This is a genomic window from Pseudarthrobacter quantipunctorum, from assembly GCF_045291495.1.
Lineage (GTDB): Bacteria > Actinomycetota > Actinomycetes > Actinomycetales > Micrococcaceae > Arthrobacter > Arthrobacter quantipunctorum.
This window is the reverse complement of record NZ_CP148033.1, coordinates 3,645,462-3,758,103: the sequence shown is the minus strand read 5'-3', so window position 1 is coordinate 3,758,103 and position 112,642 is coordinate 3,645,462. Positions and strand designations below refer to the sequence as shown.

Here is a 112,642-nt window from a genome sequence, read left to right as displayed (position 1 = left end):
ATCGCCACCATTGCAGGGCCCCAGGACATGCCGCCCGGCATTGACCGCATCAGCGGCTGGCGGCTGGCCATGGCCGAGGCGGGCCTGGATGACTCCCTGGTTGAGTACGGGGATTTCACCCTGGCTTCAGGGGCGAAGGCGATGCGCCGCCTGCTCGGCAGCGGGAAGCCGATCGACGGCCTGTTCGTGGCCAATGACCAGATGGCTGCCGGCGCCTACACCGTGCTGCAGGAACGGGGGCTCCGCATACCCCAGGATGTGGCCGTGGTTGGCTTCGATGACGACTCGTTCGCCACCTCGGTCAACCCCCAGCTGACCACCGTGCACCACCCGATCATTGAGATGGGCAAGAAGATGGCCGAAATCCTGGTGGACCTCATCGAGGGGAAGGACACCGCACGCGTCACGCAGATTCCTACCTCACTGGTGATCCGGGAGTCCGCGTGATGGCCGGCACCGGCTCCGGCGGCCGCGCAGCAGATGGGCAAACCCTCCGGTGGGGCATTGTGGCGACGGGACGGATTGCGCACCGGGTCACCCGTGACCTGGCCCGCCTGGAAGGAGCTGAGCTCTATGCCGTCAGTTCGCGCAGTGAAGGCTCAGCGCGGGCATTCGCTGAAGAACACGGCTTTGCTGCCAGCTACCATGACAATCCCTCCGGCTCCGGATACCAGCAGCTTTTTGAAGATCCCCGGGTGGACGTGGTGTACGTTGCCACGCCCCACGCCCAGCATTTTGAGGTTGTCCGTGCGGCCCTTGAAGCCGGAAAGCACGTCCTGTGCGAGAAGCCCTTCACGATCAACGCCAGCGAAGCGCGGGAGCTGGTGCAGCTGGCAGGGGAGCGCAGCCTGTTCCTGATGGAGGCCGTCTGGACGCGGTTCCTCCCGGCAACCCGCCGGGCCCTCGAGATTATCCGCAGCGGCGGGATTGGAACGGTGCGCTGGGTCCAGGCCGACCTGGGTTTTCCGGCTGCCTATGATCCCGCGGACAGGCTGTGGGACCCTGCGGCCGGCGGAGGAGCCCTCCTGGACCTCGCCGTGTATCCGTTGACCTGGGCGGTGGCGGCACTCGGCTTCCCCGCAGGGCTCAGGGCACAAGGACACCTGAACCAGGACGGCGTGGACGTCCAGAACACCCTTGCGCTTGAGTACCCGGAAGGGGCGGCCGCCCAGCTCACCTCCTCGCTCCAGTCCGCCGGTCCCGGGACGGCAACCATCAGCGGAACAGCAGGCTGGATACGGACCGGTTCCCCGCTGTACAACCCGCGAAAGCTGGAAATCTGCGGCCAGGACGGAACCATCCGGGTGGAGGAATTTCACGAGGAAGCCGAGGGCTTCATCCACGAACTGCGCGAAACAGCCCGCTGCATCCGGGCTGGCCTGCAGGAGAGCCCACTGATGCCCTGGGCTGAAACCGTGCAGATGATGGGGCTGCTGGACCAGGCCCGGGAGCAGCTGGGGCTGCACTACGCGAACGACGCGCGGGCGGTCACCACTTAAAGGGCAGGCAGCACGTCACGGGCTTCGCGGGCATCCATCCCGGTGGCCTCCAGCAGGTCCACCATCAGCGGCCGGTACAGCATCACCACCGTTTCACCTTCAAGCCGCTGCACCTCCAGCAGCTTGGGGTGCAGGCGCAGGGCAATCTCGCTGAGATCCTGCCGGGCGGTGCGCAGGTGGGCGCGCCGGGCGCCGTCGTGCGTTTCCGCCAGGCCCAGCGAAAGCTCATCAATGGCGGCAGCGGTCTCCTGCAGCACCTCAGCGATGTTTTCGGTGGCCTCGTCCGACAACGCCGCGTGGTTGATGGCGCTCGTCAGCCTGCGTGCAAAAACGCGGCTGTTCCGCAGGGCCAGGTCGATGAAGTCGAGCGACTGTTTGAGCCGGTCCAGCTCATCCCGGTGCCGGCGGTAGGCCGGCGCCAGGGTGGCCACCTCGCCGGAAGCGCGCAGGGACTGGCGCATCCCGTCCACCAGCGGCTGGCAGTTCCTGCCCCGGATGAGGGCGTGCCACGCCTGGGTGGAATCGCTGTTGACCAGCGCTTCGGCGCACTCGCGCAAAACCTCGGCGAGCTCGTGCAGCAGCTTCTGCACGTCCTTGCGGGGTTCACGGCGGGGGTCCTTGGGGGCCAGGATGGTCACCAGCAGGGCGAACAGTCCGCCCACCACGGCATCAATGCTCCTGGTAAACGGACCGCCCGACGGCGCGGGCAGCAGCACCACCAGCAGCGACTGCAGGGCAAGCTGGGTGGTGAAGATGTTCCCGCTGTCCAGGAACCTTGCGAGCAGGATGGAAAACAAAAGGACGACGGCGGCCTGCCAGATTCCGGCGCCCAGCCAGTGCAGGAGGAGGTCGCCTACCGCAATGCCGATGGTGCAGCCCAGGCCCACCTCCAGCACCCGCCGCAGCCGCGGTTCACGGGAGAAGCCAAGCGCGATCAGCGATGAGGTAGCCGCGAAAAGCGGACCGGAGTGGCCCAGCACGTATTCAGCGAAAGCGTAGGCACCCACGGCACAGACCGTCATTTGGATGGCCGGGATGAGGGAATTCCGGCTCCGGATCATGCCGGTGCGGAAGCGGCCGCGCAGGAAGCGCCTGCCTGCTGAGAGTCCTGCTGCGGGGGCCATGCGGTCCAGTCTATTGCCGGCCCGCACATTTCTTTGGGCGGCTCTTTGGTGCCGGTGCACTACGGCCGGACATGTGATCTGCGCAATGGTGACCGGGCATTTGTCAGCGAATATCCCGCCGTCGTTAATCCTCCGTTCACTTTGGTCCGCCCGTCCCGTTACCTGCGGGGCCTAACTTCGTTGAAGGTACAAAACCTACGCATCGCGAAGCAGGGTTCTCCGTCCCTGTCCGCAACTGAAAAACCCTGGAAGGGGTACATCTAGTGAAGGCACTCCGCTTCGGCCGCCACGCGGCTATCGCTGTTATCGCAGCCGGCGCTCTGGCGCTTACCTCCTGCGGTTCAGACAACGCCACGGGTACCGCCCCCGAAGGCAACCAGGCTTCCTCCGGCCCCAAGGTCACCGGCACCCTGACCGGCATCGGTTCCTCAGCCCAGGGCGCTGCCATGGACGCGTGGAAGACCGAATTCGCTGCTGCCAACCAGGGCGCCACCGTGCAGTACTCGCCGGACGGCTCCGGCGCGGGCCGCAAGGCTCTGCTGGATGGTTCCGCCCAGTTCGGCGGCTCCGACGCCTACCTGAAGGACGAGGAATACACCCAGTCCCAGGAAGTCTGCGGCCCTGACGGCGCCCTGAACATCCCGGTCTACATCTCTCCGATCGCGATCGCCTTCAACCTTCCCGGCATCACCGAGCTGAAGCTGGATGCTGCCACCGTGGCAAAGATCTTCCGTGGCGAAATTGCCACCTGGAACGATCCCGCCATTGCTGCCCTGAACGAAGGCGTGGACCTCCCGGACCTCAAGGTCACTCCCGTGAACCGCTCCGATGATTCCGGCACCACCACCAACTTCACCGACTACCTTGCTGCCGCTGCACCCGAGGTCTGGACGGACAAGGCCTCCGGCGTGTGGCCGGGATCGCTCCAGGGTGAAAACGCCAAGGGCACCTCCGGCGTGGTCAAGACCGTCACCGACACCCCCGGCGCCATCACCTACGCGGATGACTCGGCCGTCAGCGGCAAGCTCGGAGTTGCCCAGATCAAGGTGGGCGAAACCTTCACCGAGATCTCCGCTGAAGCCGCAGCCAAGGCTGTGGACGCGGGCACCCCGGTTGAAGGCCGCTCTGCCAACGACCTCTCCATCAAGCTGGACCGCAAGACCAGCATCGAGGGCGCCTACCCGATCGTCCTGGTTTCCTTCCACGTCGTTTGCTCAACCTACGACTCCCAGGAGACCGTGGACCTGGTCAAGGCTTTCGAGAACTACGTAGTCTCCGAGGAAGGCCAGCAGGCCGCGGCCGATTCGGCCAAGTCCGCACCGCTCTCCTCCGACCTGGCCGCCAAGGCTGAAAAGGCCATCGAGTCCATCAAGGTCAAGTCCTAACCACGCTCTGATTCCGGGTTCCCCGCCTGCCGAAAGGCAGTGCGGGGAACTTGGCTTTCAAAGCCACCCGCTCCCAATGCCCAAACGATCGAAGGGCCGTCGAATGACCGCCACCTCCCTGACCAGTACCCAGGGCGCCGGCCGCGCCGGGGACAAAATCTTCTCAGGTGCCGCCCTGGCTGCCGGCTGCCTCATTCTCGCCGTCCTCTTCGGCGTCGCGCTCTTCCTGGTGGTCCAGGCCATCCCCGCGCTCACCGCCCCGGCCTCAGAAATCCAGGGCGGAGAAGGCTTCTTCGCCTACATCTGGCCCATCGTGATCGGTACGCTGATCGCCGCGGTCATCGCACTGGTGATCGCCACCCCCATCGCCATCGGCGTGGCCCTGTTCATCTCCCACTTTGCCCCCCGCCGGCTGGCCGCCGGACTCGGCTACCTGGTGGACCTGCTCGCCGCCATCCCGTCCGTGGTCTACGGCGCCTGGGGTGCGGCCTTCCTTGCAAAGGAAATCTCGCCGGCCTACAACTGGCTCGCCGCTAACATGGGCTGGCTGCCCATCTTCCAGGGGCCAGCCTCTGCCACGGGCAAGACCATCCTCACCGCGGGCATCGTGCTCTCCGTGATGGTGCTTCCCATCATCACCTCGCTGTCCCGGGAAATCTTCCTGCAGACCCCCAAACTGCACGAGGAAGCGGCCCTGGCACTGGGTGCCACCCGCTGGGAAATGATCAAGATGTCCGTCCTGCCCTTCGCGCGCCCAGGCATCATCAGCGCCGTCATGCTGGGCTTGGGCCGCGCCCTGGGCGAAACCATGGCCGTGGCGCTGGTGCTCTCCTCCGGCGCCCTCACCGCCAGCCTGATCCAGTCCGGCAACCAGACCATCGCCGCGGAAATCGCCCTGAACTTCCCGGAGGCCAGCGGGCTCAAGGTCAGCACCCTGATCGCTGCCGGCCTGGTCCTGTTCGTCATCACCCTGGCCGTGAACATGATCGCCCGCTGGATCATCACCCGGCACAAAGAATTCTCGGGAGCCAACTAAATGACCTCCACGCTTACGCCCGTTCGCAGCAAGCGCTCGGCACTCACCAAGGGCCAACTGCCCAAGTACGCCCCCTACGTGGTCCTGGCCGCAGCGCTGATCGCCGGCGCCGCCATCCTCGCGCTGGTGGGTTTCAATGCCTTTGGCTGGGGAATCGTCTCGGCGATCCTCTTCGCCGTGGGCCTGGTGTCCTGGAGCGCCGCCGTCGAAGGCTCCCGTAAAGCCAAGGACAAACTGGCCACCTGCCTGGTGGTGGGCTCCTTCCTCATTGCACTGCTCCCGCTGATTTCCGTGATCTGGACTGTCCTGGTCAACGGAATCCCCGGCCTCCTGGCACCCGGATTCATGACCACCTCCATGAACGGCGTCACCGGCGTCTTCGACAACCGAGCAGTGGAGGACGGCGCTCCGGTCATCGGCGGCATCTACCACGCGCTCCTGGGAACCATCCAGATCACCCTGCTGGCCACCATCATCTCCGTGCCGGTGGGCCTGCTGACCTCCATCTACCTGGTGGAGTACGGCAACGACGGCCGGCTGGCCCGAGCCATCACGTTCTTCGTGGACGTCATGACCGGTATCCCGTCCATCGTGGCCGGCCTCTTCGCAGCGGCCTTCTTCTTCGCCGTGGTGGGCCCGGGCACCAAAACCGGTGCCGTAGCCGCCGTCGCGCTTTCCGTGCTGATGATCCCGGTGGTTGTGCGTTCCAGCGAGGAAATGCTGAAGATCGTCCCCAACGAACTACGTGAAGCGGCGTACGCGCTGGGCGTGCGTAAGTGGCGCACCATCCTCAAGGTGGTTATTCCGACGGCGATCTCCGGCATCGCGTCCGGCGTCACCCTGGCAATCGCCCGGGTCATCGGCGAAACAGCGCCCATCCTGGTCACCGCAGGGTTCGCCACCAGCATCAACTCCAACGTGTTCGGCGGCTGGATGGCCTCGCTGCCCACCTTCATCTACACCCAGATCCTGAACCCCACCTCGCCGGCGAACCCCGACCCGTCGTCGCAGCGCGCCTGGGGTGCCGCCCTGGTGCTGATCATTCTGGTGATGGTCCTGAACCTCGCCGCACGGCTGATTGCCAGGATCTTCGCCCCCAAGACCGGCCGCTGACGGCCATTTCCCCTTCCGGTCCGGCGGGCCGGATGCCAGACTTCAATTCATACCCAGTTAGTGAAGGAACACCATGTCTAAGCGCATCGACGTCAAGGACCTGAATGTCTACTACGGCGATTTCCTTGCCGTGGAGGATGTAACCATCAACATCGAGGCCAAATCCGTTACGGCATTCATCGGCCCCTCGGGCTGCGGCAAGTCCACTTTCCTGCGGACGCTGAACCGTATGCACGAGGTCCTCCCGGGGGCCCGCGTGGAAGGTGAAGTGCTGCTGGACGGGGACAACCTTTACGGCCCCGGCGTCGACCCCGTGACCGTGCGCTCGCAGATCGGCATGGTGTTCCAGCGGCCCAACCCGTTCCCCACCATGTCCATCCGCGACAACGTGCTGGCCGGCGTGAAGCTGAACAACAAGAAGATCTCCAAGGGCGAGGCCGACGTCCTGGTGGAACGCTCCCTGAAGGGAGCCAACCTGTGGAACGAGGTCAAGGACCGCCTGGAAAAGCCGGGTTCCGGCCTCTCCGGCGGACAGCAGCAGCGGCTCTGCATTGCACGGGCCATCGCCGTGGAGCCGCAGGTGATCCTCATGGACGAGCCGTGTTCCGCGCTGGACCCCATCTCCACGCTGGCCATTGAGGACCTTATCAATGAGCTCAAGGACCAGTACACCGTGGTGATCGTTACCCACAACATGCAGCAGGCAGCCCGTGTCTCGGACCGCACCGCGTTCTTCAACATCGCCGGCACCGGCAAGCCGGGCAAGCTGATCGAGGTGGGGGATACCCAGACGATCTTCAGCAACCCCGTCCAGAAGGCCACTGAGGATTATGTCTCCGGCCGCTTCGGATAGGCATTGCTGGCCCTCAGGACCAAGTCCAAGGACACTGCTAGCCATAACTGAATGCATTTAGTACGCTGAACTAGATACTTTGGAAACTAGTAAATAGCATGCTTAGGAGTTTTCCCTTGACGCAGATGGCGACCGGCCGCAGAGGCCACCAGCTTAAAGTTTCCAAGCGCGGGGCGGACACGGCTGCCCAGCAGAACGATCCCCTCGCTAATGCGTACATTTCCGGGCCCGCCGTCGCAGCCCCGTTTTCCTTCGCGGACGCCGGGATGGATGCTGCACCGGTGGCAGCGGGCATGGCCGGGACGGAGGCTCCGGCCGGGGAGGACTACGTTTCCGCGGTGTGGCGCACCAGCTCGTACCTGGAAACCGTGCAGTGGGAGCTTGATGTTGCCCACGAGTCGCTGGTGCAGGCCATCAGGCAGGCGGCGGGTCACGGGGTGGACCAGGCTGTGCTGCTCCAGGCTGCGAACATGACGCCGGACGAGCTGGCAACCGCCCTGGTGGACACCCCGCCTGCATTTCCCGCAGCTATCTAGGCCATCCGCCGGAACCGGGTAGTCCGGTTGCGGCAGGCTGCTGCTACTCCGGGATTTCCAGCTGGAAACCGCACCGGCACTGCAGGACCCGGGTAGGCAGGCAGACCGCGTTGAGGCTGCCGCCGTTGTTGCTGCTCCGGTAGCACAGCCGTTCAATTTCCAGCCCGGCCTCTTCCATGGGGAAGCCGCAATGGATGTAGTCATCACCGAACATGATGACCTTGGCCATCCAGCGGACCTGGTGGAGTGCCGCGGCAACATCCCCTGCATAGGCGAGGTGTTCGTTGAACAACCCGCAGTCGTTGCAGGTGTAGGAGACAGTCACCAGGTCTCCATTGGCTGCGCCCATCGCCCTGATGGCATGGATGGTCAGCTGGTGCTCCGTACCGCAGGTTTCGCAGCGCAGCTGGCGTGGCTGGGGCGGGGAGTGCCGGGGATTCGAAGTAGACATGATGCCTGCTCTTTTCCGCAATGTGCATCCTGGCCGCCGGTATGCTGCAGCGGCTCGTCCGCGGCCGTGCACCCGGCGGCGGATGTTGGTCCCCTGCTGCTGTGGGTTCTGCTGCTTGGTGGGTTCTACTGCTGGGTGGCTTTACTGCTGTGCAGCGTCGAATTTCCTGGGGCCCACTGTCGAATTTACGTGACGGGACTCCTGCTGTACAGAGAAGTGCAGGCAACGTAGCGAACCCGTAACCGTACCCCCGGCCGCCTCATCCTTGCTGCGGGCAGCATGCTTTCGAGCTTCCGGGTCCCTAGCCCCGGTCCGGCCCGGTTCGGTGCGTGCCGGAAACTAGCCGGCGAGCGGGGTCATGGCCAAGGCCAGCACGAACGCCAGCGCCGCCGTGGCGAGCGGAGTCAGGAGCCACAGCGCCACAATCCGGATCACCAGCTTCCGGTTCGTCACGGAAAAATGCTGGTTCTCGCCGGCGCCCAGGACCGCTGAGGTCACCGTGTGCGTAGTGGACAGCGGCCAGTGCAGCCCGATGGCGCCCACAAAGAGCATCACCGCGCTGAAGATCTGCGCCACTGAACCCCGCAGGGGATCAATGCGGGTGATCTTGTACGCGATGGTGTGCGAGATCCGCCAGCCGCCAAACATGGTCCCGGCGGCCATCATGACGGCGGACAGCAGCACCACCCAGAGGGGTATGGTGCCGCGATCGGCATATCCTGCTGCCAGCAGTGCCAGCAGCAGCACGGCGCCCACCCGCTGCCCATCCTGCAGGCCATGACCAAAAGCCACGGCCCCGGCGGCGATGGCCTGGCTCCGGCGGAAGCGGTGGTTGACCACGTTGGGCTGCGTGTAGCGTGCCGCCCACGTGGCCGGATACACCAGCATGAAGGCACCGCTGTAGGCAACGAGCGGGGACAGCACCAGCGGCAGCACCACCTGGAACAGGAGGGACTGGTCCACGCCGCCGACGCCGGGGCCGCCTACCGCCAGGCTGGCCAGTCCCGCACCGGCCAGGCCGCCCACCAGGGCGTGCGTGGAGGAAGCCGGGATGCCCCGCCACCACAGCAGGATTCCCCAGGCGCAGGCGCTTGCCAGGCCGGCCACAAGGATGCTCAGGCCCCCGTTGCCGGGCGGAAGGCTGATCCAGGCCTGGCTGACAGCCACGGCCAGGCCGGCGCTCAGCAGGGCACCCACAAAGTTGAAAAAGGCCGCCAGAAGCACCGCCACGCTGGGCGTGAGTGCCCGGGTGCGCACCGCAAGTGCCACGGACGTGGAGGCATCACGGAAGCCGTTGAGGAACGTAAACGCCGCGACCAGCAGGACCACGAATCCGAAGATGACCGGCGTCACCTCAGGATTCCTTGACGATGATGCTGCCCACCTGGGTGGCGATCCGCCGCATGTCCTTGGTGACTTCCACCAACTGGTTGGCGATGTCCCGGTTGCGGGAGTACTGGGCCCACTTCATGTCCGCGATCATGTCCGCCACCCACACCCGGTGCGTCCGCTCGGCACGCTGGGCAAGGCGGAGGATTTCGATCCAGTAGTCCTCGAGGTCGTCCAGGTTGTTGAGCCGGCGCATGGCATCCACTGTCAGTTCGGCCTGCCGGCTGATGATCTCCAGCTGATCAGCCGCGCGTTTGGGCAGCCGCTCCAGCTTGTACAGGGCCACCAGCTCCGCGGCCGCGTCCATCTTTTCCATGGCCTCGTTGAGGTAGCGGGAGAGCGCGTACATGTCCTCGCGGGGGAGAGGGTTCACAAAACTGGTGCGCATGTGCGTCAGCAGGGCGAAGTGCAGTTCAGCGGACTTTGCCTCGTGGTTGTGCATGTCCTCCACGAGCTTGCCGTGCTCAGCGGCGGGGACGCCCAGTATTTCGGCCAGGGTGGCGCTGGCCAGCACGATCTGCTGGGCCAGCTGCGAAAGGAGGTCCAGCCCGGCGGGCTCCTGGGGAAAAAGGCGCAGCTTCACGTGTTTACCGGTCTCCGGGAAAAGTAAGGGCGGGGGGTTGCTGCCGTGTGACTTGACCCCGGCGGGCAACTGAGCCCCACTCTACCGGCCCTTGGCTGGGCACCTGAAAAGCGGGCATGAAAATGGTGCCGAACCGGATACGCCTCTCGGCGGTAGGCCGCTCTAGGCGGCTAATTGTTGAAGCCCGGGGGTTTCGCGGCTCGGCACCGGTTTCAGTTTTCTACTTTGGCTGGCGCAAGTCAATCTTGACAGATGGGGTAAGGGCGGGGCAGCCGGACTGAGTCAGTCGAGTTCCCCCAGCCGCCACGCATTCGCGGCGTGCTCAAGGTCCTCCGCGGTCTTGACCAGCTGGTGCGAGTTCCGGGTGAGCTTGCTGGCATGCGCCTCGTTGCCATGCTCTGCGCCGTCGGCTATGGTGGCCTGGCCGAGCGCCACCACCCGGCAAAAGGCTGCGGAACGTTCCAGCGCAACGTCGAACTCGCCGTCAAACGCTCCGGAAAGGATGGCATCCGCCATGGACCGCATTTCATCGGCACCGGGCGGCTCAGCCGCGCCGGCCACCACGTTGGACACCTGGGCGGTGTCCTTGCCGGCCCGGAAGTAGACCGAGATGCGCTCCGGGTCCTGGACCGTGGCCGCGCGCAGGGCGTACAGCCGCCACAGGGCGCCGGGCAGTGAACGCGCGGGACTCTCCGCCCACATCTCAGCGATGGCTTCCAGCCCCTGCTCGTCGGCGAGCTTCACCAGGCGTTCGGTGACCACGGGATCATCGCTGTCACGGCCGTGGCGCACCAGTGCCTGGGCAGCAAGGTGGGCGGCCTCCGAGATGCGCGCGGGGTCCGCGCCCCCGGCAAAGGGCTCGAAGTCAATGGGAGCGAAGGGCTTTGGCTTATGGTGCCGGTTCGCGCCGCCGTACTGGCTGGATGCTGCTTGCTCACTCATGCCCCCACGCTACTCCTGTGCCGAGGCGGAAATCGAGCATCCGTTCTCCCCGCGCGGCCCGGGCTTCCGCAGCCCGTGCCGGTCCCGGGAAGCCCGTGCGAAGCGGCCGGAACCATGGGTTAGAGTATTAACGTCCAGAAATGGACTGGGCCGGGTGGCCCGCACATACGCTGCGAACCCATCCGGCGGGGGCCTTTAGCTCAGTTGGTAGAGCATCGGACTTTTAATCCGTGGGTCGTGGGTTCGAGCCCCACAGGGCCCACTCTTTTAGCGAAGAGTGGTACGTCCCCGGCATCCTGGCAACAGGGCGCCGGGGACGTTTTCTTTCCCGGGCTGTGCGGACTGAAGGCCCGGCGGTCCTAAGCTTGTTGGCGAAACCGGACCTTGAAGGCGCGGATCCGCGAACAAGGCCAGGATCCCCGGCGGATCGGCTGACCAGGCAATCCGGCGGGCAGCGCCGCAGCGGGCAGAATGGGCACATGGCAAAAAGCAACAAGGGGCGCATGCCGCGCCTGGAGGATGTGGCTGACCGGGCCGGTGTCTCCCACCAGACCGTCTCCCGGGTAATCAACAACCACCCCAACGTCAGCAAAGCCACCCGCACCAAGGTTGAGGCGGCCATCGCCGAACTGGGATACCGGCGCAACACCGCAGCCCGGAGCCTGGTGACCCGTCGCTCACAGACCATCGGTGTCCTGGCCAGCGAACTGTCACAGTACGGCCCCGCCAACACCCTCCTGGGCGTTGAGCAGGCGGCCCGGAACGCCGGCTACTTTGTCAGCATCGCCGCGCTGCGCGAGGTCAGCCGGGATGCCATTGCCGATGCCGCCAGCCACTTCATGGACCAGGCCGTGGACGGGATCGCAGTGCTGGTGCCCCACTCGGACACCCTCCTTGCCCTGGATGAAATGCGGCTGCCCGTGCCTGTGGTGACCGTGGGGTCCCTTGGCAACAGCAACGTGAGCGGCGCAATGGTGGACCAGCGCCGCGGCGCCCAGCTCGCCGTCGAACACCTTATTGGGGAGGGCCACCGCAGGATCGGACACCTGGCAGGTCCCCAGGACTGGATCGACGGTTCGGAACGCGCCGAGGGCTGGCGCGAGGCCCTTCTGGGGGCCGGGCTTACGGACGATCTCCTGCTGCAGGGCGACTGGAGCGCCGGCAGCGGCTATGCCGCCGGACGGAAGCTCGCAGCCGACCGCAGCGCCACGGCGATCTTCGTGGGGAACGACCAAATGGCCCTGGGCATGCTGCGCGCGTTCGCCGAGGCGGGGGTCAGGGTGCCCGACGACGTCTCCGTGGTGGGCTTCGACGATCAGCCGGAATCGGGGTACTTCACCCCGCCGCTCACCACCGTGCGGCAGGACTTCGAGGAACTGGGCCGGCGCTGCATGGACATCATGCTCAAGGAGATCGAAGCCGGCGCCGCCGTCAGCTCCATTGTGGTTACGCCGGAACTGGTCCTCCGCGCCAGCACCGCCCCGCCGGGAGGCCAAGCACCACCGGTAGGCAAAGCATCGCCGGTGGACGCCGCGCCGTAGCCCCGGCGTCGCCGCATCCGGGCCGGCCCGGATGCCGGCGCCAAAAATATCTTTAAGAATTTTCCATGCATGTGCATCCAACTCCGATGCTGCGCCGGTAGTAGAGGTGTAAGCAAAAAATGCCCGCGAGGCGGGCCGATCAATGGAGATAGACATGCGCAACAGGATTTTCACAGCAGGCGCCGGTGCAGCGGCAATCGCAGCAGCCATCGCTCTCGCCGGCCCGGCCCAGGCAGCGGAGGGGGACGCCCAGCTGTCCGTCCTCCATGGCGTCCCGGGCCTGACCGTGGATGTCTGGGTCAACGGTGACCGGACCCTCGATGATTTCACCCCCGGCAGCCTGGCCGGCCCGCTGGCCCTGCCGGCAGGCGCCTACGAACTCGCCATCACTGCCTCGGACGCCGCCGACGCTTCCGCAGCGGTCATCGGCCCCGTCAGCGTCACGCTGGCCGCCAACGGCAACTACACCGCCGTCGCCAACCTGGATGCGGCCGGCAATCCTACCGCCAACCTCTTCACCAATGACGTTTCCCAGATCGAGGCCGGCAAGGGCAAACTGACAGTCCGGCACACCGCAGCCGCTCCCGCGGTGGACGTCCTGGCCGGCGGATCACCGGTCATTACCAACCTTGCCAACCCGAACGAGCAGACGCTGACGCTGGACCCCGGAACCGTCCCGGCAGCTGTTGCGGCCACCGGAACCACCGCCCCAGTCATTGGCCCGGCCGACGTCACCATCGCCGAAGGCACCCACACCATCGTGTACGCCTGGGGCAGCCTCGCTGATGCGAACCTGCAGCTGGCCGTGCAGACCATTGAGGGCCTGCACTCCGCTCCGGGTTCGGTACCGGGTGCCCTTGACGGCTCCACCGTTGCCGCTCCGGCAGACTCCACCGCCCTCATGGTCGGATTCGGCGCCGCAGCCCTGGCACTGCTCCTCGGCGGCGTGGGCGTAGCCCGCACTGTCGCCGCCCGCCGGGCAGAGTAGTTCAACCGGCAGCCGCCCGGCACTTGCCGGGCGGCTGCCGGTTTTCCATCACTGATGCAGGTTCCTTCCGGGCCTGCCGAGAGAAAGGCCGGGCACGATGAAAGCCGGACACAAGGAAACAGGTACGACGACGGCAGGGGAGTCCCGCCGTCGGTCCCCCGTTTTCCCGGGTGCAGGAGTCCTGCTCGCCGGGGCCCTGGTGCTTTCCTCCTGCGCGGCCGCCCCGTCCCAGCCGGTTACACCCCCGCCTGCCAACCAGGCAGCGGCGGCGCAGCCCGTAAACCCTCCGCAGCCCGCCCCGGCACAGCCCGAAAGCCCCGCCCCGGCGGCGCCCGCCGGCCCGGCGGCAATCCCAAACATTCCCGTGCGCCCGGCGGCCCCGGCGGCCGTGAGCGCGGCGCCGGCACCTGTCTCCCTCAGTGTTGCCGGCACCCCCATCAACATGCCGGTGGTGCCGGTGGGCGTATCCGGAGGCGGTGCGATGGAAATCCCTGACGCGTTCGACCTTGCCGGCTGGTACCGCTTCGGGCCTGCACCGGGCGCCGCCGCCGGCACGGCCGTGATCGCCGGGCATATCGATACGAAGTCTGACAACGCCCCGTTTTCCGCCTTGAAGTCCGTAGCCGCCGGAACGTTGGTGCAGGTGGGCCGTGAGGGCGCTCCCGCCTTGAACTACCGCGTGGTGAGCGTTGAGCTGATGGCCAAGGACCGGTTCGACGGAAGCTCGGTGTTCCGGCGGTCCGGGCCCCACGAACTTAAAGTCATCACGTGCGGCGGCAAGTGGCTGGACGAACGAATGGACTACAGCGACAATGTGATTGTCACCGCGGTCCTGGAGTGAGCGGTGATCCTGCCATGATTGTCGCTACCGACGCTGCGAAGGAGCCCCGTTTGGTACCTCCCGACCAGGCTCCGCCGGGGTGGGAAGACGGCCTGACACCGTCCTTCCTTGCAGGAGATGAACGTGCCCTGGCAGCCGCCTACCGGGAGTTTGCCCCGCTGGTCCACACCCTGGCGCTGCGTTCCCTGCCGGACCGTTCGGCGGCCGACGACGTCACGCAGGAGGTCTTCATCCGCGTGTGGCGCTCCCGGAGCACCTTCAATCCGCAGGTGGCCAGGCTGCCGGCGTGGATTGTGGGCATCACCCGGAACGTCATCTCGGATACCTTGTCCGCCTCGGCCCGGGAAGTCCGGAAAGCCGTGGCCGTGGCCGGAGCCGGCCTGGCAGAGGACGCAGGCACCGGCCATGAAGACGCCGAGCTCCTGGCTGACAGGCTCCTCCTGGACGGGGAGCTGGACCGGCTCGGCGAGCCCCAAGGTTCCATCATGAAGCTTGCCTTCTACGATGACCTGACGCACGAACAGATTTCGAGAAAACTTGGCCTGCCCCTTGGTACGGTCAAGAGCCACATCCGCCGCAGCTTGTCCCACCTAAGAAACAGATTGGAGGTAAACCATGCCGCATCCTGATCCGGAAGAGTTAAGCCTCCTTGCGCTGTACGACGACTGGGAGGACAGCAATACCAGGGACCACCTGCGGGTTTGCCCTGGATGCGCGGCGGATTTCGCGGCACTGCGCCGCACCGTAGAGGCCGTCAAGACACAGCCCGAAACCAGCCGCCTTGAAGTGCCGGGCCCCGGGGTCTGGGCCGGAATCCACCAGGAGCTGGGTCTCTCCGAGTCCGTGCACGATGACCCCCTGGCTGGCATCAGGGAACACTACGGCACTGTCCGGCCGGGATGGGCGCCGGGGGAAGCCGCTGCGGGTGAAGCCGCAGGGGATGCCAGAAGCGGCGGGCAGGACGCCGGCCAGGATGTGCGGCAGGCAGATGAACACCGTGCAGAACGTGAAGTGCCGGAACGTGAAGTGCCGGCCGAGCCGGTGTCACTGCAGGAGAGGGCCGCCTCCCGTGCTGCCTCGCGCCGGTCCCCGGCATGGTGGCAGCGTCCGGGACCGTGGATGGCTGCTGCCGCGGCCGCGGTCCTGGTGACCGCCGGAGCGGTGTGGTCCCTCAACCAGGCGCCTCGGCCGCTGGCGGAGGCCGACCTGGCTCCGCTGCCCAAATATTCCGCCGCCGGGTCAGCAAGGGTTGTAGAAACCGCAGACGGGTCCCGGGCACTGGAGGTCCAGCTCAGCAAGGATGAAGCGCAGGGCTACCAGGAGGTTTGGCTGATCGCGCCCGATCTCTCGCGCCTGGTCAGCCTGGGCGTCATGAACTCCGACTCCGGAACTTTCCAGTTGCCGGCCGGCCTGGAGATCTCGGAGTACCCGATTGTGGATGTCTCCGACGAGCCCGTTGACGGCAACCCCGCCCACTCAAGCGTCAGCATTGCCAGGGGCACGCTCGCCACCTGACCTGGCCCGCCGCCGCACCACGGAAACCAGCCTGGTCCATTGCGTGACTGCGGCTGCGGCTGTCAGGGCCGCGGCTGCGTGAAGGTGCAGCATCAGGTGCAGGGAGTGCGTGGCGCCGGTTTCGTCCGGGGCGGGCACGTCGGCAGCGGGCACACCCGGACCTTCCGGGATGGACGCGACGCCGTGGTGGCCCGGCAGGGTGAAGCCGCTGGCCGTTGAGAAGGCGGCGAAGGCCAGGTGCAGCAGCTGCTGTGCCACTCCGGCTGCCACGAGGACGGCCCACCCGGGCAGGCGGTGCCGCCCGGCCATTGCGGCGACCATGCCCAGCAGGGCGGCCAAAGCGACAACGATGGGCACCCCGGGCGCCTGTCCTCCGGCGGCCAGGTGGGCGGCCAGTCCCAAGACGGTTGACACCGGCCCGGCGGCCCACGCGGGGGATGGCTTCCAGGCTGAACGGCTGGGTATCTCCGCTTCCGGAACAGCGCGCACGCCTTCCATGGTTCCCCTCCCAGTCCTGTCGCTTACAGTCTTCCTGCCCTTACCCCGGTTGGCCGCTACTCAGTCATTTCCAGCCTCCCAGTCTCCGGCGGGTCCAGCCCCACCCCCAATGCCCTGCTCCCGCCGTCTATCAAACTGACTGCCCCGGCAGCTGCAGCCCTGGCTGTTGACTTCCATCTTGTTAGCGCTCACAATTAACCGCAGGCCGCGAAGTGGCGGCAGCTATGGAGGAACTTTTCTTATGGACGCAGTGGACGCTCCGGACTCGTTTGTTGTTGGCGTGGACTATGGAACGCTTTCTGGCCGCGCCGTGGTGGTGCGGGTGCGCGACGGCAAGGAGCTCGGCAGCGGCGTGTACGACTACCCGCATGCCGTGGTGACTGGCACCCTGCCGGAGGACACGGCAGGCCGCGGTGCTGACGGACAACCCGCCCGCCTTCCCGGGGAATGGGCCCTTCAGGTGCCGAACGACTACCGTGATGTCCTGCGCCATGCGGTTCCGGCGGCACTGGCTGAGTCTGGGATCGACCCGGCCGCCGTCGTCGGCATTGCCACCGACTTCACCGCCTGCACCATGGTGCCGGTAAAGGCGGACGGTACCCCGCTGAACGAATTGCCCGGTTTTGAGAACCGCCCCCACGCCTACGTCAAACTCTGGCGCCACCATGCGGCGCAGCCGCAGGCCGACCGGATCAACCGGCTCGCAGCGGAACGCGGCGAAGACTGGCTGCCCCGCTACGGAGGGCTCATCTCCTCCGAATGGGAGTTCGCCAAGGGGTTGCAGTTGCTGGAGGAAGACCCCGAGGCGTACGCCGAAATGGACCACTGGGTTGAGGCTGCGGACTGGATTGTCTGGCAGCTGTGCGGCCGCTACGTCCGCAATGCCTGCACGGCCGGCTACAAGGGGATCTACCAGGACGGCCGCTACCCGTCGGAGGACTTCCTGGCCGCCCTGAACCCGCAGTTCAAGGACTTCGTCAGCGCCAAGCTGGAGCACACCATCGGCCGGCTGGGGGACGCCGCAGGGCACCTCACCGCCGAAGCCGCGGCCTGGACCGGGCTGCCGGAAGGCATTGCCGTGGCCGTGGGGAACGTGGACGCCCACGTCACGGCGCCGGCGGCGAAGGCCGTGGACCCCGGCCAGCTGGTGGCCATCATGGGAACCTCCACCTGCCACGTCATGAACGGCACCGAACTCCGTGAAGTGCCCGGCATGTGCGGGGTGGTGGACGGCGGCATCGTTGACGGATTGTGGGGCTACGAAGCCGGGCAGTCAGGCGTGGGAGACATCTTCGGCTGGTTCACCAAGTACGGAGTACCGCCCGAATACCACCAGGCCGCTGAAGCCGCGGGCTTGGGAATCCACGAATACCTCACCGAACGCGCCGCGTCCCAGGCCATCGGCGAACACGGGCTGATCGCCCTGGATTGGCACTCCGGTAACCGCTCCGTGCTGGTGGACCATGAGCTGTCCGGGATCGTCGTTGGACAAACGCTGGCAACCCGGCCCGAGGACACCTACCGCGCACTGCTGGAAGCCACAGCTTTCGGCACCCGCACAATTGTGGACGCCTTCCGGAACTCCGGTGTTCCCGTGAAGGAGTTCATCGTGGCCGGCGGCCTGCTCAAGAATCCGCTCCTGATGCAGATCTACGCCGATGCCACCGGGTTGCAGCTCTCCACCATCGGATCGGCCCAGGGGCCCGCACTCGGTTCGGCCATCCACGCCGCCGTGGCCGCCGGGAAGTACACCGACATTCGGGAGGCGGCCGCTGCCATGGGTTCCGAACCCGGCGAGGTGTATACCCCCATCCCGGAAAACGTGGCTGCCTACGAGGAGCTCTTCCAAGAGTACAAGACGCTGCACGACTACTTCGGGCGCGGCAGCAACGATGTGATGCACCGGCTCAAGGCCATCCAGCGCAGGGCTGCCGGTGCAGTGCTTCCCGGCGCCACGGCAGCATTCCCGGCCCGCGCCACGGAAGGGGTGTCCGCATGAGCGCCGGAATCCTGGAAACCATCGCCCGCGTCCGGGAAGAGGTGTGCGCCCTGCACTCCGAGCTGACGCGGTACGGACTGGTGGTGTGGACCGCGGGAAACGTCTCGGCCAGGGTTCCCGGCCACGACCTCATGGTCATCAAGCCCTCCGGCGTCTCCTATCAGGACCTGACCCCGGAACAAATGGTGGTCACGGACCTGTACGGCGAGCCTGTCGCGGGAGACGCAGCAGGTGAGTGGGGCAACCCGCCGCTCTCGCCGTCGTCGGACACTGCGGCGCACGCCTACGTCTACCGGCACATGCCCGACGTCGGCGGGGTGGTGCATACGCACTCCACCTACGCCACCGCCTGGGCAGCCCGCGGCGAGGCCATCCCGTGCGTGCTCACCATGATGGGCGATGAGTTCGGCGGCAGCATCCCGGTGGGGCCGTTCGCGCTGATCGGCGACGACTCGATCGGCCACGGAATCGTGGAGACGCTGAAGAATTCCAATTCACCGGCGGTGCTCATGCAGAACCATGGGCCGTTCACCATCGGCAAGGACGCGAAATCGGCAGTCAAGGCAGCCGTGATGTGCGAGGAAGTGGCCCGCACCGTCCACATTGCCCGGCAGTTGGGCGAGCCGGTGCCGATCGACCAGGGCCACATCGACTCCCTTTACGCCCGCTACCAGAACGTCTACGGCCAGTAACATCCCGGCCGGACGCGCCGCCGCAACGTCCCAAAAAACTTTCGCAGGAGAACCCATGAGCACCGCAGCAAACACTTCCCTTGACGGCTATGAAGTCTGGTTCCTCACCGGCAGCCAGCACCTCTACGGCGAGGACGTCCTCAAGCAGGTGGCCGCCCAGTCGCAGGAGATCGCCAACCAGCTCAACGCCAGTTCTGCCGTCCCGGTGCGGATCGTCTGGAAGCCGGTCCTGACCGACTCCGACGCCATCCGCCGCACCGCTCTCGAGGCGAACTCGAACGATTCCGTCATCGGCGTGACCGCCTGGATGCACACCTTCAGCCCGGCCAAGATGTGGATCTCCGGCCTGGACCTGCTCCGCAAGCCGCTGCTGCACCTGCACACCCAGGCCAACGTGGAGCTGCCCTGGGCGGATATCGACTTCGACTTCATGAACCTCAACCAGGCAGCCCACGGCGACCGCGAGTTCGGGTACATCCAGTCCCGCCTGGGCATCGCCCGCAAGACCGTGGTGGGGCACGTCTCCAACCCGGAGGTGGCCCGCCAGGTGGGGTCCTGGCAGCGCGCCGCCGCTGGCTGGGCCGCCGTCCGCACCCTGAAACTGACCCGCTTCGGGGACAACATGCGCAACGTCGCCGTCACCGAAGGTGACAAGACCGAGGCCGAGCTGCGCTTCGGCGTGGCGGTAAACACGTGGTCCGTCAACGAGCTTGCCGACGCCGTGCACGGTGCTGTGGAGTCCGACGTCGACACGCTGGTTGCCGAGTATGAGGACCTTTACGACGTGGTTCCGGAGCTCCGCGCAGGCGCGGCACGGCACGAGTCGCTCCGCTACGGCGCCCGGATCGAGCTGGGACTGCGCAGCTTCCTGGAAGCCAACGGCTCTGCCGCGTTCACCACCTCCTTCGAGGACCTCGGCGCGCTCCGCCAGCTCCCCGGCCTGGCTGTCCAGCGCCTGATGGCGGCCGGCTACGGCTTCGGTGCCGAGGGCGACTGGAAGACCGCCATCCTGGTCCGCGCCGCGAAGGTCATGGGTGCAGGCCTGCCCGGCGGCGCGTCCCTGATGGAGGACTACACCTACCACCTGGCGCCGGGTGCGGAGAAGATCCTGGGCGCGCACATGCTGGAGGTCTGCCCCTCGCTCACTGCCGCGAAGCCGCGGCTGGAGATCCACCCGCTGGGCATCGGCGGCAAGGAGGACCCGGTCCGCCTGGTGTTCGACGCCGATGCCTCCCCGGGCGTCGTGGTGGCCCTTTCGGACATGCGGGACCGCTTCCGCCTGGTGGCGAACGCCGTCGACGTGGTTCCCCTGGACCAGCCGCTGCCCAACCTTCCGGTGGCCCGCGCCCTCTGGCAGCCCAAGCCGGACTTCGCCACCTCCGCCGCGGCCTGGCTCACGGCGGGAGCCGCGCACCACACCGTCCTGTCCACGCAGGTGGGCATGGACGTGTTCGAGGACTTCGCCGAAATCGCCAAAACAGAGCTGCTCACCATCGACGAGGGAACCACCATCCGGCAGTTCAAGAAGGACCTGAACTGGAATGCTGCCTACTACAAGCTGGCAGGCGGGATCTAGCTGCCGAAGTGTGCGCGGGGCGGTCCTTCGGGGAGCTTGTCCAGGATGTCCTCGGCCACCCTGCGCACCTTGATGTTGCGGTGGCTCGACGCCTTGGCCAGGATGGCAAAAGCCTCGTGGTAGGAGCACCTGTTCTGGGCCATGATCACTCCGCACGCCACGTTGATGGAGGTCCGGCTGTCCAAGGCTGAGCGCAGGTCCGTGGCGGTGGACCTGGCTGAATGCAGGCTGACGGCAACGTCCAGGCTCTTCGCCGCAAGGCCTGCGAAGCCGCGGGCTTCGGAGATGACCTGAAGCGGGAACGCCTTAGCGTCCTGGGCAAACAGTGCCAGGGCGGCAGGTGCGTCCGCCTGGCCGGTGCCGTCGCCGTCGGCATCGGTTGCGATCCGAAGCCTGATCCCCATGGCACTGCCGAAACCCGCCATCTGCAGCTGGGTGGAATAACGCGGCCAGCGGAAATCGCCGTTGCGCTGGAGCACGGCCACCGGATGGTGGCCGGCCAGCACCTCGTGCAGAGGGCCCTCCCCGGCGTTCTGCTCCCATTCCAGGAGCTCCACAACGCCCCCGGAGGTGCCGGTAACGGCGGAATTCCTCTTCGGCTGGTGCACCACAACGCCGCACTCAATCCTCAGGCCCGTGGCCCGGACAATTGTCCGGACGGCTGCGGCGGCAAGCACGTCAAGGGATTCACGCAGGTTGTGGGTGCCGCTGACCAGGTCGAGGAGGAGGTCATCCTGGGCGCCGCTGTCCGCCGGACCGGCCTCGCCCGCGGCAGCCAGCGCCGCCGCAGCCAGCGCCGCCGGAGCGTGCTGTGCCGGCCGGCGGCCTTTGCCCTTCTGCGCACGAAGAGGGCCGGCGACGGCTGGGGGAGAGGCCTTGGTCTCAAAGGCCTCCTCGTCGCCGGCCCCGTTTAGTACCCGTGCCCTGCGGGCCGGGAAAGCCGAACTTATGTTTTGTGCGTGCATTGCAGTCTCACACCCCCTCGTGAGACAAGTACTACGAGTCAGAAGTCGTCTTGCCTCTGAGAAGAACTTAGTTGGGCTATCCGCGCCGGTGAATGCGTAAGGGATACCCGATTTTCAGATTAGGTACTACTTGGATTTCCGGCCGGCGTCCTATTGTTTCCCCGTTGCCGCAGCCGGGCTGGGAATAGGGCTGCTCAAATCCGGACCTGCCTCCACTGCCAGGTTGCCCGCGGATGCTTGACTCCCGCCGCGACAGCCCCAAGAATGTTTCTATAACGTTGTACAAAATGAGAAACGAGGAAGTTTTCGTGACCACTGCAGAACCAGCCACCGCCAGGATCACCATGGACCCCGCCTTCGCCGTGGGGCCGGTCCGGCGGCGCACTTTCGGTGCCTTCGTGGAGCACCTTGGCCGTTGTGTGTACACCGGGATCTTCGAGCCGGAGCACCCGAAGGCCGACGAGGACGGCTTCCGCAGCGACGTGCTGGAACTGACCCGGGAACTCGGAGTGTCCACCGTCCGCTATCCCGGAGGCAACTTCGTCTCGGGCTACCGCTGGGAGGACGGCGTGGGTCCGGTGGACAAGCGCCCGGTCCGGCTGGACCTCGCCTGGCACTCCACGGACCCCAACCTGGTGGGCGTGGACGAATTTGCCAAGTGGTCCGCCAAGGCCGGCGTTGAACCCATGATGGCCGTGAACCTGGGCACCCGGGGCACGCAGGAAGCGCTTGATCTGCTCGAGTACTGCAACATCGACGGCGGCACGGCCTTCTCGGACCAGCGCCGGGCCAACGGCGCTGAGGAGGGCTACGGCATCAAGATGTGGTGCCTGGGCAACGAAATGGACGGCCCGTGGCAGATCGGCCACAAGAACGCCCTTGAGTACGGGCGGCTTGCGGCAGACGCCGCCCGCGGCATGCGGATGATCGAACCGGACCTGGAACTCGTGGCGTGCGGCAGCTCGGGGCCCACCATGGACACCTTCGGTGAGTGGGAGCGGGTTGTCCTCTCCGAAACCTACGAGCTGGTGGACCTGATCTCCGCCCACCAGTACTTCGAGGACTTCGGCGACCTGCAGGAACACCTCTCCGCCGGGCACCGGATGGAAACCTTCATCCAGGACATCGTCAGCCACATCGACCATGTGAAGTCGGTGAAGAAGTCCACCAAACAGGTCAACATCTCCTTCGACGAGTGGAACGTGTGGCACATGAGCCGCGACGAGTCGCGCGCACCCACCGGCAAGGACTGGCCGGTGGCCCCGGTCCTCCTCGAGGACACCTACACCGTGGCGGACGCCGTCGTCGTCGGCGACCTGCTGGTCACCCTGCTCAAGAACACGGACCGCGTCCACTCAGCCAGCCTGGCCCAGCTGGTGAACGTCATCGCGCCCATCATGACCGAGCCCGGAGGCCGCGCCTGGAAGCAGACCACCTTCCACCCGTTCGCCCTCACCTCCCGCCACGCCTCCGGGACGGTGCTTCAGCTCGCCGTCGAATCCCCGCTGGCCAGCGGCGGCAAGACCGCCGGCTTTGCCGCCGTGTCCGCCGTCGCAACATACGACGCCGGCAAGGGTGAAGCCGTGGTGTTCGCCGTCAACCGCTCCGCCACGGATGCGCTGGGCCTGGACGCCGTGGTGTCCGGCCTGGGCAGCGTGCGGGTCCTCGAAGCGGTCACTTACTCCAACAAGGACCCGTACTGGCAGGCAACCGCTGATGATTCGACGTCGGTCCTGCCCACGGAAAACGTCACGGTCAAAACTGACGGCGGCAGGCTCACTGCGGACCTGCCGGCCGTGTCCTGGTCCATGATCCGGCTGGCCGTCAACCAGTAGCCCCCCGCGGAAGTTTTTGTCCAGGTATGCGGAGATAAACGGCGGCAGATTCATATGGTGGTTGCAACGCTCTGATTGATGGAGCGTTTGATGCCGAAGTTGTTTCCTGTCCATGTTCGTGATGATTTTCTTGATTTGGTGTGCTCCGGCGCGTCCGTCAGTGAGGCTGCACGGCGTGTCGGAGCCTCGCGCGGGACCGGGAAGAAGTGGTGGGCCGAGTCTGGTCAGATGACGCTGAGCATCTCGGCCCATGGCGGCCTGGCAGATCCTGCCCCGTCCGTGGAGGTCTCCTGCGGGCGGGCACTAAGCGAAGCCGAGAGGGGGATGATTCAGATGGGCCGGCAAGCCGGGATGAGCTACGCGAAGATCGGTGCGGCCATCGGACGGGACAAGTCCGTCATCTGGCGGGAGGTCAACCGCAACTGTGACGCCGAGGGCAGGTACAACGCTAAAGTCGCGCACACCAGAGCCCATCAGGCACGCCGCCGGCCCAAGCCCTTCAAGCTCATCGAGGACGAGGATTTGTGCCGGCTGATCGCGGTGTGGATGGACGATGGGTGGAGCCCTAAGCTGATCTCGTCGATGCTGGCGTTTTACTTTGCCGGTGACCAGACTATGCAGGTGAGCCACGAGACGATCTACCAGGCCCTATACGTCCAAACCCGCGGAAGCCTGCGGAAAGACCTGGCCGAAAACCTCAGCCTGAAACGTAAACAACGCATCCCCCACACCGCCGACCGGCTCAAGAGCAGCCCCTACAAGGAGGCGTTCAAGATCAGCGAACGCCCCGCCGAGGTCCAGGACCGGGCAGTCCCCGGGCACTGGGAAGGTGACTTGATCATCGGTTCTGACGGGACCGCGATCGGCACTCTCGTGGAGCGCTCAACCCGGTTCACGATCCTGCTGCACCTGCCCGGGGACCACACCGCCGAAACCGTCGCCGCCGCGATGATCCGGGAAATGGCGAACCTCCCGGAGCACCTGCGCCGCTCGATCACCTGGGACCGCGGCACAGAACTCGCCGGCTACGCGAAGATCCAGACCGCGCTGGAAACCACGCTCTATTTCTGCGACCCGCACTCGCCCTGGCAGCGCGGCACCAATGAAAACACCAACCGGCTCCTGCGGTTCTGGTTCGAAAAAGGCTCCGACCTCTCGGCCCATACCCCTGAGGACCTCAACCGCATCGCGGCAAAGCTCAACCGCCGCCCCCGACCGACCCTCAACCTCGACACCCCAGCCAACCGGCTAAACCAGCTGCTGCAAGCGGCCTAACCACCCCGCGTTGCTCCCACCACTTGACATTGCCGGCCCACAGCCCTGCGTATCTGGACGAAAACTCCATGGGGAGGGACGGCATGACGGCGGCGCCCCACCTCTGGGAGGATGGACGGCATGGAACTGCACATCACGGGCGATCCCGCCGCGGACAAGTTGTTGAGTGAGGACGCCTTCGCGTTGCTTACAGGGATGCTGCTGGACCAGCAGGTGACCATGGAATCGGCCTTCGCCGGTCCGGAGAAAATCAGGGCGCGGATCGGATCCGTGGATCCCGGTGCCATCGCCTCGCAGGATCCAGGCGACTTCGTGGAGATGTTCAAGGAACGTCCGGCCGTCCACCGCTTCCCCGGCTCGATGGCGGCCCGCGTGCAGGCGCTCGCGGAAACCGTGCACAACGAGTGGGACGGCGACGCCACTGCCATCTGGACCAGGGGCAACCCGGACGGCGCCGAGGTGCTGCGCCGGCTGAAGGCCCTGCCCGGCTTCGGTGACCAGAAAGCCAGGATCTTCCTTGCACTGCTCGGCAAGCAGTGCGCACTGCAGGCTCCGGGGTGGCGAGAAGCGGCCGGGCACTACGGCGAGGAAGGCTCCTACCTCTCCGTGGCGGACATCGTGGATCCGGAATCCCTCGCCAAGGTGCGGGCGAGCAAGCAGGCGGCCAAGGCAGCCGCGAAAGCGGCGAAGGCCTGACCTTCCCTTCATGAACCGTGCCGCAGTGACCCTGCCTGGCCGGTGGGTGCAGCGTGGCCGCAAAATTCTGCAACGATGTATGGCAGGAACTGGCGGAACCACCTAAAGGAGCCATGATGGCGGTCACCATGAATGACGTTGCGAGGGCGGCGGGGGTGTCGCTCAAGACGGTCTCCAACGTGCTCAACGACTACGAGTTCATTCGCCCCGCCACCAAAAAACGCGTCCAGGACGCCATTGCGGAGCTGGGCTACGAGGCGAACCTGACGGCCCGGAGCCTGCGCTCCGGGAAGACCAGGATGCTGGGCCTGGTCCTGTCCGACCTATCGGCGCCGTACTACGCGGAACTTGCCTCCAGGCTGATGAAGGCCGCTTCCCGCCGCGGCTACCGGGTCCTGGTGGAGCAGTCGGACGCAGCGGGCGAGGTGGAACTGAACGCCCTGCAGGGCCCGTTCCGGCAGCTCACCGACGGCCTGCTGTTCACCCCGCTGGTCATTGACGCGGACACCATTGCCGCCCGCCTGGGGAAGAAACCCCTGGTTTTGCTGGGTGAGCACATCCTGGATCCCCGGTTCGACCTGGTCACCATGAAGAACGGCGAGGCCGCTGCAGCCCTGACCGCCCACCTGCTGGCCGGCGGGCGCCGCCGGATTGCCGTCATCGGGGCCCACCCTGACGAGTCCGCCGGCAGCGCGGGCCTGCGGCTCAACGGCTACCGCAAGGCCCTGGATGAGGCCGGCGTTCCCTTCGACCCGGCGCTGATCGCCCCGTGCGACTGGCGCCGGGACAACGGCGCCGCCGCCGTGGCCGGGTTGCTGGACGGCGGTGTGGAGTTCGACGCCGTCTTCGGCCTGAACGACGTCCTGGCGCTGGGTGCCATGCACGAGCTGCTGATCCGCGGCGTCCACGTGCCACGGGACGTGGCGGTGGCGGGCTTCGACGACATCGACGAGGCCCGGTTCGCCTCGCCTTCCCTGACCACCGTCTCGCCGGGCATGGAGGAGATCGCGGAACGGTCCATCGGCCTGCTGATCGACCGGATCGAAGGGCGGGAGGCGGAGGGCCAGGCAGCGCACATCGAGGCCGGATTCCAGCTGGAAGTCCGCGAGTCGGCGCCCCAGGTGTCCTGAACCAGGTTTCGCCCGCCCAACCTCGGGGTACTTTTCCGGCAGACCAACGAGGAAAGGTGGCCACATGATTGCCCTTCTTGTCATTGACATGCAGAACGCGTTCTTCGAGGCGCCGGAACTTGCCGCGCAGCAGGAGCGCCTGGTGGCGTCCTGCAACAAGCTGATGGAGGGCTTCGAAGCGAGCGGGCACAAGGTCCTGCTGGTGGGGACGGAACACGAGCGGGACAAATCCACCTGGTCTCTGAACATGCTGGACGATGACCAAGGCTTCATTTTCCGCGGCACCAGCCAGGCCCAGGCGGTGCCCGGCCTGGCCACCGGGGGCCTGCCGCAGCTGACCAAAACGCGGGACAGCGCGTTTGTGGGAACCAACCTGCTGGCCAGGCTGCGCAACTGGGGCGCTGAGGAGATTGTGCTCGCCGGGGTGTCCACGCACAACTGCATCGCCCAGACCGGAGCGGATGCGTTCGCACACAACATCCGCGTCACCTACGCCAAGGATGCGATGGCCTCTGAGGACAGCCAGGACGCAGAGGACATGCTGCGCATCCTCTCCACGAGCTACCGCCAGCCCGTCCAGTCAAGTGATGACATCCTGGCGCGACTCGCCCGCTAAGGCTCCCACCCCCAGTGACGGACGACGGCGCGTCCCGGCGACGCGCCGTCGTCCTTCCTGCGGCAGGGGTACAAAACCTGGGGAGATGTATGGGCCCGCACCGGTGCCCGGTGACTGGAGAGCCGGGCATAACAAACCTGAAACGTGGCGGAAACGTCCGCAACCTACTGTGGGTCCCACGCCGCCGCAAGCGGCCAGTTGAAGGGACCAACATGCATCTGATGCCGCGCGAGCAGGAAAAGCTTTTGATCGTGGTGGCCGCCGACCTCGCGCGCCGCCGCCAGGCCCGCGGCCTGAAGCTCAACTACCCCGAGGCTGTGGCCATCATCAGCTACGAACTGATCGAGGGTGCCCGCGACGGCCGCAGCGTTGCCGACCTCATGAGCTACGGCACCACCCTGCTGGCCCGGGAGGACGTCATGGAAGGCGTGCCCGAGATGATCCACGACGTGCAGATCGAGGCAACCTTTCCCGACGGCACCAAGCTCGTCACCGTCCACGATCCCATCCGCTGAGAGGGCACGCCATGATTCCAGGAGAGTACGTCCTCCGGTCCGGGCCGGTGACGGCCAACGCCGGGCGCGAGGCCATCGAGGTTGCGGTCACCAACACCGGCGACAGGCCCGTGCAGGTGGGCTCGCACTTCCACTTTGCGGAGGCCAACGCCGCACTGGCCTTCGACCGGGAAGCCGCGTACGGACGGCGCCTGGACATCCCCGCCGGGACCGCGGCACGGTTTGAACCGGGGGACTCGCGCAGCGTCCGGCTGATAGAACTGGCCGGCGCCCGTGAGGTGCACGGCCTCAGCAATGCAGTCAACGGAAAGCTCGACGGCGGCACCCTCCTGGGCGGGTCCGTCACGGAAGGGGACGGCAAGTGAGCTTCGAGATCCCACGCCGGCAGTACGCCGACCTGTTCGGGCCGACGACGGGCGACGCCATCCGGCTGGCGGACACCGACCTGTTCCTGGAGATCGAGAAGGACCTTACCGTCTACGGCGAGGAGGTTGTCTTCGGCGGCGGCAAAGTGATCCGTGACGGCATGGGCCAGAACGGCCAGGTGGTGCGGGATGAGGACATCCCGGACACCGTGATCACCAACGTGGTGATCCTGGACTACACCGGCATCTACAAAGCGGACCTCGCCATCAGGGACGGGCATATCTTCAGGATCGGCAAAGCCGGCAACCCGCAGATCACCGACGGCGTGGACATCGTGATCGGCGCCAGCACCGAAATCATTGCCGGCGAACGCAAGATCCTCACGGCCGGGGGAGTGGACAGCCATATCCACTTCATCTCCCCGGACCAGATCCCCACGGCGCTGACCAGCGGCATCACTACCATGATTGGTGGCGGAACCGGCCCTGCCGAAGGCACCAAAGCCACCACCGTGACGCCCGGAAAATGGCATATCCAGCGCATGCTGCAGGCAGCCGAAGGCTTCCCCGTGAACATCGGGCTGTTCGGCAAGGGCCACGCCTCCGCCGTCGAACCCCTGGCTGAGCAGATCCGCGCCGGGGCCATCGGGTTGAAAGTGCACGAGGACTGGGGCTCCACCACCTCCTCGATCGACACCTCCCTCACCGTGGCTGACGAGTACGACGTGCAGGTGGCCATCCACACGGACACCCTCAACGAGTGCGGCTTCGTGGAGGACACCATCCGCGCCATCAACGGCCGCGTCATCCATACGTTCCACACCGAAGGCGCCGGCGGCGGGCACGCACCGGACATCATCAAGATCGCCGGAATGCCCAACGTCCTGCCGGCATCCACCAACCCCACGCTTCCGTACACGCGCAACACCATCGAAGAGCACCTGGACATGCTGATGGTGTGCCACCACCTCAACCCGGACATCCCGGAGGATGTGGCCTTCGCCGATTCCCGGATCCGTGCCGAGACCATTGCCGCCGAGGACGTCCTGCAGGACCTGGGAATCTTCTCCATCACTTCCTCGGACTCCCAGGCGATGGGCCGGGTGGGCGAGGTGATCACCCGCACGTGGCAGGTTGCGGACAAGATGAAGAAGCAGCGCGGTGCTTTGGAAGATGCCGACGGCGGTGTCCACGGCAGTGCCGGCAGCGACAACTTCCGGCTCAAGCGGTACGTGGCCAAGTACACCATCAACCCGGCCATCGCCCAGGGCATCGCGGACTCCGTGGGGTCCGTGGAGGTGGGCAAGTTCGCGGACCTGGTCCTGTGGGATCCTGCCCTCTTTGGCGTCAAGCCGGAGCTGGTGATCAAGGGCGGGCAGATCGCCTATGCACTGATGGGCGACGCCAACGCCTCCATCCCCACCCCGCAGCCGCGCACCATGCGGCCCATGTTCGCCGCGTTCGGGAAAGCCGTGCAGCAGTCATCCATCACCTTCCTGTCCAAGGCCGCGATCGACGCCGGCGTGCCCGCCGAGCTTGGGCTCGAGAAGGTCATCCGGCCCGTTTCCGGCATCCGCTCCCTCACCAAGGCGGACCTGAAATACAACGACGCCACGCCGGACATCCAGGTGGATCCCGAAACGTACCAGGTGACGGTCGACGGCGAAGACGTCACCTGTGAACCGTCCGACGTTCTGCCCATGGCCCAGCGCTACTTCCTCTTCTGATTTCTTCCAAGCCCTCGGAGACCTAGTGATCATCGAAAAAGTCCTCGGCAACCTGCACGAACTCCCGGACCCGGATACCTACGCCACCCTGCACCAGGAGAAAGTGGTGCTTCCCAGCGCCCAACTGGTCAAACGGATCCAACGCGCCACAACGGACCACGGCAAGGAAATCGGCATCCGGCTCCCGTCCGGCTCCGGCGACCTGCGCGACGGCGACATCCTGCACGTCGGGGACGCCAACATGATCGTGGTGTCCGTGCTGCCCACCGACGTCCTGGTGATTGCCCCGCGCACCATCCACGAGATGGGCGTCGTGGCACACTCCCTCGGCAACCGGCACCTGCAGGCCCAGTTCTTCGACGCATCGTCGGAATACGGAGCTGAAGTCATGGTGTGCGCCTACGACCACACCGTCGAGGACTACCTTCTCCACGTGGGTGTGCCCTACTCCCGGCAGGAACGCGTCATGCCCGTTCCTTTCCGCCATGCTGAGCACTCGCACTAAACCCCTCCCCGTTTCCCCGGCTTGGGACGCCGCGAGGGATATGGGGCCGTGCCCGTCCCCTGGCGCTCCCAATCCTCGCAAGCTCGGATCGGGGCCCTCGCGCCAGTGGGCCCCCCACGAGGCCCGCCACGCCGCGGCCCCATACCTGTCGCGTCGCTTGCATTTGTCACCTTGGGTGCGCCTTCAGTGAGCGGGTACCAGCTTGCACTGCAGCAGCTTGTCGATTCCGCTTTGCCTACTGGGGCTTTTGCGCACTCCCTTGGGTTTGAGACTTATGTCGACGCTGGTGTGGTCGCTGATGAGGCTGATTTCGGGGTGTGGCTCTCTGCTTTTATCTCGCAGTCGCTTACTTACTCCGACGGGCTGGCTATCCGGTTCCTGTACGAGGGGTGGGATGTTGGAGAACTGGATGAGCTGTTGTCCGCCTCGCTGCTGCCTCGGCAGGTCCGGGAGGCCAGCCTCAAGATGGGGGGCCGTTTGCTCGAAATTGGTGCGGAAGTGTATCCCTCGCCGGAGCTGGAACTGTACCGGGACCTGGTGGCCACCTGCCGGGCTGCGGGGCACCAGCCGCTGGCGTTCGCCGTCGTCGTCCGCTCCCTGGGGGTGCCGCTGCCGGAAGCGCTCGCCGCCTACCTTTTCGCCACCGTCACGTCCCTGACGCAGAACGCAGTCCGAGCCATCCCGCTCGGCCAGAACGCCGGGCAGCGGCTGCTTCGGCACGCGGCCGACGGCGTCGCTGCCGCCGTCGAACGGGTCTCCCACCTGACGGCGGACGACTTTGGGGCCGTCACCCCCGGACTGGAAATTTCGCAAATGCGGCACGAACGCCAACGTGCCCGGATGTTCATGAGCTGACTGTGCTTGCAAAAACTGTGCTTATAAATTCAGGAGGACAACATGACTGAACCTATCAAGATCGGCATCGGCGGGCCCGTGGGCGCAGGGAAGACCCAGCTCGTGGAGCGGCTCACCAGGCACATGAGCGGCGGGATCTCCATGGCCGCCATCACCAACGACATCTACACCATCGAGGACGCCAAAATCCTCGCCGCCAACGGCATCCTCCCCGTGGACCGCATCATCGGCGTCGAAACCGGCGGCTGCCCGCACACCGCCATCCGCGAGGACACGTCTATGAACACCGCCGCCATCGAGGAACTCAAAGCCCGCCACCCGGACCTGCAGGTCATCTTCGTTGAATCCGGCGGCGACAACCTCTCCGCCACCTTCAGCCCGGAACTCGTGGACTTCTCCATCTACATCATCGACGTGGCCCAGGGCGAAAAGATCCCCCGTAAAGCCGGCCAGGGCATGATCAAGTCCGACCTCTTCATCATCAACAAAACCGACCTCGCACCCCACGTCGGCGCCGACCTCAACGTCATGGAACGGGACTCGCGGGAATTCAGGGGCGCCAAGCCGTTCTGCTTCACCAACCTCAAGACCGACGAAGGGCTCGACAAGGTCATTGATTGGGTGAGGCGCGACGTCCTGATGCTCGACCTCGCGTCATGACCACGACGGCGGCCGCCGGACCCATTCACGGATTGGCACCTATGGGGGTGCTTGAGCTTCGGGTCGCCGTGCGTGGGCAGCGCTCAGTGGCCGCGCATCAGTACCATCAGGGCGCCCTACGGGTTTTGCGCCCGCACTATCTGGATGACTCGGGGCAGGTTTGTTATGTGGTCGTGAATCCTGGCGGGGCTTATCTTGGGGCTGATCTTTTTGTTCTTGATGTGGAGGTGCAGGACGGGGCTGACCTGCTGCTGACAACCCAGTCCGCTACGAAGATTTACCGGACTCCGGGGTCCTTTGCCGAGCAGCGGATGACTCTTCGGTTGGGGGAGGGGACCCGGCTGGACCTGATGCCGGACCAGCTCATCGCCTACCGGGAGGCCAGCTACCGGCAGCACACGCACATCACTGTACGGCCGTCGTCGTCCCTGGTCATGGCTGAAGTGGTGACTCCGGGATGGTCGCCGGACGGGGCCGCTTTCCGGTACGAGGAGGTCCGGCTGCGCAACGAAATCCGTGTTGAAGGCCCTGGCGGAACCCGGCTCCTGGCCCTCGATAATCTCCTGATCAGGCCGCCGGCCGGGGATGTCACGGGAATGGGATTCATGGAGGGCTTCAGCCACGTGGGCTCGCTGCTGGTGGTGGATCCCCGGGTGGACCAGGCACTCGCCGACGACCTGCACGCACTGACCCTGGACCACGATGCCCGCGCAGGCGTTTCCCTGGCCCGCACGGTCTCGGGAACCACCGGGCTGGTACTGCGCGCCCTCTCCAACAGCACCGGCGAACTGAACTGCCTGCTCAATGCCTGCGCCAACCTCCTCCGAAAGCGGTGGCACGGGCAGGAACCGCTGAACCTGAGGAAACACTGATGACAGCCCTCACGAACATCACCACGCTGTACCGCCGGCGGGAATCACTGCCGCTGCGGACCCGCCTGCTGTTCACCTTCGGTGCCGTGGCTGCCCTGCACGCGGCCGCCGTCGTCATCCTGCTGGCCGGCAACGCCGCAGGCTCCGGTGCGGAGCCGCTCATGTGGGGGCTCGTGCTCACGGCCTACCTGGCCGGCGTCAAGCACAGCTACGACTGGGACCACCTCGCCGCGATAGACAACTCGACGCGCAAGTTCGTGGCGCAGCACCAGGACCCCGTGAGCGTGGGCTTCGCCTTCAGCCTCGGGCACAGTTCGGTGGTGACGCTGGCGGGGATCCTGGTGATTGCAGGAGCCGGTTTGGTGGGCCAGTTCATGCAGGACGGGACCACGGGCAACCTGGTGCTTGGCCTGATTGGAAGCGGGGTTTCGGGGCTGTTCCTGCTGGCCATGGGCCTGTTCAACGGCTCGGCCTTCGCCCGTTCAGCGCGGGCCTACCGCCGGGCCCGTGCCGGGGCGGCGGTGGACCCCAGCGACCTTGAGCCCCAGGGACTGATGGCGCGGCTGCTGGCCCGGCCGCTGTCCAAGGTGCGGCGGCCCCGGAACATCTACGTGATCGGATTCCTGTTCGGGCTGGGCTTCGATACGGCCACCACCATCGGGCTGCTGATGATGACGACGGCGGCATCGCTGGCGGGAGTGCCGCCGTTCGCGCTGCTCGCCCTGCCGCTGGCGTTCACAGCGGCGATGACCCTCTGCGATTCCTTGAACGGGGTGGCCATGATGCGGATGTACCGTTCCGCGCTCGACGACCCGCAGCGGCGACTGGGCTTTAGTGCCCTGGTCACCGGCATCTCGGCGGTGTCGGCCCTGCTCATCGCGGCAATCACGCTGGGCGGGTTCGCCAATGCCGCCTTCGCGCTGGAGGATCCCCTGACGGTATGGCTGGGATCAATAGACCTGGGCGACGCCGGCCTGCTGCTGGTGGCACTGCTGCTGGCAGTGTGGGGAGCGGCAGGAGTGAAGGGGCGCCTGGCGGGCAGCCACAGGCACTGAGCTGGCATAGCGCATAAGAGGGCGGCGCGGCTCAGGCGGCCACCCGGCCCCTGGTCTGCTGGCGCTGCCTGCCCTTCCCCTGGGCCCGACGCGGCGCGCGCTTCCCGACGGCGAGGACCTCCCCGCCGTCGGGAATTGCGGAGTCTGCGTGGACCTGGACCCCGTGCTCGATCAGGACCCCGGAGCCGATCCGCGAATGGCTGCCGATGTTCGCGCGGTTTCCAACCACCGTTCCCCGGCCGATGCGTACGCCGTCGCCAATAATGGCACGCTCGCCGATCGTGGCATCGCGGTCAATCCAGCTGCCGTGGCCGATCCGGCACCCGGAACCCACCTTTGCGCCCGGCTCCACATACGTCATGGGTCCGATGCGGGTACTTTCCGGGACGGAGGCCCCGGGGGCAACGAGCCCGCCGCCGTTGGCATGCCGGACGTACCGGGTGACCTTCCCGGCATCGTCCTCCACTGAAACAAACTTCGCGTTCATTCAATCCCTCGTTAACCGGAGCGGCCCTTCGGCCGCACATTGGGTTAACGGTTCACAACTCAAAGGGATTCCCGAACGGCGCCGGGCGGCCCTTCCGCTACGGCAAGGCCTCCCCGTGCTGGGCGCCTTCTTCCTGGTCAGGGGCGGCATCTTCCTCGGTCAGCTGCAGGACGGTGCCCTGGTAGGCGGGCAGTTCGAGGAAGAAGCTGTGCAGGTCATCCACCTGGCCAACGGCATCGCCGGTGAACAGATCGTGGACGGCAGCCCCGGGGACCAAGTGGCTGGACTGGATGCTGCCCGAAATATCCTGGTCGGAGAAGTTCAGCACGGTAACCCCCAGTGCGCCGTTGTCCAGCCGGACGACCATGACCAGCAGGCCGCGGTTGGACACGTCCGGCACGTCGAGCAGGGCGCCGGTGGCTATGCCGCTTTCTTCGCGGACAGCCAGGATCCGCTGGAGCCGCCGGGCGAACGAGGACGAGTTCTGCAGCTGCTCGGGGAGCGGGCCGTACAGGCTGCGCGCCCGGGGCATGCCTGCGGAGGAGGTCTGCGCGTCAGGGCTGGTGCCCATGATGTCGTGGGCGCCGCGGTTGATCCAGCGGGTGTCGCCCTGGGCGGTGAGTTCGGCAACGCTCTTGCGGTCCAGTGCCATGATGCCGGCGAGGTCCCAGCCGGAGAGGGCGAAGACCCCGGGCTGGAGGGCGTTGTACATGGCCAGGAGGATGTGGACATCCAGGATCCGGGCCTCTTCTTCGGGAGTGACCGCCTCGGGGTCCCGGATGCCCAGCGCGGCCATGATGAAGCTGACCGACGTGCAGGCGATCCCGTTGGTGGTGAACAGCGCGTTGTACGGTGCGTTCTCGCCGGTCAGGCGCTCCCGCATGGTCTGCTGGACCTGTTCGGCCACCTGCGCGCCTGTAAGTTCCTGGCCGTTGAGCTCGAACACGTCGTCCCGGTGCCCGGCGGCAAAGTGCATCAGCTCGTAGGTGAGTTCGTCGTGGTTCTGCAGGGCGTGGACCAGTGACGCCTGGTCGACGCCGATGTCCATGGACAGCTTGAGCGTCAGCCGCAGGAACTCGGTGTCCGCGGTAACAAGTGCGTAGTGGTACGCGGGCCGCGTGATGAAGTCATAGGAAAGGTCGGGGCCCGCTTCCGAGGTCGCCTTGATGTCGTCGATGGTCAGGTTCAGCTCCTGGAAGGAGAACCCGCCCACCTTGCGGATCATGGACCCGATGAGCTGGTTGGCGGCCTCGGAGAGCGGATGCCCCTCGGACCAGCCCGGCTGCTCCTCCGCGCTCTTTTCCACGCCGAGGAACCCGTTCGCGTCGAGCCTGAGCGCACCGGTGCCAAGGTCAACCAGGGAGTGCAGTGCGTCGCCGACCACCAGGCGCATCCCGGCAAAAGTGGGATCCAGCCAGTTGATGGAGGGCTGGCCTGCCTTGAAGTAGTGGAGGTAGACCCAGCGGCGGGTTTTCCCTGCGGTGTCAACGATCGCCCGGGTTGCGCTCCAGTTCGTCTCCTTGACGCCGGGCTCGTAGAAGATGACCCGCTGCAGCCGCCCGATGATGTATCCGGCTTTCTGCAGGGCCTGTTCGGAGTCGGGGCTCAGGTTTACCGAGTCCTGCCCTTCGGGGACATCCGGCAGCAGGTGCCAGTCCTCCTCCGGGATGTCGATCATGTGGTAGATCCCCGGGTAGTCCCGGAAGTTCATTTCGGCAAGGCGGAAGTCGGCGCCCTTTCCGGTGTGCCCGGGAACAATGTCATCGATGATCGTGCCGCCGTGGTCTGCGGCCACCTGGCACATCGAGCGGAACTCGTCCTCCGTGCCAAACACCGGATCGATCGCCATGCTGATCCGGTCAAAGTGCCCGTCCACGCTGGGGGTCTGGGACCAGCCGCTGATGCCGCCGGCCAGTTTGACCGGGCCCGTGTGGATGGCCCTGATCCCTATTTCGCTGAACGCTTCCCACATTGCCGGATCGCCCAGGGCGGAGAGGAAGGACTGGCTGGACCTGGTGATGAAGGACAAGGGATAGGCGGTGAACCATACTGGTGCACGCTCAACCGCAGCCCGGGGGTTGGGATGCGCGTAGGAGTTCTGCCACATGCTGGCCTGCCCTGAGAGCTGCCGGGCAAGCGTGTTGGCGTCTCCCAGCATGGCCTGGTTCCGCAGCCACTCAACGTAGGCCGCATTCCGCCCGTCGAATTCGAAGGACGGCCTGGTGGCAAAATACTGGCGACGCCGCGCAGTGGGCCTCAGCGCCTTGGGCCGGGCCGGATAGAACTGCTCGTCGAAATTGACGTCCGGGTCCACTGAGGGTTCAGCAGCTGCTTCCTCGTTTTCGCCGGCAACGGTCTCCGCTTCAAAAACTCCGTCGCTGGTCTTCGGTTCCCGCATTGAGTCCTCTTTCTACAGTTGGTCCCGCGGTCCCAAGGCGTAATGCCCGGCCACCCGGCTCTTAGTCCAACGTACCCGGGGGCAGCCGGACTATTCGCGCGAATTACGAAACTACCAAGTAGAAACTAAGACACAAGGTTCGCCGCGGCCGTGTCCATGTGCTCCAGGATGGTCTTGCGGGCCAGGGTGGCGTCGCCCGTGTCGATGGCGGCCATGATTTCCCGGTGGCGGTCCACGCTCATGTTGCTGACTCCCTTTTCCAGCCCCGCGAACATGATGGACATCCGGATGGACCCTTCAAGGGACTCCCACGAGTGGAGGAGTGTCTCGTTCCCGGTCAGCCTGCACAGGGTGCGGTGGAATTCAAGATCGGACTCGATCCGTTCCTCCAGCGTCCCGTTGGCAGCTGCTGCCATTGCGTCTATGGCTTTGTGCAGGGATTCGGTGACATGCTGCCGTTCGGGCAGTTCGCACAGTGTGCGGGCAGCGAGTGACTCCAGGGCTGCGCGCACCGCGTAGATGTCCCGGATTTCCTTCTCGTCCAGGTGCCGGACTGAAAGCCGGCCGCGCGGCCCGGCGGCGAGCAGGCCCTCCTGTTCCAGCTGGCGGAGGGCCTCACGAAGCGTGCCCCGGCTGATCTGGAGCATGTCCGAGAGTTCGGTTTCCACCAGATGCCTGCCGGGCTCCAGCTCCCCGCTGGTGATCGCGGTCCTCAGCGCTGCGAGGGCCTGCTCCCGCAGGCTCCGCTTTTGCAGTCCCAGCAGCGGTGCTGTCACTCCGGCCATCGTTTTGTCCTCAATGTTGGAAGTCGACTGTTTACAGTCGGCGTAGTTTCGATAGTACGGCAGAAGCACGGCCCCGGCCGTAACCGGTGCCGTGCTTCCTTGCGCCCCTGGTATCAGCCGAGCTCGGCCAGCACCTTGGCGACGATCCGGTCTACGGCCAGGCCGTAGCGGTCATGCAGGGTGGGCAGCGCCCCGGCATCGAGGAACTGGTCCGGCAGGGCCACGGGGACCACGCGCTTGCCCACGCCGGCGGTGACGACGGCGGAGGCGACCGTTTCGAACAGGCCGCCCACCACAGAGTGGTTTTCCAGCGTCACGGCGAGCCGGTCGGTGTTGATTTCCGCCAGGACGGTGGCGGCGTCGAACGGCTTGATGGTGGGGGTGTGCACGACGGCGACATCCACGTTGTGTGCCGCCAGCGCCTTGGCTGCCTGCAACGCCCGCATGGTCATCAGGCCGGACGAGATGAACACGACGTCGTTGCCGCCGCGCAGCACCTTGGCCTTGCCCAGCTCAAACGTGTAGCCGTACTCATCCAGGACCGTGGGCACGTTCCCCCGCAGCAGGCGCAGGTAGGTGGGACCCTCGCTTGCAGCCAGTTGCGGGACGGCCTGTTCGATGTCCACCGAGTCGCAGGGGTCCACGATGGTCAGGTTGGGCATGCCGCGGAAGATCGCCATGTCCTCGGTGGCCTGGTGGCTGGGCCCGTACCCGGTGGTCAGGCCTGGCAGGCCACCCACGATGTTCACGTTCAGGTTCGGTTCCGCGGCGTCCAGGCACAGGAAGTCGTACGCCCGGCGGGCGGCGAATACGGAGTAGGTGGACGCGAACGGCACCAGCCCGGTCTCGGCCAGGCCGGCGGCTGCGCCGAAGAGCAGCTGCTCCGCCATGCCCATCTGGAAGAACCGCTCCGGGAACGCCTTGGCGAAGATGTGCATGTCCGTGTACTTGCCCAGGTCAGCGGTCAGGCCCACAATTTTGTCGTTTTCCTGGGCGGCCTTGACCAGGGCGTGCCCGAACGGGGCGGATGCCGTCTTCTGGCCCGGGTCGGCGAAGGACGCGATCATCGCCGAGGTCTTCAGCTTCGGCTTTGCGGCTGTCGACGTGGCTGCAGGTGCCGGCGCGCCCGTGGTGGTGGTGCTCACTTGGTGTCTCCTTCAGTGGCTTTGTAGCCGGCGGTCAGCTGCTCCCGGCAGATCTGCCATTCGTGTTCATCGATGCGCATGAAGTGCGCCTTTTCGCGGTTTTCCAGCAGCGGAACGCCGCGGCCCACCTTGGTGTCGCACAGGATCACCGAGGGACGTCCGACGCCGGCGGCCTGGGCGGCCGCGTTGTCGAACGCCGCCAGCAGCGCGCCGACGTCGTTCCCGTCCACCCGCTGCGTGTACCAGCCGAACGATTCCCACTTTTCGGTGACCGGCTCGGTGCGGAGCACGGTGTCCGTCTTGCCGTCCGCCTGGAGTGCGTTGATGTCCACCATTGCGGTGAGGTTGCCCAGCTGGTGGTGGTGGGCGCCCATGGCCGCCTCCCACGTGGAGCCTTCATCCAGTTCGCCGTCGGACAGGAAGTTGAACACCCTCGCCTCTGAGCCCTGGTACCGCAGGCCAAGGGCCATGCCGACGGCGATGGTCAGGCCGTGGCCCAGGGAGCCGCCGGAGATCTCCATGCCGGGCGTGTAGGTGGACATTCCGGACATCGGCAGACGTGAATCGTCCGAGCCGTAGGTCTCCAGCTCCTCCACCGGGACGATCCCGGCTTCGGCAAGTGCCGCGTAGTGGCCGATTGCGTAGTGGCCTGTGGAGAGCAGGAACCGGTCCCGCGCCTCCCAGTGCGGGTCATCGGCGCGGAAGCGGAGCTGGTCACCGTAGACCGTGGCCAGCATGTCCGCCGCGCCCAGGGCCTGGCCCACATAGCCCTGGCCCTGGACCTCGCCCATGTTCAGGGCGTGGTGCCTGATCCGGTACGCGGCGCTGCTGATCTTTGCGAACCGTTCCTGCGTCACCCCGTTCCGGACGGTGTATTGCTGGGCGGTATCCGTTGGCATTGCTTGCTCCGTGGTTGTCTCGTGGGTGGCGGTCATTAGACGCTCACCGTGTTCGGGGTGCTTTTGGTGGCTTCCTCAGCCAGCTGGCGTTCGCGCTTGCCCCAGGTTTCCCGGGTGACCGCGGCGGCCCAGAGGCCGATTGCCGCGTAGAAGCTGAAGAGGAGTGCGGGGCCCATCCAGCCCAGGGCGACGAACAGCAGGGTGGTGACGAAGGGCGTGAAGCCGGAGACCATGGCCGAGATCTGGTAGGCCAGGGAGGCTCCGGAGGAGCGGGTCTTGGCCTGGAACAGTTCGGGGAACCATGGGCCCTGGGCGCCGGCAAGGGAGTTCTGGCAGACGGCGTAGGAGATGACGATCGTGGCGATGACGAAGATGAACATGCCGGTGTTGACCAGCAGGAACATCGGGATGCCGAACAGGGCAGCGAAAGCGCAGGACCAGACGTACAGTGGCCGGCGGCCGATGCGGTCCGTGAGGCGGGCCCACGCCATGGTGGCGAAGATGCCGATGAAGGATGCGATGCAGAGGGCGACGAGGGTTTCGGTCTTGTCTGCGAGCTGCTGCGTGTGCAGGTAGGAAATCATGTACGTGATTGACACGGCGTAGCCGGCAGTCTCGGCAATGCGCAGGCCTATGCCGCGGACGATGCTGCGCCAGTCGGTCTTGATGACCTCGATGATGGGCGACTTCACAATGGAGCCGCTCTCCTTGACCTCATCGAAGACGGGGGACTCAGGAACCTTGGACCGGATGATCAGGCCGACGGCGACGAGCACGATGCTTGCGAGGAACGGGACGCGCCAGGCGAGCTCGCCGCCGAGGTTCACGCTGACCAGGAAGACGAGGTTGGCCAGCAGGAGGCCCACCGGGAAGCCGGCCTGCACAATACCCGTGTACTTGCCCTTGGACTTCCACGGGGCATGTTCATAGCTCATCAGGATGGCACCGCCCCATTCAGCACCGAAGGCCAGGCCCTGGACGATGCGTACAAACACCAGCAGTGCCGGTGCCAGCAGGCCAACCTGTTCGTAGGTAGGGAGCAAGCCGATGAGGAACGTGGCCACACCCATCAGGATCAGGGAGGCAACCAGGACGGGCTTGCGGCCCACCTTGTCACCCAGGTGGCCGCCGATGACGCCGCCGATGGGGCGGGCCGCGAAGCCAACGCCGAGGGTGGCGAAGGCGGCCAGGGTGCCCGTGACGGGGTCACCGGTGGGGAAGAACGCAGTCCCGAAGTACAGCGCAGCGGCGGTGCCGAAGCCGATGAAGTCATAGGTCTCAATAACAGCGCCGACACCTGAGCCGATGGCGACGCGCTTGGCGTCCTTGGTGCCATGCACATGCCCGCGCATTTTCAGAGCTTCATTGCTCATGGTGGTTCCCTTTCGAAAAGCGGCTGGATCGGATCCCCGCTGTCGACTGTTAACAAAATGATAGCTCCAGTGTGACCCAGGCCATGCCTACTGTCAACAGTCAACTTCGGGAGTTGACTGTTGACAGTTAACTGGAATAGTGTGGCCCCCATCACTAGTCCTGGGCGTTGCCCAAGGCTTGGCACGAACAAGAGGATCAATGATGTTCCATTCGCGGCTCGGGTGCTCGTCCATCAGCTTCCGGCACCAGGAACTGGCTCCGGCCCTGCGCACCATGAAGGACCTGGGCTTCGAGGAAATCGACCTGGGCGCCCTTCCCGGGGTGTGCGACCACGTGCCGTACAGCCTGGATCCTGAAGCGGTGGCCGCCGTCGCCGCTGAAGTTTCGGCGTCGGGCCTTCGCGTGCGCTCAGTGAACGGGGACATCGGGGACCTTAACGCAGTGCTCGACGCCGATGCCCGGTCAGCACGGACCCAGCACCTTGATGCCCTGCTGGCCTTGGCCGCGGAAACCGGCGCCAGGGCGCTGGTCCTTCCTTGCGGCGCCCTGGACCACACCCCCGTCCGAGGCCTCGACGAGGACCTGGACACCATCGCGGGCCAGCTGGTCAACGCCAGTGAACGCGCTGCCGGCTTCGGCGTTGAACTCTGGACTGAATCCCTGCACTTCCTGCGGTTCTGCTGGAACCTCGAGCGTGCAGGACTGCTGGCTGACCGGCTGGCGGGATCCGGCGTCGGAATCGTCATGGACTTCAGCCACATCACGGCGGCCGGCGAGGACGTCCACGCCTACCTAGACCGGCACCAGGGACGCATCAGCCACGTTCACCTCCGCGACGCCGTCCCGGGAAACATCAACCTCAGCATCGGCAATGGCGCAGCCGACTTCGCAGTCGGGCTCAAGCGGCTGGCTGCAGAGGGCTACGCGGGGCACTTCTCGCTCGAGCTCGAAACCCGGGACGTCACCCACGACGAGCGCCCCGCGGCGGCCGCCAAGGCCGCCAGCTTTATTACTGACCTCATCTGACCGTCGACTGTTCCGTACCTGCCGTTTTGAACGTCCAGAACGACATCTACGGAGCAATCGATCCATCCAAAGAAAACCCAAGGAGCAATCATGACCACCATCCAGCGCACCGCCGTCCTCACCGGGGCCACCTCGGACCGGGGGATCGGCATCACCACCGCCCGCCGCTACGCCAGCCAGGGCTGGGCTGTTGTCATCCTGGACCTCGACGGCGAGAAGTCGGCCAAGGTCGCCGCCGAGATCGGCAATGAATTCAACGTTCCCGCCTTCGGCCACGAGATCGACGTCGCCAACGAAGCGTCTGTGACCGCCGCGCAGGCCGCCGTGGCAGCCGAAGTCACGGCCGGCAACCTGCCGCCGGTGGGCGCCCTGGCCAACATCGCCGGCATCACCTCGCCGGTTCCGTTCCTGGAAACCACCCTTGAGCTCTGGCACAAGGTCATGGACGTCAACGCCACCGGCACCTACCTGGTCACCAAGGCGTTCCTTCCGGACATGATCGGCAACGGCTGGGGCCGCATCGTCAACATGTCATCGGTCTCCGCCCAGCGCGGCGGCGGCGTGTTCGGCAAGGTTCCGTACTCGGCTGCCAAGGCGGCCATCCTCGGCTTCACCAAGGCGCTTGCGCGCGAGCTGGGTGCCACCGGCGTCACGGTCAACGCCATTACCCCGGGCGCCGTGGACACCAACATCCGCGTTGGCAGCACCGAAGAACAGGAAGCCGCCATCAACGCCGGCATCCCGCTGGGCCGCAACGCCACCACAGAGGAAGTCGCCGCCGTGATCACCTTCCTGTCGTCCGAGGACTCTGCCTACCTCACGGGCACCACTGTGGACATCAACGGCGGAAGCCACATGCACTAGCAGTCCACCGGAAACCACCTCCACCCGGACGACCGCACGCCAGAGAGCCCACCATGACAAGAATTTTCAATGACCCCTCAGATTTCGCCGAGGAGGCCCTGGCGGGCTTTTGCGACGTCCACTCGGACCTGGTGCGCCAGGTCCCGGGCGGCGCGGTGCGGCGCTTCCGCCCTGCGCAGCCCAAGGTGGCCGTCCTTGCCGGTGGCGGGTCAGGGCATTACCCGGCTTTTGCCGGCCTCATCGGAACAGGATTTGCCGACGGCGCCGTGGTGGGCAATATCTTCACCTCCCCCTCGGCGCAGCAGGCGTACGCCGTGGCCAAGGCAGCAGAGTCCGGAGCCGGCGTCGTCTTCACCTACGGGAACTACGCCGGGGACGTGATGAACTTCGCCATGGCCAGCGAACGCCTGGCTGCAGAGGGCATAGCCGTGGAGAACGTCCTGGTGACGGACGACATCGCCAGCGCGCCGCCGTCGGAATCAGCCAAGCGCCGCGGCATCGCCGGCGACTTCGCCGTCTTCAAGGTCATGGGGGCCGCCGCCGAGCGCGGCGACAGCCTGGCCGACGTCGTCCGCCTGGGCCGCAAGGCCAACAACCTCACCCGCAGTATCGGCAGCGCCTTTGCGGGCTGCACGTTCCCCGGCGCGGATTCACCGCTGTTCTCCCTGCCCGACGGGCAGATGGGGCTTGGCCTGGGGATCCACGGCGAACCCGGACTTTTCGATACGGACCTGCCGCCGGCAAAGGCGCTGGGTGAAGAGCTTGTGGCCCGCCTGCTGGCAGAAACCCCGCCCAACGCAGGCGGGCGGATCGCCGTCATCCTCAACGGGCTGGGGTCTACAAAACACGAGGAACTCTTCGTTCTCTGGGGCGCCGTGGCCCCGCTGCTCCGGGCCGCCGGATACACCCCGGTGATGCCGGAAGTCGGAGAACTCGTCACCAGCCTGGACATGGCCGGGGTTTCGCTCACTGTCACCTGGCTGGATGGGGAGCTGGAACCGTTGTGGCTCGCCCCGGCCGAAACGCCAGCCTACCGACGCGGCAACACCGTCCGGGAAACCGGAGCGGCGGCGGAGCAGGGAACGTCCGACGCCGACGCAACTTCCGCCCCGTTCGTGGCCACCGGCGCCTCCCGGGACTACGCCACCGCGTGCCTCGCCGCGCTGGAGGCCACGCAGTCCGTGCTGCACGACGCCGAGGAGCGGCTCGGCAGAATGGACGCGATTGCCGGCGACGGCGACCACGGACGCGGCATGGTGCGCGGGATTGACGCTGCCATGGCAGCTGCTTCCGCAGCCTGTGGGCACGGAGCCGGTGCCGGCGATGTGCTGGCGGCCGCCGGTGATGCCTGGGCCGATAAGGCAGGCGGGACCTCCGGCGTCCTCTGGGGAGCCGGCCTGCGGGCCTTCGGCGAAGCTGTGGGCAACAGCTCCGCGCCGGAACCTGAACAGCTGGCAGCGGCCGTAATGGCCTTCGCGGACCGGATCGTGCAGCTCGGGAAAGCCGAGGCGGGCGACAAGACCATGGTGGATGCATTGCTGCCGTTCGCGTCCGCCTTTGCCGGCCTGGTGGCAGCGGGTGCGGAACCGGGCCGGGCGTGGGAGGACGCCGCCCGCGACGCCACGGCAGCAGCCCAAGCCACGTCCGGCCTCATGCCCCTCAAGGGCCGGGCCCGCCCGCTGGCCGAAAAGAGCCTGGGCACACCGGACCCCGGCGCAACCTCGCTGGCCATGATCTTCACCGTCATGGGCCCGCACCTCACCGCCGCCGCATCCCGGGAATCCGTTGGAGTGCGGCAATGAACACTGAAGGAAGAACCATGGGACTGAGACTCGTTGTTGGTGCAGACGAGGCGGGAGTCGATTACAAGGACAAGGTCCTTGAGGACCTCCGGCAGGACCCCCGGGTCAGCGAAGTGACCGATATTGGGGTCAACCGTTCCGACGCTCCGGATGACTTCACCAGGCCGTACCCGTATGTGGGTATCGCGGCCGGAGAAATGATCAGGGACGGTGCCGCGGACCGGGCCATCCTCTTTTGCGGCACCGGCATCGGTGTGGCCATCGCCGCGAACAAGGTGGAGGGAATCAGGGCCACCGCGGCGCACGACTCCTTTTCCGTGGAACGCTCCGTCCTGTCCAACGACTGCCAGGTCCTGACGATGGGCCAGCGCGTGGTGGGCATCGAACTCGCGCGCCGGCTCGTCCGGGAATGGATCGGCTACACCTTTGACCCTGCCTCCGCATCCGCGGGAAAGGTCAAGGTCCTGACGGACTTCGAAGCCTGCTAAGCCCTGTGCTTCTGCCAAGGCCTGTCCAGCTGCAGGAAGGATCACGATGGAGACTTACCGGTTCAGGGACTGGAGCCGCCTGATTGGCATTCCGGTGGAGGTCCGGAAGGACTATGAGCACGTCCGGTCAGGCGTGGTGGACGATGCCATGGAGGATTCTTCAGCCCTGTGGCTCGCCGCGGACGCTTCCGGAGGCCGGGCGCTTTTTGCAGCTGCCGAGGGCTACGAGGTGTGGATCCGGCCCCGGGAGCTGGAAGGAAGGCTGTGTTACAAGATGGCCGCTGCCCTGCGGCCAATTCCTGCCGGGGCCACAGGCCGGATCTAGCCACGAGTGGGCGTGTCCATATGCCCAAGGGCTGTGATTCGGGGAGGCCTGTTCCTACACTGGGGTGATGATCACAGTCACCGGAAGTGTGGAAACCAAACTGTCCGCAGAGAAGGCCTTTGCCTTCCTGAGCGCGTTCGAGAACACCAGCGAGTGGGACCCCAACACCCCGGTCATGGATAAACTGACGCCCGGTCCGGTCGCCGTGGGGCACCGGTACCACGCCGAGTCCGAATTCCGGGGCAAGCGCCAGTCGCTTGAATATGAGGTCATTGAGCTCACCGAGAACCACATCAAGCTCCGCGGCCACAATAAAACGGTCACGGCCTTCGACTCGATCGACGTCAGCCCCAGCGGCACCGGTTCAGAGGTGAAGTACACGGCCGAGTTCAGCATCAACGGCCCGGCCAAGATCATCCAGCCACTCCTCAAGCCTGCGTTCATGTCCTTGCGGGACCCCGCACTGAACGGAATCCGGGACACGCTCAACTCGCTGGCAGCTGCCTGAGCCAACGCACGGCAATCCAACCCCGGGCCGCCACACCAGCGGCCCTTCGGGATGGCGGCTCAGCGGGCAGCGGCAGCGAACAACTCCCGAAGCTCCCGCCGGGGATCGTCCTCTACCCGGAGCTCCTGGTCCAGGATCGCCGTGGCCCGCAACGGTCCATACTCCGGCCATTCCAGTCCGGGAAGCCGGGGAATTCCGGCCTCCGCGAAGGACGCCCACGCACCGCTCATGGCCACGCTCAGGGAGGCAGGCGCGTTGCCGCGGGTGAGGAAGGCTGCCTGCGGAGTCTCCACGTGCCGGAAGACGAACGGGATGTCCAGTGCGTGGCAGGCCCCCAGCTTTCCGCCCATGGCCGGGCTGCGCCAGGTGAAAAGGTAGGAGAAGTTCCGGCCCTCGGATCCGCTCCGCGCGTCGAGGAGCCTGTTGCTTGGCTGCCGGTACACGGAATCGGCAATGGCGGCCTCCAGCAGCTGCCTGCCGCTCGGTTCGGCGTCCAGGACCTGCTTGAGGGCGGCCGCGTAGCACGGGGTCTGCCCCGGCTGGAGGCCGCCGGTACTGGCCAGCACGGCCGCGGCCCTGTCCGGGAAGCCGGGGTCTCCAGGTGCAGGTGGCCGCATTTCAACTGCGAAGGAGCCCTCATTGAGGTTCGTTCCGAGCAGCAGGTCCACCCCTGTGTTGAGCCCGCCGCGCACCGCGTCCAGGGGAGGCCGCGGAAGCGAAGGGGTTCCGGCAGCGGGCTGGAATGGTAGGGGGACCGCGAACGTCGCGGCCGCCGTCCGCTGCACCAGTTGCTCCTGGGCTTCCAGGATCCGTTCAACGGGCAGGGCAAGGATCTCCCCGGCCCGGTCGCTGTCCAGGCCGCACAATTCCAGGAACTCCGCACACACGCGGGCGGACTCCTGCGGGGTGCGGCAGCGTTCCGCGGTGCCGCTCTGCATGATGGCGCGCCTGAAAAGGCCGGCCGACGACGGCATGCCCAGGAGGGTGCCGACGGCCGCCGCCCCGGCCGACTCCCCGAACACGGTGACGTTGCCGGGGTCGCCGCCGAAAGCTCCGATGTTGCCCTGCACCCACCGCAGCGCTTCCAGCAGGTCCAGGAGGCCAAGGTTTGAGGAGTCCTCATAACCGGCGCCCAGCACATCCGCCAGATGCAGGAAGCCCAGGGCGCCCAGCCGGTAATTGACCGTGACCACCACGGTGCCCGTCGCAGCGGCGAGGCCGCCGCCGTCGTACATCGCGTCACTGTTGGAGCCGGAAAGGTAGGCGCCGCCATGAACCCACACCATCACCGGCCGGGCCGTGCCCGTGGTGCCGGGGGTCCAGATGTTCAGGTTGAGGCAGTCCTGCTCGCTCCACGTCCGCGGTTCCTGGCCGGGCGGGGCCGGGGATTCGGGGTTCTGCGGCGCGGCCGGACCGGGTGCCGTGCAGTCACACACCCCCTGCCATGGAGCTGCGGGCACCGGCGGGCGGAAGCGCCGGGATCCTGTCGGCGGCCCGGCGTACGGTATTCCCAGGAAACGGTGGACGGTTGCTTCTTCGATTGCCACCGTGGTTCCGCGGACTGTTCCCGTGCGTGGGTGGGCGTCTGTCATGGTTGACACCTTAGGTCTTTCCCGGTGGGCGTGCGGTTGAGGGGCGAAACTGCCCCGCATTCCGCTACGTGGATGGGTATGGGCCCCGCGAGTCACTGTGCGCCTGGACCAGGGGGGAACTGCTTAACGGTGCCCTGGCGGGCACGCCCGCGTCAGCGCAATGTTCGTTGACCGCCTGGGCCAGCGCGTCACGCTCCCTGGCGGGAAGCCCTGCCAGTCCGGCACAGTAGTCCCTGATTTCCTGCTCCGAGGCGTCGCCGCCCAGGACCAGGTGGTCCAGCCAGAGCCTGCCCGCGTCCAGCCCATGCTGAAGTATCACCGCACCGGTCAGGGCCTGCTGGTCCACGCTGTCCATCGTCCGTCCGTCCCCTCGGGATAGTTCTCCTCCCAAGGGTTTCGGAGCGGCGACGGCTGCTGGATGGGTGGGTTGGGGTGGTGGTCAGGCCGGTTGGGCTGCCGGCTCCCGCACTGACTGGGCGGAAAGTTCCCGTGACCGGCCGCCAAGCCAGCGTGCACTCTCTTTGGGGGTGCGTTCCTGGGTTTCCCGGTCCACGGCGATGAGCCCGAACTTCGGACCGTAGCCGAAGACCCATTCGTAATTGTCGAACGCGGTCCAGGCGATGTAGCCGTGCACCTCGATGCCGTCCGCAATGCAGGAGGCAACGCCGTCGACAGCTGCCTTCAGGTACGCCACGCGCTGCGTGTCATCCTCGGTGGCCAGGCCGTTCTCGGTGACGATCACGGGGATGCCGGCGATCCGGTGTGCCTCCCGGATGGTTGCCTCGAGGGCCTGCGGGTAGATTTCCTCGCCCATCTGGTTGGTTTCCGCGCCTTCCGGCGCCGGCACGTGGCCGTTCGGGCCGTAGACCGTGCGGCCGTAGGTCTGGATCCCCACGAAGTCGTCGCCCCGGGAGGCCTCCAGGAAGCGCTCGTTGACGTCGCGGCGCACCTGGTCAGCAAGTTCCTGGCCCCCCTCGATGGACTGGATGTCGGAGTTCGCGAGCGTCCAGCCCACGGGAAGATCGGGGCGGCGGGCCTTGATGGCAGCGGTGGCGGCACGGTGCGCCGCCACCTTCACGTCGAATCCTGCCTCCGTGGAGGAGAACTGGAACGGGGCAATGGTGGAGGCGTCCACGCCCAGGCGATCCGCGGCTGCGGCCCACACCGGCACGGAGCCGCGGTTTTCCGGGGCGACGCCGCCAATGCCGAATGACTCGAGCAGCCAGGGCAGGTTTGGTTCGTTCAGGGTGCAGGCGACGCCGATGAGGTCACCCAGGTGCTCCATCACCCGGTCGCAATACCTGGCAAAGAGCCCGGCCGTCCGGGAGCCTTCCCAGCCGCCGAGGGCCAGCAGCCAGCGCGGGGACGTGAAGTGGTGGAACGTGACCACCGGGACGAGGCCGTGCTCATGGCAGGCCTTCAGCATGCGGCGGTAGTGGTCCAGCTCGGCTGTGGAGAAGAGTCCTTCTTCCGGCTCGATGCGTGCCCATTCGACGGAGAATCGGTAGCTGGTGAACCCCAGGCTCGCGATCAGCGCGATGTCCTCGCGGTAGCGGTGGTAGTGGTCCACCGCATCTCCGGACGGTTCGGAGAACATGCTGCCGGGGAGGTGCTCCAGGAACCAGGTGTCGCTGTTGACGTTGTTTCCCTCCACCTGGTGGCCGGCGCTGGCGACGCCCCAGAGGAAGTCCTGCGGGAATGGTGATGCCGTGGTCATGTGGTTCCTTTCGGGTCAGCGCCGACGAACAGCGCACGGGCCTCTCTGCCCTGGCTTCCAATCCTTTCCCGTGAGGTGACCGGGGCCACAATACCTTTTCAATCAATGACATTCTCATGTGAGTGCCAAGTACGCCCGGCCGATGCTTGTGAAGAGCCGGCGAGCAGCCAGCCCCCCACAGTTCTTCTCCGATGTCACATCAGAATGCAAAGGCGCACTACATGAAACTCCTGAACTCCACTGCCCGTGCGAGCTCCGCCGTTCTGGCCGGCGCGCTCCTGCTGGGATCATTGACCGCCTGCGGCGGCGGCTCCAGCCAGGCCACTGCCAAAGTGGATACCAGCACCCTGACCCTCGCCATCGACAGCGACTCGGCCTCGTTCGGCTTCGACCCGCTGCGCGTCTCGGCTGCCCAGCGGCAGTTCTTTGAGGGCCTCTACGAAAGCCTGATGGCTTTGCAGCCGGACGGCTCCGCAGGTCCGGGCCTGGCCAAGGAGTTCAGCTACAACGCAGACAACACGGTCCTGACGCTCACCCTCAAGGACGATGTGACCTTCACGGACGGCTCAAAGCTCGACGCCGAGCTGGTCAAGGCGAACCTGGACCGCCGGTCTGACCCCGCATTGAGCGCGTACTCGGCGGTGGCCAAGGGCGGCGCCCAGGAAATCACCTCCGTTGACGTGGTCAGCCCCACCCAGGTGGCCCTGACCTTCGCCAAGCCCCAGCCGGGATTCGAGAAGAACCTGGCATCCACCACCGGCATGATCGTGGGCAAGAACGGCGTCACCGACTCCGCCAGCCTCGCCGCGACCCCGGCAGGCTCCGGCCCCTACACGCTGGATCCCTCCACCGTGAAGGGCAACAAATACGTCCTGGTGAAGAAGGCGGACAGCCCGGAAGCCTCCAGGTACGCCTTCGACAAGGTCATCTTCAGCGTGGTCCAGGACCCCCAGGCGCGGGCAAACGCGCTGGTGTCCGGCCAGGCGGATGTGGCCATGCTGACCTCCTCAACAGTCGACTTCGCCAAGTCCAAGGGCGTAGGTGTGTCCCAGATCGGCGGCACGGTCAACACCATGATCTCCTTTGACAAGATCGGCAAGACCGCCCCGGCGTTCGCGGAGGAGAAGGTCCGCCAGGCGATCCAATACGCCATCAACCGCCAGGCCCTGGTGGATGCGCTGCACAAGGGTGACATCCCCGCCTGGAACGCCCTGCCCAAGGACTCCGCCGGCTTCACCAAGGACCTCGAAACCTCATTCGCCTACAACCCGGAAAAGGCCAAGAGCCTGCTGGCCGAGGCCGGCTACCCGGACGGCTTCGACTTCACCATCATCGCCAGCGCCCAGACCCAGACGGACCTGCAGGCAGTCCAGAAGGACCTCGCCGCCGTCGGAATCACCATGAACGTGAAGATGGCCTCCTCCACCGACGAAGCCTTCGCCGCCGTCGCCACAACCCCGCTGGGCTACGCGCCGCTGAACTGGGATAACCCCGTTGGCGTCATGTACGGAGCAGTCCTCAACGGCTTCACCAACGTCCAGAAGGCCACCGACGAGCAGCTTAGTGCCGCCACCGGGGAACTGGCTGCCGCCAAGGACGACGCCACCGTCAAGGCCGCGGCCACCAAGCTGAACACCCGCCTGGTGGAATCCGGTTGGATGATCCCGCTTTATGAAGCACTGACCAACCAGGGCTACAACACCAAGAAGGTGGCCCCGGTGGAGTTCGCCGGCACCAACGCCTACCCGCTCCTCTCGTCCTACACACCGGCCAGCTAATTCCCGCTCCCGCCGGGCGGGCTCGCACAAGAGTCCGCCCGGCGGGGCCTGACCGATGGAGGTCACCATGGCACTATTCATCACCAAGCGCCTGTTGATGGCGGTGGCCACCGTGCTGGTGGTTGCGGTGCTGGCATTCATGCTGGTGCACGCAATGCCTGGCAGCCCGGGAGCCGTATCCCTCGGTGCCGGCGCCACCCAGGAAGCAATTGACGAGGTCAACCAGCGGCTCGGCTGGAACGATCCACTAGTGGTCCAGTTCTTCAGCTGGCTCGGCGCGGCAGTCCAGGGCGACTTCGGAATCTCCCTCATTGACGGACGGTCGGTCAGTGCAGATTTGGCGAGCAGGCTTCCGGTCACGGCGTCCCTGGCTGCCGGAGCAACGCTGCTCAGTGCTGTTCTTGGGATTGGACTGGGCGTCACCGCGGCTGTCCGCGGCGGCATGGTGGACCGCATCATCGGCGGCGTCTGCGGCATGGCCGTGGCCCTCCCGGCCTTCTGGATCGGCATCATCTTTGTCTACCTCCTGGCGGTCCAGTCCTCCGTTTTTCCGGCCACCGGCTATGTTCCGTTCGAGGCCTCGCCACAGGACTGGGCACTGTCACTGGCACTGCCCGTGATCACCCTGGCCGTGGGCGGGGCGGCCTTCATCGCCCGCCAGACCAGGGCCTCCATGCTCGAGGCGTTGCAGCAGGAACACATCCGGACCCTCCGGGCCACGGCCACCCCCACCTGGAAGATCCTGTACGTCCACGCCCTGCGCTATGCCAGCCTTCCGATCGTGGCCGGCATTGCGCTGCAGTTCATCCAGCTTTTTGGCGGCTCCGTCATCGCCGAGCAGCTGTTCGCCATGCCCGGCCTGGGCCAGGCCGTCCAGAACTCCGTCAGCACCCATGACGCCCCGTCCGTGCAGGGCGTGGTGGTGATCGCCACCGTGGTGGTGGTCGCTGTGAATCTGGTGCTGGAACTCGCCACCAAGTTCCTCGACCCGAAGTTGCGTGCCTCATGATCCCCAACGTTGCCCCCGCACCCGCAGATTCAGCGGAGCCGACGGCGGCTGCCGTCCCGCCCAGGGCCCCCCGCCAAAGCGCGGCGAAGAAATTCGCCGGCGGCAAGCTGTTCGCCTCACCGGCAAGCGTCGCCGGGGTCCTCTGGCTTGCCGCCCTGGTGGCCGCCTCCCTGACCGCACCGCTCTGGCTGCCCTACAAGACCGAGGACCAGGACTTCACCGCTATCCTGTCCGGACCCACCGCAGCCCACTGGCTCGGGACCGATGAACTGGGCCGCGACCTCCTCAGCCGCATCTTCGCGTCGGCCGCCGGCACGCTGGGAACGTCCATGATCACGGTGATTGTCGCCGTCGGACTCGGCACCCTCCTGGCCATGCTGGCGGCAGCCGCCGGTGACCGCGTGGAAACTGTCATCAGCCGCGTCACCGAAATCATGATGTCCCTGCCCGGTACGGTCATCATCCTGGCCGTTATCGGTGCCGTGGGAACCAACATCCCCCTGATCATGGCTATCCTCGGCGTGCTGATCTCCGCGGGCATGTACCGGGTCGTGCTGGGCCAGGCGAAGTCCCTCCAGTCCCAGCTCTACGTGGACGCAGCCAAGGTGGACGGTGCCAGCACGCTGGGCATCAGCCTCCGGCACGTCCTGCCCGGCCTGACGAACACCATCGTGGTGCAGAGCGCCCTGATCTTCGCCGTCGGCATGCTCATCCAGGCCGGCCTTGCGTTCATCGGCTTCGGCCCGCCCATTCCCGAACCCAGCTGGGGCGGCATGATCCAGGGCGCCTCCCAGAACGTCTACAACGCCCCGTGGCTCATGGTTCCCACCGGTGCCGTGCTGGCGCTGACGGTCCTCGCGGCCAATGCGATTGGCAACGCCCTCGGCAAGGCACCCAACGCCACCGCCTCACACTTGCCCTCGGCTGCGGCACGGCGACAGCGCGCCAAAGCGGTTGCCGCGAATGCTGCGGCTGCTCCGGCTGCGAAAGATGCACCAAAAGACACGCTCAGCGTCCGCAACCTCTCCGTCGGCGTTGACTCCATCGGTGCGGGCAACGGGGTCCGCCTGGTCACGGACGTCTCCTTCGACGTCGAACCCGGAACCGTGCTGGGCCTTGTTGGGGAATCAGGCTGTGGAAAGACCATGACCGCGCTGTCCCTGCTGGGGCTGCTGCCGTCCGGAGTTTCCGTGACCGGCGGCCAGATCCTCTGGAACGGCAGGAACCTGGCTGCTGCAACGGACAAGGACATGGAAAGCGTCCGTGGACGCGAGGTGGCGCTGATCTCGCAGGAACCCATGCGCGCCCTGGACCCGATGTTCACCGTGGGCTACCAGCTGACCGCCGCCATCCGGCGCCTCCGCGGAATGGGCAGGGCCGAGGCGAGAGCCGAAGCCCTTGCCCTGCTGGAGAAGGTGGGCATCGTGGACGCCGCGCGCATCCTGAAGACCTACCCGCACCAGATCAGCGGCGGCATGGCCCAGCGCGTGGCCATTGCCCTGGCGCTGTCCGGCCGGCCCCGGCTGCTTGTTGCGGACGAGCCCACCACAGCGCTGGACGTCACTGTCCAGGCCGAGATCCTTTCCCTGCTGCGCGGCCTGGTGAAGGACACCGGAATGTCCGTGGTGATGGTGACCCACGACCTCGGCGTGGTGGCCGACCTCTGCGACCAGGTGGCCGTGATGTACGCCGGCGAGGTGGTGGAGAACGGCCGGACGGACAGCATCCTGGACAACCCGCGGCACCCCTACACCCTGGCCCTGCTGGCGGCGGACCCGCATGCCAACCACGCCTCGGACATGCCCGAGCGACTGGCAACCATCAGCGGCCAGGTTCCCCAGCCCAAGGACTGGCCAAGCACCTGCCGGTTCGCCGCCCGCTGCCAGTTCGCCGGCTCCGCGTGCACGGTGCCCGTCCCGCTGCTTCCGTCCGGCACCGGGGACGGGTTGGTGCGCTGCGTCAAGGCGGACGAGCTCGCCGTCGAGGGCCTGGACTGGCTGGCCACGGACGTGCCCAGCCACCACGTCCTGAACCTCGTTGAAGCCAAGACAGCCGAAAAGGACCACGCATGAGCACCGCAACCTCAGTCCGCCCTGAAGCACCAGTGCCGGCCGCCGCCCAGCCCCTGCTGGATGTGAAGGACCTGGTGGTCCGCTACGGCCGCGGACGCAAGGCAGCCGCGGCGCCCGCCGCCGTCGACCGCGTCAGCTTCAGCATCGCGCCCGGGGAAACCGTGGGCCTGGTGGGGGAGTCCGGCTCGGGCAAATCCACCATCGGCAAGGCGATCCTGGGGCTGCAGAAAGTCTCAGGCGGGACCATCACCTATGAGGGCACGGACATCACGTCCGCCGGCGCCGCCCAGCGCAGGGCCCTGGGCGGGGAACTGCGGGCCGTCTTTCAGGACCCCAATTCCTCGCTGAATCCGCGGAACACCGTGGGCTCTTCGCTGGCAGAACCGCTACGGCTCCGGGGCGTGGGCGCTGCCGACGCCCGGCAACGCGCGGAGGACATGCTGGAACGCGTGGGGCTTCCGCGTGATGCCGTGGACCGGTACCCCAGCCAGTTCTCCGGCGGCCAGCGCCAGCGCATCTCCGTGGCGCGGGCCCTCATCTGCGACCCCAAACTCGTGGTCTGCGACGAGGCCGTCAGCGCACTGGACCTCTCCACCCAGGCGCAGGTGCTGAACCTCCTGGCCGATCTGCGCGACGAACGGGGGCTGGGCTACCTGTTCATTGCCCACGACATCGCCGTGGTCCAGTTCCTGGCCCAGCGCGTCGTCGTCCTCTACCGCGGGCAAGTGATGGAAAGCGGACCTGCCGCTGCCGTCACCGAAAACCCCAAGCACCCCTTCACGCAGGCGCTCGTCGCAGCGTCACCCGTGCCGCGGCCTGCCGAACAGGCTGCACGCCGCGAAGCCCGGGAGTCGCTCGGTGTCCGCACGGGAGCAGCCGCCGTGCCAGCGCCCGGCGGCTGCCCCTTCCGGCTCCGCTGCCCGCTGGCCACGGACCTCTGCGCGGCTGAACGCCCCGCCCTCCGCACGGTGGGCGGATCCGCCGTCGCCTGCCACTACGCCACCTGATTCCCGGCGCAGGCACCCAGGCTTCCCTGCGCCAACGCTGAGAACGTCAATGCTTACGAGTACAGAAACGGAAAACCATCCCATGCCACTGGCACCCTGGCAAGCAGCCATGATCACCCCCGCCGAGGACTTCGACGGCGCCCCGTTCCTGCGGAAGGAGTTCCAGCTCGCGGAGGGGCACGGCGGCGTAGCCTGGGCCACCCTGCGCGCCACGGCTTTTGGCGTCTATGAGGCGCTCATCAACGGGGTTCCCGTGGGTGAGGACGTACTGAGCCCCGGCTGGAGCTCGTATGAATGGCGGCTCCGCTACCGCAGCTACGACGTGACGTCCCTGCTGGGGCCCACCACGGTGATCGGGGTGTCCCTGGGGAACGGCTGGTACCGCGGGCGGCTGGCGTGGCACGGCATGTCCAACCTTTACGGGGACAAGTTGGGTTTCTTCGGGCAGCTGGACATCGAGTTCGAGGACGGATTCGTCCAGTCCGTCGCCTCGGATTCCTCCTGGCAGTCCGGCCCCTCCGGCACCACGTTCAACGACCTCTATGACGGGCAGACCATCGACGCACGCCGGAACCAGCCAGGCTGGGCTGAGCCAGGTTTCGACGCCGGCAGCTGGGCCGGGGTGCGCGCCCTGGAGTTCGACGCCGGCCGGCTGGCTGAGCCGGTCGGCCCGCCGGTCGTGCGCACCGGCGTCGTCAATCCTGTGAAGGTGTTCACCTCGCCCAGCGGCAAAACACTGGTTGACTTCGGCCAGAACCTGGTGGGCTGGCTCCGGTTCACAGTCCAGGGCGAGGCAGGGCAGAGCATCACCGTGCGCCATGCCGAGGTGCTGGAGGACGGCGAGCTGGGCGTGCGTCCGCTCCGCTCTGCCAAGGCCACGGACACGTTCATTCTCTCCGGCGGCGAGGACTTCTTCGAACCGACCAAGACGTTCCACGGCTTCCGCTATGCAGAAATCTCCGGCTGGCCCGGCACGCTCACCGAGGATTCGCTGGAGGCAGTGGTGGTCCACTCGGACCTTGAGCGCACCGGCACCTTCGAGTGCTCCAACGAACTGGTGAACAAGCTGCACCGCAACATCGTCTGGGGCCTGCGGGGCAACTTCCTGGACCTGCCCACGGACTGCCCCCAACGGGACGAACGGCTCGGCTGGACAGGCGACATCGCCGTCTTCGCGCCCACCGCGGCCTTCCTCTACGACGTCAAGGGCTTCCTGCAGGACTGGCTCCTTGACCTTGCCGCCGAGCAGAAAGCGGCCGACGGCCTGGTACCCATCACCGTCCCGGACGCCCTGAAGTACTGCCCGCAGCCGCCCGAGTTCCCAAAGCTGGAATCCTCCGCGCTCTGGAGCGAGGCGTCCGTGTGGGTTCCCTGGGCACTGTGGGAGGCTTACGGCGACACCACCGTCCTGGAGAACCAGTACGAATCCATGGCCTCGCACACGCGCCGGGTGGAGGGCCTGCTCTCGGACACCGGACTCTGGGATACGGGTTTCCAGTTCGGCGACTGGCTGGACCCCGACGCCGAGCCGGACAAGCCGTGGGACGCAAAGGCGGACACCGGCGTGGTAGCCACCACGTGCATGTTCCGCACCGCCTACATCACCGCCCAGACGGCACGGCTGCTGGGCCGCCAGGCGGACGCGGAGTACTTCGAACAGCTGGCCGCGCGCGTCCAGGCCTCCTTCCTGGAGCACTACGTGTCCGGCGACGGCACAATCCACAGCGACTGCACCACGGTCTACGCGCTGGCGATTGCCTTCGGGATCCTTCCCAGCCGGGCGCACGTCGACTTCGCCGGAGAACGCCTCGCCGAGCTGGTCCGGAAAAACGACTACCGCGTCTCCACCGGCTTCGCCGGCACCCCCTTCATCACCCACGCCCTCACCGACACCGGACACGCTGACGAGGCCTACCGCCTGCTCCTCGAGGAAGGCTGCCCGTCCTGGCTCTACCCGGTGACCATGGGCGCCACCACGGTGTGGGAGCGCTGGGACTCGGTGCTGCCGGACGGCACCATCAACCCGGGCGAGATGACCAGTTTCAACCACTACGCCCTGGGCGCGGTGGCGGACTGGATGCACAAGACGGTCGGCGGTATAAAGCCTTTGGCGCCCGGATATGCCAAGGTCCTCATCGCACCCGTACCTGGGCAGGGCATCGACTGGGCCAAGACCTCACTGAAGACCCCGCACGGAACCATCCGAGTGGAATGGAGGCTCGACGACGGCGCGTTCCACCTCGAGGCGACCGTACCTGAAGGGGTGGAGGCCGACGTCGTACTTCCGGACGGTGAGCCCCGCACCTTCCAGGGCGGCACCCACAGCTTTGATCACCGTATTGTGGCCGCCAACCTGAACAACCAGGGAAGCCGCTGATGGGCCGGAGCGGCCAGCCGGAGACCATTCAACAACTGCGCCTCGGAGAGATCCGGATGCGCGACCCGTTCCTACTCGAGACGGTTCCAGGTGAGTTTGTCCTGTTCGGAACCAGCGACGAGAACGTCTGGGGCGGACCAGCGACTGGCTTCGACTGCTACACCAGTAAGGACCTCGATCATTGGGATGAACCCATCGCCGCGTTCCGCCCACCACCGGGCTTTTGGGCGGATACCCAGTTCTGGGCGCCGGAGGTTCATGCTCTGGAAGGACGGTTCTTTATGTTCGCCACCTTCGCTACCTCCACCCGTGCGCGCCCCCGTGGAGTCGCAGTCCTTGTCTCGGACCATGCCACTGGCCCCTACCAGCCATGGAGTGACGGGCCGGTGACACCGGCAAACGAATCGTGCCTGGACGGAACCTTTTACGTCGATGATGACTCCACGCGCTGGCTTGTCTATAGTCGCGGGACGGAAGGGACATCCGACAGCCTGGGGATCGCCGACGGTGAAATGTACGCCCTCCGGCTGTCACAGGACCTGCGCGCCGGCGTTGGTGAGCCCATCCTGTTGTTCGCCGCCTCCTCGGCGGGCTGGACCCGGCCGCTGCGGTTTCCAGAAGGGGTGGAACCTCCGAAGGGCCTGCACCTTGCCAAAGATCCCCTGTTCACCGACGGGCCCTTCCTGCTCCGCTCAAACGAGGGGACTCTGCTGATGCTTTGGTCGAGCCATGGTGAGGCAGGGTACGCGATGGGCATCGCCGAGTCGGAGGGCGGAACCATCACGGGGCCCTGGATTCAGCACGAGGACCCCCTGTGGTCCAGCAACGGAGGTCACGGCATGGTTCTCCGCGCGTCCACCGGGCGAGACTACCTGGCCTTCCACTGGCCGAACAACACCCCGGACGAACGCGTCCAGCTCACTGAGGTCCACATCAACGGGGCCACCATAAAGATCCTGTGATCAAGGCCCCGTACTGAAGCCAGGCTTGTCCGGATCCCGGCAGGCAGGCCCCATGCCACACCGCTTTCCCGATCAGGAGACGCCCACCCTATGTACTCCAACCCCATCCTTCCCGGCTTTAACCCGGATCCGAGCATCGTCAGAACGCCGGACGGCTACTACGTTGTCACGTCCTCCTTCGAGTACCTTCCCGCGCTTCCCATCTATCACAGCATGGACCTGGAAAGCTGGCGGCTTGTCGGCCACGTGGCCACGCGTGAGCACCAGGTCCAGCTTGCGAACGTACCCACGCCGGGAGGTGTCTGGGCACCAACACTGCGGCACCGCGATGGTGTGTTTTACCTGATCGTCTCTGTGTTCCTCGGCGGCCGCGGGTGCGTCCTGTTCACGGCCACCGATCCCGCCGGGCCTTGGAGCGACGGAACGGTCATCGCGTCCGTCGACGGCATCGACCCCGATCTCGCCTGGGACGATGAGGGGACCGCGTATGTGACGTTCGCCCGGCACCCTGATGCGATCCAGCAGGTCCGGGTGGACCTCGCCACCGGTGAAGCGCTGGAAGCGCCACGCCCCTTGTGGCCCGGCAGCGGGCTCTATGCGCCCGAAGGCCCGCACCTCCACCGGCGCGGCGAGTGGTGGTACCTGCTCGCGGCTGAAGGCGGGACCGACCGCGGCCATGCCGTCACAGTCGCCCGCTCACGCCGGCCGGAAGGCCCCTTCGAACCGGCACCGAACAACCCGATCCTCACTGCGGCGGGGAAAGGATCACCGGTGCAGAACACCGGACACGCGGACCTTTTCGAACTTCCCGACGGCGGAACAGGCATGACCCTGCTGGGCGTCCGTCCGGTAGGGCTCACGCAGGCATTCTCACCCCTGGGCCGGGAGACCTTCCTGACCACGGTGGAGTGGATCGACGGCTGGCCCCATGCCCGCCTCCCGCACGTTGCCGGCACAGGCCCGGAACAGATCGAGTACGACTTCGCCAACGGCGCAGGCCTGGAAGATCCTGCCTGGATGGCCGTCCGCAGGATGCCCTCAGAATTCGCTCACCCCACACCCCGCGGCTTGGTTGTCCGGGGCGAAGGGAACACGCTGGACGCACCCCGGCCCAGCTTCCTCGCCCAGCGGCAGCGCCACCTCGGCATCGAATGCAGGGTGGTGCTCGATGTCAGTGCCGGCACTGGCGGCCTCGCCGTGCGCAACGCCGAGGATAACTGGTTCGGCATTGAAGCTGCACGGGAAGGCGAAGCCATCAGGGTCACGGCCCGCGCGGTCGTGGCGAGCTTCGAACGCTCCTGGGAGGCCAAGGTGCCGGATGGGGACCTTGAGCTGGCAATTCTGACAAGCCCGCCACCGCGGGATTTCAGCGCGGGTGCCGTAGGCGGCGACAGAATCCGCCTTCTCGTCCGTTCCTCAGCGCCCCACTCCAGCACAGAGGAGGTGCTGCTCACTGAACTCGACGGCAGGCACTGGTCCTTTGAAACCGCCAAGGCGTTCACGGGTAGGGCCTTCGGTGTTTTCGCCATCGAAGGCGAAGTCCTGGTACGGCGGCTGGACTACTGCGGCGCAGACTGACCAGCCCGGACAACCGGGGCCAGCGCATCCTACCCCTGGGAGTGGGTCCGCACGTCGGGGCTGACCTCCGCGTGGTGGCCCAGGTTCCTCGAGACGGCGCGTGCCGCGGCGCGGACTGCCGGGGCCAGGACGTTCGGGGGAGTGGACCCGTCCGGGACCACGATGGACAGCGCGGCCACCACCGAACCCTGGGCGTCGAATACGGGCGAGGCAACCGAAACGGTCCGGGAGGGCAGGCTGCGGCGAATCATCGCGATCCCCGTGCGCCGAACATCGGAGAGCGTGCGGCGCACCTGGCCCTCGGGCATGTCCGGAACTCCGGGCTCGTTTTCGGGAGGCTTCCGCAGGATGGCCTCCTGGAATTGTTGGTCAGCGCCTGCCAGCAGGACCAGGCCGACGGCGGTGGACCGCAGCGGAGCCCGGCCGCCCACCCGGTACGCCACCTCGGTTGCGTCCTTGGAGGACAGCCGTTCGATCAGCACCGCCTGTTCGTTGTCGCGGACGGCCAGCAGGACGTGGTGCCTGGTCACCTCGAAAAGGTCCTCCAGGTAAGGGAGCGCGATTTCCCGCACGCCATGCCCGCGCGGCGACAGCGACGCGACCTCCCACAGCCGGACCCCCACAACGTACCGGCCGTCGTCGAGCCTTTCCAGGGCGCCCCAGGCAACCAGCCGGGCAATCAGCCGCAGCGCGGTGGGTGCGGGCATCCCCGCATAGCGGGCCATCTCGGACAGCGTCAGGGCGCGACGGCGGTCGGAGAAGACTGCGAGCAGGCTGAGGGCGCGGTCCACCACCGGTTCGCCCTGCTTGGGCCGCTTTCCGCGGGCGGGGGTGGTTTCGGTGTCCGGCTGGACGGTCATGGCTTGCTTCCTTGCAGTGTTTGTACGTGAGTTGCGTTGATACGTGAGCTACCCCACAATACTATTCCAACCAATGAAAGTCGGCTGTGGGGTGCAGGTGCCCGCGCAGGAAGCTGGAACAGTTACTGCCACACGTTCAGGAGCCCGCCCGCAATGACCTCCTCCAGCCTCGACGCCGACGTCGAAACCCAGCCCAGGGAACGGCCGGCACCCACCCGGCTCCGCGTTGAATACCTGAAAGAGGCCTTTGGAATCACGGCAAGTGCACCGCGGATGAGCTGGGCCCCGCCGGCCGGCACGGTGCAGCAGACGGCATACCGGATCACGGCGGACAACGGCTGGGACACGGGAAAGGTCACCTCTGCCCGGCACCAGTTGATCCCCTACACCGGCCCGGCGCTGCAGTCCCGCAGCCGGTTCGAGTGGCGGGTGCGCACCTGGAACACCGACGCCGACGGCACCGAAACGGCGAGCGCATGGTCCGATCCCATGCCGGTGGAGCTGGGACTCCTGCACGCCTCTGACTGGACGGCGCAATGGATCGGCCCGGAAGAACCGGACGTTCCGGCCCGCGAAGAACGCCCCGGTTACGCCCTCCACAAGGCCTTCACCTTGGACACGGTTCCGGAAACTGGCCGCGCGTACGCCACCGCCCACGGCATCTACGAGCTGTTCCTGAACGGCGTGCGCGTCGGTGACCAGCAGCTCACCCCCGGCTCCACCAGCTACAACACCACCCTCCAGTTCCAGGCCTACGACATCACGGGACTGCTCCGCCCCGGCGGCAACACCATTAGGGCCGTCCTCACCGACGGCTGGTACCGCGGAACCTTCGGATACACGCGCGACGCCGACATGTACGGCAGCAGCACGGCCCTCCTTGCGCAGCTGGAGATACAGTCCGGGGACAACAGGACGGTCATCGGCACCGACGGGTCGTGGCGGGTGTCCCGGACGGAGATCCTGGGCGCGGACCTGATGGCAGGGCAGCGGACGGACTTCCGCGCGCTGGAGGGCACGGCCGACGACGCCGCACCTTGCGCAAGTGCCGCGGCGGAGGCCGGTGCCGCCGTCGTCCTTAACTGCAGTTACGGAACACTGACCGGCCCGGTGGCCCCGCCCACCCGGATCGTGGAGGAATTCCCGCCGGTCTCCGTCACCAGGCTGGCCAGCGGCCGCCAGGTGGTGGACTTCGGCCAGAACATCCACGGCTGGGTGCGGCTCTCCACGCTGGGCGGGCCGGGCGAGGCGGTAACCCTCGTGTACGGCGAAGCTCTTGATGCCACAGGCGATGTTACCCAGGACCACCTGCGCCCGCACGACTTCCGGCGCCCGGGCCAGTTCCTGCCTGCCGGCCAGGTTGACGTGGTGACGGCGTCGGGCGCTCCGGGGGAAGTGTTCGAACCCCGCCATACCACCCACGGCTTCCAGTACGTGTCCGTCCAGGGCCTCACCACGGACCTGGCGGCGGAAGACATCACCGCCTGTTTGGTCCACACGGACCTGGAACCCGTGGGCAGCTTCACCTGCAGCGACCCGCGGCTCAACAAGCTTCATGACATCGTCCAATGGAGCTTCCGGGACAACGCCTGCGAGGTTCCCACCGACTGCCCGCAACGCGAAAAGGCAGGCTGGACCGGGGACTGGCAGCTGTTTGTGCCCACCGCCGCGTACCTCTACGACGTCACCGGTTTCTCGCGGAAATGGCTCCGGGATGTCCGCGCCGACCAGTGGGAAAACGGCGTCATCGTTAATATCTCGCCGTCTCCGGGCCCCGGGTTTACCTCCGCTGAGTTCATGGCGTTCACCAACGGGTCCTGCGGCTGGGGCGACGCGATCGCGATGGTGCCGTGGGAGTTGTACCTGGCTACCGGTGACGCGGGGATCCTGGCCGAAAACTGGGACGCGATGAACCGTTGGCTTGGCTTTGTCCGGACCACTGCGGAAACCCAGCGGCACCCGTCAGTCACCGCCGCCGGCGCGGTTCCAGCGCCGCACGAAAAGTACCTGTGGGACACCGGTTTCCACTTCGGCGAATGGATGGAGCCGGACGGTCCGGAACCGGACCTGTTCGCCGCCCGCTCCGCAGACCACGGCATCGTGGCAACCGCCTATTACCGGAACACCACTGCGGTCATGGCCCAGGCTGCTGCGGTCCTGGGCAGGCCGGAGGAAGCGCGGGCGCTGGCAAACCTTTCGGAAAACATCCGGCAGGCGTGGGAAAAGGAATACCTGGACCCGGCCGGCCAGGTAACCCAGCCAAGCCAGGCGAACTGTGTCCGGGCGCTCGCCTTTGACCTGGTCAGCCCGCAGCACCGTTCCAGCGTTACCGCCCAGCTGGTTTCACTCATCCGGGAAGCCGGCACCCACGTGGGCACAGGCTTCCTGGCCACGCCCTACCTGCTGCCCGTCCTGGCGGACAACGGTGAACTGGACCTCGCCTACGAACTCCTCATGCAGGATTCCGAGCCCTCATGGCTGGTCATGGTGGACCGCGGTGCCACCACCATGTGGGAGCTGTGGAACGGCCTCGACGCCGGCGGCGCCCCGCACCAGTCCCTGAACCACTACAGCAAGGGCGCTGTGGTGTCCTTCCTGCACCGCTACACGGCCGGCCTCCGGCAGGCGCCCGGCAGCGCGGGGTACCAACGGATCATCATCGAGCCGCGGCCGGGTGCCGGCCTGTCCTCCGCTGCGACGTCCCATACGGGTCCGCAGGGACGCATTGACGTGGCATGGGAGATCGACGACGGCGTGCTGGCACTTGGCGCCACGGTACCTTCCGGCACCACCGCCGAAGTCCGGCTTCCCGGTGAACCTGTAGCCGTCGTCGGCCCGGGGGCCCATTCCTTCCTTGCCGCCGACGGCAGCAAGAGTCCACACTTCCACCCAGCAAGGAGCACACTATGACCGCGGTTCCAGCCACCGAGACGCTTGACACCACCCGCCCGGGCGGCGTGGACGTTCCGCCGTTCCCCGTCTTCGACGCACCGGGTGTTCCCGAAAACGCCTCGGACGTTTCCGCGGTGCACCGGGAAGTCACCTACGCACGTGCCATGGGTTTCCGGCCGTTGAAGATGGACATCTGGCTGCCCCGGCAGGCAACCGGCCCCGTTCCGCTGGTGGTGTGGGTGCACGGCGGCGCCTTCCAGCTGGGGGACCGTCGCGAGCTGCCGCCCACCTTTGCCCCCGACTCCGTGTTCCGGCTGCTCAATGAGGCCGGCATCGCCTGCGCCACAGTCGACTACCGGCACTCGCTGGAAGCACCGTTTCCGGCGCAGCTGCACGATCTGAAGGCGGCCGTCCGCTACCTGCGGAAATTCTCGGCGGACCTCGGCGTGGACCCTGCCCGCTTCGGAGCCTGGGGTGAGTCTGCCGGCGGCCACCTCGTGGCCACGCTCGGACTGACCGGGAACCGGCAGGACCTTGACGGCGGCCTGGGTGCGCAGGGGCACCCAAGCGGCGTCAGCGCCGTCGTCGACTTTTACGGCGTCTCCTCACTGGTGGATATCCCGCCCATGGACACTCCGGACGGACTCTTTCCGCCAGCTTTGACGGCAGCGGTTCCGGCAGGGATGTCCCTGCAGCCCGGACCGATGCTGGTGGGCGGCTCCGCCAACCGGGACCTGCTCGCGGCCGCCAGCCCGGTCAGCTACGTCTCGCCCGGCGCGCCGCCGTTCCTGCTGGTCCATGGCGACAGCGATGGCCTGGTGCCGCATGCCCAGACCGACCTCCTCGCGGCCGCGCTCGCGGACGCCGGAGTAGAGCATGAGGTGGTGACCATCAAAGGCGGGGACCACTGCTTCTTTGGTGCGGAGGACCAGCTGGACGCCATCCTGGCCGCCGCCGTCGACTACTTCTCCCGGAAGCTGGGAACACCATGACACCACGAACAGAACCAGCACCTACTTCCCCCGAGGCTGCCCCGGCCGGGACGCACGGACAGATCGCCGCCGGTTTCGCCGAATACCTTGCCAGCCCCGAGGGGCCGCAGTTCCTCAACCCGGACGCCGTCCGGACCCCGGGGCCTGATGTCCCCATCCGCACCGTAGAGGCCGTCGGGCGGCACGGTCCGGTGGCCGTCCGGATCTATGGCGAACCGGCCGGCACGGACAGCCCCGCCCTCGTGTGGTTGCACGGCGGCGGATTTGTCAGCGGCAGCGTGGACATCCCCGAATCCGATTACCTGGCACGGGTACTGGCGGACCGGGGCACGCCGGTGCTGTCGGTGGACTACCGGCTGGCCCGCGACGGCGTGTCCTTCCCCATCCCGCACGACGACGCGTTGGCCGGGTGGTTTTGGGCCCGGAAGAACGCCGAATCCCTGGGGCTGAATCCTGGTTTGTTGTGCCTGGGCGGTGCCGGTGCCGGCGGCAACCTGGCCGTGGGCGCAGCGCTCTACCTGATCGACGCCGGCAAGCCGCTGCCTGCCAAGCTGCTGCTGGCCTACCCCTTCCTGGATGCCGAGCTCCCGCCGCCGGCCGGCGGACTGGACGAGGCGGTCATGGCGGGGCTTCCGCGCCACCTGCGGTTCACCCTGGAGGACTGCATCCGGACGGCGGAAAATTATGTTGGCGGCCCGGTCAGCATGGCACCGTCCTACGCGATGCCCGGCTACGCCGATCCCGCCGGGCTTCCACCCACCGCGCTGCTTGCCTGCGAGTACGACGACGCCCGCGGCTCCACCGAGCTCTTTGCCTCGGCTTTAGAGCGCGCCGCGGTTCCGGTGTCCCTCTTCCTTGCCGAAGGCGCTGTCCATGGCCACCTCAACCACACCGCCGGCCTGCCGGAAGGGCAGGCGGCCCTGGACTTCCTGGCCAGGGAACTGGCTGCCGCCACGGCAGCGTGATGCTGTTTCATTCAGTGAAACCGCCCACGCGGACACCGCCAGCCATGCCCCACAGTTGAGTGAAGACGCGGTCTGCAGCAGCGGCCGGCGGGGATAGAAACGGCGCGGCACACAATGGAGTCAACGATGACGGCAGGGCAGGTCCTGAAGGGGATCGAGTTTTCCCATCCGGGGGGTGCAACCCCGTTGCTGCTGGACCTGTACCTGCCCGCCGGTTCATATGCTGGCGCTGACCAGGACTCGGAGGCAGGCGGCCCAGGATTCCCCGCTGTCATCCACTTCCACGGCGGCGGATGGCGGACGGGGGAGCGGTCATCGCTCGGACCCACCGTGGATGGCTTCGGCCTGAGCCCCATCGAGCAGCTGGTGGAAGCCGGCTTCGTGGTGGCGTCCGCCGACTACCGGCTCAGCGCCGCTGCCACCTTCCCGGCCCAGCTTTTGGACGCCAAGGCCGCAGTCCGGTGGCTCCGCACGAATGCTGCGCACTACAACCTGGATCCGGACCGGATCTACGCCTGGGGCGATTCGGCCGGCGGCCATCTGGCCAGCCTGGTGGGGCTCACAACAGGAGCCGTCGAGAAGGGAACCAGTCAAACTGACGACCGCGTCGCGGCTGTCGCTGCCTGGTACCCGCCCACGGACCTGGCCAGCATGGGACGGCAGGCCCGGCCCGACGCCGTCGCCCGCGCGGACGACCCCGGCTCCCGCGAAGCGCTGCTCATCGGCGCCCAGCCCGCCGACGCGCCCGATTTAGCGGCGGCGGCCAGCCCCATCACCTACGTGCATGAGTGCGCCCCGCCGTTCCTCCTCATCCACGGCACAGCTGACCGGTTCGTCCCTGCGGCCCAGTCCGCCAGTCTGGCCGAAGCGCTTCAAAGTGCGGGAGCCGGCGTCGAACTTCTCCTGATCGAAGGTGCGGACCACATGTGGTCCCTGCCAGACGGGAGCCAGGCCGCCGCACGGCAGGCCACCGCGGCCACCATAGATTTCTTCCGCCGCCAGGCGCAGAAGCACTGATCTCTTCGCAAACCGCCGGCCCGCTCGTGCCCGGCAAGACCTGAAAGGCCCCTCCATGCAGTTCATCGGCATCACCCACCACGGAGAACCCTGGGCAGCAGCCCTCGTGGACTCCCGGGTTTTCCCGCTCGCCCCGGTCAACGATTTCTGGTCCGACCCCAGCGGCTGGCAGGACAAAGCCGCCTCGCTCTCACCTGAGGCGCCGCCCGCTTCCACTGAGTCCGCTTCCAGCGCGGCCGACGCCGACAGCTGGCTGGAGCGGAGCAGCGTCACCGAAGTGCCCCTCGTCCCCGCCTCCGCACGGGTCATCTGCGTGGGCCTGAACTACAAGGCCCACGCAGCCGAGGGAAGCTACAAGGACCAGGAGCTGCCGCCGTACCCCACCCTGTTCGGCCGCTGGACGGCGTCCTTGTCCGTAGGCAACGTGCCGGTACCGGTACCCGCCGGTGAAGCAGGCCTGGACTGGGAGGGCGAAGTTGCCGCGTACATCGGGCAGCGGGTGGAATCCGCGGACGAGGCAACCGCGGAGCGGGCCGTCTTCGGCTACTCAACCTTCAACGACATCACCTCCCGCACCGCGCAGAAACTCACTTCGCAGTGGACACTGGGCAAGAACGGCGACTTCAGCGGCCCCCTCGGACCGCTGGTCAGCCGGGACGAGGTGGGGGACCTCCGCGACGGGCTCCAGGTCCGGACCCGGGTCAACGGCGTAGAGGCCCAGAACGGCAACACCAGGGACATGATCTTCTCCGTTCCGGAAACCATTGCGTTGATCAGCCAGACGTTCACCCTGCATCCCGGTGACGTGATCGCCACCGGCACCCCGGAAGGCGTCGGTTACGCCCGCACCCCGCAGTGGCTCCTGCAGCCCGGCGACACAGTTGAGGTGGAAATCGACAGGCTCGGCACCCTGGTCACTCCGGTGGGAGACACCTCGCTCCGGAGCCGTGCCTGATGGGCGCCCTGGCCGCCGCCGTCCGGGAGCAGATCCCGGGGGAAGCGCAGGTCCTGATTTCCGGCGGGGGGCCGAGCGGACTGTTCCTGGCCCTGGACCTCGCGGCGCGCGGCATCTCCAGCACCGTGATTGAACCCCGCGGATCCGTGGACCACACCAGGCCGCGGGCCAAAACCACCAACGCGCGCACCATGACGCACCTGCGCCGGCTCGGCCTGGCGGACGCACTGCGCGCAGCGGCGCCGCTTCCGGTGGACTATGCGCAGGACGTCATATTCTGCACCCGCCTGGCCGGACCCGCAGCCCATGAGCTGCGCCGGTTCCGGAACGCATTCCAGCTGGTTCCCGGCCGTTATGGCCCGCAGCCCGAATGCGGGCAGCAGGTCCCCCAGCCTGTCCTCGAGGAGGTGCTCCGCGCCGCCGCAGCCCGCAACCCGCTGGTGACGTTCGTTACCGGGTGGAGCGTCCTGGACGTGCAGGAACTGGAGGGCCCGGATGTCCAAGGCGCCGCAGCTCACGGTGCCGCGCCGCTGTACGCCGTGGTAATGGCGGACGCCTCCGGCAGCACGGCAACCATCCGGAGCAGATACGTGGTGGGCGCGGACGGCGGGTCCTCCGCGGTGCGCCGCAGCCTGGGTATCCGCCTGGAAGGCAGTTCTGCCGCCCTGTCCAACATCAGCATCCTGTTCCGGTCGAAGGAGCTTGGCCAGGCCATCACCCTGGATTCTGCCGTCCAGTACTGGGTGGTTGGATCAGAGGCCGCCGGCATGGTGGGACGGATGGACCTGGCTGAGACCTGGTGGGCCATCATCCAGGGCGTGGATCCCGGCAAGGATGTAGCCCCCGGCGACGCCGCGGCCCTGGTCCGTTCCCTGGTGGGCGCGGACGTGGACGTGGACGTGGTGGCCACTGATCCGTGGACAGCCCGGATGCTGCTGGCCCCCGAGTACAGCCGCGGCAACATCTTCCTGGTGGGCGATGCGGCCCACCTGAACCCGCCCTGGGGAGGGCATGGCTTCAACACCTGCGTGGGCGATGCCGCCAACCTGGCCTGGAAGCTTGCAGGGGTCATACAGGGCTGGGCAAACCCCCGGCTCCTGGACAGCTACGGCCTGGAGCGGCGCCCGGTTGCGGCGCGGACCATCCGCGACGCCGCGGCAAACGGCAAGGCCCTGGCCTACCACTTCGCCGATCCCCGGCTTGCCGGCCACGGCCCCGAGGGCGTTGCGGCGCGGCAGGCGGCGCATGAAGCCCTCGCTGTTAAGCAGAGCGAGTTTGATTCCCTGGGCCTGGTGCTGGGCTATGCCTACGCTGAGTCCCCGGCAGTGGTGCCGGACGGGGCCCCGGTCCCTGCCGAGGACCCGATCCGCTACGTTGCTTCCGCCACCCCCGGTGCACTGCTTCCGCACGCCTGGCTGCAGGATTCCACGTCCCTGTACAGCCGGCTGGGCGGCGGCTTCACGCTTATGGCCGACGACGGCGCGCCGGGCGGGATGCACGGAGGCCATGCCTTCGCAGAGGTATTGGAGGCCGGTGCCCGGCAGGGCATTCCGGTAACGGTAGCCATGGTGGGGCCGGCCGACGACGGCACCCCGCTGTCCGAACTGTGGGGCGCCCCCGCGGTGCTGGTCCGTCCCGACCAGCACGTGGCGTGGCGCGGGAGTTCAGCCGAGGCCGCAGCGGCAGCCCTGACCGTTGCAGCGGGCTTCGCACCAGCCGGGGCTTTGCCACAGGGAACATCATTCAGCAGCCAGGACGAAGCCAGGAGCAGCTATGTCGACGCCGTCATTCCGTGATTACCTCTTTGCCCCCGACCATCCCCGCGTCGCGGAGATCAGGGGCCTGGATGCCCGCGAGTACGCGGAGGCCGCCACGCGGGACTCCTTTGCCGGTCCCATGATCGAGGGCTGGAAGAAGCTGTACCCGCAACCCTTCGTGGGCATCACCAGTGACGGCGTGCGGCGTGGGGGTTTGTTCCCGCTGGCGCCGGCCCGGTCCGGCGAGGAGGCACCCACCGCTGAGATGGTGGCAGCAGCCCGGAAGCTCCTGGGGGTGGTGGCGCCCGAACAGGCGAAAAAGCTCACCTATGCCGTGGACGCCCCGGAATGGCAGAGCTGGGCCAACCCGGAATTCATGCAGCACGACACCGGCCTGCGGCTGGATGAGCTGGAAACGCCGGTCCGCGACGCTGCCCTGGCCGTGGTGGAGGCGTCCCTGAGCGCCGAGGGCTTTGACCTGGTCCGCAACCTGATGCGCATCAACGGGTTCCTGGGGGACCTGGTGGATCTGCCGCTGCTGATGAACGAGTTCAGCTACAACTTCGCGCTGTACGGCGAGCCGTCCGAAACTGAGCCCTGGGGATGGCAGATCTTCGGCCACCATGCCGCGCTCAACTGCCTGGTGGCGGGAACCCAGCTGGTGATCTCCCCGGTGTTCATGGGCGCCGAGCCGGACATGATCGACGACGGGCCGTACAAGGGCGTCCGGGTGTTCAAGGAGCGGATCGCCCTGGCCCGCGAACTGATGGAGGCACTGCCGGCGGACCTGCGGGCGGAGGCCACCGTGTATGAAGCAATGGTGGATCCGGCAATGCCGGAAGGCCGCATCCATCCCGGCGACGAACGCCATTTGGGCGGGTGTTTCCAGGACAACCGGGTGATTCCCTATGAAGGCATCCGGGTCAGCGGCATGCCGGCGGAAGCCCGCACCATCCTGGACGCCGTGGTGGACGACTTTATTGCCTACTTGCCTGCAGGCCCCCGCGCCGCCCGCCGTCGGGAGATCCGCGAGCAGTACGGCGAAACCTTTTTCAGCTGGATCGGCGGCTGGGAAGGGCAGGACGCGTTCTACTTCCGGCTGCAGAGTCCCGTGGTGGTACTGGAGCTCGACCACCACACCGGCGTCTTCCTGGACAATGACCAGCCTGCCCCGTTCCACATGCACACCGTGCTCCGCACACCCAACGGGAACGACTACGGCCGCGAACTGGTGAAGCAATATCCATCCATTGCTCCATAACTGCCGTTTTCAGGGTCCATAACGACACCTACTCAGCAGTCGATAGTTCTTAAAACCCAAATGGCCCGGACTTCCTCTCGGAGGTCCGGGCCATTGGTTTTTGAATGGGTTACTTGGAGCGCTAGGAGAGCTCCAGCGCCGTGCGGCGCTGGGGCGGCGGGCCCACCACGGTGAGGTCCATCTCTGCCTGGGCACGTCCGAAACCCTCCATGTCCATGTAGGGGGTCCCGCCTTCGGTGTACATGTAGTCGTCAGTGGGCTTGTTGAAGTACTCGAAGAACCCGTTGAACACCGACGGTGTGAGGAAGCCCAGCATCTGGGTGTTGTGGGAGTCCAGGGCGAAGGAGTGGACGGTGCCGGCCGGGGCGTGGACAAAGTCGCCCTTGGTAAGCAGCATTTCCCGGCCGTTGGCGTACAGCCACATGCGGCCTTCCGTGCAGATGAAGTTCTCCGTGTGTTCCGAGTGGAAGTGCAGCGGAATGTAGGGCGTCTTGGCTCCCTTGGTATGCACGGCGAAGTAGTTCGAGCCGGTGTTGGCCGGCCGGGACAGGTAGGTGAACATCGTCTGGTAGCTGGCCAGGCGCTCGCCCTCGTGGGCGCTGAGGAAGTAGGGGCTCTGCGTGGGCGGCAGGCCGGCGTCGTGCTTGAACGTGGGGGTAACGCGTTCCACGTCCGGGAAGGTGATGCCGAATTCAGCGCCCACCTCAGCCTGTTCCTGGCGGCCGACCGTCCGGCCTGCGCGGACCGGGGGAACGTGCGAATCGATGGGCGTGCCCACCCGCTCGTAGTAGGCCTCGGCCCCGCCCGGCGTCATCCAGTTCAGGAAGCGGGTGTAGTGGCTGGCCATCCGGTACGCGTGAGGCGTGTTCGGGGGAATGACCACAGAATCCCCAGGGGTCAGGATGCGGCTTTCGCCGGGCAGCCAGACGTGCAGGACGCCGTCGAAAACGTAGAGCGTCTTGTGCTCCACCTTGTGGCTGACGAACGGCGACTCTGCCCCCATGCCCCCCGAAATGTAGGCGGCACTGAAGATGCCGCCGGTATCCGCTGCACGGGCAATGACAGTAACCAGCTGGCCGTTAATTTCGTAGCGTGCGCCCTCGCCCGAGGCCATGTAGTAGGGGACGGCTTCGCCGGGCAGCGCGTTGGCAACCGGCAGCTGCTTGTTCATTTCCTCAACGCTGAGGGACATGGGTTCCTTCTTTCCAATCGGCCGGCCATCGCCGGAGCGTGACCTACATCATGGCTGGCGGGCACCGTTAGTCACGAGATGGGATTCCAATGAGTGAAAGCCCAACGTTGCCTAAATGGTGGCGGAAGCGGCGCAGCTCCGCTTCCGCATTGCCTGGTAAGCCTAGGACTCACACTCCTTGCAGTACTTCCGGCCGTCCTTTTCCCTGGCGAGCTGGCTTCGGTGGTGCACCAGGAAGCAGGACATACAGGTGAATTCGTCGGCCTGGACTGGCACCACCTGGATCAGCAGTTCCTCGTTGGACAGGTCCGCTCCGGGCAGCTCGAAGTTGTCCGCGAGGTCCGTTTCGTCGACGTCGGCAATGGCCTCCCTTCGGCCCGACTTCTCGGTTTTCAGCTCCTCGAAGCCGCTGTTCGGCTCTTCCTCGGGCGTTACCCGGGGAGCGTCGTAGTCAACTGACATTGGTGCGTTCTCCTGTCGGCTGGAAGCAGTTCGTCTTGAACAGAGCAACAACAGAACGTTGGGCACGGATATTCCCGAACCAAGTTCTAGGTAGACTGACCTACCTACTGCCGTTCCCGAAGGAGCCTTTTGTCTGCCCGGAGTACCGTTGCGCACACCCCTGCGCCGTCAAAGCGGCCGGCCCGCGCGCTGCTGCTTGAGGCTGCGGCGCGGCTTTTCTATTCGCGGGGCGTGGCTGCCACCGGCATCGACGCCATCACCGCCGAAGCCGGGGTGGCCAAGAAGAGCCTCTACAACAACTTCGCTTCCAAGGCTGAGCTGGTAGCTGCATACCTCGAAGCCCGGCACGCGGAATGGCTGGAGCTGTACAGGCGGCGGCTCGAAAACGCCCGGAATCCGGGCGAACGGGTGCTGGCAGTCTTTGACGCCTACGCGGACCATGCCAACGTTGCCTACCTCAACGGCTTTCGAGGATGCGGACTGCTCAATGCAGCGGCGGAGCTGCCGGCAGGTGCGCCCGGCCGGCTGGCGGTCCGGAAACACAAGGAAGAGGTTGAGGAACTGCTGGCGCGGCATGTTGCCGATTTGCTGCCGGGGGAGGAGCCGCGCGTTGCAGGGCTGGCCCGGCACCTGGCCTTCCTCTTAGAGGGTGCAATGGCCCGGGCCGGGCTTGAGGGCGACGACGCGTGCCTGAAAGAGTGCCGGATGATCGCTTCCCGGCTGCTGGCGGACCTGTGAGCGCGTCAGCGGGTTCGGCCAACGGTTCGGTAAACGGTTCGTCCAACGCGACGCTCTGGGGCGCCCTGTGCGTGGCGGCGGCTTCGGTGCTGTGGGGCACCACGGGCACGGCTGCCACCTTCGCGCCATCCGTGAGTCCGCTGGCCGTCGGTGCCGTGGCCATGGGAGTCGGCGGGCTGCTGCAGGCACTGTACGCAGCCAACGCCATAACGGGGCAGTGGCCGGGCCTGCTGGCGCGCTGGCGTCTGGTGTCGCTGGGCGCGGTGGCGGTGGCCGTCTATCCGTTGGCCTTCTACAGCTCCATGCGTCTTTCCGGCGTGGCGGTGGGCACGGTGGTATCCATCGGCTCGGCGCCGGTGGCGGCCGCACTCATCGAGCGTTTCGCCGACGGCAAACTGCTCACCCGCCGGTGGATCGCGGGAGCGGTATTGGGCGTCTCGGGCGCAGCCTTGCTGTCCTTCGCCGGGCACGCGCCCGCCGGTTCCCCCGGCGGTTCCTGGGCGTCCCTGGCCGGGATAGCCCTGGGCCTGCTCGCCGGCGCCACCTATGCCCTCTATTCCTGGGCGGCCCACCGCTTGATCGGCGGCGGGCTGTCGTCGCGGGCGGCCATGGGGGCCGTCTTTGGGCTCGGGGGGGTGCTGCTGATGCCCGTGCTGGCGGTCACGGGCAGGCCCCTGCTTGAGTCATGGATCAATTTTTCCGTGGGCGCCTATATGGCACTGGTCCCCATGTTTGCCGGGTACGTCCTTTTTGGGTGGGGCCTGGCCAGGATCCGGGCCAGCATGGCCACCGGAATATCCCTGCTTGAAACGGTGGTGGCCGCGCTGCTGGCGGTTCTGGTGGTGGGTGAGCGGCTGCCCCCGCATGGCTGGCTTGGCGCCGCCGTCGTCCTCTTCAGCCTCTTTATCCTGGCACCGCGGCAGTCAGCCCGCGTGACCCTCCGGCCGCCGTCTCCGGCCGGGGAAAGGCTTGCTGAGCAGCAGGCCGGTGCCCAGCCCCACGAGTGAAAGCCCCAGGACCACCAGCGCAACGATCTGGCCGCTGACGCCGGCGATCAGCAGCACCAGCCCGGCAAGCCCGGCGAGCGCGCCGAAAAAGAGGTCTGCCCTGAACCGGGGCGCGGGGTAGCCGGAGAGCAGCTCCATGGCCAGATGGGGGTCGTCGGCGATCAGCCCCAGCTCCAGCTCCTTGAGCAGCCGCCGTTCCTCTTCGGACATTGGCACGGGATGCCCCCGGGTTTCGGCTGAACGGGATATCGGTATTGACGCTAAAACCCCCGTGCCGCTGCGTCAAGAGGCCCGGCTGCATCGCCGCAAGCATCAATCCAGGACGTCGTACCGCAGCACATTCCCCAGGACCCTCACGCCCTGGGTGGGGACGTGCGGGGTGGACTTGGCCGGCGGCATCAGGTGTGCAACGGGCAGCCCGGCGAGCAGCAGGCAATGGTCCGCGATGAGCCTGCGGTGGCAGCGCCACCACACGGTTTCGCTGCACATGATGGCGGTCTGTTCCGACTGTGCCGCAGCAACGAGCTCTTCCGCTGCAGCGCCGAAGTCCGCGGTGCGCATGTAGGCGGCGTAGGCCCGGAACGACTCGTTGCGCAGGGCGGTATCGGGGGAGTCGGGAGGAAGCTTGCGGAAGCCGCCCAGCCGCCGTTCCCACCGGTAGCTGATTCCCGCTTCCGGCAGCCACGCCTCCATGGAGTCCTTGCCGAAGTGGGGGTGCTTCCTGCTGCCCGGACCGATCCGGACATCCACCAGCGACGTCACGCAGGCATCCTGCAGGCGCGAGGCGAACTCCGCCTGGGAAGCGGTCCCGTGGCCGACAGTGAACAGGGCCCTCACGCAAGCAATGATAGGCACGGCTCCCAGCCGTCTCCCAACAGGCCGGGGTGGGGAACCAGTCGCCGGCAAGCAGCGAGGCCCTGCGTATGACCAAGCTGGCCAGGCCTGGTTTCGTCTCTGCGCCGCCCTGCAATAATCTGAACCAATCGGTTGTGCGCGGGGGTGCAGGCGCCCGGTGCAACAGGCAGCACTGTAAGTTCGGGCCACATCACACCAGACGAGGCGGACACGCATGACGGCTTCAGACCAGCAGCACCCACAGCGCACAGGGATGCCAACAGACCCTCCCGGGCTTTCGCGCGCCGCGGGCGGTGCTACTGCCGGCGCGGCCGTGGACCCCCATCTGCTCCAGAAGCTGGCCGACGCGCATGGCGTGGGTACCTCGTTCCAGGGCTGGGATGGGCTGCCGCATACGGTGGCTGAAGAGACGCTGATCAAGGTCCTGGCCGCCTTGGGCGTGCAGGCGGACACCAACCAGGCCATCGAGGCCGCACTGGCGGAAGCTGAACTGGCCCCCTGGCGGCGGATGCTGCCCCCCGCCGTCGTAATCCAGCAGGGTGAACCCGCGCTGGTCCCGGTCCATGCGCGTGACGGCGCTGCCGTGCAGCTGGGCATTGCCCTCGAGGACGGTTCCGGTATCGATGCGGTCCAGGAGGACGTCCGGGAACAGCCGCGGAATGTCGACGGCGTGGCCACCCGGCGCCTTACCTTCGCCCTCCCGCAGGACCTGCCCCTCGGCTGGCACACCCTGACCGCCCGTGCCGGCGACGTGAGCGCGGAGGCCACCCTGGTGGTGACGCCGCGCCAGCTCACCACCGCGCAACCGCTCGAAGAGCGCCGCGGCTGGGGCTTGGCCACACAGCTCTATTCCGTCCGGTCCAGGCGCTCCTGGGGGATCGGCGACTTCGCGGACCTTGCCGACCTCGCGGCCATCAGCGGCGAACGCGGTGCCGACTACGTGCTGGTCAACCCGCTGCACGCGGCTGAGCCCGTTCCGCCGGTGCAGCCGTCCCCGTACTCGCCGTCGACGCGCCGGTTCTTCAACCCGCTCTACATCCGTATCGAAGCCATTCCCGAGCTGGGCTACCTGAAGCCGCGCCGGCGCGCCGCGGTGGAGAAGCTCCGTGAGGAAGTGTTCGGGCTTAACAAGGATGGCGCCCGGCTGGACCGGAACGCCGTCTACGCGGCCAAGCTCCAGGCCCTGGAAATGCTCTACCACGCACGGCGCTCCCCGGCCAGGCAGGCTGCCTTTGATGAGTTCTGCCGGATCTCCGGCCAAGGACTGGATGATTTTGCGCTGTGGTCCGCCATCCGGGAGGACTTCGCTCCGGATGATCCGCTGTGGACCGATCCCGCCTTCGCACTGGGCACCCGGGAGGCGGAGGCGCTGCGGGAGAAACTTGGGGACCGGATCGGGTTCCACCGGTGGCTGCAGTGGATCTGCGACGAGCAGCTCGAAGAGGCCCAGCGGGCCGCCCTCCGGTCCGGCATGCGGCTCGGCGTGGTGCACGACCTCGCCGTCGGCGTGGACCACAGCAGCGCCGATGCCTGGACACTGCGCGACGTATTGGCTCCCGCCACCAGCGTGGGTGCCCCGCCGGACATGTACAACCAGCAGGGACAGGACTGGGGGCAGCCGCCCTGGCACCCTGCCCGCCTGGCCGAGGCCGGCTACATCCCGTTCCGGAACATGCTGGCCACAGTGCTGCGGCACGCGGGCGGTATCCGAGTGGACCACATCCTTGGCCTTTTCCGGCTCTGGTGGATCCCGGTGGGAAACGCCCCGGGTGACGGCGCCTACGTCCGTTACGACCACGAGGCGCTGATCGGCATCCTCGCCCTGGAGGCGCAGCGTGCCGGAGCCGTGGTGATCGGCGAGGACCTGGGCACCTTCGAGCCCTGGGTGCGGGACTACCTGGCTGCCCGCGGCATCCTGGGGACGTCCATCCTTTGGTTCGAGTACGACGGCGACTCGCCCCTTGCGCCCGAAAAGTACCGGACGCAGGCGCTCGCCAGCGTCAATACCCATGACCTTCCGCCCACGGCCGGTTACCTGGCCGGGGACCATGTGGCGCTGCGCAGCGGGCTGGGCCTGCTGGAGCGGTCCGAGGCGGAGGAGCGGGCCGAGCACAACGCCGCCCTGGAGAAAATGCTGGCCATGGTGCGGGAGCGTGGCTACCTGCCCGGAACAACCGCTGGCGGGCATCCGGAAACGGAGGAACAGACCATCGAGGCGCTGCACCTCCTGCTCACCCAGACGCCGTCGGTCCTGCTGGGCGTTGCCCTGGTGGACGCGGTGGGGGAGCGGCGGGTCCAGAACCAGCCCGGCACCACCGAAGCGCTGTATCCGAACTGGCAGGTTCCACTGGGTGGGCCGGACGGCAAACCGGTGTTCCTTGACGATCTTCCCGCGAATGCCCGGTTCAACTCGCTGCTGGCGGCAGTGGAAGGAGCCCTGCGCAGCTAGACGCCCGCCGGCTTGTTGTCACGCACAGCAACCTGTCAGCCAGCAACGCGAGGCCACTCCCTCGACCGTCCGGAATCCGGAACGGCGAAGGAGTGGCCTCGCGTTGCTGCTAAACGCCGGTTCCGCTAGCCGGCCGTGATCACGTGCGTGAAGTGGTCGTAGCGGAAGGTGGCCAGGCCGCCGTCGTGCTTGAACACGATGTTGGAACCCGGTGAGGCGCCGCCCGCGCCGTAGCTGACATTCCAGGACCGGTCCAGGGCGGCCTTGAATTCATAGGTGCCGGCAGGCAGGGCCGACGCGGACAGCTTCCATACGAGGTCGGCCGGATCGAGCACGAGCTGTGCCTGGTCGCAGGCAGGTTCCCAGTCCGTGGCGCAGCCAAGCTCACTGTTCATGCTCCCCGCAGCCGCCACAGCCCCGGGCTGCTGGGAGGCGTAGACGGCGCTGAGCAGGTGCGTGCTGTTGTCGTAGCGGAACGTCACCGGACCGCCGGGATGGTCCAGCATGATGTTCGGCCCGTTGAACGCGCCGCCGGCACCATAGTTCTCGTCCCAGCCGCCGTTCAGCGCTGCCTTGTATTCGTACTGCCCCTCAGGAAGATCCACCGTGAGCCGCCAGATCTTGTCGGCGGGGTCGAGCACCATCATTGCCCGGGAACACGCCGGATCCCACGGTTTGGTGCAGCCCATTGCCTGGTTCAGGGAACCCGCTACTGTCACGGACTGGGGCTGCGGTGCTTCGCCCACCGTCACGGTCCGGGTTTCGCTGACCACGCTGAAGCCTGGACCGGTCATCGCGGCCCGGTAGGCCACCTTGGTACCGTCATCGAGCCCGGAGACGTCGTCCTCTGCCGCATACACGGGCGAGGAATCATCCGTGGCTACCGCAGTCCAGGCGCCGCCTGCCACGCTCCGTTCGAACGTAACTGTGTGGCTTGCCTTCTCGGGGTCCACGGTGGCACTGAGCTCCACCTGGCCCTCGGCGCTGCTGCCTTCCGCGGGCTTGTTCAGCGCCACCACCGGAGCGGGAACGCTTGCCGTGCGTGGCTGCGCGGTGGCGGTGTGCCCGCCGTTGTCCAGCACGGTGGCGCGGTACTCGACCGGCGTGCCGGCATCCAGCGCCGCCACGTCATGGAACACCTGGTACGGCGCGGTGTCGTCGGTGCCGATCGGCGCCCATCCTCCGCCTGCCGTCCTGGCTTCAAAGGTGACCTCATAGAACGAAGAACCGCCGACGTCGGCCGTCACCTTGAGGCGTCCGTTATCGCCGGGAGCCGCTGCCGGGTCCTGGAGGACGACGGCGGGCGCGGCCTTGGAGTGCGGGATCCGCCCGGAGGACTGGTAGACCACGGCGGAGAGCGGCGGGACCGTGACGGTCAGCGTGCCGGTCTCCGACGTCTTGGTTTCAGCGGCAGCGTCCCCGTAGATGCGGGTGTAGTTGCGTTTTGAGATGTAGGTGGGCACTTCTGCGGTCTGTGCCTGTTCGCTGTTGTTCAGGGCCACCACGTACTCGCGCTGGTCCCCGGCATCCGTGCGGGAGAATGCGTAGATGCCCGGGCCCTCGGAGGCGTAGCGGTGCTGGTGGGCGCCGTCGCGCAGGGCCGGGTGCTCCTTGGTGAGCGTGGCCAGTTCGCTGATCTTGTTGTACAGCGGGTGCGCGGTGTTGAAGTTGTCGGTGGCGTGCGTAGCGTCCGTGCCCAGCAGGTCGTCGTCGAGGTACTCCGGCACCTGGCTGGCGAACAGCGTCTGGCGGGCGTCCTGATCACCGCCCGGGCCGGTGAAGCCCTGCTCGTCGCCGTAATAGATGACGGGGTTGCCGCGGGAGAAGTACATGAGCTCGTGGGCCAGCTGGTCGCGGGCCACCTGCTCGGCGTCCGACGATCCGGGGTTGTCCGCGGCGATGAAGCTGCCGATGCGGCCCATGTCGTGGTTCCCGAGGAACGTTGGCAGCTGGTAGACGTTCGAGTCCGCGTCCGTGTACCAGTCATCGCCGGCGAAGAAGGTCTCCAGCGTGCGGGCGTCCTGGCTCTTGGAGGCGAAGCTGCGGGCTGCGTCCTGGAAGGGGAAGTCCAGGACGGCCTGCATCTGGTTCCGGGTTGTGAACTGGGAGGTGAAGCTCTTGGTGGTGTCGAAGACCTCACCAAACATAAAGAACTCGTCCTTGCCCTGGGCTTTGGCGTAACTCAGGACATCCGGGCCGAACTCCTGCCAGAACTCGTTGTTGACGTGCTTCATGGTGTCGATGCGGAAGCCGTCAACGCCGAAGTCACCAATCCAGGTCTTGTAGATGTCCTTCATGCCGTCCACCACGGTGGGATGCTCGGTGAAGAGGTCGTCCAGGCCGAAGAAATCGCCGTAGTAGGCGTCCTCGCCAACGAAGGTTGTGTCGCCGCGGTTGTGGTAGAGCGCGGGATCGTTCAACCAGGCGGGAACCTTCAGGTCCTCCTCGCCTTCCTCCAGGACCGGAACGTAGGGGAAGGACGTTTCCGGGTTGAGTTCCGGGAAGCTTTCCGAACCGGCGTAGTCGCGGTCGTCGAACGGCTCGCCGTCCGCGGTCTTGTACGGCACCTCGTCCTTGGAGGTGTATCCTTTGCGGACGTCTTTCCCCTCGCTGTCCTCGTAGCCGATGACATCCGCCGTGTGGTTGGTGATGATGTCAAAGTAGACCTTCATGCCACGGGAGTGGGCCTCGTCGATGAGGGCCTTCAGCTCATCATTGGTGCCGAGGTGCGGATCGATTTGGGTGAAGTCCGTAATCCAGTACCCGTGGTACCCGGCGGATTTGTCCTCGGGCTGAACCGCCTTGTTCTTGAAACTTGGGGTGAGCCAGATGGACGTGGTTCCCAACCCCTGGATGTAGTCGATTTTGTCCAGCAGGCCGGCCAGGTCTCCGCCGTTGTAGAACCCCTTTCTGGTGGGGTCGAATCCGGAAACCATGGGATCGCCGCCCAGTCCGCCGTCGTCATTTGCGGAGTTCCCGTTACTGAAGCGGTCAGCCATGACGAAATAGAAATTCTCGTCCGTGACGGGAGCGCGAAGTGAATGGAAGGCCGACGACGTGTCGGGGTCCTTGGGGCCGGGTGCGGCCTGGGCGGGGAGGACTGCCGCTGAAACCGCGACGGCGGCTGCCAGCAGCCCGGCGGCTGAACGGAAGGCGGTGGTTTTGAGGGACGTGCGGGCAGGTGGTGGAGCGGCCGATGGGCGGGTGCGCGCGGGCACGCTGGGATGGGTGCGGAATGACAAGGGGTGAGACCTTCCTGGGAGCGTCGCTGCTGTTCAGGCTTGCCGAGGGAAAACAGGCGGCAAGGAGGAGTGCGGTTCACAGGAAAGCCAGCCTTTCCGTGAGGCACGTCACAACTGTAAGCGCTTGCACGGAATAACTCCAGCGATTGTGCGGGGCCATCCCAGCCCAGCTGGTACTTCTCCCGCCCACGCAGGCGTGCCCGGAGACCCCGTCCGGAATGCGGCAGTCTTTCGCAGCCGCCGGCCCTAGCCTGCGGGCACCAGGGCGGTGGGGGAGGGGGTCTGGAGATCGTGGACTACTTCTCCCGGGCAGCCCGTGAGGGTATTCAGCGCAAAGGTGGCCACGTTGTCGGACCGCTCATGGGCTACGTGGAGCCAGTTACCCCTCACCAGGTGGTGGCGCGGCCAGTTTCCGCCGCTGGGCGTGTCCTTGACCGGAACCAGTTCCGTCCCCCCGGCACCAACCTCGAGCACGCTGATGATGTTGGAGCCACGCACGCCCACATAGGCATAAGCCCCCTGGAAGCCGAGGCAGATTTCCGCACCGGAGTCGTCCGGGAGGCTGCCGCCGGACGTTGCCGGCCCGCGGAAAACCAGCTCGAAGGTACCCGCTTCCGGCCTCACGATGAACACTTCGACGGAGTACTCGGACACCACGAACACGTTCCCGTTCTGATGCTGCACCATGTGCCGGGGGCCAGTGCCGAAGGGCAGGACAACCTCGTGGTCAGCCACCAATCCGGTGCCCGGCACGTAGTTCCAGACCCGAAGGATGTCGTGGCCCAGGTCCGTGGTCATGATGCGCCCGTCCGCCAGCATCAGGCTGGCGTGGGCGCGGCTTTGCCGCGGCTCACCTGGATTAAGGCCCGCGTGTGGATCCACCGACGGGGCCGCGGGGAGCCGGCGGGTCATCCCGCCGTCGGCATCCAGTTCGTAGAGCAGGACTTGGCCGTCGCCCCAGCAGGCTGCGGTGACGAAGCGGCCCTGCGGGTCCACAGCGACATGGCAGGTTGCTTCTCCGGCGGGTTGCGGCTCACCCAGGGGCTCCAGCCCAAAGTCGCCTGAGCGGCGGAAAGCCCGGACCATTTTGCGCTGCTCTGCTACTGCGTACACGACGGGCAGCGTGGGATGGACGGCAACGAAGGATGGCGAGTCCGTCTTTGCCGCAGTTCCCAGCCATTCGAGGCTTCCGTCCGGGTGCGCGGCAAGGGCGCCAATGCCGCCTGCCCGGCCACCCCCGTCGGGGGTGTAGGTACCGGTCCAAATGACAGTGCGCGGGGCAGGAGAAGTCATGGTTCCATCCTGCCAACAAATGGATGCTTTGCGGTGCACTTGCCCACTAACATTGGGCTCCAGCCCCGCTTCTGGCTATCGGGGCCGTTGGGAAGGGATGATGATGCGCACCTGCGAGTCGACTGCCGCGCCCCAGGCCCTTGCTCCCATAGTTTCCGCCCTGCGGGCAGCAGGCTGTGTCTTCGCGGAAGACGAGGCGCTGCTGCTGGTGGCTGAGGCGCCGGATTCCGCGGGACTCGCCGAATGGGTGGACCGCCGCATTTCCGGCATGCCGCTGGAACACATTCTTGGATGGGCGGACTTTTGCGGGGACCGCATCGCCGTAGACCCGGGTGTTTTTGTGCCCCGGCGGCGGACAGAACTGCTGGTTCAGCAGGCAGTAACTCTGCTGCGGGACCGGGTATCTTCACCGCCCCCGATTGTTGTGGACCTTTGTTGCGGTTCGGGCGCGGTGGGTACGGCCATTGCCCGGCTGCACCCGGCAGCGGAAGTGCACTCGGCTGATATCGATCCTGCCGCCGTGAACTGTGCCCGCCGCAATGTGGACCCCGTTGGCGGTCGCGTGTACCAGGGTGACCTTTTCGGGGCACTGCCACCGGCGCTTGAAGGCCGGGTGCGGATTCTCGCCGTCAACGCTCCCTACGTCCCCACGGAAGCGCTCAGAACAATGCCGCGTGAAGCGCGCCTCTACGAGTCCCGCGCTGCGCTCGACGGGGGCGGCGACGGACTGGACTTCCACCGCCGCGTGGCAGCACAGGCCCTCCAATGGCTTACGCCTGACGGGCACCTGCTGATCGAAACCAGTGGGCAGCAGGCCGAACGGACATCCGCGATTGTGGCTGAGGCGGGGTTAACGGTCCGGACCGTCCATGATGATGAGCTGGACGGGACTGTGGTGGTCGGTTCCCTCCGTCGGGGCACGCGCACCCAGGCGGTTTCGTGATGCTAAGTGTGCCTGCACTGTCTTGTCCAGACCCTGACCGGAGGCAGGTCAGGGTGTGGTGCCCTGGATCCGCGACTGGAGGACAGGCGAACCGGGTCCCGCGAGCTCGCCCAGGTAAGGTTTACGGCCAGCCATGGACATCACCAGGGCGAGCGTCGATCCGGTGACCAGCGGTCCGGTGCCCGTTGTGAATGGTCCGTCGTCAGCGCGCAATTCCAGGCCTGCGATGCTTGTGCGGCTGTGCACGGTGAAGTCGCGTTCGGCGAAAAATTCGGCCACGAAGGTCAAAGCCTCGATGCTGGGTGTCCGGGGAAGTCCCAGCGGTTGGCGGATGTCTTGGGCATGCACGACGACCTCGCCGAGGTAGGCCGCAGTGTGGCCGGAGGGCGCCGTGGTACTGCCGATTACCGCGCGGAAGCGCTCGAGGGTCTCGGTAGGTGTCCTGCCGCGGTGCTCGGCCAGCCTGCGCTGATTGTGGACGTCGGGCCGGAAACGCGCGCCCAGTATGCTGCGGAACCACTGCCACTGGTTCAGGCTGGCTGCGGCCGTGAGGTGGGCGAGAACCTGCTCAACGTCCCACTGCGCACAGAGACTGCGATGCTGCCATTGCTCCGGGCTGAGCGCAGAGAGGTCCTTTGCCAGCGCGGCCCGCTCAGTGTGGGCCAGCGCCCATAAGTGCTCGCTTGTCGGTGTCGTCATGGAACCCTCTCGGCTGGCGTTAATTGTTGGCGCTCATACGAAGCCGACGTGCCAGCGGCTGCCCGGATGAGGCGGGAGGCGCCGCTGCCGTCGAGCCTCTCTTTCGGTGGCGTGCGCGTGAACCCAGCAACCTCCGTGAAGGCGCTGAGACTCTCCTGTGGGTCCTGCCGCTTCTCCCGGGCTATACCGTGCACCCTCGCGCGATCGAAGTCTTTGCGTGCCATCACCAAGTCTCGGGCGAACGGGAGCCGGCTGGTTCGCGCCGTATTCACCATGTGAGCCGGGACATCAAGGATTTCCCATCCTGGGCAGAGTGAGGCGAGGGTCCGCTGTTCGTCGGGCAAACCCGAGAGATCAGCGCCCAGCCGGCGGCTCGCGGAGTGGACAACTTGCCAGACAGTAGCTGCTGACGCGCGCATGCCGGTTCTTTCTTCCATGTGGGTGTGAATGGCAGATCATCTCGTTGGGAGGAATACCGAGAAAGACAATATCGGGAAACACGCATCTTCGCCGCCTGGTTTATCGAACAAATCACGGCTTGGAGTCTTCTCACTCCCGCTGTGTTTGAGGCGGCGGGGGTGGCCTGAAGTAGTCGTTTTGTTGTGGCTTTTGGTGGGGGTCGATGTGTTTCGGGGGTGTGTACCAAGGTGTGCCGTGCCGGGTGGAGATGGTCCATTGTTCTTTGTGGATGAGGTGGTGGTGCGCTGAGCAGAGAAGTGCGCCGTTGCTGGTGGAAGTGGGTCCGCCGTCTGACCAGTAGGTGATGTGGTGGGCTTCGCACCACGGTGCGGGAATGGTGCAGTTGGGGAAGGTACAACCTTGGTCGCGGGCGGTGAGGGCGAGCCGCTGGGCCGGCGTAAAGAGGCGGTTTTTGCGTCCGAGGTCCAGGATTTCGCCGTGGCTGCCCAGGACAGCCGGGATGATGTCGGCGTCGCAGGCCATTTTGCGCAGGGTAGCGGCGGCCACTGGCCCGGTAAAGACGAAGTTCCCCGATCCGGATCTGCGTGCTGTTCCTGTCGCGGTATCTAGGCCCCTGCGGGTGCCAGTGCCGCTGCCGACGCCCGCAGCTGCGTCCATGCTTGGGTCCATAATGCTGCCGGTGCAGGTGCAGGTGCAGGTGCAGGTGCAGGTGCCGGTGCCTGCGCTACCCCCGCCTGCGCCGCGCGGGCCGGATTCCAGACCGCCGGAGGGGTCGCGGCGGTGGGGGAAAAGGTCCTTGTAGTTGATGGTGGCAATGATCTGGGGCCGGTTGCCGCCGGTGATTGGCAGGGCATTGGTGGTGAGCCCTGCTTTGACGGCGCTGATAATGCCATCCAGTTGTTTTTGGGGGCGGGTGCGGCGGTCCAGGTCCCAGCCGGACCCCGGGCCGGCGTCGTGCCAGGCAGAGTCTTGCGCGGACCTACTTCCGTCTCCGCTAACGGCGCCGGTGACTATGTCCCTTGTGCTGCAACTTCCAACCCCGGCGTCGCCGCCGGCGTCGGAGTCGGAGTCGGAGTCGGCCCCGGTACCTGTACCGGAACCGGCGTTGGAGTAGGCGCAAGCGCCGTTGGAAAGGCCGAGACCGTTGGGGACGGAGGTGCGGGGGTTGGTGGCGGCGTTCATGACCGTGAGGAGGTGTTCGTACTGGTCGGTGGTGGCGAAGATTTCGAGGCGGTGCAAGCCGTGGCGGGGTTTGCGGATGAACGCGCCCTGGGTGTGGCGGAGGGCTTCCTCGGTGGGTTCGGTGCCGTCGGCGTCGATGGTCTCGGCCCAGCGCTGGGCCAACCGGGCTACGAAGTCGGGATCGGCGGCGGCCGCGGCGGCGGTGAGGTCATGTTCAATCCGGTCCAAGACATCCGGAGTGGTGTGATGCCGGATCCGGTCCAGCGCAGCAGTGATGATCGTCCCGGCGTAAGAGGACACCACGGGCGCTGAAGCGACGGCCGCCAGCGAGTCCCCGTTCGTGCCCTCAGTCGTGTCGTTGGGCGTGTCCGCGGCTGTTGCCTCAGGAGTCGCTGCGCCATCGGCTGGCCCAGCCGAAAGTGGGTTGGGTGCCGGGGCAAGGGCGCACGCGAGATGTGGCAGGGCCGGTGGAAGGGGTTCGCCGGTGAGGCTGGTGCCGGGCAGGGCCTGGTGGGCAAGTGCGAGGCGGCGGCGGGCCTCGCGCAGGGGAATCCGGAGCCGGAGGCGGAGGAACTCCGCGGTGTTCCTGCACCCGTCGTCGGCGGGCGAAGTCACGACCGGCACGCCACCCCTCGTCCCGGTACCCGCACCGGCAGTGACAACGCCATGAGCAGCAGTGGCTGCGCTGGGTGTCGGGTCGCCGGGTGTCGGGTCGCTGGGCTCCGCGTCGCCCGGTGTAGCCTGGCCCGGCCAGCCAGCGTCTGTCTCATTGAGTATTTCGACGTCGTTCTCCCACCCGGTGACCCAACCCCGGGACCGGGTGGACCGGGCCGCAGTCGCGGCGGTGATTGCTTCGCTTCGGGTGCGGTCCACAGCGCCGGCAGCGAGTAGCTGCAGGCATTCAACACTCCGGGCGAGGTCCTCAACCTGGCCGGCGAAGTCAGAAGCCTCAACATAGCCGGCCACTGCAAGAGCATCCGGGGCGGCCAGCGCCGCAGCATTGAGGAGGCCCCCGATTTCAGCCAGCCCGGCTTGCGGCTGTCCACCTGATTCCTCGACCCGTCCGGATGCATCGTCACCAGCCAGCGCGGGGAGCGGAACGGGATCCGGGGGAGCCACAGTGCCCTGGCCTACGACTTCATAGAGGCGGGCTGAGACGGGCCGGGCGCCTGTTCCAGATGGAGGGAGGGAACCTGCGTTGGAGAGCAGGGCGGCATAACCACTGAACTCCGCAAGCTGGTTCCCAAGCACCTTCATGAGTCAACTCTGCCAAAGACCACTGACAAAAAGGGCCAGCTAAAGCGGCTATGTGGATAACCCGGGAAGCCGGTGCCAGCCTGGCCGGGTTATCCACACGGGGAGCCGTGTTGTATTGGCGACCGCCTGCCGTGCTGGTTACCGGCTGAGTTCTTAAGACGCCGCTGGCCGCCGCGTCCCCCAAGGATCGCGACGGCCAGCAAAGCCATTCAGTTGTAGCACACGCAAGCGGTGATTACGTTGTCAAGCGGCAACCGCTCTGCCGCAAGCCGTACGAGCGGCCTGTTATGACTTCGAACCAGTCTCGTCCGAGGTCCCGAGATTGTGCGTTTCCGGGTGTGTGCTGTGGGCGGGGATGTGGTCCCCGCCAAGGTCGCCACTGCCCGGGGCACCAGCAGCGCCGGTACCAGCAGCACCGGCACCAGTCGTGCCCAAACCGCCCGAAGTACCCGCAGCACCGGTGCTGGCGGCACCGGCTGATGCGGCGTCGCCGGACGTTGAGGACTTCTTGTCACCGGCCGCGCCCTCGCGGTGCATTGCGGACCCAATGACTGTGCCTGCCCGGCGGGCCGCCTCAGTCAGCTGGTCCGCGACTTCAGGAGCCTTTTCCTTGATGGTCTCCGTGGCAACAGCAACCTTGTCCTGCACCGGCTTGCTGTCCCAGATGCCCGCGGCGCGAGCTTTGAGTTTGTCGTATGCTGCCCGGCCCGACCGTGATCCGAGCACGTATCCGGCGGCAATTCCTACGCCCAAAAGAAGTTTGTTTTTCATGATGAGGTCCTGCTCCCTGAGAAGGTTCAGTTCCGGCCAGAGAGGCCGGGAGATAGAAAAACCGGCCCGGGGATGTTGTCCCCAGGCCGGCTCTCCTGGCTGGCGCGCCAGTTAGCTGCGTGCGCCGCGCTTGGTGACCATGCCGTATACCAGCAGCACGATAAGCGCGCCGCCGATGGCCAGCAGCCACGTCTGCAGGGAGAAGAACTCCTGCAGTCCGGTGCCAAAGATCATTCCGCCGATCCAGCCGCCGAGGAGTGCTCCAACGACGCCGAGGACCAGGGTGATGACCCAGCCGCCACCCTGGCGGCCCGGGAGGATCGCCTTAGCGATCGCGCCAGCAATAAGTCCGAGAATTAGAAATGCAATGAATCCCATTTTTTGTTCCTCTTCCTAAGTAAAGGAGGCCTCCGGATCCCGGAGACACTTCATCCTTCTGCCTCAATAGTAATCATGCTTACTATCTATTTGCCAACCCCGGATGTAAGAAAAAGCCCATTTCAGGGCGGTTTAGTGCCCCGTTACATCTGAGTCGTTGCCAGCATCGGGCCCCTCATCGAGGATAGCCAATTCCGCTAGATCCTGCGGATTCAGGGTGAAATCGAAGATATCCAGGTTTTCCCTCATCCGCTCCGGATTGGCTGTTTTCGGAATCGTTACAATTCCGTTCTGGACGTGCCACCGAAGGACCAGTTGACCAGGCGTTTTCCCGTGCTTTTCGCCGAGCTGGGACAGGATGGGAGCGCCGAGGAGGCCAGCCCCGGAGCCGCCCAGCGGGCTGTAGGACTCGGTGATGATGCCGTGCTTCTTATGGAAGTCCCGCTCGGCGGTCCGGGTTATTGCCGGGGACAGCTGAATCTGGTTGAGGGCGGGAACAACGTCGGTTTCAGCCATCAGCCGTTCCAGGTGGGCAGGCTTGAAGTTGGAGACCCCAATGGAGCGCACCTTCCCCTCCGCCTGGAGCCGTTCGAAGGTCCGCCAGGTGGAGACGTAGTCGTCCCGCGCCGGCAGGGGCCAGTGGATCAGCAGCAGGTCAACATAATCCAGTCCAAGCCGCTTCAAGGACCCCTCCAGTCCTTCTGCGGCCCGGTCATTCCCCTGGAACTGGCCGTCCAGCTTGGTGGTGATGAACAGCTCGTCCCGGTCCACGCCGCTGGCGCGGATGCCGTTTCCCACACCCTGCTCGTTGCCATACTTCACGGCAGTGTCGATGTGCCGGTACCCGGCTTCCAGGGCTTGTACGACGGCGTTGGCCGCCTGGTCATCGTCCAGCGGCCAGGTGCCGAGCCCCACCTGCGGAATGGAGTGGCCGTCATTGAGTGTGATCAGCGGTGCACGTGTCATTGGAACAGTCTCTCCCGGATTGTCCTGTCCTAGCCCTTGAATGCCCCAAGAATATTGTCGGCGTTGTACTGCAGGGATACTCGTGCGGTGTCGGAGACGGCATCCGGGCCCTTCTGCTGTGCCAGGAAGTCCACGAAGCGTTGGATGGCCTGCCCGGCCTTCGAGGTGTCGCCGTCTTCAACAGCAGCCGCCGCCTGCTTGACGCTGGCTGCCAGCTGGCTGGCCACGGGCCCTGACACATCCCCTGACTCCACCAGGTCTTCAAGCACGTGCTGCAGGGCCTTCACACTGCCGGGGAGCCAGGCCGCGCGCAGGGGCACTCCGGCGAAGTCCATGTCCGAGGCAAGGTAGAAGTCCGTGTAGGACGGCTGGTTGTAGGTGGTGTTCTGCCGGGCAACCTCGGCGCGGTACTGGGGATCGTGCATGAGGGTGTAGAGCTTGTGGTTGGTCACCTCGGTGCTCAGGTACAGGCGCAGCGCCGAACTGTCGGCCGTCCGCACCAGCATTTCTTCGCGCCAGTCACCCACCACGTCTGCCACCAGGCTGGGTGTGCCCTTGGTGCCGTTGTTGGTGCGGGTGCCTTCAGCGGTCAGCATCCGGCCCCGCTTCCAGTCGTCAATGGTGGGCGTCTGCTCGCCTGAGCCGTTGATGATCTGCGTGGTCATGTCCGCGGCCCACTTGATGCTCATGTTGGTGCCGGGAGCTGTGGTGCTCAGCTTGTCGCCGTCGGCCGACTGCATGCCGATGGCCCAGTTCTCGATGCCGGGAACGGTGGGGTCCACGTCGCCGATCATGCCCCGGCCGGTGTCCTTTCCGGAGTAGGCGCCAAAGAGTACTTCGCCGGTGGCGGCGTCGCGCATGGCGTATCCGTAGGGGGCGTAGGTGCCGCCCTCATGCACCGTGAAGATCTCCTTGCCAGGACGGGCAGGGTCGATGTCCGTGACGTGCATGGCGTCGCCGTGGCCCAGCCGGGCTTCCTCACCAGGTGTGGCGCTGGCATCGGGCATCGTGTCGAAGGAGCTGTACAGCAGCGAGCCGTCGTCGTCGATGGTGGCGGAGCCGTAGACGATCTCCTGCTTGCCGTCGCCGTCCACGTCGGACGCGCTGAGCGAGTGGAAGCCCTGTGTGGTGAGCGTGCCGAATTCCGGATCGGTGCCGTCCCGGCCGTGCGGGCCGTCGTTGAACGGGTTGGTCATGGGCGTCCAGCCGGAGTCGACGTCCCAGACGGGCGCGAGGTTGGACCCGTCCCAGGTATAGGCGGCCAGCGTGCTGCGGGTGTAGTAGCCGCGGGCGAACACGGCCGCAGGCTTCTTGCCATCAAGGTAGGCGACGCCGGCAAGGAACCGGTCCACCCTGTTGCCCGGCTCAATGCGGGCCATGGCGTAGTCGCCCCACATGAGTCCGTCGTCGTGCCTGCCCGGCTCATAGGCGACGGTCTTCAGCTCCTTGCCCGTGGCACCCTCAAACACCGTCAGGTATTCGGGGCCGGACACGATGAAGCCCTCGAAGGCCCGCAGGTTGTTCCTGGCGCTGCGGGAAGGGGCGTAGACGTCCATGAAGTAGTCGGCCAGTGCTTCAGCGTCGGCCTGGGACAGGGGGTACTGGTACTTCGGCGCGGTGCCAAACGCTTCCTCCAGCGTGGCGGGCCAGTTGCCGGCCTTCACCTCCGGATGTTCTGTCCAGCCCTGGAACGTCGCCACCATGTGCCGGTAGTAGTCTGCCGCGCTCATGCGGTAGTCGTCCGAGTTGGCGTAGCCGGCCTCGATGTCCTGCTGCAGCAGCGAAATGAACCCCTCGGAAGCAACGCTGCCGTCGGCCGTGAAGCTGGTGCTCTTTGTTCCCGGGGCTGTCTTCATCATCATCTCGGCGCGCCCGTCGCCGTCGAAATCGTTGACCAGCATCTGGGTGTAGTGGGCGCCGGAGCGAATGTTGACGCCCAGGTCGATGCGGTGCAGCAGCGTACCGTCCGCCTTGTAAGTATCCACATAGGTGTTGCCGGTGTAGCCCACCTGGGAGACGTCTTTGGAGTTGTTCGGGTCCCACTTGACGATGAACTCGTACTGCCCGTCGCCGTCGACGTCCCCCACGGACGCGTCATTGGCGTTGTAGGTGTACGCCTGCCCGGCGGGGGTGACGCCGTCTGCCGGCTTTTTCAGCGGGATGTCCTTGAAGTTGCCGCCCCACGGCGTTGCGGTTGCGCTGCTGTCCACCTCCACGCCTGCGACGACGGCCCGCACCTGGTAGCCGGACGCGGCGGTTCCGCCGGTGTCCTGGAAGTTGGTGCTGTTGGTCACGGTGGCCAGTTTCTGGCCGTCGCGGTAGACGTTGAAGTCCGTCCCGGTGAGGCCTGTGGCTGAGGAACCGGAGGCTTCGTGGCCCAGGAGCCGCCAGCTCAGGAAGACGCCTTCGGACGTTTTGGCGGCCACAAGGCCGCGGTCAAGGTGGTCCAGCTGGACGTCCGGCGTGCCGGGCTTGGGAGAACGTTCGACGGCGGACGCGGGGGCGGCGAGGCAGCCTACGGTAAGGGCAATTCCCACGGCGGCGACGGACAGGAGGCGCGCGGGAGTACGGTGCGGACTCATCAGTGAATCCTTTCAATTTGAGAACGGGAAAACGCTTCCCCGATAACCTAGCGGGGGAGCGGTGCAGAAAACAAGCCTTGCCGCGGGCCGCAAGGAAGATCTTTAGAACGTTGTAGAAGTAGCGGGGCGCTGGGCACGCCGAAAAGGTGCGGGGACGCTGCAAGTGCTTCCGGCGTCGCCGCACCCTTCCGGCGAATTGGAGGGCGTTGACCTGCCAACCCCAGGGCGGTGGCTGGACCTTACGCCCCGCTCCGCGCCCACGCGGTGAGCCGGTCTGCCAGGGCCATGTAGTCCTGGTCCACGGTCTGCAGCTCGGGGTTCGCATCGAACCACTGCACGATTTCGCGGGCGCCGTCGGCGAAAGGGATGGTGGCGCAGTAGCCGGGCACCAGGGATTTGATCTTGGTGTTGTCGAAAACCACGGAGTGTGAGCGGTCTCCCAGGAGGTTGGCCCCCAGTTCGGCGCTGTGCGCGGCGATGGTTTCAGAAGCCACATGGACAAGTTCCGGCTCTCTGACGCCGGCAGCCCGCGCGAACAGTTGGTAGATCTGGTTCCAGGGCAGGTACTCATCCGAGGTGATGGTGTAGCTTTCGCCCACCGCCTGCGGCCGGCCCAGCAGCCCCACGAATGCCTTGGCGAAGTCCTGGCTGTGGGTCAGGGTCCACAGCGATGTCCCGTCTCCGTGCACCATGACCGGAAGTCCGGCGCGCATCCGGTGGATGTCGGTCCAGCCGCCCACCATGCCGATCTTGGTGCGGTCATAGGTGTGCGAAGGCCGCACCACCGTGAGTGGGAAATCCTGCTCGCGGTACGCCTGGTAGAGCCGTTCCTCGCAGGCAATCTTGTCCCGGGAGTACTGCCAGAACGGATTCTTCAGCGGCGTGGACTCGCGGATCGGCAGCGTGGTGGGCGGCTTCTGGTAGGCGGAGGCGGAGCTGATGAAAACGTATTGTCCGGTACGCCCGGCGAACAGGTCCAGGCTGGCCTTCGCCTGGTCGGGCGTGAAGGTAATAAAGTCCGCCACGGCGTCGAACTCGCGCCCGGCGAGCGCGGCGCGGACCGCGGACGCATCCCGCACATCGGCCGTGAGGATTTCCACCCCCTCCGGGACCGGCCTTGTGGACCGGCCCCGGTTGAGGATGGTGAGCCGGTGTCCCAGCGCGACGGCGCGTTCTGCCGCCGCCGTGCTGATGACCCCGGTGCCGCCGATGAAAAGGATGCTTCTCGGCGCCACCGTGTCGGCGTCAGGGGTGAGTGGGTTCACCACGCGTAGTCTTCCGGAGCCGTGCGGTGCCCCGGGAAGATGTCATCCAGCCGCTTGAGGGCATCGGCGTCCAGGGTGACGTCGAGGGCGCGGACAGCGGCGTCGAGCTGTTCCTGAGTCCTGGGTCCCACGATGGGTGCCGTGACGGCGGGCTGATGCAGGAGCCAGGCGAGGGCAACGTCACCGGGCTCGTGGCCGAGTTCATCCGCGAAATCCTCGTACTGGCGGATCTGGTCTTCGTGCTTCTTGAGGGTCTCCGCCGCCCGTCCCTCGGTGCGCCGGACGCCGTCGCGCTCTTTCTTCAGTACGCCGCCCAGGAGCCCGCCCTGCAACGGGGACCAGGGGATGAGGCCCAGCCCGTACTGCTGGGCGGCCGGAATCACTTCCAATTCCACCTGGCGCATGAAGAGGTTGTAAATGGACTGCTCGCTGACCAGGCCCGTGTAATGGCGCCGTTGCGCCGCTTCCTGCGCCTGCGCAATGTGCCAGCCGGCAAAGTTGCTGCTGCCGGAATACAGGATCTTGCCCTGCTGGACTGCTACCTCGATGGCCTGCCAGATTTCGTCCCACGGGGTGTCGCGGTCGATGTGGTGGAACTGGTAAACGTCGATGTAGTCGGTCTGCAGGCGCTTCAGGCTGGCGTCCAGGGCCCGGCGGATGTTCAGGGCGGAGAGCCTGGACTCGTTGGGCCGGTCCGTCATGGTGCCGTACAGCTTGGTGGCCACCACCGTGTGTTCCCGGCGCTCGCCGCCGTTGGCGAACCAGCGGCCGATGATCTCTTCGGTCCAGCCGCGGTGGCCGGCGCCGCCGTAAACGTTGGCGGTGTCGAAGAAGTTGATGCCCTGCTCGTGTGCCGAATCCATGATGGAATGGGCGTCCGCTTCTTCCGTCTGGGGGCCGAAGTTCATGGTGCCGAGGCAGAGGCGGGAGACTGTCAGGCCGGAGCGGCCCAGATGGGTGTACTGCATGGGGTGTCCTTTCGGGGACGGGGGTCCGTGGGCTGGTCTACAGCTGGGTGAAGGCGGCGACGGCGGGATCTGAGCCGATCCGGGCGCCGGACTCCAGGGCGGTGATTGCGGAAAGTTCGTCATCCGTGAGCTTCAAGGAGGCGGCGGCGAAGTTCTCCCGCATGCGTCCGGGATCCACGGACTTGGGGATCACGATGTTCCCGGTAGCGAGATGCCAGGCGAGAACCACCTGGGCCGTGGTGGCGTTGTGGGCGTTGGCAATGGCGGTCACGGCGTTTCCGTTGAGGTCGCCGCCCTGGCCGAGCGGGCTGTACGCCTCGACGCCGATACCCCGTTCCCGGCACTTGGCCGCGAGGGGGGCCTGCTGGTAGCTGGGATGGAGCTCGATCTGGTTGACGGCAGGGACAATCTCCGCGGATTCCAGCAGGTGGTCCAGGTGTTCGGCCAGGAAGTTGGAGACGCCGATGGCGCGGATCTGGTTGTTCTCGTACAGCCGCTCCATCTCCTTCCATGCCTGGACGTACAGTCCTTGGGAGGGGACGGGCCAGTGGATCAGGTAGAGGTCCACAAATTCCAGGCCCAGTGCCTTGCGGCTGTTCTGGAATGCTTCCTGCGCCCGGCCCTGTTCGCCGTTCCGCAGCTTGGTGGTCACGAAGATCTCCTCGCGCGGAATCCCCGTGGCCGCGATGGCGGCGCCCACTCCGGCCTCGTTGCGGTAACCGGCGGCGGTGTCGATGTGGCGGTAGCCGGCCTCGAAGGCGTCCTCCACGATCCGCTGCGTGTCTTCGGGCGGGACCTGGAAAACGCCGAGGCCAAGCTGGGGAATAGTGACGCCGTTGTTCAGTGTCAGCTCTGACATGGGGGCTCCTTGATGCGCTGGTGCGGTAGTGGGATGCCGTGGACCCGATAGGAAGAAAGCGGTTTCCGCTGGCTCCCTCCTGAGCCTATGCACTTTTCGCCGGTAAGTCAGCAGGGCTGCCTGATTCTGTTTTTCCTAGGACTGCCAGTCCTACCTTCGTTGTAGAACGGGACCACCCAGCCGGGCAGAATGGTCTGCATGGGTCAAAGCGCCGAGTTCGGAAAATTCCTTAAAGCCATGCGGTCCCGCCTGAGTCCCGAGGACGCCGGAGCGGGGCCCGCTTCCGGTGCGCGCCGGGTGCCTGGCCTCCGCCGCGAGGAAGTTGCGCGCCTGGCAGGAGTGAGCACTGACTATTACGTCCGCCTGGAGCAGGGCCGGAACATCCACCCTTCGCGGACTGTCCTGGATGCTGTGTCGCGGGCCCTCAGGCTGGACACCGGCGAGCATGCGCACATGCTGGACCTGCTGGAGAATTGCGCCGGGTCCGCCCGGTCCAGCGTTTCCGCCGCCCAGGGTGTCCGCCCGGCACTCCGGCAGCTCCTTGAAGCGGTGGGCGATGTGCCGGCCATGGTGCTGGGACGGCGCAGCGATGTCCTTGCCGGAAACCGGATGGCCTTCCTGCTGTTCACCGACTTCCCCGCGCTTCCGGCAGCCGAGCGGAACCTGACCCGTTGGCTCATCCTTGATCCCGGTGCCAGGGAGCTCTTCCGCGACTGGAAGACTGTCGCCGCGGAAGCGGCAGGCGCGTTAAGGGTGGACGTTGGCCGGCACCCGAACGACGCCCAGGCCAACCAGCTGGTGGGCGAACTTGCCGTCCACAGCGAGCACTTCCGGCAATGGTGGGCAGGGCACCGCGTGGCCACGCGGTCGGCGGGCAGCGTGCGGCTGCATCATCCCGCCGTCGGGGATCTGGAACTGAACTTTGAGAACCTCGTCCTCCCGGACGATCCCGACCAGACGCTCAGGGTGTACTCCGCGAAGGCGGGCTCGCCATCGGCCGATGCGCTGGCGTTGCTGGGGAGCCTGGGGGCTGCCGGACCTGCCGCGGAGCCTCGGACCCGGGACGCCGCGACGGCCGCTGTGGAGAACCGGGAGTAGGGCTACAAGGAACGTTGTGCTTTTGGCCAGTTGAACCGGCTGATTCTGGCCACGAGCCCATTGGGGAAGAACCGGCCGCTTCCTAGGCTGGAATAACACGCTTCTTCACCCAAGGATGGTCTCAACGATGAAACGCATCGCACTGCTTAAGGAACGCAAGGGTGCCGCGGCCGGCGCTCCTTCCACAGCCACCGGCTCGCACTGCCCGGTGTCCGGCCTCTGGAGTCCGGACCATGACCCGCACACCGTGCTGTCCTTCTTCGAAGGCCACGTTTTTCCCGCGTTCGACGGCGTCCCAACAGTCTGGCGGCGGCGCTCAGCAGGCACGGTCTCGGCAAACTAGATAAACAGCAACTGGCTCGCAGCCAATGTCCCCCTCACGGATATCGGGGACGTCGGCTGCGAGCCAGTTGCGTTGGAACCACTACTCTTCGAGGCGGAAACCGACTTTCATGGTGACCTGCCAGTCAGCGATCTTGCCCTCTTCCAGGTGGCCCCGGATCTCCTTCACCTCGAACCAGTCCAGGTTTCGGAGGGTCTGTGAGGCCTTCGCGATGCCATTGCGGACGGCCTCGTCCACACCCTGATCCGACGTGCCGACAATTTCAGAAATGCTGTACGTGTGGTTGGACAACTTCGCTCCTAGTGATCGCCTTGCGGCTCCCGGTTGCGGGCCGTCCTTGAAGACTAGTAGGACTGCAAGAACGTTGGCCAGCCTTATCCGGATGTTCCGTGGCTGCCGGCGGGAGGGTCCGCACGGCCCCGCCGGCACTAAATCCAGGGGGAAGTCAGGCTACTTCGCCTCGAGCACCAAGTTCTTGAGGTCGTCCAGCGTCTGCTGCATGTGGTCATCCATGGCCTGCCGCGACCGCACGGGGTCGCGGGATTCCAGCGCTTCGGCAATCTTCTGGTGGTGTCCGATTGCGTGCTCCTGGATTTCCCGGACCGCGGACGTCTGGGTGCGGCGCTTCTGCAGCACCTGGTGCAGCGGTTCGAACAGCACGGACACAAAGACATTTTCGGAGGCATGCAGGATCAGGTCGTGGAACGCCAGGTCCGCTTCCACAAAGGCGGCGACGTCGTTCACCTCATGGGCGGCGCGCATGCTGTCCACATAACTGTGGAGCGTCCGGATATCTTCGTCGCGTATCCGCCCTGCCGCGAGTTCGCAGGCACCTGTTTCCAGCATCCGCCGGAGCTCGATGAGCTGGACCGAGGTCTCTGCCTCGTTCTTCCCCTCCGATGCAGCACGCAACACCGCCTCAAGCGACGCCCAGCGGTTGAGCGGGTTCACGAATGTGCCGCGGCCGCGTTCAACACTGAGGATCCGCTGGGCCTGCAGCGTCTTCATGGCCTCGCGCACCGTCATCCGGCTTACTTCGTGCCGGGCGCTCAGTTCGTGTTCGCCCGGGACGGTGGCGCCCGGCGGGAACTCACCGGTAATGATGCGGTCCAGTAGCTCATCGGCCACCTGGCCCACCAGTGATTGCCTCGCCATTGCGCCCCCGTTGATTCCTTCACTGCATATGTCGGACAAGTCTACTTGCGCGTCTCTATGTCGTATGCCACACTAAACCAAATGCAAGATGTCTGACATCTTACAGTTATCTCTACATCAGGATCCGCCGCCCCGGATTCATACAACGGATTCAACACAACGGAGTGCATCGTGACGCTTGAAGCAGACGTTCTGGCCGCCTACCCGGCCGAGGTACAGATCCCCGCCGACCTGGTGGCCAGCACCCTGGCCGCCTCCAATGCGGAGACTCCGCGGATCCTGGTTGTGCTCGACGACGATCCCACCGGAACGCAGTCGGTGGCGGATTTGCCCGTGCTCACCCGCTGGGACGTCGAGGACTTCAGCTGGGCTTTCAGCCAGTCCAAGCCTGCCGTCTACGTCCTGACGAACACCCGCAGCCTGGACCCGGCCGAGGCCGCCGCCCGCAATGAGGAAGTGGTGCGGAACGCGCTCGCGGCAGCAGGCTCACCCCAGGAACTCCGCCTCGGGTTCGTCAGCCGCAGCGACTCCACCCTCCGCGGCCACTACCCACTGGAGCCGGACGTCATCGCCGCGACCGTGGCGGACGTCAGCGGAGAAAAGACCGACGGCGTGGTCCTGGTTCCAGCCTTCCCCGACGCCGGGCGGGTCACCATCGGCGGAGTCCACTTCATGCGCGGCACCGGTGAGGCAGCCGGCACCCTCACCCCGGTGTCCGAGACCGAATTCGCCAAGGACGCCACCTTCGGCTTCACCACCTCGGTCATGGCCGACTACGTTGCCGAAAAGTCGCAGGGCCGCTTCGCCGCCGGTTCGGTAATCGTGCTGGACCTGAACACCATCCGCGCCGGCGCCTCCGCGCAGGACCCGGCAATCTCAGCGAAAGCCATCGCCGACGCCATCGAGCCCGCTACCGATTCCACCCCGATCGTGGCCGACATCGTCACCGAAAACGACCTCCGTGCCCTGTCCCTGGGCCTCGAAGAGGCCGAACGGCGCGGCAAGAAGCTCCTCTACCGCGTGGGCCCGCCGTTCGGCCGTGCCCGGATCGGCCAGGAGATCCGCACCGAACTCAGCGGCGCCGAGGCCTACGCAGGCAACACGCCCTCCGAGGCAGGGGGCCTCATCGTCGTCGGCTCCCACGTCGGCGTCACCACCCGCCAGCTCAAGGCCCTCACCGACCAGCACAGCGCCGCACGGATCGTGGAGATCGACGTCGAAAAGCTCCTCGGTGCCCCCAGCGTCGCCGAAGCGCACCTTGACCACACCGTGGACACCGTCGTCGAAGCCCTCCGCGGCGGCGACGTCATCGTCCACACCAGCCGGCTGCTCATCAAGGCAGACGACCCCGCCGAAAGCCTGCGGATCGCCCGCACGGTCTCCGCCGCCGTCGTCGCCGTCGTCAACCGGACGCTCAAGACCTTCCCGCCCCGGTTCGTCATCGCCAAGGGCGGCATCACCTCCTCGGACGTCGCCGCCCACGGCCTGGAAATCCGCCACGCAATTGTCCGCGGCCCCATGCTCCCCGGCATCGTCTCCCTCTGGGAGCCCGTGGACGGCCCCGCCAAGGGCATCCCCTACATCGTCTTCGCCGGCAACGTGGGCGATGACCAGTCCCTCGCCGACGTCACCCGCAAACTCAGCAACACCTTCTAATCCCCGGCTCCCGCACACATTCAATGGAGAACACCATGACCAGCAACTACACCATCACCGTCCTGGGCCTCGGTGCCATGGGCCTGCCCATGGCCACCCGGCTGGCATCCCAGCTCACCGTCCACGGCTTCGACATCGCTGAACCCCGGCTGAAGCTCGCTGAAGAAGCCGGCATCGCCACGTTCGCCACCGCCCGTGAAGCCGCCAAGGGCGCCGACGCCGTGCTCCTGGCTGTCCGCAACGGCGAACAGCTCAACGATGTCCTCTTCGGCGAGAACGGCGTGGCCTCGGTGCTGGAGCGCGGCGCCGTCGTCATCCTCGGCAGCACCGTGGGCACCGAAGCCATCCCCGCCACGGTTGAAAAGCTTGCCGAGTACGGCGTCGAGCTTGTTGATGCCCCGCTGTCCGGCGGCCCGAAGCGCGCCGGGGAAGGCGACCTGCTGATCGTCGTCGGCGCTTCACCGGAAGCCCGCGAGAAGGCGGCCCCCGCGCTCGAACTGCTGGCCTCCACCCTGACCGTGGTGGGCGACAAGCCCGGCGACGGGCAGGCCCTCAAAACCGTCAACCAGCTCCTCTGCGGTATCCACATCGCTGCGGCGGCGGAAGCCATGGCCCTCGCCGACGCACTGGGACTGGACCAGGCAAAGACCCTCGCCGCCCTCGAAGCCGGCGCCGCAGGCTCGTTCATGCTGTCCAACCGTGGCCCCCGGATCCTTGAGGCCTACAACGAGGAAGGTGCCGAGGTGCTGTCCCGCCTGGACATCTTCGTCAAGGACATGGGCATCGTGGGCAAAGCCACCCGCGCGGCCGGACTTGCGGCCCCGGTTGCCGCAGCCGCCGAGCAGCTCTACCTCCTGGGCCAGGCCCAAGGACTCGCCGCCGCCGATGACTCCGCCGTCATCAAGGTGGTCGCCCCCACCAAGCGCACCAAATAATCCCACCTTCCCCCAAACGTGCGACGGCGGCGGTCCCCCCTCCGCCGTCGTCGCACCCTCCCTGCCGTTCCCCCGGCATTCCCCTAGAAAAACCAGCTCGCTAGTCTTAACTGGCGATGTCAAAGGAGACACACGATGAGCGCATTAGCTCTCCTGGCCATAGCAGCAGCGGGCGTCGCCCTGTTGCTCGTGGCCGTCATCAAGTTCAAGATCCCCGCCTTCCTCGCCCTTCTGGTGGTCAGCGTCGCCGTTGCCCTGGTGGCCGGCATCCCCCTGCCGGACGTCATCAAGACCGTTACCGAAGGCATGGGCGGAACCCTCGGGTCAGTGGCCATCCTGGTTGGCCTCGGCGCCATGCTCGGCAAGATGATCGAGATTTCCGGCGGTGCGCAGTCGCTGGCCGGGAAGTTCACGCAGCTGCTCGGCCCGCGCCGGGTCATCGCAGCGTTGACCGCCGCAGCCTTCCTGCTGGCCATCCCCGTCTTCTTCGACGTCGGATTCATCATCCTGATTCCCATCATCTACGGCTTCGCCAAGGCCGCCGGCGTCAACCCCGTCAAAATCGGCCTTCCGGTGGGCGCCATCATGCTCGCCATCCACGTTGTTGTCCCGCCGCACCCCGGCGTTGTGGGCGGCGCAGGCATCCTCGGCGCCGATATCGGCTGGACCACCATCCTGGGCCTCGTGCTGTGCATCCCGGTCGGCGTCCTTGGCTACTTCGTGGCCCGACGGCTGAACCGCCGCGAATTCACCATGCTTCCCGCCACCGCCGAGCAGTTCCGCCTCTTCGGCACCGGCACGTCCCAGGTTGAACAGGAAGCGGCGCAGGGGACCTCCTCAGTTGCCGTCAGGAACCAGGTGAAGACGGCCCCCAGCCCGGCCATGATCATCACGCTCATCGTCCTGCCCATCCTGATGATCATGGTTGGCACCGTGGGTGCAGTCATCCTGCCCAAGGATTCCTTCCCCGCCCAGCTCGCCGCATTCATTGGCGCCCCGCTGATCGCCCTGCTCACCGCCCTCGGCCTGGCGTACTACTTCCTGGGAATCCGCCGCGGCTGGTCCTCCCAGCACACCGGCGAAGTCATGGACTCGGCCCTGGCTCCCACGGCCATCGTCATCCTGGTCACCGGCGCCGGCGGCGTCTTCGGCAAGGTCCTCACGGTCTCCGGCATCGGCAAGGCCCTCGCCGAAGGGCTGCAGACCGCAGGCCTTCCGGTCATCGTGATGGCGTTCATCCTCGCCGCCATCCTGCGCGCATCCCAGGGCTCCGCCACCGTAGCGATCATCACCACCTCCGGCCTGCTGGCAGCATCCGTTGCCGACGGCGGGTTCTCACCCATCCAGACGGCCCTCATCCTGGTTGCCATCGGCTTCGGCGCATTCGGACTCAGCCACGTCAACGACTCCGGCTTCTGGATCGTCACCCGGTACCTGGGCCTGTCCGTGGCTGACGGCCTGAAAACCTGGACCGTGCTCACCACCATCCTGGGCCTGGCCGGGTTTGCCCTGACCTTCCTGGTGTGGATCCTCGTGGGCGGCCTGGGCGTCTGATGCGCACCCGGCTCGACCACCTGGTCACCTCTGCACTCCAGCACGGCTCCGCCGTCCCGGCCTTCACCTGCTACGACTTCACCACCGCCATGGCCGTGGTGGCCGCAGCGGAGGAGGCGGGCCGCGGCGCCATCCTGCTGGTGGCTCCCAAGACCGCCGCCACGCCCAACGGCCTGCGCCTCATCGGAGCCGTCCGCGGCCTCGCTGACGCCGCCTCCGTGCCCGTGGCCGTGCAGCTTGACCACGCAACGGACCTTCAGGTGATGGCCGACGCCGTCGCGGCAGGGGCGGATTCCGTCCTCGCCGACGGCTCCGCCTTGCCTTACGAGGACAACATTGCGCTGGTCCGCGAGGCGCGGGCGTTGCTGGGCCCTGACGTGGTGCTTGAAGCCGAGCTTGGCGGCCTTCCCGGTGACGAGGACCGCGCCTTCGGTGCAGACCAGTCCGGCGTGGCCGTGGCCGGTCTGACCGATTCGGCGCTGGTCGAGGACTTCGTGTCCCGGACCGGCGCGGAACTGCTCGCCGTCGCGGTGGGGAACGTGCACGGCAAGTACAAGGGGGAGCCGCAGCTGCGCTGGGACGTCCTGCAGGACATCGCGGTGCGGACGCACATTCCACTGGTGCTGCATGGCGCCTCCGGAATTCCCGCGGAGGAGCTGGTGAAGGCAGCCGCCATGAACGTTGGCAAGGTCAACTTCAACACCGAGCTCCGCACCGGGGTACTCGCCACCCTGCAGGACCAACTGCCGGGCCACCGGTCCGACGGCGAAAACCTGCAGGGGCTCCTGGGCCACTGGAACAGCTCGGCCCGCGCCTTCGCTGCCACCACGCTGGCGACGCTCACGCGCTGACGTCCACTCGAGGTTTGTCCAGCCGGGCTGGAACCCGCGGGGCCTGCATCCGAGGACAAAAACTCCAGGAGGGGGAGGCTAGGATCAACCCATGATCCTGGCCTCCCTCTTTTTTGCCCTCCTGGCCGCAGTGCTACACATCTATATCTTCACCATGGAGTCCATCACCTGGACCAGGCCAGCTACCTGGAAGCGCTTCGGAGTGGCCAGCCAGGCTGACGCGGAGACCACCAAAGCGCTTGCTTACAACCAGGGTTTCTACAATTTGTTCCTGGCCGCGGGAGCCCTTGCGGGGGCAGGTTTCGTGGCGCTGGCACCGGAGGATCCGGTCCTCGCAGCCGCAGGCTGGACCCTGGTCTTTAGCTCCTGCGGCTCCATGCTGCTGGCCTCGCTCGTCCTGGCGCTGTCCGGCAGGAAGTACCTCCGCGCCGCCGCAACCCAGGGTGCCACGCCGCTGCTCGCCGTCGTGCTCGGCGTAGCCGCCCTTGCTGCCTAGCCGCGGTGGACCCTCCCGGGCCTGGACGGATTTCCGCCCGGGGAATGACAGCGGGGGAGGAGCCATTGCCACCGGAGTGAAGTAGTGCCACTGTCGAACCATGACCGAGAACATGACGTCCACCGAAGACCAGTTCAGCCCTGACGTTTCACTGGCACGCAATGATGCAGACCACCGGTACGAGTTGCGGGTGGACGGGAAACTGGCTGTCCAAACCTTCTTCAAGGACAAGCCCGGGCACATCGACTTCAGCCACACCGAAACCACGGAGGGCTTCGAAGGCCAGGGCCTGGGGAAGGTGCTGGCCCACTTCGCGCTCGATGACGTGGTAGCCACCGGCAAACGGATCATTCCCCATTGCCCCTTCATCGCAGCCTATCTGCGGAAGCATGAGGGCTACGAACAGTTCGTTGACTGGCCGGAGGGCTGACGCTCTGGCTGCGCGGCCCTGCTGGTCAGCCGCCCGGGCGGGACGTGCCGGGAACCGGTGGTGCGGCAGCAGTCAGCTGGCCAGGGCGTGCCCGCTGAGGACCGGCGCGTCGATGGTGAAACCACAAGCGCACCGGTAGGTCTCCACGTGCTCGGAAACCGGGCCGGCTCCCATCGGTACTACCGTGGCTTCGTCGACGTACACGGGCAGCCGGACAGGCATATCTTCGGGATCCACCCGCTGCATTGGGGCGCGGCAGTGCATGCGGGAGTTAAGCGTGAGCAGCAGCCCCATGTCCGCTGGTTCAGTGGAGTCCAGCGGAGTGTTTGCCCGTGCGCCGGTTTCTCCGGGCGCCGTAAGCTGGTGGTCTGCAACGGTGGTCATGATGGGTCATCCTTGGGCTTCTTCACGGAACTGCCGGCGTTGGCGGCCCCGCCGCGAACTGCTTGCGGAGGTTCGTTTACCCCAATACCTAAGCATGCTTACTAATCCCCGGGCAAATCCGCGTGTGACCCAGTCCACGCCAGGATCGTGTTCCGCAGTGCGGACGATGCGTCCCGGCCGGCACGGAACCTCCCTAGCGGCGCCGGCGCTGCCACTGTACGGCATGCCAGAACAGCAGGCAGACCAGCGCTGCGAGTCCGGCGAAAATCGCATAAGGGGCGAAGGTGAACACAAGGAAAGATGTTGGCATTCCTCCGGCGGAGGGGCCCACCATGGAATTCGCATTGAGGAACACCCAGGCGCCTCCGCCGATGAGCGCGGCGGCAAGGAGCCAGAGGGCGGCAATAAACGGGTTGACGGTCAAGGCGCTGCCTCCGCCATAGCCTTCCTCCCTGTCGGCGGGGGCTTCGCTGCGGACGGGGTTCCCGTCGGGGTCCACTTCCCGGAATCCCACTGCGCCTGCTGTTCCCTGCTCCATGCATCCCCCTGATTGCGTTGCAGCCCGGACGTGCTGCTGGTGAGCCAACCCTAGGCCGGGAGGGTCACCCGCGTCTTGTCATGCGCCCCCGACTGAAACGGGGGAATTGTGAAGCAGATTGCCGCCAGCCGCCAGTCAATGACGGCCCGACGGGCCTAAAAGCGGGGGAATTTAGTCATTTCTGGAAATACATCACAGAAGTTTGATTAAAAGGGTTACCTAAGTAAGGCTGTCCTTTGTGATTTTTTGTGATTCCCGACAGAAGGACGACCAGTGCCGCTGATGCCCCGCCTTGATGAGACAAATCTGGATGAGCCCGCCAACTCCCCGTCAGCGCCTGGCCCGCGGGAACACAGCCCACTGCTACAGGGCCCGCTGGAACAGGGCCCACTGGGGCAGGGCCAGGACTTCGGCTCCCGCGTGGAACTTGCCCTGGGCGCCACCAACCACCTCCTCAATTCCCGCAACTCGCCGCGCTACGTCGCCCATGTCCTGCAGGGCGTCACTGCCGTGGCCACCAAGCTGGAGCGGACCACGCAGCCGTTCACTGGCGTCGAGCCCGCTGGCATGAAAGCCCGCGTAGGTGCCGTGGACCTCGACACCCCGCTCCCGGATACGGCAGCCGCGTTGCAGGAACTCGAGGACGTGTACCTGCGCGACGCCGTCTACTTCCACGACCCCAAGTACGCGGCTCACCTGAACTGCCCCGTGGTGATTCCGGCCCTGGTGGGGGAGGCCATCCTGTCCGCGGTCAATTCCTCCATGGACACCTGGGACCAAAGTGCCGGCGCCACCATGATTGAGCGTCGGCTCATCGACTGGGCGGCCGAACGGCTGCACCTCGGCGGGAGCGCGGACGGCATCTTCACTTCCGGCGGAAGCCAGTCCAACCTGCAGGCACTGCTGATCGCGCGCAACCACGCAGTGGCCGGCCTCCGGCAGGACCCGGCACGTGCCGGCCTCCGCCTGCCGGCGCTGCTGGACTCCCTGCGGATCTTCACCTCGGAGGACAGCCACTTCAGCATCCAAAAGTCGGCCTCCATGCTGGGCCTGGGGTTCGACGCCGTCATCTCCGTGCGGTGCACGCCTGACCACCGGATGGATCCCGCGGCCCTCGCCGAGGCAATGGCGGACGCACGCAGCGCCGGCCTGGTCCCCATGGCAGTGGTGGCCACCGCCGGAACCACGGACTTCGGGGCGGTGGACCCGCTCGCGGAAACGGCTGCGCTCGCCAGGGCCTACCGTGCGTGGTTCCACATCGACGCCGCCTACGGGGGCGGGCTGATGGTGTCCGGCCGGTACCGCCGCCTCCTTGACGGAACGCGGCTGGCGGACTCGGTCACCGTGGACTTCCATAAGACCTTCTTCCAGCCGGTCAGTTCCAGCGCCCTGCTGGTCCGGGACGGGAGCATGCTGCGCCACATCACCTACTACGCCGACTACCTGAACCCGGAAAGCGCAGCCCTGGCCGACATCCCCAACCAGGTGGACAAGAGCATCCAGACCACCCGCCGGTTCGATGCCCTGAAACTGTGGCTCACCCTGAGGATCATGGGAGCGGACGCTATCGGCGCCCTGTTTGACGAAGCCATCGACCTTGCAGCCCGCGTGGGCACGGTCCTGGCGGCGGATGACGACTTTGAACTGGCCGCCCCGCCGCAGCTCAGCACCCTCGTGTTCCGCTACCGGCCCCGCCTGGAAGAGGGGGAGAGGCTGTCCGAGGACGCTGCCGATGCGCTGAACCCGGCTATCCGCGCGGCCGTCTTCGCCTCAGGGGAAGCGGTTGTGGCGGGAACAAAGGTGGCCGGCCGGCACTACCTGAAGTTCACCCTGCTCAACGCCGAGGCCACGCTGGAGGACATCGCCGGAATCATCCACCTCCTGCGCCGTACCGGCGCCGGGCTGCTGCAGGCCGAGGTGGCCGCATGAGCCGCATCTACGACTTTGCTGCCGTCGGCGTCGGGCCTTTCAACCTGGGGCTGGCCGCACTCAGCGAGCCGGTGGAAGGCCTTGAGGGCATCTTCCTGGAGCAGCGCGATTCCTTCGACTGGCACCCTGGCATGATGCTGGAACCGGCCCACCTGCAGGTTCCCTTCATGGCGGACCTCGTTACCCTGGCGGATCCCACCTCGCCCTATTCGTTCCTCAACTTCCTCAAGCAGACCGGGCGGCTGTACCGCTTCTATATCCGGGAAAACTTCTACCCGCTCCGGGCCGAGTACAACCAGTACTGCCAGTGGGTGGCCGGGCAGTTGCCGTCGGTCCGTTTTGGCACGGCTGTGCTGGATGTAACGTACGACGACGGCGTGTACAGGCTTTCAGTGTCCGGCCCGGGCGGGCAGGAGGTGCTGCTGGCGCGGCGGCTGGTGCTGGGCACGGGCACCTCGCCGTACGTCCCGTCGCCGGCCGAGGGCATTGTTGCTGAGGCTGCCGCCGACGGCAGCAGAGTGGCCCTCCACAATGCCGACTACCTGTCCCGGAAGGCGGAGCTGCAGCAGCAGAGCAGCATTACCATCCTGGGCAGCGGCCAGAGCGCGGCGGAGATCTTCTACGACCTGCTGCAGGAGGCGGACGCGCACGGCTACCAGTTGAACTGGGTCACCCGCTCCGGCCGGTTCTTCCCCCTGGAGTACACCAAGCTGACCCTGGAGATGACTTCCCCGGAATATGTGGACTACTTCCACGGCCTGCCGCAGCACCAGCGCGACCATTTGAACAAGACCCAGAAGAACCTCTACAAGGGCATCAACTCCGATCTGATCGACGCCATCTATGACCTCCTTTACACCAGGAGCATCTCCGGAATGGTGGACACGCAGCTGCTGACGCACTCGTCCCTGACCGCCGCGCAGTGGAACCCGGCGGCCGGAACCCACACGCTGCACCTGAGGCACGAAGAGCAGGGCACCTCCTACACCCTGGACACCGGCGCCGTGGTGCTCGCCACCGGCTACAGCTACCGGGAGCCGGCATTCCTGGCAGGCATCCAGGAGCACATCGCACGGGACAGTGCCGGCAGGTTCGCGGTGGACCGGAACTACAGCGCCGGCGTCCGGCCCGGGGAAATCTTCGTCCAGAACGCCGAGCTGCATACCCACGGCTTCGTCACCCCGGACCTCGGCATGGGCGCGTACCGGAACTCCTGCATCCTGCGGGAAATCACCGGCAGGGAGGTGTATCCGGTGGAGGAGAGCATCGCCTTCCAGCACTTCGGGGCGCCCCCGGCCCCGGGCCCCGGAGTGGTAGGACGAGCCGTCCGTGGGGCTGAAAACACCGCAGCTCCCGGCAGCGCAGCATCTGGCACTTCGGCTTCCGGCATCTCGGCTTCCGACGTCGGGGCGGGGGTGCCGGCATGAGGTTTACGTTCCGATGCCTGGATGCCGCAGCCGACGCCGCACTTGTACACAGCTGGGTGACCCGGCCCTACGCTTCGTTTTGGGGCATGCTTTCTGCCACCGTGGAAGACGTTGCCCGGGAGTACGCAAAGATCCAGTCCAGCGGCCACCACCACGCGCTGCTGGGGCTCGACCGCGGCATGCCCGCCTTCCTGATGGAGGAATACCAGCCGGCAGCCTCGCCGCTGGCGGGCGTTTACCCCGTCCTGCCCGGTGACGTGGGGATGCACCTGCTGGTGGCCCCGCCGTCGGACGGTCCCGAGCCCGGCTACACCGCAGCGGTGATGGACGCCGTCCTGGCCCGCCTGTTCAGCGAGCCCGGTGTGGAGCGCATCGTGGTGGAACCGGATGCGCGGAACACAAAGATCCATGCCCTCAACAAACGGCTGGGCTTCCAGCCTGCCGGCGTGGTGGCCCTTCCGGACAAGGAAGCGCTGCTGAGCTTCTGCCACCGGTCCGACTACCTCGCCGCCCGCACCGCCCTGCAAGCCACCACAGCCTTGCCAGCGGCCACCGCCCGGCAAGCCACCCCGTCCCGTCCGCTTATCTCCCAGGGAGCATCACTGTGACCATCCAGCTCGAACCAACCAGCACCGTGCCCGCGTCCACCAAGCCCGCACCCGCCAATGCCACACCCGCGCCAAGCACCACCGCCCCAGCAGGCACCGCCGCAGTCCCCGGCGTCACCCAGCCAGCCGGCCAGGTCCCGCACCTCACGGCAGGGGCCTGGGCCAGGGCCAACCGGCACCTGCTGCGGAAGGCGCTCGCCGAGTTTTCCCACGAGCGGATCCTTGTCCCCGAACCCGAACCGGAATCCGAACCCGAACCCGCGAACGGAAGCGTCAGCTACCGGGTCAGCAGCGCCGACGGCACGCACCAGTACCGCTTCGACGCGCGGATCCTGGAACTGGACCACTGGTCCATTGACGCGGCGTCCATCCGGCACTTCCGGGACGGCACCGAAGCGCCGCTGGACGTGCTCGAGTTCATCACGGCGTTCCACGAAACCCTTGGCATCAATATCCAGATGCTGCCCGTCTACCTCGAGGAGATCAGCAGCACCCTGGCAAGCCACGCGTACAAGCAACGGGCAGGCCAGCCGTCGTCCGCCCAACTGGCGGCCGGCATCACCGGCGGGCGCAACCCGGCCGCGGACTTCCAGGCCATCGAGCGCAGCATGACCGAAGGCCACCCGTGCTTCGTTGCCAACAACGGGCGGCTGGGGTTCGGCATCAACGATTATCACGCCTTCGCCCCGGAAACCGGCGCCCCTGTCCTGCTGGAATGGATCGCCGTGCACCGGAGCAACGCCGTCTTCACCTCCGCCGAAGGGCTCGACTACCGGTCCCACCTGGGCGCCGAACTGGGCCCCCTGCTGGGCAGCTTCCATGCCCGGCTCCACGCGCTGGGACTGGACCCGGACCACTACTTCCTGATGCCGGTCCACCCGTGGCAGTGGGAGAACAAGCTGGCAGTCACCTTCGCCGCGGAGATTGCCCTGCAGCGCATCGTCCATCTGGGAAGCGGGACTGACGGCTACCAGGCCCAGCAGTCCATCCGCACGTTCTTCAACGTCACGGCACCGGAGCGGAGCTACGTCAAGACCGCCATGTCCGTCCTGAACATGGGTTTCATGCGCGGCCTGTCGCCCCAGTACATGAAAGCCACGCCGGCCATCAACGAGTGGCTGCGGACCCTGATCCTGGAGGACCCCGCCCTACAGCAGCGCGGCTTCACCATGATCGCCGAGGTGGCAGCAATCGGCTACCACAACGGGTACTACGAAGCCGGGTCCGCACCCGGCTCCCCCTACCGCAAGATGCTCTCCGCCCTCTGGCGCGAAAGCCCCCTGCCGCTGCTGGCGGACGGGCAGCAACTGGCCACCATGGCCTCGCTCCTGCACACCGATTCCGCCGGCAAGCCCATGGCTGCGGCCTTAATTGAGCGCTCCGGCCTGAGCCCGGAAGAGTGGCTGCGGCGCTACTTCGAGGCCTACCTCGTCCCGCTGGTCCACTGCCTCTACCGGTACGAGCTGGCCTTCATGCCGCACGGCGAGAACGTGATCCTGGTGCTTGAGGACGGCGTTCCGGTCAAGGCCATCATGAAGGACATCGCTGAAGAGATCGTGGTGATGGGGGACAGGCTGGAGCTCCCCGGGGACGTGTCCCGGATCAAGGCGGACATCCCGGACGGCGAACGGGTTCTGGCTATCTTCACCGATGTCTTCGACTGCATCTTCCGCTTCCTGGCCGCCCTCCTGGATGATGACGGCACACTGTCCCAGGATGACTTCTGGCGCACGGCCGCGGAAGCCATCAAGGACTACCAGGCCCGGCATCCCGAACTTGCGGGCCAGTTCGCCCGCCACGACCTCTTCGCGGCGGACTTCGAACTGTCCTGCCTCAACCGGCTCCAGCTCCGCAACAACCAGCAGATGCTGGACCTGACCGACCCCTCCGGAGGACTCCAGATGGCCGGCCGGCTGGCCAACCCCCTGGCCAAATTCCGTGCAGAACAGGCCGCAGAGGAGGGATCTGGCTAGGCTTGCCCCATGACCCCAGACGGTCCCCATGCACCCGCAAGGACCACCGCCCTCATCACCGGCGCCAGCGCCGGGCTTGGCGCCGAGTTCGCCCGGCAGCTCGCCGCGCAGGGCCACAACGTGGTGCTGGTGGCCCGGAACCGGGCCCGACTCGAGGAATCCGCGGCGGAGCTGGAACGGCGCTACGGGGTCACGGCGGAAGTACTCCCGGCGGACCTGACGTCCGACGACGGCGTGGCAGCCGTCGTCGGACGCCTGTCCGATCCGGAGCGGCCGGTGGAGGTCCTGGTGAACAACGCCGGCATCGGGCTGCTGCACAACTTCGAGGACAACCCCATCGCGGAGGAGAAAAAACACCTGAAGCTGCACGGTGAAACGGCCATGGAACTGACCCACGCAGCCTTGAAAGGGATGCTGGCACGCCATTCCGGCCGGATCATCAACGTAGCCAGCATTGCGGCCTTCCTCCCGCGGGGAACGTACTCGGCTGCCAAGGCCTGGCTGGTGAGCTTCAGCCGCTGGGCCAACCTCGCGTACGGCAGGCAGGGCATCAAGGTCACCGCTGTTTGTCCGGGCTTCACCCACACGGAGTTCCACGACCGGATGGGCATGGACAAGTCGGTGGCGCCGTCCTGGGCGTGGCTGCACGCGGGGCGGGTGGTGCGTGAGGGCCTGGCGGACAACGCGCGGGGCAAAGCCGTGTCCATCCCGTCCAAGCGGTACAAGGTGGTGGCGGCCGTGGCGCGGATTGCGCCGGCGAGGCTAGTGGCGGGGCCTGCGCGGAAGCCGAAGGATGCGCGTTCGCCCCAGTAGCGCTGCCAGCGTCCGGGTCCCGGCCCGCCGGACAGCCACTACCACGGCAATCCCCACCAGCGCCCCCACCAGGGTCTCCACCCCGCGTTCCAGGATCAGGACTGTGGGGTCGATTGGGTCGGCGAGCTGGCTCATCAGCAGGATCACGGGCGTAAAGGAAACCATGGCCAGGCCGTAGTGGCGGGTCATGAACAGCTCCGTGGTGAACTGGAAGAGGACCACCAGGAGGGCCAGCACTACGGCCTGCCCGCCCGGGAAGAGCCCCGCCAGGGACCACGGAACGGGAAGGATGACGACGGCGGTCACACCAAGTCCCAGGAACGTTCCCACAATGCGGTGGACGCCGCGCCGGACGCTGCTGGGGAGGTCGGCTCCTGCCAGCGGCACGGCAGCAGCCGCCATGGCCCAGTGCGGATGGCCGCTTCCGGTCAGGACGCCCACGGTGCCGGCGGCGCCTACCGCCAGGATGTAGCGGGCAGCGTGCACCAGCAGCTCCCGGCGGCCGGCGGGGGTCACAGCAGGAACAGCCCGGACCGCGCCGCGCTGCCAGGACCTGCGGCGGATCCAGCCGCCGAAGCCCACCAGCATGGAGAACGCGGCGGACCCGGCTGCGATGAGCATGGCCACCTGCCATGGCACCACGGTGGGTACCGACGCGCAGGCCCCCAGCGCCAGGATCCCAAAAAACGGTCCGTTGGGCTTGAGCCGTACCCGGTCCGCAAAAACGGATCCGACGCCGGCCAGGGCTGCCTCCACGCCCACCAGCCACCACGAGTGGAGATGGTTGACGGACAGGAACACGCCCACCGCCACTCCCGTGAGCAGGACGACGGCGGACTGGCCCTGGTGCCGGAGCCGGAGCTGGTGCGGCTCGGACCGCCCGTACATGCCGGTCAGGGCACCGAAGACGGCGTAGATGATGAGGTCCGGGCGGCCCGCCGCCAGGAGCAGGAGGGATGGGACCGCCACGCTGAGGGCAACCCGCGCCGCAGCCAGATGGTCATTGCTGGCGGGCTCAAGCCGGTGGAGCGCGCGCACCTGCAGGAGGATCCGTTCCACGCCCACCTCCTGATGCTTTCCTGATTTGGCCCTCTGGAAGCTATCACCGGCTGGTCCGGCCGGTCATGTCCAGCGAAGATACGGGGACATGGGGCGTCATTGTGACTGGCACGCCAAAGGCCCGTCCAGCGTGCTTCCCCCAAGGAAACACGCTGGACGGGCCTTCTGAGCGGGGGCTACAGGACATGCCCCGGAAGGGTTGTGCCGCATGCGGTGCCGCGGCAGGACAGGCTAGACGCCGGCCGTAACCTTCCCGGTGCCGTTTGAGTCCGTGATGTCCTGTGTCTCGAACGGGAGTTCGTCCACGTTGATCAGCGGGTTCTCGTCCTGGGTGGCAACAAGTTCGCGGGCCTCAGCCTGGGTATCCACGCTGGGCATGGAGCCGGGCAGCGGACGCCGGGCCGATTCCTTCAGGAAGTAGATGGCCACGGCACCAATCAGCGAGGTTGCCATCAGGTAGTACGCAGGCATCATGTCGTTGCCCGTGGCGCCGATGAGGGCCGCGACGATGAACGGAGTGGTGCCGCCGAAGATCGCCACCGAGAAGTTGTAGGCGATGCCCATGGCGCCATACCGGCTGGAGGTGGGGAACTGGGCCGGGAGGGCCGAGGCCAGGTTGGCAACGTAGAACGTCACGGGGAAGGCAATCAGCGCCAAGCCGGTCAGGGTGGACCAGATCTCGCCGATGCCGATCAGCAGGAAGGCCGGAATGGCCAGGACCACTGTGCTGACTGCACCGATCCACAGGACGGGCCTGCGGCCGATCCGGTCCGACAGCTTTCCGGTCAGCGGAATGCAGAGGCTCATGACTACCAGCACGGGGATGGTCAGCAGGGTGCCGTGCACCGGATCGTAGCCCTTGGACTCCGTGAGGTAGGTGGGCATGTAGGACGTCAGGGCGTAACCGGCCGTGTTGGCGGCGGCCACCAGGACCATGGCAACGATGATGGAGCGCCAGTAGGCCTTGACGATTCCTACCGGTCCCTTGACAACGGCCCCGTCGCCGGCAGCGGCGTGCTTGGCGAGATCCTCCTGGGCGTCCATGGTTGCCTGGAACTGCGGGGATTCCTCGATCTTGCTCCGGAAGTAGACGGCGATCAGCCCCAGGGGACCGGCAATCAGGAAGGGAATCCGCCAGCCCCATTCCTCCATGGCTGCCTGGCCGAGCGTCAGCTGCAGGACGGAGACCAGGGCGGCGCCGATCGCGAAGCCCATGTAGCTGCCCAGGTCCAGGAAGCTCGCGAAGTAGCCGCGGCGTTTGTCCGGGGAGTATTCGCTGACGAACGTTGTGGCACCGGCGTACTCGCCGCCGGTGGAGAAGCCCTGGATGATCTTCAGGAG

At 66.5% G+C, this 112,642-nt stretch carries 104 protein-coding genes and 1 tRNA gene (2 of these 105 only partly in view); 66 read left to right on the top strand and 39 right to left on the bottom strand.

Annotation, left to right across the window (positions count from 1 at the left end; all coding sequences use genetic code 11):
- Together WHH00_RS17145 and WHH00_RS17140 are read left to right on the top strand one after the other, a co-directional pair.
- Positions 1-447, top strand: partial view of a LacI family DNA-binding transcriptional regulator gene (locus WHH00_RS17145; RefSeq protein WP_406634658.1) — the final stretch only. Its footprint begins 570 nt before the window's first position; only the last 447 of its 1,017 coding nucleotides appear in the window; its start codon lies beyond the left edge, outside the window; its stop codon occupies positions 445-447.
- Complete coding sequence (locus tag WHH00_RS17140) at positions 447-1,499, top strand: Gfo/Idh/MocA family protein (RefSeq protein WP_406638657.1); 1,053 nt, start codon at positions 447-449, stop codon at positions 1,497-1,499. Before WHH00_RS17145 ends, WHH00_RS17140 begins: the two co-directional genes overlap by 1 nt.
- Here the strand turns inward: WHH00_RS17140 and WHH00_RS17135 are convergent.
- Positions 1,496-2,623 (bottom strand): FUSC family protein, encoded by a 1,128-nt coding sequence (locus WHH00_RS17135; protein ID WP_406634656.1) that lies wholly within the window; start codon positions 2,621-2,623, stop codon positions 1,496-1,498. The two genes, WHH00_RS17140 and WHH00_RS17135, sit on opposite strands and share 4 nt — an antisense overlap.
- A 263-nt stretch (positions 2,624-2,886) precedes the next feature.
- Here WHH00_RS17135 and pstS point away from each other — a divergent pair, with 263 nt between their 5' ends.
- The 5 genes from pstS to WHH00_RS17110 all read left to right on the top strand — a co-directional run bounded on the left by pstS (position 2,887) and on the right by WHH00_RS17110 (position 7,546).
- Positions 2,887-4,008 carry a phosphate ABC transporter substrate-binding protein PstS gene (gene pstS, locus WHH00_RS17130; RefSeq protein ID WP_406634654.1) on the top strand — a complete coding sequence of 374 codons (1,122 nt, stop codon included), beginning with the start codon at positions 2,887-2,889 and terminating at the stop codon, positions 4,006-4,008.
- Positions 4,009-4,111: 103 nt separating this feature from the next.
- Positions 4,112-5,044, top strand: a complete 933-nt coding sequence (gene pstC / locus WHH00_RS17125; protein WP_231455793.1) for a phosphate ABC transporter permease subunit PstC — start codon at positions 4,112-4,114, stop codon at positions 5,042-5,044.
- On the top strand, positions 5,045-6,157 hold the full coding sequence (pstA, locus tag WHH00_RS17120; RefSeq protein WP_406634652.1) for a phosphate ABC transporter permease PstA: 1,113 nt from the start codon (positions 5,045-5,047) through the stop codon (positions 6,155-6,157).
- Positions 6,158-6,230: 73 nt separating this feature from the next.
- Positions 6,231-7,010 (top strand): phosphate ABC transporter ATP-binding protein PstB, encoded by a 780-nt coding sequence (gene pstB, locus WHH00_RS17115; protein ID WP_066273199.1) that lies wholly within the window; start codon positions 6,231-6,233, stop codon positions 7,008-7,010.
- A gap of 116 nt (positions 7,011-7,126) precedes the next feature.
- Positions 7,127-7,546, top strand: coding sequence for a hypothetical protein (locus tag WHH00_RS17110; RefSeq protein WP_406634650.1), 420 nt, complete (start codon positions 7,127-7,129; stop codon positions 7,544-7,546).
- Positions 7,547-7,589: 43 nt separating this feature from the next.
- Here WHH00_RS17110 and WHH00_RS17105 read toward each other — a convergent pair whose 3' ends face one another.
- From WHH00_RS17105 to WHH00_RS17090, 4 genes are all read right to left on the bottom strand, one after another.
- The gene (locus WHH00_RS17105) at positions 7,590-7,997 is read right to left on the bottom strand and encodes a hypothetical protein (protein ID WP_406634648.1); all 408 of its coding nucleotides are present in this window, start codon (positions 7,995-7,997) and stop codon (positions 7,590-7,592) included.
- 339 nt (positions 7,998-8,336) lie between these two features.
- On the bottom strand, positions 8,337-9,350 hold the full coding sequence (locus WHH00_RS17100) for an anion permease (protein WP_406634646.1): 1,014 nt from the start codon (positions 9,348-9,350) through the stop codon (positions 8,337-8,339).
- Between the two features lies 1 nt (position 9,351).
- The gene (locus tag WHH00_RS17095; protein ID WP_231455803.1) at positions 9,352-9,969 is read right to left on the bottom strand and encodes a DUF47 domain-containing protein; all 618 of its coding nucleotides are present in this window, start codon (positions 9,967-9,969) and stop codon (positions 9,352-9,354) included.
- Between the two features lie 282 nt (positions 9,970-10,251).
- The gene (locus tag WHH00_RS17090; protein WP_406634644.1) at positions 10,252-10,911 is read right to left on the bottom strand and encodes a hypothetical protein; all 660 of its coding nucleotides are present in this window, start codon (positions 10,909-10,911) and stop codon (positions 10,252-10,254) included.
- Between the two features lie 189 nt (positions 10,912-11,100).
- Here WHH00_RS17090 and WHH00_RS17085 point away from each other — a divergent pair.
- The 6 genes from WHH00_RS17085 (at position 11,101) to WHH00_RS17060 (ending at position 15,796) form a co-directional block, all read left to right on the top strand.
- Positions 11,101-11,173, top strand: a tRNA-Lys gene (locus WHH00_RS17085).
- 217 nt (positions 11,174-11,390) lie between these two features.
- On the top strand, positions 11,391-12,452 hold the full coding sequence (locus tag WHH00_RS17080; protein ID WP_406634642.1) for a LacI family DNA-binding transcriptional regulator: 1,062 nt from the start codon (positions 11,391-11,393) through the stop codon (positions 12,450-12,452).
- A 154-nt stretch (positions 12,453-12,606) separates the two neighbouring features.
- Positions 12,607-13,440 carry a DUF4397 domain-containing protein gene (locus WHH00_RS17075; RefSeq protein WP_406634640.1) on the top strand — a complete coding sequence of 278 codons (834 nt, stop codon included), beginning with the start codon at positions 12,607-12,609 and terminating at the stop codon, positions 13,438-13,440.
- Positions 13,441-13,537: 97 nt separating this feature from the next.
- Positions 13,538-14,281: a class F sortase gene (locus WHH00_RS17070; RefSeq protein WP_406634638.1), complete on the top strand. Its 744-nt coding sequence runs from the start codon at positions 13,538-13,540 to the stop codon at positions 14,279-14,281.
- Between the two features lie 50 nt (positions 14,282-14,331).
- Positions 14,332-14,910, top strand: a complete 579-nt coding sequence (locus WHH00_RS17065; protein ID WP_406634636.1) for an RNA polymerase sigma factor — start codon at positions 14,332-14,334, stop codon at positions 14,908-14,910.
- Positions 14,897-15,796 (top strand): anti-sigma factor, encoded by a 900-nt coding sequence (locus WHH00_RS17060; RefSeq protein ID WP_406634634.1) that lies wholly within the window; start codon positions 14,897-14,899, stop codon positions 15,794-15,796. The genes WHH00_RS17065 and WHH00_RS17060 overlap by 14 nt, the downstream gene beginning before the upstream one ends.
- On the opposite strand, the gene WHH00_RS17055 is transcribed toward WHH00_RS17060, so the two are convergent.
- The gene (locus WHH00_RS17055) at positions 15,758-16,294 is read right to left on the bottom strand and encodes a hypothetical protein (protein ID WP_406634632.1); all 537 of its coding nucleotides are present in this window, start codon (positions 16,292-16,294) and stop codon (positions 15,758-15,760) included. The two genes, WHH00_RS17060 and WHH00_RS17055, sit on opposite strands and share 39 nt — an antisense overlap.
- Before the next feature lie 241 nt (positions 16,295-16,535).
- Here WHH00_RS17055 and araB point away from each other — a divergent pair, with 241 nt between their 5' ends.
- The 3 genes from araB to araA are packed head-to-tail and all read left to right on the top strand — an operon-like array spanning position 16,536 to position 20,561.
- Positions 16,536-18,293 carry a ribulokinase gene (araB, locus tag WHH00_RS17050; RefSeq protein WP_406634630.1) on the top strand — a complete coding sequence of 586 codons (1,758 nt, stop codon included), beginning with the start codon at positions 16,536-16,538 and terminating at the stop codon, positions 18,291-18,293.
- Entirely contained in the window at positions 18,290-18,985 is a 696-nt protein-coding gene (locus tag WHH00_RS17045) for an L-ribulose-5-phosphate 4-epimerase (RefSeq protein WP_406634628.1), read from the top strand. The genes araB and WHH00_RS17045 overlap by 4 nt, the downstream gene beginning before the upstream one ends.
- A 55-nt stretch (positions 18,986-19,040) precedes the next feature.
- Entirely contained in the window at positions 19,041-20,561 is a 1,521-nt protein-coding gene (gene araA / locus WHH00_RS17040) for an L-arabinose isomerase (protein ID WP_406634625.1), read from the top strand.
- On the opposite strand, the gene WHH00_RS17035 is transcribed toward araA, so the two are convergent.
- A complete protein-coding gene (locus tag WHH00_RS17035) occupies positions 20,558-21,526 on the bottom strand; it encodes an ANTAR domain-containing protein (RefSeq protein ID WP_406634623.1) in 969 nt (322 codons plus the stop codon). The two genes, araA and WHH00_RS17035, sit on opposite strands and share 4 nt — an antisense overlap.
- A 287-nt stretch (positions 21,527-21,813) precedes the next feature.
- Between WHH00_RS17035 and WHH00_RS17030 the strand changes: the two genes are divergently transcribed.
- The 13 genes from WHH00_RS17030 (at position 21,814) to WHH00_RS16970 (ending at position 33,632) form a co-directional block, all read left to right on the top strand.
- Positions 21,814-23,361, top strand: a complete 1,548-nt coding sequence (locus tag WHH00_RS17030) for an alpha-N-arabinofuranosidase (RefSeq protein WP_406634621.1) — start codon at positions 21,814-21,816, stop codon at positions 23,359-23,361.
- Between the two features lie 90 nt (positions 23,362-23,451).
- On the top strand, positions 23,452-24,636 hold the full coding sequence (locus WHH00_RS17025; protein ID WP_374152828.1) for an IS30 family transposase: 1,185 nt from the start codon (positions 23,452-23,454) through the stop codon (positions 24,634-24,636).
- Between the two features lie 111 nt (positions 24,637-24,747).
- The gene (locus WHH00_RS17020; protein ID WP_406634619.1) at positions 24,748-25,332 is read left to right on the top strand and encodes an HhH-GPD-type base excision DNA repair protein; all 585 of its coding nucleotides are present in this window, start codon (positions 24,748-24,750) and stop codon (positions 25,330-25,332) included.
- A 116-nt stretch (positions 25,333-25,448) separates the two neighbouring features.
- On the top strand, positions 25,449-26,462 hold the full coding sequence (locus WHH00_RS17015) for a LacI family DNA-binding transcriptional regulator (RefSeq protein ID WP_406638655.1): 1,014 nt from the start codon (positions 25,449-25,451) through the stop codon (positions 26,460-26,462).
- 64 nt (positions 26,463-26,526) lie between these two features.
- On the top strand, positions 26,527-27,078 hold the full coding sequence (locus WHH00_RS17010) for a cysteine hydrolase family protein (RefSeq protein ID WP_406634617.1): 552 nt from the start codon (positions 26,527-26,529) through the stop codon (positions 27,076-27,078).
- Positions 27,079-27,290: 212 nt separating this feature from the next.
- Positions 27,291-27,593: an urease subunit gamma gene (locus tag WHH00_RS17005; protein ID WP_231456125.1), complete on the top strand. Its 303-nt coding sequence runs from the start codon at positions 27,291-27,293 to the stop codon at positions 27,591-27,593.
- Positions 27,594-27,604: 11 nt separating this feature from the next.
- The gene (locus WHH00_RS17000; RefSeq protein WP_406634615.1) at positions 27,605-27,958 is read left to right on the top strand and encodes an urease subunit beta; all 354 of its coding nucleotides are present in this window, start codon (positions 27,605-27,607) and stop codon (positions 27,956-27,958) included.
- A complete protein-coding gene (gene ureC / locus WHH00_RS16995) occupies positions 27,955-29,685 on the top strand; it encodes an urease subunit alpha (RefSeq protein ID WP_406634613.1) in 1,731 nt (576 codons plus the stop codon). Before WHH00_RS17000 ends, ureC begins: the two co-directional genes overlap by 4 nt.
- A gap of 25 nt (positions 29,686-29,710) precedes the next feature.
- Positions 29,711-30,190 carry an urease accessory protein UreE gene (ureE, locus tag WHH00_RS16990; RefSeq protein ID WP_406634611.1) on the top strand — a complete coding sequence of 160 codons (480 nt, stop codon included), beginning with the start codon at positions 29,711-29,713 and terminating at the stop codon, positions 30,188-30,190.
- 186 nt (positions 30,191-30,376) lie between these two features.
- Complete coding sequence (locus WHH00_RS16985; RefSeq protein ID WP_406634609.1) at positions 30,377-31,045, top strand: urease accessory protein UreF; 669 nt, start codon at positions 30,377-30,379, stop codon at positions 31,043-31,045.
- A gap of 42 nt (positions 31,046-31,087) precedes the next feature.
- Positions 31,088-31,705, top strand: coding sequence for an urease accessory protein UreG (ureG, locus tag WHH00_RS16980; RefSeq protein ID WP_231456130.1), 618 nt, complete (start codon positions 31,088-31,090; stop codon positions 31,703-31,705).
- Between the two features lie 41 nt (positions 31,706-31,746).
- Complete coding sequence (locus WHH00_RS16975; RefSeq protein ID WP_406638653.1) at positions 31,747-32,577, top strand: urease accessory protein UreD; 831 nt, start codon at positions 31,747-31,749, stop codon at positions 32,575-32,577.
- Complete coding sequence (locus WHH00_RS16970; protein WP_406634607.1) at positions 32,577-33,632, top strand: HoxN/HupN/NixA family nickel/cobalt transporter; 1,056 nt, start codon at positions 32,577-32,579, stop codon at positions 33,630-33,632. The genes WHH00_RS16975 and WHH00_RS16970 overlap by 1 nt, the downstream gene beginning before the upstream one ends.
- A gap of 31 nt (positions 33,633-33,663) precedes the next feature.
- Here WHH00_RS16970 and WHH00_RS16965 read toward each other — a convergent pair whose 3' ends face one another.
- The 6 genes from WHH00_RS16965 to WHH00_RS16940 form a co-directional block, all read right to left on the bottom strand.
- A complete protein-coding gene (locus WHH00_RS16965) occupies positions 33,664-34,119 on the bottom strand; it encodes a transferase (protein ID WP_406634605.1) in 456 nt (151 codons plus the stop codon).
- 97 nt (positions 34,120-34,216) lie between these two features.
- Positions 34,217-36,517 carry a maltose alpha-D-glucosyltransferase gene (treS, locus tag WHH00_RS16960; RefSeq protein WP_406634603.1) on the bottom strand — a complete coding sequence of 767 codons (2,301 nt, stop codon included), beginning with the start codon at positions 36,515-36,517 and terminating at the stop codon, positions 34,217-34,219.
- 125 nt (positions 36,518-36,642) lie between these two features.
- Positions 36,643-37,302, bottom strand: coding sequence for a GntR family transcriptional regulator (locus WHH00_RS16955; protein ID WP_406634601.1), 660 nt, complete (start codon positions 37,300-37,302; stop codon positions 36,643-36,645).
- 113 nt (positions 37,303-37,415) lie between these two features.
- Entirely contained in the window at positions 37,416-38,369 is a 954-nt protein-coding gene (locus WHH00_RS16950) for a transketolase family protein (protein WP_406638651.1), read from the bottom strand.
- A 74-nt stretch (positions 38,370-38,443) separates the two neighbouring features.
- Positions 38,444-39,346, bottom strand: a complete 903-nt coding sequence (locus WHH00_RS16945; RefSeq protein ID WP_406634599.1) for a transketolase — start codon at positions 39,344-39,346, stop codon at positions 38,444-38,446.
- A 35-nt stretch (positions 39,347-39,381) separates the two neighbouring features.
- Positions 39,382-40,719: an MFS transporter gene (locus WHH00_RS16940; RefSeq protein ID WP_406634597.1), complete on the bottom strand. Its 1,338-nt coding sequence runs from the start codon at positions 40,717-40,719 to the stop codon at positions 39,382-39,384.
- A gap of 202 nt (positions 40,720-40,921) precedes the next feature.
- On the opposite strand from WHH00_RS16940, the gene WHH00_RS16935 reads away from it, so the two are divergent.
- The 6 genes from WHH00_RS16935 (at position 40,922) to WHH00_RS16910 (ending at position 45,733) form a co-directional block, all read left to right on the top strand.
- The gene (locus tag WHH00_RS16935) at positions 40,922-41,746 is read left to right on the top strand and encodes a sugar phosphate isomerase/epimerase family protein (RefSeq protein ID WP_406638649.1); all 825 of its coding nucleotides are present in this window, start codon (positions 40,922-40,924) and stop codon (positions 41,744-41,746) included.
- Positions 41,747-41,836: 90 nt separating this feature from the next.
- Positions 41,837-42,610 carry an SDR family NAD(P)-dependent oxidoreductase gene (locus tag WHH00_RS16930; protein ID WP_406634595.1) on the top strand — a complete coding sequence of 258 codons (774 nt, stop codon included), beginning with the start codon at positions 41,837-41,839 and terminating at the stop codon, positions 42,608-42,610.
- A gap of 53 nt (positions 42,611-42,663) precedes the next feature.
- A complete protein-coding gene (locus WHH00_RS16925) occupies positions 42,664-44,412 on the top strand; it encodes a dihydroxyacetone kinase family protein (RefSeq protein ID WP_406634593.1) in 1,749 nt (582 codons plus the stop codon).
- Complete coding sequence (locus WHH00_RS16920; RefSeq protein WP_406634591.1) at positions 44,409-44,900, top strand: ribose-5-phosphate isomerase; 492 nt, start codon at positions 44,409-44,411, stop codon at positions 44,898-44,900. Before WHH00_RS16925 ends, WHH00_RS16920 begins: the two co-directional genes overlap by 4 nt.
- Positions 44,901-44,946: 46 nt before the next feature.
- Positions 44,947-45,225 (top strand): hypothetical protein, encoded by a 279-nt coding sequence (locus WHH00_RS16915; RefSeq protein WP_406634589.1) that lies wholly within the window; start codon positions 44,947-44,949, stop codon positions 45,223-45,225.
- 67 nt (positions 45,226-45,292) lie between these two features.
- A complete protein-coding gene (locus WHH00_RS16910) occupies positions 45,293-45,733 on the top strand; it encodes an SRPBCC family protein (protein WP_231456143.1) in 441 nt (146 codons plus the stop codon).
- A gap of 59 nt (positions 45,734-45,792) precedes the next feature.
- Here WHH00_RS16910 and WHH00_RS16905 read toward each other — a convergent pair whose 3' ends face one another.
- From WHH00_RS16905 to WHH00_RS16895, 3 genes are all read right to left on the bottom strand, one after another.
- Positions 45,793-47,325: a carboxylesterase/lipase family protein gene (locus WHH00_RS16905; RefSeq protein ID WP_406634587.1), complete on the bottom strand. Its 1,533-nt coding sequence runs from the start codon at positions 47,323-47,325 to the stop codon at positions 45,793-45,795.
- Positions 47,326-47,389: 64 nt separating this feature from the next.
- Positions 47,390-47,680, bottom strand: a complete 291-nt coding sequence (locus WHH00_RS16900; RefSeq protein WP_406634585.1) for a hypothetical protein — start codon at positions 47,678-47,680, stop codon at positions 47,390-47,392.
- An 84-nt stretch (positions 47,681-47,764) separates the two neighbouring features.
- Positions 47,765-49,042, bottom strand: coding sequence for a glycoside hydrolase family 1 protein (locus WHH00_RS16895; protein ID WP_406634583.1), 1,278 nt, complete (start codon positions 49,040-49,042; stop codon positions 47,765-47,767).
- Between the two features lie 221 nt (positions 49,043-49,263).
- Here WHH00_RS16895 and WHH00_RS16890 point away from each other — a divergent pair, with 221 nt between their 5' ends.
- The 7 genes from WHH00_RS16890 (at position 49,264) to WHH00_RS16860 (ending at position 59,825) form a co-directional block, all read left to right on the top strand.
- Positions 49,264-50,820 (top strand): ABC transporter substrate-binding protein, encoded by a 1,557-nt coding sequence (locus WHH00_RS16890; protein ID WP_350001156.1) that lies wholly within the window; start codon positions 49,264-49,266, stop codon positions 50,818-50,820.
- Positions 50,821-50,875: 55 nt separating this feature from the next.
- Positions 50,876-51,829, top strand: coding sequence for an ABC transporter permease (locus WHH00_RS16885; protein WP_406634581.1), 954 nt, complete (start codon positions 50,876-50,878; stop codon positions 51,827-51,829).
- A complete protein-coding gene (locus WHH00_RS16880; RefSeq protein ID WP_406634579.1) occupies positions 51,826-53,901 on the top strand; it encodes a dipeptide/oligopeptide/nickel ABC transporter permease/ATP-binding protein in 2,076 nt (691 codons plus the stop codon). The genes WHH00_RS16885 and WHH00_RS16880 overlap by 4 nt, the downstream gene beginning before the upstream one ends.
- The gene (locus WHH00_RS16875; RefSeq protein ID WP_406634577.1) at positions 53,898-54,908 is read left to right on the top strand and encodes an oligopeptide/dipeptide ABC transporter ATP-binding protein; all 1,011 of its coding nucleotides are present in this window, start codon (positions 53,898-53,900) and stop codon (positions 54,906-54,908) included. The genes WHH00_RS16880 and WHH00_RS16875 overlap by 4 nt, the downstream gene beginning before the upstream one ends.
- Before the next feature lie 82 nt (positions 54,909-54,990).
- Complete coding sequence (locus WHH00_RS16870; protein WP_406634575.1) at positions 54,991-57,285, top strand: glycoside hydrolase family 78 protein; 2,295 nt, start codon at positions 54,991-54,993, stop codon at positions 57,283-57,285.
- Positions 57,285-58,247, top strand: a complete 963-nt coding sequence (locus WHH00_RS16865) for a glycoside hydrolase family 43 protein (RefSeq protein ID WP_406634573.1) — start codon at positions 57,285-57,287, stop codon at positions 58,245-58,247. Before WHH00_RS16870 ends, WHH00_RS16865 begins: the two co-directional genes overlap by 1 nt.
- A 90-nt stretch (positions 58,248-58,337) precedes the next feature.
- The gene (locus WHH00_RS16860; protein WP_406634571.1) at positions 58,338-59,825 is read left to right on the top strand and encodes a family 43 glycosylhydrolase; all 1,488 of its coding nucleotides are present in this window, start codon (positions 58,338-58,340) and stop codon (positions 59,823-59,825) included.
- A gap of 29 nt (positions 59,826-59,854) precedes the next feature.
- On the opposite strand, the gene WHH00_RS16855 is transcribed toward WHH00_RS16860, so the two are convergent.
- Positions 59,855-60,685: an IclR family transcriptional regulator gene (locus tag WHH00_RS16855; protein WP_350001143.1), complete on the bottom strand. Its 831-nt coding sequence runs from the start codon at positions 60,683-60,685 to the stop codon at positions 59,855-59,857.
- Between the two features lie 153 nt (positions 60,686-60,838).
- On the opposite strand from WHH00_RS16855, the gene WHH00_RS16850 reads away from it, so the two are divergent.
- The 7 genes from WHH00_RS16850 to WHH00_RS16820 all read left to right on the top strand — a co-directional run bounded on the left by WHH00_RS16850 (position 60,839) and on the right by WHH00_RS16820 (position 70,524).
- Entirely contained in the window at positions 60,839-63,595 is a 2,757-nt protein-coding gene (locus WHH00_RS16850) for a family 78 glycoside hydrolase catalytic domain (RefSeq protein WP_406634568.1), read from the top strand.
- Entirely contained in the window at positions 63,592-64,569 is a 978-nt protein-coding gene (locus WHH00_RS16845) for an alpha/beta hydrolase fold domain-containing protein (RefSeq protein WP_406634566.1), read from the top strand. The genes WHH00_RS16850 and WHH00_RS16845 overlap by 4 nt, the downstream gene beginning before the upstream one ends.
- Positions 64,566-65,534 carry an alpha/beta hydrolase gene (locus WHH00_RS16840; RefSeq protein WP_406634564.1) on the top strand — a complete coding sequence of 323 codons (969 nt, stop codon included), beginning with the start codon at positions 64,566-64,568 and terminating at the stop codon, positions 65,532-65,534. Before WHH00_RS16845 ends, WHH00_RS16840 begins: the two co-directional genes overlap by 4 nt.
- 126 nt (positions 65,535-65,660) lie before the next feature.
- On the top strand, positions 65,661-66,551 hold the full coding sequence (locus WHH00_RS16835; RefSeq protein ID WP_406634562.1) for an alpha/beta hydrolase fold domain-containing protein: 891 nt from the start codon (positions 65,661-65,663) through the stop codon (positions 66,549-66,551).
- A 55-nt stretch (positions 66,552-66,606) separates the two neighbouring features.
- Positions 66,607-67,506 carry a fumarylacetoacetate hydrolase family protein gene (locus tag WHH00_RS16830; RefSeq protein WP_406634560.1) on the top strand — a complete coding sequence of 300 codons (900 nt, stop codon included), beginning with the start codon at positions 66,607-66,609 and terminating at the stop codon, positions 67,504-67,506.
- Positions 67,506-69,302: an FAD-dependent monooxygenase gene (locus tag WHH00_RS16825; RefSeq protein WP_406634558.1), complete on the top strand. Its 1,797-nt coding sequence runs from the start codon at positions 67,506-67,508 to the stop codon at positions 69,300-69,302. Before WHH00_RS16830 ends, WHH00_RS16825 begins: the two co-directional genes overlap by 1 nt.
- A complete protein-coding gene (locus tag WHH00_RS16820) occupies positions 69,280-70,524 on the top strand; it encodes a DUF3500 domain-containing protein (protein ID WP_406634556.1) in 1,245 nt (414 codons plus the stop codon). Before WHH00_RS16825 ends, WHH00_RS16820 begins: the two co-directional genes overlap by 23 nt.
- A 121-nt stretch (positions 70,525-70,645) precedes the next feature.
- On the opposite strand, the gene WHH00_RS16815 is transcribed toward WHH00_RS16820, so the two are convergent.
- Positions 70,646-71,716 (bottom strand): quercetin 2,3-dioxygenase, encoded by a 1,071-nt coding sequence (locus WHH00_RS16815; protein ID WP_406634554.1) that lies wholly within the window; start codon positions 71,714-71,716, stop codon positions 70,646-70,648.
- A 162-nt stretch (positions 71,717-71,878) separates the two neighbouring features.
- Positions 71,879-72,178 (bottom strand): DUF4193 domain-containing protein, encoded by a 300-nt coding sequence (locus WHH00_RS16810; protein WP_231456164.1) that lies wholly within the window; start codon positions 72,176-72,178, stop codon positions 71,879-71,881.
- 129 nt (positions 72,179-72,307) lie between these two features.
- Here WHH00_RS16810 and WHH00_RS16805 point away from each other — a divergent pair, with 129 nt between their 5' ends.
- Positions 72,308-72,916, top strand: coding sequence for a TetR/AcrR family transcriptional regulator (locus WHH00_RS16805; RefSeq protein ID WP_406634552.1), 609 nt, complete (start codon positions 72,308-72,310; stop codon positions 72,914-72,916).
- Positions 72,913-73,923 carry a DMT family transporter gene (locus tag WHH00_RS16800; protein ID WP_406634550.1) on the top strand — a complete coding sequence of 337 codons (1,011 nt, stop codon included), beginning with the start codon at positions 72,913-72,915 and terminating at the stop codon, positions 73,921-73,923. The genes WHH00_RS16805 and WHH00_RS16800 overlap by 4 nt, the downstream gene beginning before the upstream one ends.
- Here the strand turns inward: WHH00_RS16800 and WHH00_RS16795 are convergent.
- Both WHH00_RS16795 and WHH00_RS16790 read right to left on the bottom strand, forming a co-directional pair.
- A complete protein-coding gene (locus tag WHH00_RS16795; RefSeq protein WP_406634548.1) occupies positions 73,840-74,133 on the bottom strand; it encodes a DUF3040 domain-containing protein in 294 nt (97 codons plus the stop codon). The genes WHH00_RS16800 and WHH00_RS16795 overlap by 84 nt on opposite strands.
- A gap of 102 nt (positions 74,134-74,235) precedes the next feature.
- Positions 74,236-74,760: a DUF488 family protein gene (locus WHH00_RS16790; RefSeq protein WP_406634546.1), complete on the bottom strand. Its 525-nt coding sequence runs from the start codon at positions 74,758-74,760 to the stop codon at positions 74,236-74,238.
- A 232-nt stretch (positions 74,761-74,992) separates the two neighbouring features.
- Here WHH00_RS16790 and malQ point away from each other — a divergent pair, with 232 nt between their 5' ends.
- Positions 74,993-77,227 (top strand): 4-alpha-glucanotransferase, encoded by a 2,235-nt coding sequence (gene malQ / locus WHH00_RS16785; protein ID WP_406634544.1) that lies wholly within the window; start codon positions 74,993-74,995, stop codon positions 77,225-77,227.
- Positions 77,228-77,352: 125 nt separating this feature from the next.
- Here malQ and WHH00_RS16780 read toward each other — a convergent pair whose 3' ends face one another.
- Together WHH00_RS16780 and WHH00_RS16775 are read right to left on the bottom strand one after the other, a co-directional pair.
- Positions 77,353-80,469 carry an alpha-amylase family glycosyl hydrolase gene (locus tag WHH00_RS16780; RefSeq protein WP_406634542.1) on the bottom strand — a complete coding sequence of 1,039 codons (3,117 nt, stop codon included), beginning with the start codon at positions 80,467-80,469 and terminating at the stop codon, positions 77,353-77,355.
- A gap of 246 nt (positions 80,470-80,715) precedes the next feature.
- Positions 80,716-81,762, bottom strand: coding sequence for a lactonase family protein (locus tag WHH00_RS16775; protein ID WP_406634540.1), 1,047 nt, complete (start codon positions 81,760-81,762; stop codon positions 80,716-80,718).
- A 97-nt stretch (positions 81,763-81,859) separates the two neighbouring features.
- On the opposite strand from WHH00_RS16775, the gene WHH00_RS16770 reads away from it, so the two are divergent.
- Positions 81,860-82,705, top strand: a complete 846-nt coding sequence (locus WHH00_RS16770) for a putative protein N(5)-glutamine methyltransferase (RefSeq protein WP_406634539.1) — start codon at positions 81,860-81,862, stop codon at positions 82,703-82,705.
- Positions 82,706-82,753: 48 nt separating this feature from the next.
- Here the strand turns inward: WHH00_RS16770 and WHH00_RS16765 are convergent, their stop codons facing one another.
- The 10 genes from WHH00_RS16765 to WHH00_RS16720 form a co-directional block, all read right to left on the bottom strand.
- Positions 82,754-83,404: a maleylpyruvate isomerase family mycothiol-dependent enzyme gene (locus WHH00_RS16765; protein WP_406634536.1), complete on the bottom strand. Its 651-nt coding sequence runs from the start codon at positions 83,402-83,404 to the stop codon at positions 82,754-82,756.
- On the bottom strand, positions 83,401-83,823 hold the full coding sequence (locus tag WHH00_RS16760) for a maleylpyruvate isomerase N-terminal domain-containing protein (RefSeq protein ID WP_406634534.1): 423 nt from the start codon (positions 83,821-83,823) through the stop codon (positions 83,401-83,403). Before WHH00_RS16760 ends, WHH00_RS16765 begins: the two co-directional genes overlap by 4 nt.
- A 130-nt stretch (positions 83,824-83,953) precedes the next feature.
- Positions 83,954-86,263, bottom strand: coding sequence for an HNH endonuclease signature motif containing protein (locus WHH00_RS16755; RefSeq protein ID WP_406634532.1), 2,310 nt, complete (start codon positions 86,261-86,263; stop codon positions 83,954-83,956).
- A 285-nt stretch (positions 86,264-86,548) separates the two neighbouring features.
- Complete coding sequence (locus WHH00_RS16750) at positions 86,549-87,034, bottom strand: hypothetical protein (RefSeq protein ID WP_406634530.1); 486 nt, start codon at positions 87,032-87,034, stop codon at positions 86,549-86,551.
- Positions 87,035-87,145: 111 nt separating this feature from the next.
- A complete protein-coding gene (locus WHH00_RS16745) occupies positions 87,146-87,412 on the bottom strand; it encodes a GlsB/YeaQ/YmgE family stress response membrane protein (protein ID WP_231457116.1) in 267 nt (88 codons plus the stop codon).
- Between the two features lie 132 nt (positions 87,413-87,544).
- Complete coding sequence (locus WHH00_RS16740; protein WP_406634528.1) at positions 87,545-88,378, bottom strand: aldo/keto reductase; 834 nt, start codon at positions 88,376-88,378, stop codon at positions 87,545-87,547.
- Between the two features lie 29 nt (positions 88,379-88,407).
- On the bottom strand, positions 88,408-90,960 hold the full coding sequence (locus WHH00_RS16735) for a rhamnogalacturonan lyase (protein WP_406634526.1): 2,553 nt from the start codon (positions 90,958-90,960) through the stop codon (positions 88,408-88,410).
- Between the two features lie 239 nt (positions 90,961-91,199).
- Positions 91,200-92,228, bottom strand: a complete 1,029-nt coding sequence (locus tag WHH00_RS16730) for an SDR family oxidoreductase (protein WP_406634524.1) — start codon at positions 92,226-92,228, stop codon at positions 91,200-91,202.
- Entirely contained in the window at positions 92,222-93,193 is a 972-nt protein-coding gene (locus WHH00_RS16725; protein ID WP_406634522.1) for an aldo/keto reductase, read from the bottom strand. Before WHH00_RS16725 ends, WHH00_RS16730 begins: the two co-directional genes overlap by 7 nt.
- A gap of 37 nt (positions 93,194-93,230) precedes the next feature.
- Positions 93,231-94,052, bottom strand: a complete 822-nt coding sequence (locus WHH00_RS16720; protein ID WP_406634520.1) for an aldo/keto reductase — start codon at positions 94,050-94,052, stop codon at positions 93,231-93,233.
- Between the two features lie 198 nt (positions 94,053-94,250).
- Between WHH00_RS16720 and WHH00_RS16715 the strand changes: the two genes are divergently transcribed.
- Both WHH00_RS16715 and WHH00_RS16710 read left to right on the top strand, forming a co-directional pair.
- Positions 94,251-95,150, top strand: coding sequence for a helix-turn-helix domain-containing protein (locus WHH00_RS16715; protein ID WP_406634518.1), 900 nt, complete (start codon positions 94,251-94,253; stop codon positions 95,148-95,150).
- Between the two features lie 127 nt (positions 95,151-95,277).
- Positions 95,278-95,493: a hypothetical protein gene (locus WHH00_RS16710; protein WP_406634515.1), complete on the top strand. Its 216-nt coding sequence runs from the start codon at positions 95,278-95,280 to the stop codon at positions 95,491-95,493.
- Between the two features lie 81 nt (positions 95,494-95,574).
- Here WHH00_RS16710 and WHH00_RS16705 read toward each other — a convergent pair whose 3' ends face one another.
- Both WHH00_RS16705 and WHH00_RS16700 read right to left on the bottom strand, forming a co-directional pair.
- The gene (locus tag WHH00_RS16705) at positions 95,575-95,784 is read right to left on the bottom strand and encodes a dodecin (protein WP_231457108.1); all 210 of its coding nucleotides are present in this window, start codon (positions 95,782-95,784) and stop codon (positions 95,575-95,577) included.
- 159 nt (positions 95,785-95,943) lie between these two features.
- A complete protein-coding gene (locus tag WHH00_RS16700; protein WP_406634512.1) occupies positions 95,944-96,648 on the bottom strand; it encodes a FadR/GntR family transcriptional regulator in 705 nt (234 codons plus the stop codon).
- 171 nt (positions 96,649-96,819) lie between these two features.
- Between WHH00_RS16700 and WHH00_RS16695 the strand changes: the two genes are divergently transcribed.
- The 6 genes from WHH00_RS16695 (at position 96,820) to WHH00_RS16670 (ending at position 102,570) form a co-directional block, all read left to right on the top strand.
- Entirely contained in the window at positions 96,820-98,304 is a 1,485-nt protein-coding gene (locus WHH00_RS16695; RefSeq protein ID WP_406634509.1) for a four-carbon acid sugar kinase family protein, read from the top strand.
- Positions 98,305-98,339: 35 nt separating this feature from the next.
- Positions 98,340-99,239, top strand: coding sequence for an NAD(P)-dependent oxidoreductase (locus WHH00_RS16690; protein ID WP_406634507.1), 900 nt, complete (start codon positions 98,340-98,342; stop codon positions 99,237-99,239).
- Between the two features lie 135 nt (positions 99,240-99,374).
- Entirely contained in the window at positions 99,375-100,793 is a 1,419-nt protein-coding gene (locus tag WHH00_RS16685; protein ID WP_406634505.1) for a GntP family transporter, read from the top strand.
- Positions 100,793-101,644 (top strand): class II fructose-bisphosphate aldolase, encoded by an 852-nt coding sequence (locus WHH00_RS16680; RefSeq protein ID WP_406634502.1) that lies wholly within the window; start codon positions 100,793-100,795, stop codon positions 101,642-101,644. Before WHH00_RS16685 ends, WHH00_RS16680 begins: the two co-directional genes overlap by 1 nt.
- Positions 101,645-101,735: 91 nt before the next feature.
- On the top strand, positions 101,736-102,140 hold the full coding sequence (locus tag WHH00_RS16675; RefSeq protein WP_406634500.1) for a DUF1304 domain-containing protein: 405 nt from the start codon (positions 101,736-101,738) through the stop codon (positions 102,138-102,140).
- Between the two features lie 100 nt (positions 102,141-102,240).
- Entirely contained in the window at positions 102,241-102,570 is a 330-nt protein-coding gene (locus WHH00_RS16670) for a GNAT family N-acetyltransferase (RefSeq protein ID WP_231457101.1), read from the top strand.
- Between the two features lie 72 nt (positions 102,571-102,642).
- On the opposite strand, the gene WHH00_RS16665 is transcribed toward WHH00_RS16670, so the two are convergent.
- On the bottom strand, positions 102,643-102,954 hold the full coding sequence (locus WHH00_RS16665) for a hypothetical protein (protein ID WP_406634497.1): 312 nt from the start codon (positions 102,952-102,954) through the stop codon (positions 102,643-102,645).
- A gap of 193 nt (positions 102,955-103,147) precedes the next feature.
- Positions 103,148-103,492, bottom strand: a complete 345-nt coding sequence (locus tag WHH00_RS16660; protein ID WP_406634495.1) for a hypothetical protein — start codon at positions 103,490-103,492, stop codon at positions 103,148-103,150.
- 282 nt (positions 103,493-103,774) lie between these two features.
- Between WHH00_RS16660 and WHH00_RS16655 the strand changes: the two genes are divergently transcribed.
- The 5 genes from WHH00_RS16655 to WHH00_RS16635 are packed head-to-tail and all read left to right on the top strand — an operon-like array spanning position 103,775 to position 110,242.
- The gene (locus WHH00_RS16655) at positions 103,775-105,421 is read left to right on the top strand and encodes a pyridoxal phosphate-dependent decarboxylase family protein (RefSeq protein ID WP_406638647.1); all 1,647 of its coding nucleotides are present in this window, start codon (positions 103,775-103,777) and stop codon (positions 105,419-105,421) included.
- A complete protein-coding gene (locus WHH00_RS16650; RefSeq protein ID WP_406634493.1) occupies positions 105,418-106,848 on the top strand; it encodes a lysine N(6)-hydroxylase/L-ornithine N(5)-oxygenase family protein in 1,431 nt (476 codons plus the stop codon). Before WHH00_RS16655 ends, WHH00_RS16650 begins: the two co-directional genes overlap by 4 nt.
- A complete protein-coding gene (locus tag WHH00_RS16645; protein WP_406634491.1) occupies positions 106,845-107,456 on the top strand; it encodes a GNAT family N-acetyltransferase in 612 nt (203 codons plus the stop codon). The genes WHH00_RS16650 and WHH00_RS16645 overlap by 4 nt, the downstream gene beginning before the upstream one ends.
- Positions 107,453-109,429 carry an IucA/IucC family protein gene (locus WHH00_RS16640; protein WP_406634489.1) on the top strand — a complete coding sequence of 659 codons (1,977 nt, stop codon included), beginning with the start codon at positions 107,453-107,455 and terminating at the stop codon, positions 109,427-109,429. Before WHH00_RS16645 ends, WHH00_RS16640 begins: the two co-directional genes overlap by 4 nt.
- 9 nt (positions 109,430-109,438) lie before the next feature.
- On the top strand, positions 109,439-110,242 hold the full coding sequence (locus WHH00_RS16635; protein WP_406634487.1) for an SDR family NAD(P)-dependent oxidoreductase: 804 nt from the start codon (positions 109,439-109,441) through the stop codon (positions 110,240-110,242).
- Here the strand turns inward: WHH00_RS16635 and WHH00_RS16630 are convergent.
- A complete protein-coding gene (locus WHH00_RS16630; protein WP_406634485.1) occupies positions 110,192-111,301 on the bottom strand; it encodes an FUSC family protein in 1,110 nt (369 codons plus the stop codon). The two genes, WHH00_RS16635 and WHH00_RS16630, sit on opposite strands and share 51 nt — an antisense overlap.
- A gap of 231 nt (positions 111,302-111,532) precedes the next feature.
- Positions 111,533-112,642 carry the 3' portion of an MFS transporter gene (locus WHH00_RS16625; RefSeq protein WP_400515906.1) on the bottom strand. 507 nt of this gene lie beyond the right edge of the window, so 1,110 of the gene's 1,617 nt are visible here — the last part of the coding sequence; its start codon lies off the right edge, out of view; the stop codon is at positions 111,533-111,535.

What these genes read in the sequence shown, in the direction of transcription:
- WHH00_RS16810 (WP_231456164.1), bottom strand. Translation starts at nt 72,178, where the DNA reads ATGTCAGTTGACTACGACGCTCCCCGGGTAACGCCCGAGGAAGAGCCG.
- WHH00_RS16735 (WP_406634526.1), bottom strand. Translation starts at nt 90,960, where the DNA reads ATGAGTCCGCACCGTACTCCCGCGCGCCTCCTGTCCGTCGCCGCCGTG.
- WHH00_RS16880 (WP_406634579.1), top strand. Translation starts at nt 51,826, where the DNA reads ATGATCCCCAACGTTGCCCCCGCACCCGCAGATTCAGCGGAGCCGACG.
- WHH00_RS16840 (WP_406634564.1), top strand. Translation starts at nt 64,566, where the DNA reads ATGACACCACGAACAGAACCAGCACCTACTTCCCCCGAGGCTGCCCCG.
- WHH00_RS16955 (WP_406634601.1), bottom strand. Translation starts at nt 37,302, where the DNA reads ATGGCCGGAGTGACAGCACCGCTGCTGGGACTGCAAAAGCGGAGCCTG.
- WHH00_RS16950 (WP_406638651.1), bottom strand. Translation starts at nt 38,369, where the DNA reads ATGATCGCGTCCTTCGCCGACCCGGGCCAGAAGACGGCATCCGCCCCG.
- WHH00_RS16740 (WP_406634528.1), bottom strand. Translation starts at nt 88,378, where the DNA reads ATGACACGTGCACCGCTGATCACACTCAATGACGGCCACTCCATTCCG.
- ureG (WP_231456130.1), top strand. Translation starts at nt 31,088, where the DNA reads ATGACTGAACCTATCAAGATCGGCATCGGCGGGCCCGTGGGCGCAGGG.
- araA (WP_406634625.1), top strand. Translation starts at nt 19,041, where the DNA reads ATGAGCACCGCAGCAAACACTTCCCTTGACGGCTATGAAGTCTGGTTC.
- WHH00_RS16905 (WP_406634587.1), bottom strand. Translation starts at nt 47,325, where the DNA reads ATGACAGACGCCCACCCACGCACGGGAACAGTCCGCGGAACCACGGTG.
- WHH00_RS16855 (WP_350001143.1), bottom strand. Translation starts at nt 60,685, where the DNA reads ATGACCGTCCAGCCGGACACCGAAACCACCCCCGCCCGCGGAAAGCGG.
- WHH00_RS16975 (WP_406638653.1), top strand. Translation starts at nt 31,747, where the DNA reads ATGGGGGTGCTTGAGCTTCGGGTCGCCGTGCGTGGGCAGCGCTCAGTG.
- WHH00_RS17030 (WP_406634621.1), top strand. Translation starts at nt 21,814, where the DNA reads ATGAGAAACGAGGAAGTTTTCGTGACCACTGCAGAACCAGCCACCGCC.
- WHH00_RS16685 (WP_406634505.1), top strand. Translation starts at nt 99,375, where the DNA reads ATGAGCGCATTAGCTCTCCTGGCCATAGCAGCAGCGGGCGTCGCCCTG.
- WHH00_RS16850 (WP_406634568.1), top strand. Translation starts at nt 60,839, where the DNA reads ATGACCTCCTCCAGCCTCGACGCCGACGTCGAAACCCAGCCCAGGGAA.
- WHH00_RS17070 (WP_406634638.1), top strand. Translation starts at nt 13,538, where the DNA reads ATGAAAGCCGGACACAAGGAAACAGGTACGACGACGGCAGGGGAGTCC.
- WHH00_RS16920 (WP_406634591.1), top strand. Translation starts at nt 44,409, where the DNA reads ATGAACACTGAAGGAAGAACCATGGGACTGAGACTCGTTGTTGGTGCA.
- WHH00_RS16690 (WP_406634507.1), top strand. Translation starts at nt 98,340, where the DNA reads ATGACCAGCAACTACACCATCACCGTCCTGGGCCTCGGTGCCATGGGC.
- WHH00_RS16860 (WP_406634571.1), top strand. Translation starts at nt 58,338, where the DNA reads ATGTACTCCAACCCCATCCTTCCCGGCTTTAACCCGGATCCGAGCATC.
- WHH00_RS17080 (WP_406634642.1), top strand. Translation starts at nt 11,391, where the DNA reads ATGGCAAAAAGCAACAAGGGGCGCATGCCGCGCCTGGAGGATGTGGCT.
- WHH00_RS16830 (WP_406634560.1), top strand. Translation starts at nt 66,607, where the DNA reads ATGCAGTTCATCGGCATCACCCACCACGGAGAACCCTGGGCAGCAGCC.
- WHH00_RS17060 (WP_406634634.1), top strand. Translation starts at nt 14,897, where the DNA reads ATGCCGCATCCTGATCCGGAAGAGTTAAGCCTCCTTGCGCTGTACGAC.
- WHH00_RS16680 (WP_406634502.1), top strand. Translation starts at nt 100,793, where the DNA reads ATGCGCACCCGGCTCGACCACCTGGTCACCTCTGCACTCCAGCACGGC.
- WHH00_RS16875 (WP_406634577.1), top strand. Translation starts at nt 53,898, where the DNA reads ATGAGCACCGCAACCTCAGTCCGCCCTGAAGCACCAGTGCCGGCCGCC.
- WHH00_RS16710 (WP_406634515.1), top strand. Translation starts at nt 95,278, where the DNA reads ATGAAACGCATCGCACTGCTTAAGGAACGCAAGGGTGCCGCGGCCGGC.
- WHH00_RS17135 (WP_406634656.1), bottom strand. Translation starts at nt 2,623, where the DNA reads ATGGCCCCCGCAGCAGGACTCTCAGCAGGCAGGCGCTTCCTGCGCGGC.
- WHH00_RS16725 (WP_406634522.1), bottom strand. Translation starts at nt 93,193, where the DNA reads ATGCAGTACACCCATCTGGGCCGCTCCGGCCTGACAGTCTCCCGCCTC.
- WHH00_RS16720 (WP_406634520.1), bottom strand. Translation starts at nt 94,052, where the DNA reads ATGTCAGAGCTGACACTGAACAACGGCGTCACTATTCCCCAGCTTGGC.
- WHH00_RS16715 (WP_406634518.1), top strand. Translation starts at nt 94,251, where the DNA reads ATGGGTCAAAGCGCCGAGTTCGGAAAATTCCTTAAAGCCATGCGGTCC.
- WHH00_RS16900 (WP_406634585.1), bottom strand. Translation starts at nt 47,680, where the DNA reads ATGGACAGCGTGGACCAGCAGGCCCTGACCGGTGCGGTGATACTTCAG.
- WHH00_RS17010 (WP_406634617.1), top strand. Translation starts at nt 26,527, where the DNA reads ATGATTGCCCTTCTTGTCATTGACATGCAGAACGCGTTCTTCGAGGCG.
- WHH00_RS16815 (WP_406634554.1), bottom strand. Translation starts at nt 71,716, where the DNA reads ATGTCCCTCAGCGTTGAGGAAATGAACAAGCAGCTGCCGGTTGCCAAC.
- WHH00_RS16970 (WP_406634607.1), top strand. Translation starts at nt 32,577, where the DNA reads ATGACAGCCCTCACGAACATCACCACGCTGTACCGCCGGCGGGAATCA.
- treS (WP_406634603.1), bottom strand. Translation starts at nt 36,517, where the DNA reads ATGCGGGAACCGAAGACCAGCGACGGAGTTTTTGAAGCGGAGACCGTT.
- WHH00_RS16760 (WP_406634534.1), bottom strand. Translation starts at nt 83,823, where the DNA reads ATGCGCGCGTCAGCAGCTACTGTCTGGCAAGTTGTCCACTCCGCGAGC.
- WHH00_RS17105 (WP_406634648.1), bottom strand. Translation starts at nt 7,997, where the DNA reads ATGTCTACTTCGAATCCCCGGCACTCCCCGCCCCAGCCACGCCAGCTG.
- araB (WP_406634630.1), top strand. Translation starts at nt 16,536, where the DNA reads ATGGACGCAGTGGACGCTCCGGACTCGTTTGTTGTTGGCGTGGACTAT.
- WHH00_RS16820 (WP_406634556.1), top strand. Translation starts at nt 69,280, where the DNA reads ATGTCGACGCCGTCATTCCGTGATTACCTCTTTGCCCCCGACCATCCC.
- WHH00_RS16675 (WP_406634500.1), top strand. Translation starts at nt 101,736, where the DNA reads ATGATCCTGGCCTCCCTCTTTTTTGCCCTCCTGGCCGCAGTGCTACAC.
- WHH00_RS16795 (WP_406634548.1), bottom strand. Translation starts at nt 74,133, where the DNA reads ATGTCCGAAGAGGAACGGCGGCTGCTCAAGGAGCTGGAGCTGGGGCTG.
- WHH00_RS16935 (WP_406638649.1), top strand. Translation starts at nt 40,922, where the DNA reads ATGTTCCATTCGCGGCTCGGGTGCTCGTCCATCAGCTTCCGGCACCAG.
- WHH00_RS16650 (WP_406634493.1), top strand. Translation starts at nt 105,418, where the DNA reads ATGAGCCGCATCTACGACTTTGCTGCCGTCGGCGTCGGGCCTTTCAAC.
- WHH00_RS16895 (WP_406634583.1), bottom strand. Translation starts at nt 49,042, where the DNA reads ATGACCACGGCATCACCATTCCCGCAGGACTTCCTCTGGGGCGTCGCC.
- WHH00_RS16945 (WP_406634599.1), bottom strand. Translation starts at nt 39,346, where the DNA reads ATGCCAACGGATACCGCCCAGCAATACACCGTCCGGAACGGGGTGACG.
- WHH00_RS16755 (WP_406634532.1), bottom strand. Translation starts at nt 86,263, where the DNA reads ATGAAGGTGCTTGGGAACCAGCTTGCGGAGTTCAGTGGTTATGCCGCC.
- pstB (WP_066273199.1), top strand. Translation starts at nt 6,231, where the DNA reads ATGTCTAAGCGCATCGACGTCAAGGACCTGAATGTCTACTACGGCGAT.
- WHH00_RS16775 (WP_406634540.1), bottom strand. Translation starts at nt 81,762, where the DNA reads ATGACTTCTCCTGCCCCGCGCACTGTCATTTGGACCGGTACCTACACC.
- WHH00_RS16865 (WP_406634573.1), top strand. Translation starts at nt 57,285, where the DNA reads ATGGGCCGGAGCGGCCAGCCGGAGACCATTCAACAACTGCGCCTCGGA.
- WHH00_RS17045 (WP_406634628.1), top strand. Translation starts at nt 18,290, where the DNA reads ATGAGCGCCGGAATCCTGGAAACCATCGCCCGCGTCCGGGAAGAGGTG.
- pstC (WP_231455793.1), top strand. Translation starts at nt 4,112, where the DNA reads ATGACCGCCACCTCCCTGACCAGTACCCAGGGCGCCGGCCGCGCCGGG.
- WHH00_RS16940 (WP_406634597.1), bottom strand. Translation starts at nt 40,719, where the DNA reads ATGAGCAATGAAGCTCTGAAAATGCGCGGGCATGTGCATGGCACCAAG.
- WHH00_RS16890 (WP_350001156.1), top strand. Translation starts at nt 49,264, where the DNA reads ATGAAACTCCTGAACTCCACTGCCCGTGCGAGCTCCGCCGTTCTGGCC.
- WHH00_RS16885 (WP_406634581.1), top strand. Translation starts at nt 50,876, where the DNA reads ATGGAGGTCACCATGGCACTATTCATCACCAAGCGCCTGTTGATGGCG.
- WHH00_RS17140 (WP_406638657.1), top strand. Translation starts at nt 447, where the DNA reads ATGGCCGGCACCGGCTCCGGCGGCCGCGCAGCAGATGGGCAAACCCTC.
- malQ (WP_406634544.1), top strand. Translation starts at nt 74,993, where the DNA reads ATGACGGCTTCAGACCAGCAGCACCCACAGCGCACAGGGATGCCAACA.
- WHH00_RS16635 (WP_406634487.1), top strand. Translation starts at nt 109,439, where the DNA reads ATGACCCCAGACGGTCCCCATGCACCCGCAAGGACCACCGCCCTCATC.
- WHH00_RS17015 (WP_406638655.1), top strand. Translation starts at nt 25,449, where the DNA reads ATGGCGGTCACCATGAATGACGTTGCGAGGGCGGCGGGGGTGTCGCTC.
- WHH00_RS16765 (WP_406634536.1), bottom strand. Translation starts at nt 83,404, where the DNA reads ATGACGACACCGACAAGCGAGCACTTATGGGCGCTGGCCCACACTGAG.
- WHH00_RS16750 (WP_406634530.1), bottom strand. Translation starts at nt 87,034, where the DNA reads ATGAAAAACAAACTTCTTTTGGGCGTAGGAATTGCCGCCGGATACGTG.
- WHH00_RS16910 (WP_231456143.1), top strand. Translation starts at nt 45,293, where the DNA reads ATGATCACAGTCACCGGAAGTGTGGAAACCAAACTGTCCGCAGAGAAG.
- WHH00_RS17000 (WP_406634615.1), top strand. Translation starts at nt 27,605, where the DNA reads ATGATTCCAGGAGAGTACGTCCTCCGGTCCGGGCCGGTGACGGCCAAC.
- WHH00_RS17075 (WP_406634640.1), top strand. Translation starts at nt 12,607, where the DNA reads ATGCGCAACAGGATTTTCACAGCAGGCGCCGGTGCAGCGGCAATCGCA.
- WHH00_RS16665 (WP_406634497.1), bottom strand. Translation starts at nt 102,954, where the DNA reads ATGACCACCGTTGCAGACCACCAGCTTACGGCGCCCGGAGAAACCGGC.
- WHH00_RS17090 (WP_406634644.1), bottom strand. Translation starts at nt 10,911, where the DNA reads ATGAGTGAGCAAGCAGCATCCAGCCAGTACGGCGGCGCGAACCGGCAC.
- WHH00_RS16745 (WP_231457116.1), bottom strand. Translation starts at nt 87,412, where the DNA reads ATGGGATTCATTGCATTTCTAATTCTCGGACTTATTGCTGGCGCGATC.
- WHH00_RS16770 (WP_406634539.1), top strand. Translation starts at nt 81,860, where the DNA reads ATGATGATGCGCACCTGCGAGTCGACTGCCGCGCCCCAGGCCCTTGCT.
- WHH00_RS16660 (WP_406634495.1), bottom strand. Translation starts at nt 103,492, where the DNA reads ATGGAGCAGGGAACAGCAGGCGCAGTGGGATTCCGGGAAGTGGACCCC.
- WHH00_RS16670 (WP_231457101.1), top strand. Translation starts at nt 102,241, where the DNA reads ATGACCGAGAACATGACGTCCACCGAAGACCAGTTCAGCCCTGACGTT.
- WHH00_RS16870 (WP_406634575.1), top strand. Translation starts at nt 54,991, where the DNA reads ATGCCACTGGCACCCTGGCAAGCAGCCATGATCACCCCCGCCGAGGAC.
- WHH00_RS17025 (WP_374152828.1), top strand. Translation starts at nt 23,452, where the DNA reads ATGCCGAAGTTGTTTCCTGTCCATGTTCGTGATGATTTTCTTGATTTG.
- WHH00_RS16835 (WP_406634562.1), top strand. Translation starts at nt 65,661, where the DNA reads ATGACGGCAGGGCAGGTCCTGAAGGGGATCGAGTTTTCCCATCCGGGG.
- WHH00_RS16845 (WP_406634566.1), top strand. Translation starts at nt 63,592, where the DNA reads ATGACCGCGGTTCCAGCCACCGAGACGCTTGACACCACCCGCCCGGGC.
- WHH00_RS16925 (WP_406634593.1), top strand. Translation starts at nt 42,664, where the DNA reads ATGACAAGAATTTTCAATGACCCCTCAGATTTCGCCGAGGAGGCCCTG.
- WHH00_RS17005 (WP_231456125.1), top strand. Translation starts at nt 27,291, where the DNA reads ATGCATCTGATGCCGCGCGAGCAGGAAAAGCTTTTGATCGTGGTGGCC.
- WHH00_RS16645 (WP_406634491.1), top strand. Translation starts at nt 106,845, where the DNA reads ATGAGGTTTACGTTCCGATGCCTGGATGCCGCAGCCGACGCCGCACTT.
- WHH00_RS16965 (WP_406634605.1), bottom strand. Translation starts at nt 34,119, where the DNA reads ATGAACGCGAAGTTTGTTTCAGTGGAGGACGATGCCGGGAAGGTCACC.
- WHH00_RS16825 (WP_406634558.1), top strand. Translation starts at nt 67,506, where the DNA reads ATGGGCGCCCTGGCCGCCGCCGTCCGGGAGCAGATCCCGGGGGAAGCG.
- WHH00_RS16930 (WP_406634595.1), top strand. Translation starts at nt 41,837, where the DNA reads ATGACCACCATCCAGCGCACCGCCGTCCTCACCGGGGCCACCTCGGAC.
- WHH00_RS17055 (WP_406634632.1), bottom strand. Translation starts at nt 16,294, where the DNA reads ATGGAAGGCGTGCGCGCTGTTCCGGAAGCGGAGATACCCAGCCGTTCA.
- WHH00_RS17020 (WP_406634619.1), top strand. Translation starts at nt 24,748, where the DNA reads ATGGACGGCATGGAACTGCACATCACGGGCGATCCCGCCGCGGACAAG.
- WHH00_RS16700 (WP_406634512.1), bottom strand. Translation starts at nt 96,648, where the DNA reads ATGGCGAGGCAATCACTGGTGGGCCAGGTGGCCGATGAGCTACTGGAC.
- WHH00_RS16915 (WP_406634589.1), top strand. Translation starts at nt 44,947, where the DNA reads ATGGAGACTTACCGGTTCAGGGACTGGAGCCGCCTGATTGGCATTCCG.
- WHH00_RS17035 (WP_406634623.1), bottom strand. Translation starts at nt 21,526, where the DNA reads ATGCACGCACAAAACATAAGTTCGGCTTTCCCGGCCCGCAGGGCACGG.
- pstA (WP_406634652.1), top strand. Translation starts at nt 5,045, where the DNA reads ATGACCTCCACGCTTACGCCCGTTCGCAGCAAGCGCTCGGCACTCACC.
- WHH00_RS16655 (WP_406638647.1), top strand. Translation starts at nt 103,775, where the DNA reads ATGCCCCGCCTTGATGAGACAAATCTGGATGAGCCCGCCAACTCCCCG.